The sequence below is a fragment of the Lysinibacillus sp. NPDC056220 genome (genome assembly GCF_049315265.1).
In the GTDB taxonomy this organism is placed as follows: Bacteria; Bacillota; Bacilli; order Bacillales_A; family Planococcaceae; genus Lysinibacillus; species Lysinibacillus pinottii.
In genome coordinates this window covers 690028-778522 of sequence record NZ_JBMOXD010000003.1, presented here as the reverse complement: position 1 = coordinate 778522, position 88495 = coordinate 690028, and the positions used below count along the sequence as shown (strand labels likewise).

Below are 88495 nucleotides of genomic sequence, written 5' to 3'. Positions count from 1 at the left end.
GTAAGGCAGGCACACTAACGAAAGAAGAAGGCATGAAGCAGCTTGATGCAGCGCTAGGTATAAAAGGAGATAAAAAAGCTGTAACTAAACCAGCGAATGCTGATGAAATCTCAAAAGAAAAGGTGCAGGCTATTTTTGACCAAGTAAAGGCAGGCACACTAACGAAAGAAGAAGGCATGAAGCAGCTTGATGCAGCGCTAGGTATAAAAGGAGATAAAAAAGCTGTAACTAAACCAGCGAATGCTGATGAAATCTCAAAAGAAAAGGTGCAGGCTATTTTTGACCAAGTAGAAGCAGGCACACTAACGAAAGAAGAAGGCATGAAGCAACTTGATGCAGCGCTAGGCATTAAGGAAGATAAAAATAAAGTGAGTGGTCCAGCGAGTAAACCTGTAAAGTAGCTTTCAATAAACCTTAAAAACAGAGAAACTATCCATTGTTAGCCAACAGGCAATCTGACATTTAGGGAATAAAAGTAAAAGTGACAGTATAGAAGCACCAATACATTTGTAGTTTTCACTTGTATTGGTGCTTTTTAAATTGAGAAAAATATGATTTCTCATCTTATAGATGATGATGAAAAGCACATTGCTTTAACGAAAGAAAACGAACTGTTTTCAGATTTCCTTCAACAGTTACGTATTTCTCGATTATCTAATTTTTGCTTTATTACCGTTTGTGATTTCTAGTCACCCTAAAAAAGCTTCATCCCCAAGCTAATCGACAAGAGGTCGTAGTTTTCAGTATAACCTGCTATTCTATCAATTGAAAGGTTCTTTGAACAGCTATCTATTTTTGTTAAAACTACTTATTACTTTAACCTAACTATTCACACACTTTATTTCATGGTGAAGCCTAATGATTCAATTATGATAGGTGTTCCTCTAAATAGAGTACCATTGTAAGGAGTAATGGTTAAGGCAGTATCTGATATTGTATAAATACCGCCCTCTTGCATGACAGCATTAATATACAGATTGACGTAGCCATTTGGTGAAAAAATCACAAATTCAGTAATGGGATCTGTATGATCATTCCAAAAGAGAGTTGCAGGCAAGGTTGTTCCGTTTGTTAAATCAAGATCGCTTGTTAAAATGTAAAAATATCTATTAATCGTTGGAATTATTATACCTTCTGGGACAATTTCGATGGGAGGAACGATTGGACCGTTAGTGGCTTTTATACGGGGCCAAATAAATTGCTCCTCATTGCTACAATCACAGCTTCCATTGTTTATTCGACCATGTTTAGGGTTGACCATGTGTTATCACACTCCATTCTTGTAAAATTAACCTTTGCCTCCAATTCGTTTACTATAAAATATGAAGAAAATAAAATTCAAGCTAGTTGAGCATCTATCATTCCATAAGGTTTCTTTCAGATAACCATGTTTTTTTAACAATACTAGTCAAATTGAAGCGTTGGCATACATGCCTTTTACCGTAAATTAGTGTTATACTTTGCTAGTTGAATAAGGTAGAATACTAATTATGAATAATTAACGAAAAAGGGGTTACTGGTTTCATGAAAGATTTTGATCAACAATTGGAGGGGCTACTAAAGCAAGCCGCTTTGCAATACATAATATATCAGCATAATGGTGATACGGAGCGCATGGATAAAACATCACTTTTTGCTCGAAAAATTCAGCAAAAAGAGTATGTGATTGGTTTTGCAGGCCATTTCTCAGCCGGTAAGTCGAGTATGATTAATGCGTTGTCTGGCGAGAATTTATTAGCATCAAGTCCGATTCCAACAAGTGCAAATATCGTTAAAGTGCATAAATCAGAGGAAGACTTTGCGATTGTTTATATGCACAAAGAAAAGCCTGTTAAATTTGAGGCAGGCTATGATTTTAAAACGGTAAAAGAGCTTAGTAAAAATGGGGATTTGGTATCTCAAATAGAAATTGGCCATAGCGCATCAACATTACCGTTTGGTGTTACAGTGATGGATACACCTGGAGTAGACTCAACAGATGATGCTCACCGCATGTCGACGGAATCTGCACTCCATATTGCCGATATCGTATTCTATACAATGGACTACAACCATGTGCAATCGGAGTTAAATTTCCAATTTACGAAGCAATTAATGAAATATAATCCAAATGTTTATTTGATTGTTAATATGATTGACAAGCATAAAGAAAATGAATTGAGCTTTGAAGAGTTTAAAGCAACGGTTCATAATTCCTTTGCGGCATGGGGCGTTGTGCCGAAAGGTGTATTTTTCACATCTTTGAGAGAGCCTGAGCACCCACATAACGATTTTGAAGCCGTAAAGAAAATTGTTATGGATAGTATGAACGATTGGCAGGACCAGCTTGTCCAAACAGCAACAAATACATTGCGTTTATTGCAAAGTGAGCATGATAACTATTTAATAGAAGAAAGACAGGATCGTTTAGCGATTGATGAAGAAATTTTAAGTGCGGATGACTGGGCACACCATCAAGATATTTTAGAGCAATACAATAAATTAAATCGTCAGGTTGAATTATTCTCTGTTGAGGTGTGGAACGAAACATTTGAGGAGCAACGTAAAGAATTGCTTGCCAATGCTGCGATTATGCCAGCCGACTTGCGTGATCGCTTACGTCTTTATTTAGAAAGTATGCAGGAGGGCTTTAAGGTAGGGGGGCTCTTTACTGCGAAGAAAAAAACAGAGGAAGAGCGGAACCGTCGTAAAGAAGATGCTTATAGTGCTTATCAAAATGTCGTCCATGCGCAAATTACAGGGCATTTAAAGGGCCTTATGAAAAAAGCATTAAAGGACGTGGGTGCTTTAAATGAGGAACGTGCCTCAGCTATTGATGCTTATCCGTTTGACTTACCATTTGCATTGATTGAGCAGCAAGTTCAAGCAGGTGCACTGTTAACAGGTGATGCGGTATTAAACTTCGCCAATCGTGTGGCAGAGGCAACAAAGCGTTATTTTATTCAGGAAACAGATAGCTGGAAAAAAGCACAAGCGACAACATTAGAAGCAGTGGCAACAGAAACAGCTGCTCCTTCGAAATTAAAAATGGCAGGCATGCAGGATAAAGTGGATGCTATTAAGGCTGTACTTGAAATCGAGGGTTACCAACAATATAGTGCGAGCATTATGCATCAAGCGAGCAATGAAATCCGGAACGTAGCGAATGAGCAGTTAACAAATTGGGAAAATTCCTTTAAACAGGATTTAGCAGAGATTCGTTTGTTTGATGAATCCATGCTACAACCAAAAGAACAAGTCATTCAGGAAGAAGCAGTGCAGCAAGCAGTTAGTGCGACGAGTTTGCCAATCGATGGCGTTATTAATCGTGCCCTGCATACCGCCAATGCTGTAAAAGAAGTACAAGGCTTTGCTGAAGTTGCTCAATATCTTGAAAATAAAGTGGAACGATTACAGAAAAAAGATTTTACCATCGCTTTGTTTGGGGCTTTTAGTGCTGGGAAGTCATCCTTTTCTAATGCATTAATGGGGGCGAAGGTATTACCTGTATCGCCAAACCCAACAACTGCAGCTATCAATAAAATTCGTCCTGTATCGCCTGAGCATCCACATGAAACAGCCGATGTACAGCTTAAAACAGCTGAGCAAATGTTAGAGGATATTCAAGGGTCCTATGCAGCGATTGGTTTATCTGTCCAGTCATTAGAGGAAGCGTATAATCGTGCTGACGAAGGGCTTGCAGTACAGTTGACAGATGAGCGTTTAAATGTGCACAAATCATTTATTCGTGCTTATAAGGAAGGGTATCCAACGTTTAAGTCTGAGCTTGGTACTATTATTCGTGTGGATCGTGTTGAATTTGAAAAATTTGTCGCGCAAGAAAATAAATCATGCTTTGTGGACAATATCGATTTCTATTATGATAGTCCATTAACGCGCATGGGCGTTACACTTGTGGATACTCCAGGAGCAGACTCTATAAATGCTCGTCATACAGGTGTAGCCTTTGAATATATTCGGAATGCCGATGCCATCCTATTTATTACGTATTATAATCATGCTTTTGCCAAAGCTGACCGTGAGTTTTTAATTCAGCTTGGTCGTGTAAAAGATGCCTTTGAGCTTGATAAAATGTTCTTTATTGTGAATGCTATTGATTTAGCAACAACGGATGAAGAGCAGGAAGATGTAAAAGGCTATGTACGTTCAGAATTACAGCGATTTGGTATTCGTTTCCCGAGACTGTATGGTGTATCGAGTCTTTTAGCGTTAAAGGAGAAGGTGGAAGGTTCAGATTTAACATCAGGCATGCCACCGTTTGAAAACGACTTCCATACATTTTTAAATGATGAATTGAGTGCATTAGCAGTGCAGGCTCTTGCGGAGGAAGTTGACAAAACAGAGCAACGCTTAGCGGATTTAATTGCACAAACGGAGGAAAACCTCAAACGTAAAGACGAGCGCTTAGAGGAATTAACCGTACTTGAAAAGCATGTGCAATCCAAGTTTAGTGTGCTGAATACAAGTATGCTGGAAAGTGAGACAAAGCAAGAGCTTGATGAGCTTCTCTATTATGTTCTACAACGTGTCTACTATCGTTACCCTGAATTCTTTAAGGAAGGATACAATCCTTCAACATTTGCGGCCATGCCAGCACAGCAGGCATTGGAGCATGCGTTGAAGGAAGTGATGCAAAGCTTACGTTTTGACTTTACACAGGAAATGCGTGTGACAAACTTCCGTTTATCACAGTTTATAAGCAAAAAAATGCAGCACCGATTTAAGGATGAAGTACGGGAGCTAAAAGAGCTTAACCGTAGCTTCTCGTTCTTAGCATTTGAATCTTCTGAGCCAAATTTACTTGATTTTGAAGGCCCATTTGGTGATATTTCGAAATATACTAGCGTAAAATCTCACTTCCGTAATCAAAAAGCTTTCTTTGAGAAGAATGAAAAAGTGAAGCTGAGCGATGCGTTAGAAGCATTAACAAAGCCGGATGCCCAGGATTATTTAGATGCACAGAAAGTTTCTCTCATGACTTGGGCCATTACGTTTATTGCAGAGGAAGCAGAAAAATTACGTTTATATATTTATCATCAAGCGCTTGAGCAAATTGAAACAGAGCGATTGGCGCTTCAAGAAGAAAGCCGTTTAGCTTCTTGGAAAGCGATTTACGCACAATTACAAAACGCATGAGGTGATTCCTATGGGAAAAGTATTCAAATCAGTAGATGAAATTCAGTTTGATGGTGTCCGTTTTATCGATGCTCGTTTTGATTTACAAGACAAAGAAGCTGGAAAAAAAGCATTTGAAGAAGGTCATGCAACAGGAGCAATCCATATGGATTTAGAGCAGCAGCTATCTGATATGGACAGTCAAGACGGTCGTCACCCAATGCCGAACAAAGAAAAATTGACATCTGTATTTCAAGAATTAGGCTTACGTTATGAAGATCAAATCGTTATCTATGATCAAGGAGCAGCACCTTTCGCTCCACGTGCTTGGTGGATGCTGACGTATGCTGGTTTCCCAAATGTTGTCATTGTTAACGGGGGAGCATCGGCATTGGAAACGAAAGTGCCATTTACAAAAGACGTCGTAAAATACCCACCAACAATCATTGATTTTGATTGGAAGGATGAGCTGTATGCACCACGCCAAGCAGTAAAGGCGATTGTGGACGGAGAAGTGAAAGCAACTTTACTCGATGCTCGTGCGGCTGAGCGTTATCGTGGGGAAGTCGAGCCATTAGATAAAGTAGCAGGTCATATACCAACAGCAAAAAACTTTGACTGGGAGCAATTAAAGAAAGATGGACAATTGCAGGCTAACGATGCATTGCGTCAAAAAGTTGCACCAGATGAACATGTGGTTGTCTACTGTGGCAGTGGTGTAACCGCATCCCCGCTTTATGCCGTATTAGCAGATGAAGGCTATGAAAACATTCAGTTATACGTAGGTAGCTTTAGTGATTGGATTACACAATATGAGATTGAAAAAGGTACAAATGAATAAGGGTTAAAGCAAAAACGCTCACTTTGGTGGGCGTTTTTTTGGTGGTGGATCGGGTGCGGGGGAAAGTGATGGATAGAAGTGGGGAAGTGGCGGATAGGAAGGAGAAAGTGACGGATAGAATAACAAAAGTGACGGATAGAGCGGAAAAAGAGCTGTCTAGCTTGCTTGATATACGTAGGTAGGGCTAACGGACGGATAGGAAGGAGAAAGTGACGGATAGGATAACAAAAGTGACGGATAGAATAACAAAAGTGACGGATAGAGCGGAAAAAGAGCTGTCTAGCTTGCTTGATATACGTAGGTAGGGCTGAATCCTGGAACGGACGGATAGAAAGGAGAAAGTGACGGATAGGATGCCAAAAGTGGCGGATAGGAAGCTGAAACTGGGGGATAGAAAGCCAAAACCGACGGATAGAGCCAAAAAAGCGTCTCCCGTCTAGCTCGCTCGAAACAAATAGATAGAGTTACTGAATCTATGGCTCAAATGCCAAAACAAACGGATAGCCAACCCTTAAAAAAGCCGATCGAATTCAAAATGACTCACCATTCATTTTATGCTACACTCTTTTAAAAGGGGGAAAGTGGATGTTTAAACGTGAGACGAGCATAGGAGTTCAACGCCATGGTGATGTACAATGTGCACTTGGAAAGGTAGCTGTTCAGGGGTTTGGTATGAGTGTGTATAGCTTTTTTGTTGATGGCTTATTAATCGATACAGGCTCAAATTCGCTGGCACAGGAGTTTCAATCATTTTTTAAGGAGCTACCAATGGAGCAAATTGCCCTTACTCATTCGCATGAGGATCATGCGGGCAATGCCGCCTGGCTTCAACAGCAAATGGATATTCCTATTTATCTTCACCGTGAATCTCTTCAGGCTTGTACGAAGAAGGGTGATTATCCTTTGTACCGTCAAGCATTATGGGGGGAGCGGCCAGCTTTTCTAGCGCAGCCAATAGGCACTACATTGCAAACAAAAACAGCTGTCTGGGACGTTATTGAAACACCTGGGCATACGACAGATCATCTGGCCTTCTATAATCGTCAATCAGGTGCTATGTTCACGGGAGATTTATACATTCAAACGAAAACGAAGGTAGTACTCGATGAAGAAAATATTGTACATACCTTAGCATCGTTAAAAAAATTATTAACCTATGATTTTAACGAAGTTTATTGTTGTCATGCAGGCTATTTAACAGATGGCAGAAATAGAATACTAGAAAAAATAGCGTATATTGAAGAAATGGAAGAGAAGGTTCGTCACTTGTTTGTACAAGGTTATTCAGTAGAGGAGATGACGTCCAATATTTTCCCTCGAGAGTATCCCATTATTAAAGTGTCTGGCGATCAATGGTCTTCTAAGCATATAATCAGAGCATTTATTCGTCATTTTACTGAAGAGTCCTTGCAATAGGGCTCTTTTTTTGTTGGGCTTAAATGCGGTAACAGCAATAGTAAAAAACTTTGTGAAAAAATGTGAATAAATTGTGACAAACTCACTTGGCTCAATGGATACGCTTACAAAAGTTTGTGAAAAAATTCTCTTTTACACAAGAAAAATACTATGTGAAATATTGAACAGCTTGAAAGGCGATAGTTGTACATTTCCCAATATTCATCCTTATGATATTAACTATTTTAAAATAATTGATTGTGAAAAGTTTAATTTGACAGAAAGGCGTGTATGAAGTCTTGTAATGCTGTGTTTTCGAAATGAAAAATAAATTGACAGAAAATTCGTTGACTATATTTTCACAAAGTAATATGATTCTAAAATATAATGAAAAACAAAGGGAAAAGGATGGGATGGAATGGACGTCATGAAGAAAGCTTTAGAAATGCATGCACATTATAGCGGTAAATTAGAGGTGATTTCAAAAGTTCCAGTACAGGATTCTTATGATTTAAGTCTTGCTTATTCACCTGGAGTGGCTGCACCATGTGTGGAAATTGAAAGAAACCCATCGCTGGTTTATGACTATACAATGAAGGGGAATATGGTGGCAGTTGTGTCAGATGGTACGGCAGTTTTAGGATTAGGGGATATTGGTCCTAAAGCTGCATTACCAGTTATGGAAGGGAAAGCGATTTTATTAAAGCGTTTTGCCAATGTTGATGCTTTTCCAATATGTTTAGATACAAAAAGTACGGATGAAATCGTCAGCATTGTGAAGGCGCTTGCTCCGACGTTTGGGGCGGTGAATTTAGAGGATATTTCAGCACCTAGATGTTTTGAAATTGAGGATCGACTGCGTCAGGAATGTGATATACCAGTATTCCATGATGATCAGCACGGTACAGCTATTGTAGTAGGTGCCGCTATGATTAATGCGAATCGTATTGTGCAAAAGGATATTGCGACAATGAAGGTCGTCATCAATGGCGCTGGGGCAGCAGGGATTGCTATTTTACGAATCCTTGTGCAAATGGGCTATAAAAATATTTTTATGTGTGATACAAAAGGTATTATTTATGAGGGACGTAAAGAGGGGATGAATCCGATTAAAGAGGCGATTGCTCATTTAACAAATCCAGAGAAAATACATGGTACGTTGAGTGAGGCGCTCGTTGGTGCGGATGTTTTTATTGGTGTTTCGGTTGCCAATCTATTAACAGAGGGGCATATTGCGTCTATGAATGAAAACCCGGTGGTCTTTGCATTAGCTAACCCAAATCCAGAAATTACGTATGAAAATGCCAAGGCGTGGGGAGTTCGTGTAATGGGTACGGGTCGTTCGGATTATCCAAATCAAATTAACAATGTCCTGGCGTTCCCTGGCATTTTCCGTGGCGCATTAGATGTACGTGCTACGGATATCAATGAAACCATGAAACTAGCTGCTGTGGAAGCAATAGCTTCACTTGTTAGTGATGAAGAGCTTACGGAGGAATATATTGTTCCTAAGTCATTAGATGAACGTGTTGTTGCCATTGTCTCTCGTGCAGTTAGCGGTGCAGCGGTCGAATCTGGAGTCTCGGAACTGTTCCAACAAACTACAGCGCTAACAGTTTAACAAATTACAGATATCGAAATACGGCAAATGTAGAAAAGCAAAGAAATGCTTTTCTACATTTTTTTATCGAATTTGCTCGAAAAATGTTGTTGTTTGGTTTTTTATGTAATAAAATTGGTGAGTATAAGGTAATGACTTGTGCAATGGATTGAAAAGTATAAATACATAATTTTGCGATGTTTTTGAAACGAAATAGGTCTTAAGTCTATTTAAAGAGGAGAAAAAATACATGAATACATTCGTTCCATTTAGATCTATTAAAGCCAAACTGATTGCTTTCTCTTTATTGCTTTTAATGATTCCCTTGATTATTTTAGGCTATCTAAGCTATCAACAAAGTAAATCAAATTTAGAGTCGGTGGGAAAAGAAAACTTAAGAAACAGTGTGGAAATGACCATTGCCATGATTGAACAATTTAATCAAGAGGTAGAGGCAGGTAATTTAACTTTAGAAGAAGCACAAGAGAAAGTGAAGGTCGCTATTTTAGGGAAAAAGGATAATGAAGGAAAGCGACCTATTAATAAAAATATTAAACTAGGTGAGAACGGTTATATCTTTGTTGTAGACCAAAAGGGGAACTCTATTGCACATCCGAACATCGAGGGAAATAATGTCTGGGATGAACAGGATGATAATGGAGTTAAGTATATGCAAGAAATCATTGCCAAGGGGAATGAAGGTGGTGGATTTGTCTTCTATTCGTGGCCATTACCAAATTCAGATCAACTAGAGAATAAAGGAGTCTATGCAGAAACGGATCCGTATTGGGGATGGGTTATTGGTGCCAGTACCTATTTAGCAGATTTTAATAAACCAGCGGAGAGTATTTTGAAATTAACGATGATTGTAATTGGTGTCGCTATTATTATTGGGGTATTAGTTATTTGGCAGTATGCAAGTAGTATGGCTAAACCTATCAACCGAGTGGTCCAAGCGATGGAGCGATTTGCAGAGGGCGATTTGACGCAAGAAAGTATGTCTATTCGCTCAAAAGACGAAATTGGCAAACTGGCAAACGCTATGAATCAAATGCAATCTAAATTGAAGGACATGATACACAATATTGCTCAAGCATCTGATTTAATTACTACTTCTAGTAAGGAGCTTTCACAATCGGCCAATGAAGTGAATATGGGTGCAGAGCAAGTGGCGATAACAATGAATGAATTAGCATCTGGGGCAGAAGGACAAGCACATCATTCGAACGAATTAACTTCCTTGATGGAACGTTTTACTGCGGATTTGCGTGAAACAAATCAGTATGGTGAGCATATTCATCAATCTTCTTTTGAAGTGTTAGGCTTAACCAATGAAGGAAGTCAGCTCATGACATCTTCTAATTCTCAAATGAAAAAGATTGATAGTATTGTACAAAATGCAGTAGAGAAAGTAAAAAATTTAGATGCCCAAGCACAGGAAATTTCTAAATTGGTGGTGGTCATTAAAGATATTGCCAATCAAACCAATTTATTAGCTTTAAATGCCGCGATTGAAGCTGCTAGGGCAGGTGAACATGGCAAGGGATTTGCGGTGGTTGCGGATGAAGTACGCAAGCTTGCTGAACAAGTTGGCTATTCAGTCAATGATATTACAACAATTGTAACAAATATACAGCAAGATTTTGATGTTGTTACGAGCTCATTAGAGGATGGCTATCAGGAGGTAAAAGATGGGACAACTCAAATTAAAGCTACGAGTGAAACGTTTACGACGATTAGTGATTCTATTAATGATGTTGTAGAAAGTGTTCAATTGATTTCCAAAAATTTATCAAAAGTAACGGATGATGGTCAAAAAATGAATAGTGCTATTCAAGAAATAGCTGCGGTCGCAGAAGAATCTGCAGCAGGTGTGGAGCAAACGACAGCGACAACAGAACAGACAAGTAGCTCAATGGAGGTTATGGCGGGGAAATCAGCCCAATTATCAACATTGGCTATAGAATTAAAGACATTGGTTGCCCAATTTAAACTGTAAAAAAATCTCCCACTCTCTTAAATGAGAGGGGAGATTTTTTACATCATGCCTACTCCGATAGCCCCAACTAGGATAATGAAGAATAGAACGAAGAACAAGATGAATAAAATAATTCCTGGAATAAAGATCGTGAAAAAGGCCATCCAATTAGTGATTTGGTGTGCTTCTGCTACCACACCGACAGAAATGACGAAAGACCAAATAGTGACAACAATAGAAGCTAAAATGGCTGGCCAAAAAATCCATGGCAGTGAGCCCATAAAGTTTGGATCTAATAAGGATTCCGGAGAAGTGATTAACCAGATTAAATAAAATGGAATAAGCACTATAAATGGTACAGCTGTAAGGCTCAGCCCTTTAAATAAGTCTGAATACGTACCAGTACCCTTAAATAGCTTACCAAATAGCCATGTGATGAGAGCGGATATAGCTGTCCCAATAATACCAGCGATTGGAGCAAAAATTACACACAGTAAAGCCAATAACCAAGGGGAAAGTTCAGTGAAAAACTCCGAATCCGTCAGCCCTGACATGATAGAGCCGATATAACCGATGGACATAATCAAAATAGCAAAGCCGATTGATTTTTCGTTAATCATATAGCGAGCGGTTTGCTTTGGATGTAACCAAACGGATATAAACGGATTCATCTTTGGCCTTTCTTCATTTTGTGTGTCATTAAAATTTTCCATTAAACTACCTCCAAAATAATAGAATAATTGCATGTTACGCATAGTTAGTATACGAGCGACCCAGTGAAAAGTTTCGTAGAAAGTAAAAATAAGTTATTTTCATGACAAAAGAGCCGCACAACGGCGACTCTTCTTAGTTACTTAGTATAATTTTTTCAAGCTCTAATGGTTCAATATATTGCTCACCTTTGTAAGCACGCATATTACCACCAGAAATTTCATCGATTAATAAAATTTCATTAGTTTGGGCATCACGGCCGAATTCCAATTTAATGTCATAAAGCGTTAAGCCCTTTTTAGCAAGCTCAGTTCCTACAAATTTAGAAATTTCAATTGTACGTTGTTTTAAAATGGCATATTCTTCGTGTGTTAACAGGTTTAACATAGCTAATGCATCTTCAGAGATTGGAGGATCTTGGCGATCATCATCTTTAATGGTAACTTCCACAAAGGCATCAAGATCTTGGCCTTCCTGCGCATAGGCGCCGTAGCGTCGTAGGAATGAGCCAACTGCCTTAAAGCGGCAAATTACTTCTAAACCGTTCCCGAACACTGTTGCAGGTTTTACAGTCATTGTTGCATCATCAAAGTTTGCATCTACATAGTGAGTAGGAACACCTTGTTCATTTAATTTAGAATAGAAATAAGAAGTTAAGCGTAAACCCGCTAAGCCAGCACCATCCATTGTTAAGCCAACCGTATTAGCGCCTGGGTCGAACACGCCGTTTTCACCTGTTACATCGTCCTTAAATTTTAATAAATAATGACCGTCTTCTAATCTGAACACATTCTTCGTTTTCCCTGTATACAATAATTCCACAAAAAACCCTCCAATATTCATAGTACTCTAAAATTATAACACGAATATTTTAAATATTTAATATGAAAAATGTTCGTTTTGTGTGTTTATTTATATCATTTATTGCTGATTTGCAATAAAAAACAAGGTGATAACGAATAATCGTCATCACCTTGTGTGTTTGAAATGCTTCGTAACTGGGTGGTGGATTTATGCTAGATTGCTAGGTCAGTAATTAATAAATGCCTTCAGTAAGCATTCCATCTGCCACCTTAATAAAGCCAGCGATGTTTGCACCCATAACTAAGTTGCCAGGGAAGCCGTATTTTTCAGCAGCAGCTTTACTATCTGAATAAATATCTTTCATAATTTGATGAAGTTTCGCATCTACTTCTTCAAATGACCAAAATACGCGGCTTGAATCTTGTGCCATTTCAAGAGCAGATACAGCAACTCCTCCAGCATTCGCTGCTTTTGCTGGTCCGAATAATACACCTGCATTTAAGAATTCATTAATTGCTTCAAGATCAGAAGGCATGTTGGCACCTTCACCAATCGCTTTGACCCCATTAGAAATTAATGTACGAGCTGATTCACCATTAATTTCGTTTTGAGTTGCACATGGTAGAGCAATGTCACAAGGAATTGTCCAAATGCCAGTGCAGCCATTAGTAAAAGTAGCATTTGGTCGGTAACTTACGTAAGTTGAAATACGATCACCTTTTACTTCTTTGATTTCTTTAATGACATCTAAATCTAAGCCTTCTGGGTCATAAATATAGCCTGAGGAATCAGAGCAAGCAACTACTTTTGCGCCGTATTGCTGTGCTTTCTCAATTGCATACGTCGAAACGTTTCCAGAACCAGAAACGACCACAGTTTTTCCTTCAAATGAATCATTCACATCTTTTAACATCTCATTAACGAAATAAACTGTACCGTAACCCGTTGCCTCTTTACGTGCTAAAGAGCCACCATACCCAGGAGTTTTCCCAGTTAATACACCTGATTCACTAGCTTTCGTTAAACGTTTATATTGCCCCCATAAATAACCTACTTCACGAGCGCCTACACCAATATCACCAGCAGGAACATCGACATCTGGACCAATATGACGGTATAATTCAGTCATGAACGCTTGGCAGAATCGCATGATTTCAGAATCTGATTTACCTTTCGGATCAAAGTTTGAGCCACCTTTACCACCACCGATTGGTTGGCCTGTTAAAGCATTTTTAAAGATTTGTTCAAAGCCAAGGAATTTAATGATGGATTCATTTACCGAAGGGTGGAAGCGTAGACCGCCTTTATAAGGCCCCATGACATTGCTATATTGTACACGATATCCACGATTTACTTGGACTTGATTATGATCATCTTGCCAAGCGACACGGAAGGAAATGATGCGATCAGGCTCAACAATACGTGATAAAATATTGGCCTTAATATATTCAGGATGTTGGACGAATACAGGTACTAATGAAATAAAAATTTCTTCAGCTGCTTGTAGAAACTCCGCTTGATGACAGTTCTGTTGTTTAAGTTGCTCGAATACGCCATCTACGTATTCTTTAGCTAATTGTTCATTGCTAACAGTTGTGATTGTCATAGTAAAACCCCCATTTAGTTGATAGGTGTATCGTATATTTATTTTTCAAACTATTCAATAAAATACTTTTTGAGTTTGTGAAAAATTGAGCAAGAGGGGTCATGTAAATATTATTTTAAAATAATTTATTGTATTAGTATTCATCTAATTATGAGAAAGGAATGATGCCTTATTGTGAAGGTTCTTATAGATGCTGATGCCTGTCCAGTAGTGGATTTGGCGCTATCTGTATCATCTGAGTTTGAGATTGAAACTATCTTATTTTGCGATACATCCCACCGTGTGGAACGTGATAATGTAATAACAATTATTGTACCGAAAGGTCCTGATTCGGTTGATTTTACGCTAGTGAACGCGCTTTCAAAACATGATATTGTCATTACACAGGATTACGGGCTTGCGGCAATGGTTTTAGCAAGAGGAGGGTATCCTATTGATCAAAATGGACGAGAAATGTCTAATGAAAATATCGAACGTTTGCTCGATATGCGTCATGTCGGTCAAAAAATTCGAAGGGCAGGTGGACGTACCAAGGGCCCTAAAAAAAGGACACAAGAAAACAATATTTCGTTTGAAATGAAATTTCGACAAATTTGTGAACGAGCGATTTCTGCACAAAAAATGGAGGATTCTACAGGTGAAAAATGAACTTAAACATGATTTTTTAGAGCAGTTTCCACAGTTGAAATTGATGGCGGCAAAAGATACTGTACTTTGGGAAAATACAAATAGAGTGAAGAATCCGGCAACATCGCTTTTTACTATGGAAGAAGTGGAGGAGGCAGAGGAAACGTTACAACGCTTTTCCGCATATTTAAAGCTGGCGTTCCCTGAGCTTGTGGCAAGTAATGGATTAATCGAATCAGGTATTCAAGAAATCCCTGCTATGAAAGGTGCGATTGAGAATAAATATGGTGTGCTTATAGAAGGTCAGTTACTTTTAAAATCCGATCATGCTTTACCTATCTCAGGTTCCATCAAGGCGCGTGGAGGCATTTATGAGGTCTTAAAGCATGCTGAAAGGCTGGCGCTGGCGAGTGGAAAGCTCCAAAAAATAGATGATTATGGGCGTTTAGCATCTGCGGAGTTTCAATCCTTCTTTCAGCAATACACCATCGCAGTTGGCTCAACAGGAAATTTAGGCTTAAGTATCGGCATTATGGGCAAGAAGCTCGGCTTTAATGTCGTTGTACATATGTCGAGTGATGCCAAGGAATGGAAAAAAGCTTTACTCAGAGAAAAAGGGGCCACGGTTGTTGAATATGAGGGTGATTACAGTGCTGCCGTTGAACAGGGACGCCAAGAAGCAGAATTAGATCCGATGTGTCATTTCATTGATGATGAAAACTCTAAGGATTTGTTTGCTGGCTATGCAGTCGCAGCAATGCGTTTAAAAGGGCAATTAGAACATATGAATGTGCCAGTCAGTGCTACAAACCCATTGTTTGTTTATTTACCATGTGGGGTAGGAGGAGGACCAGGTGGAGTTGCCTACGGATTACGAGAACTATTTGGTGAACATGTGCATATTTTCTTTGCGGAGCCCGTGGCATCTCCTTGCATGACGCTAGGCTTAATGACTGGACTTCATGATGCTATTAGCGTAGAGGATATTGAATTAGACAATAAAACCGAAGCAGATGGTCTGGCAGTGGGCCGCGCCTCCAAGTTTGTAGGAAAAGTAATGGAGACGTATATAAGCGGCTGCTATACAGTGACGGATGAAGAATTGTTTACCTCATTAGGTTTAGCAATGGATAGCGAAAAATTATTTTTAGAGCCATCCGCACATGCGGGAATGTTTGGACCGATTCGATTAATGAAAAACGGGCAAAGCTATTTGGAAAAGCATAACTTAGCGGACAAAATGGAACAGGCAACACATCTGATTTGGGCAACAGGAGGGAGTATGGTCCCTGATAGCATGCGTGCCACGTATTTAGCTAAGAGCAGAGATTTAGTTTAACAATGACCATACTTTTTGTTTAAAAAAGAGAAGGTATTACCCAAATCAAGCTATTCAAAGCACAAAAACAGGTGAAGAAAAATGCTTCACCTGTTTTCTTATTAACGTTGCAATGCTTTACGTTGAGCTGCTAAATATACCTCTTGAGCGGCAAGGACACCTGCGCCTGGCTGGAAGTCATAAGCGAAGTCTTGAAGCGCGGCCTCCAATAAGGATACAGCTTGTAGGATATCACTTGGGAAGCAGTAGCCCATATGGCCAAATCTGAAAATTTTATCTTGTAGGTGACCAAGGCCACCTGCAAAATCTAGGTGATATTGCTGCTTAAGGTGTGTTAAGAATTCACCAAGCTCAATTCCCTTTGGTGCCATAATAGCTGTAATGGTAGGGGAGGCATATTGATCTTCAGTTAAGAGCTCGATGTGTAATGCTTTCATAGCGCTACGTACCATGTTTTTCATGAGTTCATGACGGGCAATTGTTTGCTGGAAGCCACCTTCCTGTTCAATTAACTGACAAACCTCATGCAGGCCATCAATAAGCGTGATAGCAGGAGTATTTGGCGTCATCCCCTTTTCAGCCCAACTACGATAACTTAATAGATTTAAATAATAGGCTGGCGTTTGATTATCTTCAATGACTTGCCAAGCTCTTTCGCTCACACTGACAAGAGAGAGTCCAGGCGGTAGCATCATCGCTTTTTGAGAGCCTGTCACGAGAATATCAATACCCCAAGCATCCATTTCAGCCGGCGCGCCACCGATGCAGCTTACGCCATCCACGATAACGAGTGCATCTGTTTCGTCTTGAATCACTTGTGCTAATTCAGCAACAGGGTTTAAAATGCCTGTAGAAGTTTCGTTATATGTGATAAAAACCGCTTTGATATTTTGTAATGGCTGTAAAAATGCCTGTAGCTCCTCAGGTGTGCAAGCTTGTCCCCACTCTTTTTCAAGCTTATGTACATGGAAGCCGTATTGCTCGCAAATGGAAACGAAATAGTCACCGAATGCCCCGACCGTAATGACCACAACTTCCTCACCAGCGGCAACCGTATTGACTGCCGCAGCTTCTAGTGCAGCTGTCCCGCCCGATGGCAAGAGTAAAATGTCCTGTGTCGTGCCAAAGACAGGCTTTACCGCCTCAATCGTTTTTCGGTATAATTCTACAAATTCTTGACTCCGATGACTAAAAATATCCCGACTCATCGCTAGCTGAACTCTCTTTGGAATCGGTGTCGGCCCCGGATGTCTTAAAATATTTTCATACATATTATCAATCCCCTTTACTTGACAGAAATTCAAAATTTTCTAACTATAATAATAACATACTTTTTGTAGGGACTAGCTGCTTTTTGAATAAATAATGGAAGAGGTTAGTATAAAGCTATCATTTGAAAAGGAGACCAAGGATATGGAAACAGTGATGCACTACCCATTTATCTATTTTTTGTACGACCACAATCAGGTGCTTGTATATACAATTCAAACGCTCGATTCCATTACATTAGCAAATGTCGTGGAAAATGGAGAATGGGAGAGGTATGAGCTTCCGCCATCAGAGCCATTTACAACATTTCGGCATGAACAAAGTGATCCTAAAGAGGGATGGTCTTTTTGGGCTGCGGCGGAACACCTTAGCTATTTGGTAGACACCATTAATGATTACATTCAGCTTCAAAGAAACAGGATGACGACAACTGCCCGAGTTGCACATATTGTTTGCTCAGAATCTGCAGCTGGCTCCTTACGAGTGGAACTTGCTCCGCCTAAATATGTCATTGGCTTTCCTGAGGATTTGTCTATAGGACCGCTGTGGAAGCTTGATGAAGAAAGAGGACAAGCATTCCGCCAAAAGTGGTTAATGGAAAATATTAACGATGAGATGGATGACTTTGTTGGTCCTACTAAAATAAGAGATGCCATTCGAGAGATACGTGATATCCCTAGTCACCTACCTATCTATATTTGGTGTGGGGACCATATAGAAGAACAATGTGGGCTTCGGTTTTTCCTCTATGTATTGCGTGATCAGCACAATGAAATATTTCTTATACATTCAAATGGACAGCAAGTGATCGAACGTCAGTGGAATCCAAATCTGTATGATATAAAGAGATTATCAGTAAAGGGACGTCAAAAATTTCTACAGCAATGGGAAGGTTTGGCAGAATCAACAGCAGTACTTCGTCAATGGGAGCATCAGCATATTCAAGAGGTGCCTGAAAATTTTTATGACTCTTTCATCGTGAAGAAGCTAAAAGAAATGCATCATGAGCAGGGACATGTGGATTTTATTCAAACTGGAACATTTCTTTTAGAGCTACTTGCTAGCATGGAGAAACAGCCAAACATCTTTTATTTAGAATATAGAATCCGATATTTAGTTTATAATGGCACTCTAGTATTAAAAGGAATTCCTAAATCTATGCGGCATTATTATGTGAAACTACGCCAAAAAACCTCTTTAGTCTGAAGACTTAAAGAGGTTTTAAGATGGTGAACTAGGCTACGAATGGTTTGTTCATGCGCATTAAACCGTAAATAGCAAAGAACAGCCCGCCTGTAATAACCATTAGAATTGTGAAAAGTACAGCCTTACCAGTTTCACCACACCAGCGATAGAATAGGCGATATGTGAAATACAATGTAAAGCCCACCATACCTAGTGATGCGAGTATACCGATAACTGGTATAAACGAAACGATAAACAAGCCTGCATAAATAAGCGTATTTTTTAGAGCCGTTGCACGAATCGTTTCTCGATTATCTCCACCAGCAGTCAGTAGGAAAAGACTGTATACATTAATGATAGGAATCCAAGCAATATAGGCTACATCTCCAAAACCATTTGTTTTAGATGTCATAAAATAAATTAGTGCACTAATAATGTAGGCGATTAGCCCAAGAACTAGAGATGCTAAAATTAGGATAAGAAATAAGCCTCCCATGGCTGCATCTAAATCAGAGTTATAATAATTATAGTCCATCAGAAAAACCTCCCTTCTTAAGAAAATACCTCCTAATGATACCAATCCTATTATGTTTAATCTACAAGCATTTATATGTAATTTTTAGTAGCAATCACACAAATGTACTAGAAAGAAAATGTCCATTATTTCTTTTATGATGATTTTTTGAGTAATGAAGGAAAGAAATGCAAAAAATATCCCTGGGAAAATTATTGTGCTAGTGTTGGAGAATCATTTTTTTAATTTTTCACCGTTTACTATTCGCAAACATTACTATCCTATGTTTGTAGTGGTACCTGACATGCCAGCCTATTCACAAAAAAGTCACCTTCCTATATAGAAAGGTGACCATTTTACATGTATTACATGAATTTGGCGATATGCTCGAGCTCAATACGTGAAGAATTATAGGCAGGGGCTGCTGCTTTACCAATCGCAATTAAAATAACGGGTACGATATGGTCAGCTAATTCAAAATGTTTGGCGAAGGCTTCTTTGTTAAAACCACCCATTGGTACTGTATCATAGCCCATGTCTTTTGCTAAAAGCATGATTTGCATGGAAATTAGACCAGCATCAAATGTAACGATATTTTTTAAAATCTCCTGAGGAAGCTGAGAATACAAGTTCATAGAATTAGTTATCATTAAATCCTTAGTTGCTTCATTAATATAACCAAGATCGTAATTTTTTGTAAAGATTGACTCCGCATTTTCGTACATTTTTGTATCGCCTAGCACAGCAATAACAGCTGAGGAAGTTTCCACTTGTTCTTGATTGTTAGCAATGGCACGTAACTCTTTTTTTATTACTTCATCTTGAATGACGATAAAGCGCCATGGCTGTAAGTTACTTGAAGATGGCGCAGAAGTGGCTTCTGTTAGTAATTCTTCTAGTTGTTCTTGAGGGATTTTATAATTTTCGTCGTATTTACGAACAGATTTACGGTCATGCATAACTTTATTTATATTGCTTTTTGTCACTGTCATCATTTTGACTCCTTCATTATAAGTTGCGTGTTTACTATACGATAAATGAACTCAAATTCCAAGTAAATTGCTCGAATTAGAGAGTCTTGAATGAAGGATTTCTGATGAGAGGATGATTGCCTGAATGTCATGACGCACCAAACTCGAAATTTGCAAGGAGAAACAACTGAATTTTTTCATGCTTTAGATAGAATTTATCTTTTAGAAAAAATGTAGAGGAGTGCTTTATGGAGAAGTTGATTGAACGGAGTGGGTGTTTTCTGTGCGAAGCAAAGCAGCTCCTCAATCTCCTATAGTGGAAAACAGCGTCCTTTCTTCATTAAATGGTTAAAAGAAAAAAGACTATAGTTCCACTCAAATGTTTTTGAGGTTGTCTATAGTCCGAAGGGGAACACTTGCTATCTTAGTTTAAATGCTTCCCATTCTATATGGCTAGTAGGCGCGGACGATTTGAAGTGCTTTATCATTTTTTCGGGTCCACATAGATAAATACTTGTATGAGCTGGTATGGTCATCCGGTCAAAGGAAAGCCTGTCCTCCTCTGTTGTATCAATAAAGGTGACCGTAAATTTATCATTGGATTGCGCATAGTTCAGTAAAAAATCTTTATATACCATATTATCCACACCATGAAAGGAATAATATAAATCAATTTTCTTAGTAGGTTTTGTTTGTAAATAGGCTATGAACGGCGTAATGCCAATGCCACCAGCAACCCAAAGTTGTTGATTGGCTCCTTTGGCAAAGTCAAAATGGCCAAAAGGACCATCTATGGCAACAGGGGTGTTCAATTGTATTTGTTTGTAGACCTGCTTTGTAAAATCGCCGACTGCTTTGATCGTCACCCTAATTTTTTCTCCATCCCCACCAGAAATAGTGAAAGGGTGGGGTGCTTTTTCAATGCCTTCCTGAAAGATTTTTAGAAAGATAAATTGTCCAGGTCGGTAATGAAGCTTTTTCGTAAGGGTCAGTTCTAATTCGATGACATGGATATTTAGTTTTTGAATGTTGGAAATGGAACCGTTATACCGGAAAAACATATCTTGATACATTGTCATCATATACAGGGCAGACATAAAACCAATAGTTGTTGTAAGAGCAGTGAAAATACCCAATGCTGAGGGCTGTAATAAATCATATTCGCTCGAAAAATAAGTATGGTAAATACCCAATGTATAAGGAAGAAGCAAAAAGCGGTGTAACCAGCGCCAATGCTCATATTTTAAAAATTTTGCTAGGAATGCAAGGGCGATTAGGATGATAAATCCATATTGCCCGAGCTCTCCAAGCTCTTTCGCCCATTCACGAAAAGATGTTTGCGGGAGTTCTTGATCAGGAACCATCTTTTGCAATTGCCCATGGATCATGATAGAACCAAGTGAAAACATGGCCAATACTTTATGATAAAAATTTAAGCGCCCTAGCCCATTAAACCAACGCTCTAGTAGTTTCATTCTTGTTGAGAAAAGAAACACAAGGAAGAGTCCTGTAATCGCTAAGCCTCCAATAATATGAGCAAGCTTGTTCAGTGGATGAATGGGGGCCAGGGGGATAGCAAAATACCAAAGGCACGCACTACTGCCCATTACCAATATAATAAAAAGTAGTCCTCTATAAGCTTTCATAAATAACCTCCATCCCTATTTTTAACCATATACTTTATGGCTATACAATTATTGGATGAAAATATTTCAGATCGTACGTTCGGAATGTATGTTCCCTTTTGGGCGTATTTATGTTACATTAAGATGGTTCGCAAAATGCGTAAGAAGGGTGGAAGTACTTTATGCAAGGGAATACCCATATGGTTGGGGGCATTACAGCAAGTCTAGCCTTTGCACAAATTTCAAATGATAATCCGCTTGTTTTGGTAGGGGCAGGCGTTATCGGTGCATTACTTCCAGATATTTGCCATGGTGGTAGCAAAATCGGAAGGAAGCTTCCTATCATTTCAAAAATAGTTAATTCGCTGTTTGGGCATCGTTCCTTTACACATAGTTTGCTGTTTTTATTTTTGATTGGGATGCTACTACATACATTTATACCTTATAAGTCCGTTACAATAGGTATTTTATTAGGGATGGCAAGCCATGTTTTATTAGATATGGGGACCAAAAAGGGTGTAAAGCTATTTTTCCCAGTCTCCATTTCGGTGCGTCTACCGCTTACTACAAAAACAGGTAGTAAAGTGGAAAAAATAGTGTTTACATTGTTAACAATGCTGTCAGTCTTTTTTAGCTATGAAATCATTGTGCAGCTTCTTGCTACAAATTAAGGAAAGAAACCCACTAAAGTGTAAGACCCCCCGGTAGGTAGCAGTTTATTTAAGGGGAGTAATGTTTGTAAGCTTTGTTTGAGTTGAAGCTTTGTGCAAGCAGAAAGTATGCGTACCAATGGGAGATTGTCCGTAATTTTTATGGAGCTTTAAAAAATATCTGAAACTAGCGATTGACCTTTGCGTAACGCAAACCTTTATAAAGTGCTGCTCAAAAAGGAACCCCTGAACGAGAAAATTCTCATGCAGGGGTTTTATTGGTATTACATATTAATGGGTCATTCTAGAAATGAGAGCCGCCCATCAGTCTGCCTGTACCTCTTCAACGGTTTGCTCAACCTCTGTACGTGTTATTTTTTCACGACCGTCTTGCATGGCTTTTAATGTTTTATGCGCTAATGCAAGTGGTAATCGACAGAATAATAATACTGTGCGTTTATTAATATCTTTCATATAAAGATCAGCTTTCGCGAGATTTTCCTCTGCATAAGTAAATAAATCCTCGCGTGTCCAGCCGTCAGGAACGAAACTTACGCCACGCTCATCCATATCCTCATGCTGATTGCGTAAAATATTGACAGCCTGGAGACCTCGACCATAGCCAATTGCTAAATCGCGATCTGTTTGAATGTCTGCACCCCACGCCCAAAGCTCAGACAGCATTGTCCCAACAAGCCCTGCTACGTAGTATGTATAATCATCTAAATCCTCGCGTGTATGCACCTGCCAATTAGCTTTAGCCCACTTCGCCATACCAAAGGCCATTTCACTTGTAGAAGCTTGGACAATTTTTCGAGATTCCTCAGGGCAGAATGCTAGCCAATCTGCTAAGCGAAGGGTTACCTCAGGTAACTGTGCCGCATAAGGCGCTACCAATTCTTGATATGCCTCATTATTAAATGTGTCCTTTAAAAGGTCACTAGTTGCCGATAATAAATCAAACTTTACATCATTGGAAAGCTGTTCATGATCCTCTATTTCATCGATGGCACGCATCGCTAAATAGGCAGCTGCTACCGATACCTTTAAATCATTTTTTAAGAAAGTGATGGGTATATAAAAAGTGCGACTTGTATCTTTTAAAACCTGCATCGCTTCTTTATAAAGTCTTTTTTGATCTTTCACTTGTATTCCTCCGTTCAAATGGTTCCACATCTATAGTATATCGTATCGTAAAAATGGGGAAAGATAAAACAGATTGTTCATGAATATGGAGATATTCTTTGAAAACGGTTACTAAAAATGATATAGTTTAATAGTAAACTATTTAAACCTATACTTTTATTGTGGTCTAAAAGGGACGGTTTATACTAGTACGACAGACAAATTTCAAGTGAGAGGAAGTATAAAGTAATGGGACGTTTAAATAATAAAATTACAATGATTACAGGTGGAGCATCTGGAATGGGGGCAGCGATGGCAAAGTTGTTTGCACAAGAAGGTGCGACAGTCATTGCAGCAGATATTAACGAGGAGAACCTAGCGAAAATCTCAGAGCTCGAAAATGTAGAGGGCATGAAATTAGATGTTTCTTCTGACGAAAACTGGGCAGAAGTGACAAAAGCGATTGTCGAAAAATATGGTCGTATCGATATTTTAATTAACAATGCTGGTATTTCTTCAGAAAAAGGTCCAGATCAAATTACACAAGCGGACTGGTCCATCATGCACAATATCAATGCTTTTGGTCCATTCCTTGGCATTAAACATGCGTCTAAATATATGAAGGAAGCAGGGAAGGGCTCAATCGTTAATACATCATCTTACACAGCCATTATTGGTGCAGGATTCAATGCATATACAGCATCTAAAGGCTCTTTACGTGCGATCGCTCGTGCAGCGGCTTCCGAGCTTGGTGCTTTCAATGTTCGTGTCAATACCGTATTCCCAGGTGTTATTGAAACACCGATGACAGCAAAATTATCGGAAGCAAAAGAAGCTATGGATATGTTAGTAAAAACTACGCCAATGGGTCGTCTTGGTCAACCAGAAGAAGTAGCGAATGCAATCTTATTTTTAGCATCCGATGAAGCTTCTTATATTACAGGTGCTGAGTTAGTTATTGATGGTGGTTATTCAGCACGTTAATTAATTGCATCGTAAAAGAAAGTGGAAATGCCTGTTTGCAAGCAGTGCATTTTCACTTTTTTTGTTTTTTTAGTAGAATGATGTTAAAGTATTATAATTCGTCAAGATTCACTTGTAGATGAGAAATAAATTGATATTTTTCGTGATTTTTTTATGAATGTTTATGAAGTTATTGCACAATTATTTCAACAGCGTTAAAGTTTAGAAAGGGCGAAAATGTCATTACAAGATTTGGGGGACTGGACGAGGCGTTATCGTTTCGGACAATGACTAGTTAGTCAGGATTTTGGCACACCAAAACTCCTTGCAAAATCCTTGACACCAATGAAGGCATGGAACTTATTTAGTTGCCTGACTACTAGCGTAATGATCATTCGTAATAGATGAGGTTACGTAATAAACACAAAGGAGAATTGTATGCCAAAGGCTATAGGTATTGATGCAGGTGGCACATTGACAAAGGTTGCTTATTTAGATGAAGACAATGAACTTATTCTAACAACCTTCCCGTCAAATGATTTGCTATCTGTGAAAAATTGGATTATTGATCATCCAGATATTGAGGATATTGGTGTTACGGGGGGACGTACAGAACAATTACTTGATGTCATTAAAACAATGAAATCGATTCATTATATAGTAGAATTTGAAGCTACATTAAAAGGTGTTCGTTTTTTGTTAAATAAGGAAGGCTACTTGTTTGAACGTAGTATGATTACTAATATCGGAACGGGTACTTCTATACATTATATGGAAGATAATACACATATACGTGTTGGTGGGACAGGCGTTGGTGGCGGAACATTAATAGGATTGTCAGCGCTTACAACAGGCATTACAGATTATAATGAAATTCGTGAAATGGCTGCTAATGGTCATCGAGAAGGTATAGATTTATTAGTCAAAGACATTTATCAAGGAATGGATACACCCATTGATGGGCATTTAACTGCGAGTAATTTTGGTAAAGTGGGCATTACACAATCCATGAAGCATCCTGCTGAGGATATTATTGCAACTGTACAGGGACTTGTTGGTGAAGTGATTACAACATTAAGTATTCAATATGCTGAGGAAAAAAATACACAGCATATCGTTTATATTGGATCGACTCTCAGCAATAATGAACATCTTGCCCGCGTAATTGCCAATTATACACGCACGAAAAAGCATACACCTGTCTTTATTAATGATCATGGCTTTTCTGGAGCTGTGGGAGCATTGTTAAATATAACGGAATATACCATTGTCTAGAGACAGATTAGAATGAACATGACTAACTTGGGTTAGGGATGTTCATTTTTTTTTTACAAAAATGCCCGAAAAAAATACCTCATATAAACGCGAGTACCTGAGCAAATTATATGTAGGAGGTGATATCTGTGGGCAATCGAAATAATAAAAACAGCAAAAAAACCATGAATGCCAGAACGCATAATCCTTTTGGCACCTACAAAAGCAAAGACCTCGATAGAAGTAATAGTAATAATAACAACCCGAATGACAACTTGAATGAGGAGTTCGCGGCAGAGTTTGATGCGAAGGCCAAAAATAAAAACAATAAAACCAATCATGATAAAAATCAACAATCCAATAAAAAGAACTAATTATTTTTTGGAGGTGTAAGCAATGGCGAAGAAAAGGAAAACAAGCTTTAAAAAGAAAAAGAAAGAGGATACACATAAAAAGAATGATCGAGAAGAATACTCAGCTGAGTTTAACCAAGTCATTCATAATAATCCTCAACAGCCCAAACAATAAACAACGCTGCTCCATTAGTAATTACTTTTGGAGCTCTTATTTTTTACTTCGTTCATCATTTTATACCGTTAATTAGGAGGGTTTTCTGTGAAAAATGTGTATGTAATGCTTGGACTTCTGTTTGCCGTGCCATTACATATTCCAGAGATAGTTTTGGCACAGCAAGAAACACCTGCCTATGCGAAGTGGGGAAAGCTAGCGGTAGAAGAAGTGAAGGGGAAGTATCCCCATGCAAAGATTGTGGACTATTTACATGAGGGAAAGGAAGTACATGGAGCGTCAACCATTGAAAAATTTAAGCTTTGGCTGAAGCAACCTGACAAAGAATTTGGAGTTCATGTACGAATTAGCTACCTTACATCGACGCAAGAAGTAGAGAAAATTGAATTACAGGAAAGCCAGTCATAAAAAAGAGGATGCCTATGCTTAGGCATCCTTAATGCTCATCCCTCTAGTTTTTTAATAAATTCACGCATTAGCCCTGGTAAATCTGGCCAAGCATGACCGCTTACTAAGTTGCCATCTGTGTGAAGATTGGCATCTATATAGGTGGCCCCAGCTACTTGAACTTCTGGTTTGCAAGCAATGTAGGCTGTAAGTTCGCGTCCTTTTAGTACTTCGGGGATGGTTGCGAATATTTGTGCTGCATGACAAACAGCGGCAATCGGTTTATTGGTTTCAAAAAAATGACTCACAATGGTCGGTACATATTCATTTAAACGGATATATTCTGGCGCCCTTCCCCCTGGAATCATTAAACCATCAAATTGTGATGGATCAATATCTGCAAAAGAAGCATGTGCCTCTAAGCCATAGGCAGGACGCTCAATATATGTGTCGACGCCCTCTACAAAATCATGTAATACTGTCTGTAATTTCTTTGCGGATGGTGCTGCGATTGTGACATCAAAACCTGCCTCAAGACAACGATAATAAGGATAAAAAATTTCTAAAGCTTCTACTGCATCTCCTGCAAGTATTAAAACCCTTTTCCCCATGATTCCATCTCCTTTTCCTTGTGATCTCCTTGCTTAATTCGACATATGCAAAAAATTCCCTGCAAAGATAGAATGCCCTTTGCCAAATTAGTTGCTTTACAAAGGAAAAAATGAAGCGTATAGTTTATTTAGCTAGGTAAATAATTTTTAGGAGGAAGACCATATGAATCCGATATTCCATGCTTTATTTCAAAAAAGTCGGTACTTAACGAACTGCTTAAATGAAGTGTTGAAGCAGCATCAATTATATAGCTCCCAATGGACCATTTTATATTGCTTACATAAAAACGGGCCTATGACCTTAACGCAAATATGGAAATATTTAAATGTAGAGGCACCAAGCATTACAAGAGCTATCACACGATTAGAGACATTGGGCTGGGTCGAACGATTAGACGGGGAAGATAAGCGTGAAAAAATTGTAACCTTAACTGCACAAGCCAATGACCGCTTACCAGCCATTACAGAAACAATTTTAGCTTTTGAGGAAGAAATGGTAGGATCACTTACTGCTGAGGAGCAGCAGCAGTTTATGATATTACTGGAAAAAATGAAAGGTTGATTAACTTGCAGCAAGGGGAGAATACACAAATATGGACAAAGCGATTTATTAGTCTCTTTTTAACAAATATATCTGTCTTTTTTGTTTTTTATGGGCTAGTAACGACTTTGCCGCTTTATGCCATCGGTGAACTACACCAAACAGATAAGGAAGCCGGCTTGTTATTGTCAGGTTTTTTACTATCAGCGATAATTGTACGTCCGTTTTCAGGGAAATTATTAGATGTGTTTGGGAAGAAAAAATTGCTAGTGCTATCCATAGCCGGCTATTTTGCTTGTACTGTCTTATATTTATTTATTCATCCATTTGGACTTTTACTGGGTCTTCGTTTTATTCAGGGGATCTTCTTTAGTATCATTACAACAGCCGCAGGATCATTAGCTGCAGATATTGTACCAGCCAAGCGAAAAGGGGCAGGTTTAGGTTATTTCACGATGTCTACAAATCTAGCGGTTGTCATTGGGCCATTTATTGGTCTATTATTAATTCAATATAGCACTTTTAACGTGTTATTTATTGTCATGAGTTTTTGTATACTAGCTGGAGGCATTTTAGCATTAACGGTTCATACTGACGATTTACCGCAGCCAGCACATAAAGGGAAATTAACGTTCACCTTCCATGATTTATTTGAGCGAAAGGCATTGCCCGTTGCAGCAATTGCTAGTTTAGTAGCTTTTTCGTATGCTAGTGTTTTATCATTTTTATCGGTCTATGCACAGCAAAAAGGTTTAATGGCGGTTGCCAGTCTTTTTTATGCCGTGTTTGCAGCAGCTATGTTAATTACACGTCCATATACAGGAAAACTTTATGATACAAAGGGGCCTCAATTTGTTATTATTCCAGGTATTATCTCTTTTGCTATCGGACTTATCATGCTAGCCTTCGTTGAAGGACCCATGTTATTTTTAAGTGCAGCTATTTTTGTAGGCTTTGGCTACGGAGCAGTGACAACGAGCTTACAAGCATTAGCGGTTCAATCAACAGCCATCCAACGAAGCGGCTACGCAACAGCAACCTATTTCACGATGTTTGACCTTGGGATTGCTCTAGGCTCTTATATTTTAGGAATGGTGGCCGTACAGGCAGGATATGCTTCTGTCTACTTATCAGGGGCCGGTTTACTAGGAGTGGTCTTTATTATTTATCTCCTACGTCTTGCCAAGATGAAGCCGAAAAAAGTAGTGAATATATAGTAAAACAGTTGGGATGACCCCAACTGTTTTTTACTTTTATATGCGGCCATAGCCAACGAAATATTTTTACCAATAGGTGTTCTTAATATTAGCAATAGAAACGCCTTCATTACTAGCATTAATCAGTTCCTTAATCTGATAGTTATTTTTTACAATCCATTTTGCTAAATCTACACAGGCTGTACTAGCAAAATTAGCATCCGAGCGAAACGTCATGGTGGCCATCATTGGCTCAGGTGGAAGAGTTCGTAATTGAAATGTATCTGGAAACAATGGAAGCTCCTGGCTTAAAAAATAACCGACTTCAAATTCGAATTCATCTTCTTTATCCTCTATTTCTTTCCATAAAACGACCTGAGGACTTTGAGCCAATTGGCGAATTTCTTTTGATAATATTCGATTAAATGTACGAAATAGGTCTGGAATGTCTTCTTCTTTCCCATGCGCCTTCAAAGAAAGGAACTGCTGGGCATTTTCAGCTTTGAATCTGATTTCTTGTATGGTTTCCACTTGCCCCTCACTTTCTAAAAGCTGCATACGTTCCTCAATTCGAGCAAGCTTGGCTTGTTCCATATCGATAATGCCTTGAATTTCATTTTTTTTCAGCTTAAACATTCCTTGAATATCCTTTAATGTAATATCTTCATGGACCAAATGAATGATTTGTGGCAAAGTGAATCCTAATTCCTTATAAATAAAAATTCGGTTGATTTCAAGGAGCTGGTCTGCCGAATAGTAACGATAGCCAGTTTCGTGATCCACCTTTCTTGGCTTTAATAGGCCGATTTGATCATAGTAGCGCAATGTTTTTAAGGATACTTTGCTTAGCCTAGAAAACACACTAATTTTAAACAAAATATCACCTCCAATCTCTATCATAATGGAAGTATATAGTTTCCCGTGCAGGGGAAAGTCAAGAGTAAAGTGGTTTTTATTCAAGCAGGAGCATTTTCAGGTTTTTATCAATAAATTCAGAATCTGGCTCATGCTGTCCAATCCCTGCACAATGTCCCCACTTCGATTCAATAGGGAGGAAGCGCGCATTTGGCATATGTAGTGCATCATAATTATTGTCCTCTGGAGGAAAAAAAAGATCAGTACTTCCTGGCATGACCAATGCACGAGCTGTAATCTTGCTTAATGCAAGCTCGAAATCACCATCATACGTCGAATTGGCACTAATATTTCCAGTAATGCCGGTACGTAGCATGGAGATTAAATCATTGGCGTCAAAGCTTAAAAACACTTGATCCCAGTAATCCACGAGGTATTCCTCCAGCGTTTCATAGCCTTCTTGCTGATAGAGCTGTTCTAAATAATAAGCCTGTGAGAATCCCCAAGCTGCATAGACGCGTCCCATGGCAGCCAATCCCTCTTTAGGTTGCTCGGTGTAAAAACCATTTTTCCAGTTAGAATCAGCTTGAAGGGCAGCAATCATTCCTTCAAATACAACCTTGGCATGGGGTCTAGTCATGGCAGTCCCTCCGAATGGAGCGATTCGTTCGACCATCTCAGGGTAACTTGCTCCCCATTGAAAGGTTTGTACAGCCCCTAACGACCAGCCAACTACGAGTGCTATTTTACTAATACCAAACTTTTGAGTAACCAATTGATGCTGTAGTCGCACATTATCATAAATTGAAATGAGTGGGAAATTTGCTTGATGATAGGGCGCTGGTGTATTGCTTGGAGAAGAGGATAATCCATTGCCAAGCATATTCGGTATGATGATAAAATACTTTTCTGGGTCCAGTGCCTTACCAGTTCCGATTAACCATTCATTATCAGTATGCAAGCCTGCAAACCATGTAGGATAAACAATGGCATTATTCTTTTCCGCATTTAGTGTCCCGTATGTTTGATAGGCAAGAACAGCATTTGGCAGTATGTCACCTGATTGTAGCTGAATGTCTCCCAGTTCATAAAGTTTATAATCTTTCATGTGAAAAACTCCTTTTTGTCATTAAAGATGGTATAGATGGTCTTTCTTGTCATTACTCTACGAGAATGCTATTGTGAAGTCAAAGAAACGTTTTTGAATAAAACATTCATTTTTTTTGAATCATGGGGTGAACTATACAATGGAATTGCGTCAATTAAAGACCTTTTATACACTCGCTTCAACACTCAACTTTAGCCGCGCTGCAGAGGTGCAAAACTATGTTCCATCAACGGTTACGATGCAAATGAAGGCATTGGAAGAGGAACTAGGTGTAAAGCTGGTGGACAGATTAGGAAAAAAAGTAATCTTGACTGATGCGGGTAGACGTTTTCTAGATTATGTAGTCCGTATATTGAGTGAACTTGAAGAAGCGGAGCATGCGGTTAAGCAATCTGGCGAAATGACGGGGACGTTGGTCATTAGTGCAGATGAAACGTTGTGTACGTACCGCCTGCCTGCTATACTGCGTCTGTTTCGCTTACGATATCCAGGAATTCGGCTTATTTTTAAGCCGCTGTCACATGCGAACTTGAAACAAAGTTTGCGAGAAGGGGACGCGGACATTATTTTTATGCTAGATGAGGACAAGCACGAGATTGGGTTTTGCGGAGAAAAAATGCAGGATGAGTCCTTTTATATTTTGGTAGCGCCTGATCATCCATTAGCTTCACGTACTGAATTGGACATTGAAGATTTTAATGGGGAGACCTTTTTACTGACGGAGAAAGGGTGTTCCTATCGCACATTTTTTGAGCGAAGTCTTTCTCAAAAGGGCATGGGGGGAATTACGGAATTGGAATTTAACAGTGCGGAGGCGATTAAACAATGTGCGAAAATAGGGATGGGCATCGCCATCTTGCCTGAAATGGCTGTGACAGCAGAATTGAGTAGGGGGGAACTAGTCTCGTTACCGTGGGATATGTCGGCCACATCGTTTGCCACCCAAATGTTTTGGCATGAAGAAAAGTGGATTTCGCCTGCCATCCAAGCTTTTTTAAACTTGGCACGAGACTTTGCTTGAAATTTAATCACAATAAACAATTTAACAATGACTCTCTCAATTTTCACAATCAATATTTTCTTTATCAATACATTAGGTTATAAAGATAATCCGTTTACAATGATTGTAGGTGTTCAATCAAATAGTAAATATAGACCTGTATCAAGTGTAGAGTTTGGGTTTAAACCTGAAAACAGCATTTAGAGAAATAGCTAATCAAATAGTAACCACCGTGGAACGAGATGTAATGTGGCTAGAACCAAGATTATTCTGTAAGATAAACAAACACAAGGTCTTTAAGATTCGTTTCATTTAAAGGGTTTAATTTAGAAGTTAATGAGCTTTAAAATACGAAATTAAGTAAAGGGTGGTATTTATGTGTTAAGAAAAATAATTATTATTTCATTTGCATTGATTTTTCTATGTGTGGGATGTTCTAATGATACAAAGAAAATTATTTTAGAGATGGCTGATGAAAATGGAGATTTTAAAGAAAGTTTAGAAATCCTAGATAAAGATCAAGTCTCAATAATAAATAAAATTCTTACTAAAGTTAAATGGAAAGAAAAAAGTGAAGAGTCATTTGGACTATTAAAGTTTAGAATGTCTTTTGATTTTATAGACCCTGATAAGGAGTTGAAGTCTTCTTATTATTTAATCTATGTCAATTCAAAAGAACAAGTAACTCTGGTAGAAAATGATATGAAATATACTAAATTATCAAAAGAAGAATCAAAAGAATTACTTGAAATACTAGCAAATAAATAACTTAAAGGACAAAGATAGTGAAATTAAAAATCAATACATTTTTAATGAAGAACTTTATGAAGAACAAATGCTTTAATGAAAGAATATTGATTTTTCAAAACTAAATGTTCACAACTATTGAGAGAGTCTTAAATGACTCTCTTTTATGCAATAATATTTCCCATTAAATAAAACTAAAAGATAGATTATTTATTCAATAGCATGTTGTTCCTAAAGAGAGAAACTTTAGCTTGATAAAGAAATGAAAGGAGAGCAAATATGTCCGCCCTACTTTTTATTTTAGGTTCTTTTGTAAAAATGCCTTAGTTCGGTCGTTTTGTGGGTTTGTAAAGAAGTTATCGGGGTGGTCAGATTCGATAATTTGTCCATCATCCATAAAGACAACCTTATTGGCTACTTCACGCGCAAAGCCCATTTCATGTGTAACGACAATCATAGTCATTTGGTCTTCAGCTAAGCTTTTCATGACCTTTAATACTTCTCCTGTCAGCTCAGGATCTAAGGCAGATGTTGGCTCGTCAAATAATAAAATTTGAGGGTTCATCATTAAAGCACGGGCAATTGCCACTCGTTGCTTTTGACCACCGGATAAATTAGCTGGATAGGCATTTGCCTTCTCGGAAAGCCCAATTTTTTTCAATAAATCTAGACAACGGCTCGAAATGGCTTCAGCTGATTCTTGTTTTAATAAGCGAGGGGCCATTTCAAGGTTTTGCTGCACTGTTAAGTGGGGGAATAGGTTAAAATGTTGAAAGACCATCCCCATTTTAGCTGTCAGGTTTTTGATTTCCTGTGGCTTGGCATACACGCCGTCCTGCACAAGATAATCACCATCTACTAAAATGCTACCACCATCAATTTCCTCTAAATGAATTAAGCTTCGGAGCATGGTACTTTTACCAGACCCAGAGGGACCGATTACCGCAATGACATCGTTCTTCTCTACAGAAAATGAAATTTGTTTAAGAACCTCGACTTGATTAAAAGATTTTTTTAAGTTGGTTACTGCCATCAATGCCATATAGATCACCTCTATTCAAATTTAAAACGTTTTTCTAGCCATTTAAAGAATACGGTCAAGATCAGCGTCATGATTAAATAAATAGCACCAGCAATAAAGAAAGGTACAATCGTAAAGTCACGATTGACGGCTGTTTGCGCAAAATGTAGTAATTCTGGAACTGCTACAGCATAGAGTAGGGCTGTGTCCTTAATTAGCGTAACAGATTCATTCGATAAAGCTGGTAAGGCTACGCGGAACATTTGTGGCAAAATGACACGTGTTGTGGTTTGCCATTTTGATAAACCGAGTACTTGTGCTGCCTCATATTGTCCTTTATCGATGGCGAGTAGTCCACCACGAAAAATTTCAGCAAAGTAGGCAGCATAATTTAAAATAAAGCCAAGGCACGCGGCTACAAAACGATCCAATACTAAATATTCACCGATTACTGGCAGCATAGGTAGACCAAAGCAAATTAATAATAATTGTAGCAATAGTGGTGTACCACGCATGATATAAATATACGTATGTGCAAGCCAAGAAAGTGGTTTAATGCGACTTTTCACTGCAAGTGTCAATAAAAAGCCAAATGGAATCGATATAAGAATGGCGATGAAAAACAGGATAACGGTCATTTTCGCGCCCTCTAGCATCGGCCATATCATAGTTTGCCAGTAATCTGTCATAGTGATGTCCCTCCAAAGAGAGTAAGAGTTTCGCAGAGGAAACTCTTACAAAAAATATCCTGTCTTTATTTTAATACTTTATCCTCACCGAACCATTTTGTAGAAATATCAGCTGCTGTACCGTCTTCATTCATTTTGTCTAATGCAGCTTGCAATTTTTCCAATAATGCTTCATTCCCTGGTTTTACACCAATACCGTACTGTTCTGGAGCAAGTGTTTCCTCTAATAATTTAAATGTATCAGGCTCTTGTGTCATGTAATATTCTGCTACAACAGCATCAATTACTACGGCATCAACACGTCCTGTCTTTAAGTCTGATAAAGCTAAAACGTTATCCGAGAATTCTGTAATTGTTTTTATCTCTTTGTGGATTGGGTTACCATTTAATGCGTCTGCAGCAGAAGAAAGAGATTGAATGCCTACTTCTGTGCCTGCTAAATCAGTTAATTTTACAATCTTAGAATCTGCTTTAGTCATAACCACTTGAGAGTTTTCGAGATAAGGCTTTGTAAATAATACTTTTTCCTTGCGCTCATCTGTAATGGTATAACCGTTCCAAATTAAATCAATACGTCCACTGAGTAATTCAGCCTCTTTCGTTTTCCAGTCGATTGGTTGGAATTCAGCTTCTACGCCCATATGCTCAGCTGCCGCGCGTGCTAAATCAATATCAAATCCCACGATTTCATTTTTATCATCGCGAAAGCCCATCGGTGCAAATTTATCGTCAATGCCAATAATGATTTTTTCCTGATCAGCTGAAGATGGGTCTTTCTCTGTTGATTTTTCTTTTGATGTGCCACATGCTGCTAAAACAATGACAGCTGTTAGCATCATCACTAAAGTTATTATACGTTTCATCCTTATTTCCCCCTATATAAAACTATCACTTTCGTTTGCTAAACTACTAATGTGTTAAAGGATATCACCACGTCTAATGTATGTCAATATCGTTTTGGATTAATCAGAAAATTTTATGCGTATTAGAGCTAATTTTGTATGATCTTTGTAAGAAAATTGACTTCATAAAAAGAATGGATTGGGGGATATTAAGTATCTGAATAGAAGGGGAGAAAAGGGACTGTCCATAACAGTCCCTTGGCATGCATTGTTTAATGATTATTGTTTTGGATAGCTTTTCGTGCCAAGGCATCAGCAGCTTTGTTTTGAGAATCAGGCACCCATTTAATAAAAAATAAATCGAAGGTGTTGGAGAGCGATAATGCTTTTTCCAGAAAAGGTTTAAATTCCTCGTTTTTCACATATTCTTTTTCCATAGAGGCGACAACGATTTTAGAATCAGAGCGAACGGAAACAAGCGTAGAGCTAAGCTTTTGTGCTTCCTCAAGTCCACGGACTAAAGCAGTAAATTCAGCAATATGATTATTTGTTTCCCCGATATACTCACTAATTTGTATATGTTGGCCTTCACCTTTGATAAATATACCGATACCGCTTGGGCCAGGGTTACCTGCACTAGCAGCATCTATATAAACCTCTAACATAACATCCCTACTTTACTATTTGACTTCCATATAATTGTACAACAAGGATACGCTGTAAAACATCTATGTGCTAGTAGTGATGGACTTGAAAAAATTGCTGAAGTGGATAAACAAAATAGTTGCTTGTTCAAAATGAACGCTTCATAATAGTAGGAAGTGAATTTTGGACGTGAAAGGAGCGAGAGTTCACATGGATAAAGTGACGGTTATGAAGGATATAGACGAACTGCATGATACGTATTGCGCAGATTGCTTAGTCATTCAGCAATTACGTAAAGAACGTGGTAAACCAGGAGCTCATCGCTTCTGTATTGAAGCCTGTTCAATTGGAGAAAAGCTACAGTTTTTAGGCGAAGAGCTTTTAAAAGTTTACAGTAAATAAGGAATCGTTTGGAAAAAAGCTACATTTATTAGCAATTGCTGATAAATGTAGCTTCTTTTATAGGATTATTTTGTTTCGACATAGCTATTTAAATCTTGGTAATACTTTGTAAGTGAAGAAGCAGAAATATCAAAAGTTGCGGCAATTTCTTTTACCGTCATAGAAAGAGATTCAAAGAGCTCTTTTTCCTGCCCGTAACGGATTGCACCAGCAACAATGGCCGCTTCTTTGCGTGCAGTAGGTTGTCCTTCTATTAAATAGTCCTCTAATAGCTCAAGCATTGGAGCTGTTTCACGATCATTTTGCTCCAAGAATTCTTTTACTTGTGATAGGACTGTGCTTTCAAAATTAGTGAATTCTTCCCCTTTGTAGCCGTTGGAGACCAGTAGCTCCCAGAATGCAAGATGTTCTTCTTTTAAGAATGCTCCAACTTTTTTCTCAGATGCTTCAAAGTTTTTCTTAAACTCTTCAAATACTTTTAGATGATCCTCAGGGAAGAAAATCAATGTAGACACAGCTAAATAATGTGACAATTTCTTCGTTCCATCCGGTAAAATAAAGGCAAAGACATGCATACCTTCCGGAATTGGTTTATCATTTTCACGACGAATATAAAGCTCTTCATTTGTAAGTAAATGACTTGCTTTAAAATAATTTTCCTCAACAACAGATACCGTACCAATAAATAATGCAGGGTGAGACCAGTCTTCAAGTACTTTTACTGTAGAAGGTCTTACTGCTTTTTTCTTCGTTTTCTTTAAATAACTTTTCCAAATCGATGGCTCTTGATGGAAGAAAAAGTCGTCTAAAGCGATGGCTTCAATCAGCTCACGCTGTAGCACGCTCTCTAATTTAGGTTGCCATGTGCCCACATGCTCGATATAAGCACGAACATCTTTACGCTCAGGGTATTCTAAATAAAATGTTTGTAGCACACGCTCTAATTCTTCGATTTGTACTGTTTCCACTGTTACTTGCTGTTTACCTTCACAACATTTTTTATATTTTTTGCCGCTACCGCATGGGCATGGATCATTACGTTTTACCATAATTAGAACACTTCCTTTGACAATTGTTAATCGTATATTGCTAAATAATTTGCGTACTCTTAATAATAACGGTACTTTTGTATGAAGAAAAATGATTGTCTATTTTGAAATATCTAAAAAGTGTGGAGGGACGCCCTAATTCAAGTATATGTATGCACGTTTTCACTTAGAACTAAAAAAAGAAAACGATCTGTACGTTGCAAGCACAGATTCGTTTTCTAGAGCATTTATGATTGTTGGACAGCCTCAATCTCGAGTGTGAGACGTTCTAGTTCGTCTACTAAATGACCGATGTAGGCAATCGTATCTCGAAGTGGTTGATCCGTTGTAATATCGACACCTGCCATTTGTGCCAATTCCACTGGGGATTTTGTTCCGCCAGCCTGCAGGACTGCTAACCATTCTTCAACGGCTGCATCACCTTCTTTTAAAATGCGCTGAGATACTTGTGTTGAAATCGTTAAGCCCGCACTATAAGTGTATGGGTAAAGGCCCATATAGTAATGAGGCTGACGCATCCACGTCAGTTCAGCACCTTCCGTAATATCCACTGCATCGCCCCAAAAATCTTCTAGTACAGAACGTTTTAACTGGTTTAAAATATTCGCGTTGACAGATTCACCAGCGTCCACCAATTCATATACTTTACGTTGGTATGCGGCTTCAAGTAAGTGCGTGACGAAGTTATGATAATACGTTTTAGAGACAATATTTGAAATGACCCAACGTTTAAAGCGCACATCTTCATTATGCGTTAATAAATAATTTGCTAGCAGCATTTCATTCATCGTAGATGGTGCTTCAATAAAGTATAGGGAAGGACGACTATTAAAATAGGATTGATGAGCATGCGTATTCGCAAAATGACCTGCATGACCAAGCTCATGAATGAGGGTGAAGACTTCATTCATACGTTCATTCCATGACATTAAAATATAAGGGTGACTACCGTAAGGACTTGAACAGAATGCCCCTGTCGATTTACCTTTATTAGGTGCATAGTCAATCCAGCGTTCCTTGAAGGCTCTGTCCATTAGGTGATTGTAGTCTTCACCCATAATCGCCAATGCTTTATCGACATATTCCTTCGCCTCGTCCATCGATAATTTTGGATCATAGGCAGCATCTAAAGCAATTTTTAAATCTGCAAATGTCATGTACTCAATACCATTCGCTTTTTGAATTAATTTTGCATATCGACGCATATGGGGGGCAAGTTCTTTAGAAATCAAATCGATTTGGCGATTATAAAGGGAGCGATCGACATCTTGATCGAATAGTAAATAATCAAAGATGGAATCAAATCCTCGAAGATCAGCCATTGTTTTTTCTTGTTGAATATGAGTGTTGTAAACTTGTGCAGTTGTATGTTGATAATCGCTCAACTTGCTGGAAAAAGCTTTAAAGGCAGCACGGCGAACTTCTGTATTGGCTTCAAACTCCCAATCATTTTCATAAAGGACAAAGCTTAATGGATGCTTTTCACCATTTGCTTCAAATTCGCCAAAATTCATATCTACTAATTTTGTCGTATTATACGTTTCGTAAGGTGCATCAAAAGTAGAACTAAAGGCAGCAAGCGCTTTTTCGACTTCTGGATGTAACTGGTGAGGTTTTCGTTTTAATAATTCCTCTAAATAATGTTTGTAAAGAGGGCTTAATGTTGCCGCTTCTTGTAATACTGCTTCATCCAAAGCAAGTAATTCACTTCTTACGAATGATAGGGCGCTACTTATTTTACCGATAGCTGTACTAAATTTTGCAGCACGCATTTGGGCTACATCATCCGTGCGATCTGCTTGTAGGTTTAAGCTCGCATACGTACCAATTGGAACGATACTTTTTTGCAAGTTTTCGAAAGCTGTTAATACATCAATCACTTTTTGCGCATCTGTAATGGTACCTTTATACGTTTGTTCGAAGCTAATTGCTTCTTCAACAAGCTGTGCTAAAGTAGGTTCAAAATCTGCATCATTTTTTAATAAATCAGTTAAATCCCATGTTTCTTCTACTGCAACATCTTTTCTTAATGGTAAAACTTCCATTTATAAACACCCCTTTACATGTAAGTGATTTCATTATATCGAAACTATTTCGGAAAGTGAAATAATTTAATAGAATAGTAGAAATATTCTTAAAGAAAAGTGTTTGGTTTTTTCATTCAATTGTATGGGGTATGTTTGAAATACTGTTAGTCGGGAACAATGTGTGTATAGCCAACATTATTTGCAACACATATTAAAGGCTAGAACAATTGATACATTGGAGGAGAACTTATTATGACACAAAACTTAAACAAACAATTAAATAAGCTAGTAGCAACATGGTCTGTGCTTTATACAAAGCTGCACAATTATCATTGGTATGTCACAGGGCATGCATTCTTTACACTACATGCAAAATTTGAAGAATTGTATAATGAAACAACGTTAAATTTAGATGAAATTGCAGAACGTATTCTTTCAAAGGATGGCAAGCCTGTGGCGACATTAAAAGAGCATCTAGAGCTTTCCTATGTAGAGGAAGCAACAGGAAATGAGACGACGGAGGAAATGGTAGCAACGACAATTTCGGATTTCCAAAAGCTCATGAAAGCTCTAAATTCTACTATGGCACTGGCAGCAGAGGAAGGGGACGATCGTACAGAGGATTTACTGAATGCGATGTACCAATCTCTTGAAAAGCATACATGGATGTTAAAAGCCTTCTTAGACAAATAAACGGATTAATAGCATTCCCATACTATGTGGGGATGCTTTTTTTGTAGGGTTTCTTTCCCTATATGACAAAAAGAGAACTTGTATAAAAGCAGAGTAACAATTATTACAGTTTGGTAACGATGCGACAAAAGGAGTTTGTTTCCTAATCATCAGGGTAATTATTTAGTAAGCCATACAAATAGGAGGAATTGAACATGAACATGAATATGATGAATGAACAAAATCCAAAAATTGAGGTGGCCCATACAAGGGATGAAATGCTTCATATTTTAGAAACTATGAGAACGGAAGGTTTCCATAAAGAGGATATCCATATTATTGCGAAAGATTCCCAGCAGTTGGAGGATGTGAAATGGGATGATGATGTCCACACACATGAGGCTGGTAACTGGGTGGACCAATTTAAATCTTGGTTTACAGGTGATTCATCTGTAACAGAAGGCTTAAAACGCTTTAATCTTTCCGAAGGGCAAATAGCTTACTATGCTCATCTTGTAGAGCAGGGGAGTATCGTATTATTTGCAGAACGTGATGATGATTATGATACGCTACAATCACAACACCCGGAAACAGCTGCTGAGCAGGAAGAACGTTTAAGACAAGAGCGCATGAATGAGGCTGAGCAACTTAGAAGATTTTTATAAAGGGAAAACAGAGTGATCTACTCTGTAAGATTAAGTACATGTAATTGTACATTAATACTTATTTAATAGTATTTTATTTATAATGTTACACATTAAATAAAAAAGCACATTACTAAAAACAAATTTTAGTGATGTGCTTTTTATTTTTATTAACTCTTATTTACAATTACTAAGAAAAATATTAAAGAAGAAAAAGAACATACGTTCTCTATGGAGGAGAATAATTTTATTGGTTTGAGTATTGTCCAAGCATGTTAAAAGTAAATATCAGTTACAAAAATTTACTTTTCAACACCCTATGTAGATGGAGTACTTTATGTAGAAGTTGATGGGAACGAAGGGCGGCGACTCCTGCGGGAAAAGCGGGAAAGTCGAGAATCCTGGACTGAGCGAAGCGAGGGAAGCAGCTCGACCCCGCCCGCGGAAAGCGTCCGCCCGTAGTGAAAATCAACGGCTTTACTTTATTTCATTGTAAAAGAAAAAAGACTGTAGGCAAACTCTCAAATTTTTTGAGTTTGTCTACAGTCTGAACAGAGTGATCATTGTGGATCACTCTGCTTTTTAATGAATGACTTTTTCTGGAGCATCCTTTTTAATAAAGCGTAATACATGGAAATGCTCTAATTGGGCAAATAAATTACCAATTAAAATAAAGCTACCACCAATAACCAGTTTCATTGTCAATCCTTCACCGATGAACATCATCGCAAACATTGCTGCAAATATAGGTTCTAAGGAAAAAATAAGACCTGTATGTGTAGCAGAAGTATACTGTTGTGCAACAGTTTGGCCAACGAAACAAAACGCACTACAAATGATGCCAAGTCCTAAAATAGCCATCCAGGATGTCGTATTATTCGGTAAAGCTGGTGTTTCAAATAATAAGGTTAAGATCAGGGCATAAATACCCGCAAAGCCTAATTGGTAAATGCCGTACGAAATGGACTCCACATTCCGTGTAAATGAACTGTTTAAAAGTAAATAAATAGAATAACATAGCGCAGCGATTGCGACTAACAAATCTCCTTTATGGAAGGAGAAAGAGCCTTGCGCCGTTAACACTGTAATACCTATCATGGTACAAATAATCGCAAAGCTCACGGCTCTGGAAGGTAATTTTTTATCAATGAAGCTACTGAAAATCGGCACTAGTACAACAGTTAGGCTTAAAATAAAGCCTGCATTTGAAACGGAAGTGGATTGTAATCCAAATAAGCTTAATGCGAACACAATGAATAATAAAAATCCTTGGATAGCTGCATATTTTAAAGTCTTACCATCTACTTTTATCATCCGTTTATAAAAAATAAGCCCAGCTACTATAAATGCGATGATACAACGTAAAGCCACCACATTATAAACAGCCAATGTTTCAAGCCCCATGACCATAAAGGTATAAGATAGTCCCCAAAACATTGTGACAATAACCATCAATACATTTGCTTTTCCTTGGATACTCAATATGTTCACCTACCATCTGTGTACTAAAACAGTTTGTATACTAAAAATTACTATATATGTTGTATTGAGATTAGTAAAACGAATGTTTATAATGATTAGGATTAAAAAAATTCATGTATGTAGAGGGAATGCCGTTGAGCTTAGTAAAATATGAGATTTTAACAAAGGTAGCAGAAGTCGCAAGCTTTACAAAAGCAGCAGATGCACTAGGATTAACTCAGTCTGCTGTTAGTCATGCCGTATCAAGTTTAGAAAAAGAATTTGGGTTTGCCTTAATACATCGAAGTAGAGCCGGTGTCACCCTAACGAGTGAGGGGCAAACAATGCTAAGGGCAATGCGTCAGGTTTTAGACGCACAGGAATTATTGCAACAAGAGGCGGCTCATATTCATGGAGTGACAAGAGGAAACGTCCGTATTGGCGTTATTTCAAGTATATCTTCTAATTGGATGCCAGAAATTATTAGGATTATGGACAATCAGTTTCCTGGAATACAGGTGGAATTACGCGAGGGAGATTATTATGAAATTGAACAATGGTTACTTAGTGGGGAAATTGAGGCAGGATTTTTAAATGGTCAAAAATCTGAGCAATATCAATATACAGAATTACAGCAGGATCCCTTATTATGTATCGTTTCAGATAAAAGCCCACTATTTAATAAGTCAGAGATAGATATTGTTGATTTGGAAGATATGCCTTTTATTATGACTTCCTATAAAGGGACCAATGATGTCAAAGTGTTGTTGGAACAATATCATGTGAAGCCAAATATTCGCTTTGAACTTTCAGAGGAGGTAGGTATTGTTTCTATGATTTCTCATCAACTAGGAATCAGTATTTTACCACAATTGGTCATTCAAAATTTGCCGCCTACATTAAAAGCAATTCCACTAAAGCAAGGTGCCTACCGTACAATCGGAATTGCCATGAAGCATAATGCATCACCTGTAACGAAGAAATTTGCGGAGATTTTAAGTGCATGGCTGATGGAACAAAAAAGTGCAGTCTGATGGAATCTATTGAAGCCTATCCGTGCATTACGGTAAAATAGTAGGTGTATATATTTTAGAAAATAGGTGAGTGGATGGGGACATTACAAGGTAAAACCGTACTCATTACAAGTGGGGGAACACTTGAAAAATGGGATCGTGTACGAGGGCACACGAATTTATCAAAAGGGACAATGGGCTGTTATTTAGCGGAGGCGGCACTCGCTGCTGGTGCTAATGTAGTATATATGCATGGCTATTTTGCACAGCTTCCAGTGAATCACGATCAAATGAAATTGATTAAATTTGAGGGCATTGACGATTTAGGAGAAAAAGTTCGTCATGCTGTCCAACAAGAACATGTTGATATTGTGATTATGGCTGCTGCTGGCTCCGATTGGGTCATTGATAAAGTGTATGATCAATCGGGCAACTTGATGGAGGAAGCAGGGAAAATGCCTTCCGATGAGCCACCTATTATTCATTTTAAAAAGGCGCCGAAAGTCTTAGGACAAATCAAGGGCTGGCAACCAAATGTGACGTTAGTAGGGTTTAAGCTAGAAGCAACCAATGACGAGGAGTTTTTGTTAGCACGTGCACGACTGCGAATGGAAACAGCCCATGCTCAATTAATGGTAGCCAATAGCTCTCAATCTTTATATGGCGGGGACGAGCCCCATTGGATTGTACCTGCTGATGGACAGCCAACTAAAGTAATGGGCAAGCAAAAAACAGCCGAAGCTTTAATGCTGTATTTGCAAAATCAATAAATATGAACTGTGTAGAGAAATATTTCTACACAGTTTTTTCTTGTTTAAAAGCGGAGTATCATTTATTATTTACTTAACGGTCGGTAAAAAAGGAGGATTATGATGGGTAATAAAGAACAAACTTTTCAAAAAATCATAGATGTGGCTTATGTGATGTTTGCAACTAAAGGGTTTGAAAAAACAAGTTTAGCAATGATTGCTGCAGAGGTCGGTATATCAAAACCAGCCATCTACTATTATTTTCAATCAAAGGATCAATTAATTGCTTACTTATTTGATGCACTGTATAAAGAAATTCAACAGGATATCGCTGTGAATTATAAGGAGCTTTCTCATACGAATTTCAAGGAGAAATTACTCGAGCTAGGCTATAAGTCTATTGAAGCGCAGGGGAAGGATCCTTATTTTAATAAAATATTTAATCAATATGTACTATTAGCAGCTCGCGATGAAAACTATAAGAAACAATTAGTGGAGCTAGAAACTAGCTTTTTAACAAGCTTTGTTGAAGTCCTACGATATGGCGTGAAGCTAGGGGTGCTAGAGGATACTCCCCATATAGAAGCAAAGGCACAGATGCTAGCCCTGGTTTATGATAATATCGGTAATTTCATGTTAACAGGCAACCAATTGAACTATAGAGCTATTTGGAAGGAGGCAGTACATAGCGTTATCCAAGGGGACAAAAATGATCAATAACAATCGGCGCATTGAAGGTCTTGATTTTGCAAGAGCTCTCGCCATGCTAGGGATGTTCATTGTAAATTTTGGAGTCATAACAGGTTCTACAACGAATGGTTCAGCATGGATGATTACCTTACAAAATCTTTTCGAGGGGCGTGCTTCCGCCGTATTTGTCATGTTAGCAGGAATAGGGATAGCTTTAATGACTCGTCAGGCTAGAGAGACTAAGGACCCACTGCTTCTTCGTCAGAATCGACTTACTTTATGGAAAAGGTCGTTTTTGTTATTTACGATTGGGCTAATATTATATGTGATCGGCTGGACAGGAGATATATTACATTATTATGGCGTGTATATGTTTGTGGCCGCATGTCTGATTGCGCAATCCAAGAAAATGATGATCTTCATCATAGGTGCTATCCTCATCCTTTCACAATGGCTTCAAATTCAATTTAATTACCTTGCTGGTTGGCATCCAACATATGTCTTACTAGAGTATCTTGATTTTTGGACACCAGCAGGATTTATAAGAAATTTGATGTTTAATGGCTATCACCCACTATTCCCCTGGATTTGCTTCTTTCTGATGGGGATGTTAATCGGCACATTAGATTTAACAAATCGTACTATAAGAAAAATCTTACTAGTGACAGGTTTATTGCTAGTCATATTGACTGAGACTTTTTCAATATTATTTATTAAGATAACAACAACCATCCATTTATTAGATGTAGAGAGTGCATTGTATTTATTTGATACGGGACCGATTCCACCAAATATGATGTATGTCCTATCTAATTCGGCTTCGGCTATTGTCCTCATTGTAGGCTCCATCTATCTTGTAGAGACATGTAAAAATAAAGTCATTGAAGCTTTCATCTTAACCGGGCAAATGTCTTTAACCCATTATGTTGGCCATGTTTTTATAGGGATTGGGATACTAATTGTTTGCCAAAAGCTGGAGAATCAAACGCTTGCTTTTTCCATGCTGTATGCCTGCTGTTACTTTTTAGGATGTGTGTTTGCTTCTGTTTGGTGGAGAGCTAAACATCATCGCGGTCCACTTGAATCCTTGATGAGGAAATGGAGTTCGAAATAAATTAGTGGATAGCCATCTATTTCTTACTGATTAGGCATAAAATACTTTAGGTATAGGCAGTTTTCTAATCTAAAATACACATTACAAAGTATTCAGCTAGGTTTTCTAATATTTTATATTGACAATCGTATAACAGAATTATAGAATTATTTTCAAGAAACGCAGTACTCTTATCGAGAGAGGTGGAGGGACCTGGCCCAATGAAGCCTCGGCAACCGGAAAAATAGGTGCCAAATCCAACAGATGTATCTGAGAGATAGGAGGGGCTATCAATTAGCTTGATGCATTGGCCTCTTTTGTACAACAAGAATCAGAAAGAAGGGGTGTATCGTATGGCTCAGTCGACAAAGGTAGAAGATAAGAAATTAGAGGCTATTGCAAAGGCCATTCAAAATCTTGAATTTGGTGAAGTGCATATTACGATTCAGGATGGGGTAATTGTTCAAATTAATAGGCTTGAAAAGCAGAGATTTCCACAAAAGAAATAAAGATCATTTCAGATGAACGATGTGAAAAGGCCACCAATAAGCATGGTTTCCGTTGCTTACAAGTGGCCCTTTTTTTATGAGAATTAGCTATAAAAGCTTTTTGGAATCTGACCGATATGACGGCGATGGTAGAGAAGCGGTTCCTTTTGAGAATTTGTAATATCTAGTACTTGCCCAATAAAAATAGTATGATCGCCAGCATCTATCTGTTGAAATGATTTACATTGTAAAATAGCTGCTGTATCATGTAAAATCGGTAGCCCAAATGATGAAGTAGACCATTTTGCCTGAGCAAAGCGATCTGGGACTTTACTTGCAAATAATGTACATAAATGCTCTTGATCACTCGCTAAAATATTAACAGCGAATTTTCCAGCACCCATAAAATAAGGATGGAGCTGAGATTTTTTATCCAGTGACCATAAAATAAGTAGTGGGTCAATGGAAACAGATGCAAAAGAATTGACGGTTAAGCCAATTGGATTCGTTTCATGACATGCTGTAACAACCGTTACACCTGTAGGATAGTTACCTAATGCCAATTTAAAAGCAGCTACATGATCTGTCATTCAAATCACCTCTTTATAGTGAGTAATAAATTAGTTAACGGAGTTAGTAGGGAAATTGCACTTTTTTTCATACCAGCTAGTAACTCCTTTTCTTAAGTAAATATTAAATCAAATACACATCTAGGTAAAGCTAATGGGGGAAAGAAAGGGGAATTGCCATGACTTTATATTTTGATCATCTGGTACATCAAGTAGAATCTCCGGAAAATATAAAGGTTTTCTTCAATAAACGAAATGTCCATACAGTGAACGGTGGTCAACACACGATGTGGGGGACTTACAATACGCTAAGCTACTTTGGCTTAAGCTATATTGAACAAATCGCTATTTATGATCGTGATTTATTTGAGCAAGCGGCCCTGTACCCATATTCCCTACATTATACGTTTAAACGTAATCATGAGCGCCAAGGATTTTCACGAATTGCCTTGCGCACCCAAAATATTGAAGAAGAGGGTCAACGATTGCGTGCATTGGGCTTTGATGTATATGGTCCCGATGCTTGTAGTCGAACAAGACCAGATGGCACGATAATCGAATGGAAGCTATTGCATTTTGGCAGGGCTGACCTTGCATTGGATTTCCCATTCTTAATTGAATGGGCAGATGAAGATGAGAAACGTCTTGCTCAATTAAAAGCTAGTGGCGCGATTGATGAAACGCAAGCTATTACCATGGAATCGATTCAGTTTTATGTCAGGGATGTGGAGAAGACGGTGCAGCTTTGGCAGAAGGTATTACAGCTACCCAAGTTTGTGCAGCATGAGCAGTTTGTGTCTCTACAGCTACCGAATATGCGCTTGGATTTTTATGAGGAAGCGGCAGCATCTAGCATGACGCTCGGGCATTTAAAAGAAGGGCCTATCGGTGTAACATTGAACGATCCACACAGAACCAAGGAAACATTAGTTTGTCCAGGTGCTTTTTATTGGATTAATAGATAAATTAAAAATCCACTTCAATCGTTGAAGTGGATTTTTATGTGTAAACATGTCAAAAAGCGGATTGAACTATTTTTAAATATTTCATCCACCTTCAGTTTCCTAGCTTATAATTTTACAACATTTGAAGCTTGCGGGCCGCGATTGCCTTCCACAACATCAAATGAAACCTTTTGACCTTCTTCAAGTGTACGGAAGCCTTCCTCCTGGATGCCCGTAAAATGTACAAATACATCTTCTCCATCATCACATTCAATAAAGCCATAGCCCTTTTCATTATTGAACCACTTTACGATCCCCTGTTGCATAAGCATTCGCCTCCAATGCGCTTGAAAGTAAAATAAAGTTAAAGAAATCGTGCTATCAATGAGAAAATGTGAAAAAATAGCATTTTCTCTTAGAACATACATGAATTGAACAAAAATGTCAATTGATTGTCGGAATGCGAGCATATCTGGCTTTCTTTTTTTTCACAATTAAGACTATAATGGAAATGAACAACATAGAAAGTAGGATGCCAAATGACAACGAAAAATCAACCATTAACAGATTTAGAAATCGCGAGTCAAGCAGTAATCAAACCTATTACGGAAATTGCCCATGCTGCAGGTATTCCAGAGGATGCACTTGAGCAGTATGGCCGCTACAAAGCAAAGATTGACCCATTAAAAATTACAGCTCAAGGTGAGGACGCAAAGGTTGTGTTAGTGTCAGCTATTAGTCCAACCCCAGCAGGTGAAGGAAAGTCAACTGTGACTGTAGGACTAGCTGATGCCCTTCATCAATTAAATAAGAAAGTGATGGTAGCGTTACGTGAACCTTCGCTTGGTCCAGTAATGGGCGTAAAAGGTGGCGCAACTGGTGGGGGCTACGCACAGGTTGTACCAATGGAGGATATTAACTTACACTTCACTGGTGACCTTCATGCGATAACAACAGCCAACAATGCTTTATCTGCATTTATTGATAATCATATCCACCAAGGGAATGTCTTAAACATTGATCCACGACGTATTATTTGGAAACGTGTGATGGATTTGAATGATCGCTCATTACGTAAAGTGATTGTGGGATTAGGTGGACCTGTTCAGGGCATGCCGCGTGAAGATGGCTTTGATATTACGGTTGCCTCGGAAATTATGGCAGTGTTTTGTTTAGCAACAAGTATTGAAGATTTGCGCGAACGCATCGCTAGCATCGTGATTGGCTATACCTTTGAGCGTGAGCCTGTCTTTGTGCGTGATTTACAGGTAGAGGGTGCCTTAACATTATTATTGAAGGATGCCTTTAAGCCAAACTTAGTACAAACATTGGAAGGGACACCAGCAATTATACACGGTGGTCCATTTGCAAATATTGCCCACGGCTGTAACTCCATTATGGCGACACAAACTGCTCGTAAACTAGCGGATATTGTGGTGACGGAAGCGGGCTTCGGCTCTGATTTAGGTGCTGAAAAGTTCATGAACATTAAAGCACGTAAAGCAGGCTTTAAGCCAAGTGCCGTTGTGATTGTAGCAACGATTCGTGCATTAAAAATGCACGGTGGTGTTCCAAAAACATCACTTGTCGGTGAAAATGTGGAAGCACTGCTCCAAGGGATTGAAAATTTAGCTAAACACGTCGACACGGTACGTACATTTGGTGTTGAACCGATTATTGCATTAAATCGTTTCATTACAGACACAGAGGCAGAGCTGGAAGCAGTTCTAAACTGGTGTCAAGAAAACCATGTGCGTATTGCCCGAACAAATGTCTGGGAAGAGGGCGGTAAAGGTGGAGTAGCCTTAGCTGAACAAGTACTAGCTGTGTTGGAAGAAGAAAACAACTTCTCACCATTATATGATGTAACAGAATCCATTGAAGAAAAAGTACGCACTATTGTACAAAAGGTATATGGTGGGAAAGATGTCCAATTCACTGACCAAGCTAAAAAACAAATGGCTCAAATCGAAAAATTTGGCTGGGATTCTTTGCCGATTTGCATGGCGAAAACGCAATACTCTTTATCCGATCAACCAAGTTTACTTGGACGTCCTGAAGGCTTTACAGTGACAATTCGTGAGGTGATACCGAAGCTAGGTGCAGGTTTCCTAGTTTGCCTGACAGGCGATATTATGACAATGCCGGGCTTACCAAAAGCTCCTGCTGCGTTACGCATGAATGTCGACAATGACGGACATGCGGTAGGATTGTTCTAATAAAATGTTGAAAGGCTGCCCTTTAAAATAGGGGCAGCTTTTTTTATTGGTTGGCTGATAGGAGCCTAAACATTTTTTATTTCACTACTATTTCTCCCACCAGTGCCACTAAAATAGGCCTCTCCCCTTATAGTTGAAAATTGTCTAAACATTCATCATCACTTTTTTAGAAAATTTAAGTTTCTAGTTTAAAAACTAGGATTTCTTTTCATGCCATTACAAACTCGAGAAGCTTTCTTATATAAATGTGTTTGGTAATTTTTATTTATAATTATCTAATATTGGAAAGGAAAAGCGGAATTTTACAACGCTGTGCAATTGTCAAATGAATTTTTATTTAAAAAATACATTGAATTTTCTTTTTATTTTAAATATAATTTACTTAATTCTAATTCGGAACACTGTACCGATTATAGGAACACGGAGGGATGGAGTCTTGAAAATCGCAACAGATATTGGCGGTACTTTTACCGACCTAGTTTATACAGATGAGAAAGGAAATCTTCATTTTGACAAGGGGCATACGACGCCAGGGCATTTTGAGGATGGTATATTAAACGTATTAGGACGACATGTAACAGAGGATTCTCTCATTGAATCATTTATTCATGGTTCTACTGTTATTATCAATACATTAACAGAGAGAAAAGGGGGCGTAGTTGGATTAATTACAACAAAAGGCTTCCGTGATGTATTAGAAATTGCACGTGGTAACCGACCAGACTTATATAATTTTAAATATACAAAGCCAGCACCTTTTGTAGAGCGTTATTTACGACAAGAAATTGATGAACGCATTGATTTTAAAGGAAATATTATGAAAGCGCTTAATAGGGATGAAGTTGGTAAGATTGTCCGTCAATTTAAGGAGTTAGGTGTAGAGGCAATTGCCATTTCCTTAATTCATGGCTATAAAAATCCCATTCACGAGCAGCAATTAAAAGAAGAAATATTGAACATTTGGCCTGAGGTGTATATTACGCTTTCAAGCGAAACCATTAAAGAATATCGTGAATATGAAAGAACCAATACAACTGTTTTAAATTCATATGTAAAGCCAATTGCTCATGCTTATTTAAAAAGCTTAAAAGAAAAATTAAGTACAATTGGTATTACCGACCATTTGAAAATTATGCAATCAAATGGTGGTACAACAAGCTTTGATAAAGCGATGGAGCTGCCAATCAATCTAGTAGAATCTGGCCCTGTAGCCGGAATGTTTGGAGCTGCAAAATTAGGTGAGCTTCTAAATGAATCCAATATTATCGCCTTTGATGTGGGGGGGACGACAGCGAAATGCTCACTTATTACAGATGGCAAAGTAAATGTTACGACAGATTACTATATTGAAAGAAATGAAAAATTTGCTGGCTATCCCATTAAAACACCAGTTGTAGATATAGTGGAAATCGGCAATGGTGGGGGCTCTATCGCTCGTGTGGACCAGTTCGGTTCCTTAAAGGTTGGTCCAGATTCTGCTGGGGCAAACCCAGGCCCAGTAGCCTATGGGTTAGGTAATACACAGCCAACAATTACAGATGCTAATGTTTATTTGGGAAGATTATCATTAGCAAACTTCGATAATCCAGTTTCTATTGACAAAGTGGAGGAGGCACTTATTGAAGCGATTGCGAAACCGTTTCATGTCTCAGCCGAGGAAGCAGCGCAAGGTATTTTAGATATTGCGAATTCTAATATGTTAAATGCATTGAAGCTCATTTCCATTCGTAAAGGCTATGACCCAGAAGATTTTACAATGGTTGCCTTTGGTGGTGGTGGTCCACTACATGCTATTAATTTAGCAGAGGAATTAGGCATGAAAAAGGTCATTATCCCTTATGGCTCTTCTGTCTTTTCTGCATTAGGAATGATGATGACAGAATATCGCCAAGACTATATTCAAACAAGTTTAATGGACTTTGATCACGTGCATCTTGCTGACATTCAAGCGAATATTAATCAAGCTATTGAAAGTGCCTATGCAGACGCACCTTTATCGAAAGAGCATTATTATTTCGAAATTAATTATGACTTACGTTATAAAGGCCAAGAGCATGCAGTTAAATTGAACGCATCGAATATCACAATTGATGATAAAGGGCTTCTCCAATTGGCTGAAGCGTTCCATGTAAAACATAAACAAGAATTTTCATTCGATTTACCAACTACTCCAATAGAATTAGTGAATCTACATCTTACCATCTATGGAAAAGATGAGGCTGTTCAATTTAAAGAATTAGATTTCTCTCATATTGATGTGTCAACTTGTATTAAAACAAAACGCAACTTATATGTAAAAGAAAAGGGGTGGGTTGAGGTCAATGTTTATGATCAACAAAAGCTTGCTCCGGGTTATGTCATTACAGGCCCTGCTATCGTTGAAAATCCAACATCTACAGTCGTGATCAATGAAAAGCAATCCATAGAAATTGATAAATATGGAAATTTGATTGTAGAGATGGAGGGAAAATAAATCATGAAAAAAGACGTTTTTGCTGTAGAGATTATTCAGGATTCATTGCTAGCCATAGGGGATGAAATGTTTGTCGCTCTAGCGCGCTCTTCTATGAGTCCCGTAATCTATGAAGTATTAGACTATGCTTGTGGTTTAACAGATGCACAGGGGAACTTAATTAGCCAAGGAAATGGTGTTACAAGCTTTATTGGTATGCTAAGTCCAATGGTGCAGAGAGTAATTGAAAAATTCGATAATGGTCAAAGGTTGCATGAGGGCGATGTCATTATTATTAATGACCCGTATGTAGGGGGAGGCTCGCATTTATCAGATGTTGGCTTAGTGCTTCCCATCTTTTATCAAGGTGAAATTATTGCTTACTCTGCCAATAAAGCACACTGGACAGAGGTAGGGGGCATGGACCCTGGTTCATTTACAAGTAATTCTAATGAAATTTATCAGGAAGGTCTACAACTGCCTGGTGTCAAACTTTATCATAAAGGCGAATTGAACGAAGCCATTTATGAGATTATTTCTACAAATGTTCGTTTACCAGAGCTATCTATCGGCGATATGTTTGCACAAGTGGCCGCCTTAAAAACAGGCGAAAAGCGAATCACAGAGCTTTGTCAAAAGTTTGGTGCTGAATCGGTGAAATTGTCGATTCAAAAATTATTGGACAAAGGTGAAAAAATTGTAGAGCTAGAGCTGCAGCATTTGCCTAAAGGTAAGTTTTATGCAGAGGACTTTATTGAGGGAGATCCATTAAAGGGTGGACCATACCCGATTAAAGTGAAAGTAACGATTAGCGATGAAGAATTTATTTGTGATTTTAGAGGCTCCCACCCAGCGGTAAATGTGCCAGTAAACTGCTCCAAATTTGGTTTAATGGCAAGTGTGCGTGTGATGTTCCTAGCATTACTAGGTGATATAGATGTCATTAATGAGGGAGTCTTTAAACGCTTAACTATTTTAACGGATGAAAATTCCATTGTCTCGGCTAAGCGCCCACATCCTGTATCGATGAACTTTGAGGCACGTATTGGGGCAGCTGATTTAATTTGGAAAGCACTTGCGCCACATTTACCAGAAAGATTATCTGCTGGACATTTACAATCCGTTTGTACATTTATTCTAACAGGTAAAAATCCTGAAAATGATGAGTCCTTCCTTATCGTTGAACCATCTGTTGGTGGTTGGGGAGCATCAAATGATGAAGATGGTCAAAGCGGGCAATATTGTATGGGAGATGGTGAAACCTATAATTTACCTGTGGAAATTGCAGAAACGAAATATGGCATTCAAATTGATGAATATAGCTTAAACTGTGACGGTGCAGGTACAGGCCAATTTAGAGGTGGCTTAGGTGTACGCCGTGTCTATACAATTAATAATGATGGTCAAAAGGTTTCAGTCAACTTAGGGAGACACCAATTCTCTCCATTCGGTTTAAGTGGAGGAGGCGAAGGCTCTCATAACTATTTAATCGTTCATAAAAAGGATGGCTCTACGATTGGACCAGTTGGCGTACTAGCCAATTATGAATTGCAAAAAGGCGATCGTATTGAGCTTGTTACAGCAACAGGTGGTGGCTATGGAAATCCACTTGAAAGAAGTAAAGAGGCTATTGAGCGTGATGTGTTAAATGAATATATTTCGGTAGAAGTAGCGAAAAAGCATTACGGTTATCAAAACGCTTAAAGGGAGAAATATATGACTGTCAAGACATTAAAAAACTCATTAGATATACTAGAGTGTTTTGCGACGACAGAAAAAGCATTAGGTGTTCGTGAAATTTCGCGCATGATGAAAATGCCGACAAGTGTCGTACAAAGAGCCATTAATACATTTACAGAAACGGGTTATTTATTACAGGATGAAGGTACAAAAAAGTATAAATTAGGCTACAAAATGTTCCTTTTTTATGATGTGCTCTCACATACAATGGACCCACACTCGACTATTTATGAATTAATGCAAAATCTTGCAAGTGAAATAAACGAATCGGTATTTCTCACTTACATGGACAATGAATATGGTGTCACAACAAAAATTGCCGAAAGTAATAAAAATGTAAAGTATGCGGTGTCTTTAGGAACTAAGACACCCCTTTACATCGGTGCTTCCTGTAAAGTCATGTTCGCCTTTTTAGAAGAGGATAGACAGCTTGAATTAATAGCTTTTTTTCAAAACAAGCAATCGAAAGAGGAGCATATGGAATTTTTTGAGACATTAAGGGAAGAGCTACAAAGTATACGCCAACAAAAATGGTGTATAACCGTTGGTGAATACAATGAACACGCTTTTGGCATCAGTGTACCGTTATTCAACTATAAAAAAGAAATTATCGCATCTCTTACAATTTCTGGATTAGTATATGATATAGATGATCAAAGGGAGAAATATATGCTTGACCAGTTAGTAAAAGTAGTTCAACAGATACAATCGCATATTTCAAAACTATAACAGCAATAGGGGAGCTGACAGTATGAATAATAAAGTATTACACCCACGGGCTTTGGAGCCTATGACTCTACTCATGATTGTCTTTACATCTGTAGTTGGGGCTATTATCGGGATACAGCTGATTACAACTTTAGGGATTTCTGCTAATACGTCTATCGTAGGGGCAATATTTGCGATGATTCTAGGAAGAATCCCAATTGGCAAGCTCATTGCATTTAAATCTGTGCATAGACAAAATATAATCCAAACGGCCATTTCAGCCGCAACATTTAGTGCAGCGAGTAGCTTAATGCTGCCAATTGGTATTCCCTATGTTTTGGGCTATGAAAATTTAGTATTACCTTTGTTTATCGGTGTTATTTTAGCGATGTTTGTGGATGCTTTATTATTATATAAATTTTTTGATACAAAGATTTTCCCAGCAACAGGTACTTGGCCACCAGGGATTGCAACTGCTGAAGCTATTAAAGCGGGCGATAAAGGTGGTAAAAATGCCAAAGTATTAATCGGTGGTGTGTTAATTGGTATTGTGGGGTCTGTTCTTAAAATTCCAATGTCAGCTTTTGGGGTAGCGTTTATTGGCAATATTTGGGCACTAACGATGTTTGGGGTTGGGCTTCTACTAAGAGGCTATTCTGTTCAATTATTTAATGTCGACTTAAATGCTTATTATATTCCGCATGGGGTTATGATTGGTGCTGGGATTGTGGCACTTTTCCAAGTAGCCTTTGCTTTACTAAATAAAAAATCGATTAAAAAGTCAGAAGAGTTAATCTATTCAAAGGATGCAAAAGAAATTCGCCAAGCCTTTGGTATTGGGTTTATTGCTTATTTAGCCATTGCCTTATTAATCGCTGTTTTAGGCGGTATTATCACACATATGTCATTTGGGATGCTAATAGGATTCATCCTCTTTGCCACAATCGCAGCATTTGTCCATGAGCTTATCGTTGGTATTGCGGCCATGCATGCGGGTTGGTTCCCAGCGTTTGCAGTGGCATTTATTACATTGATTGTTGGTATTTTAATAGGCTTCCCTGCACCAGCTCTTGCTTTGTTAGCAGGTTATAGTGCAGCTACAGGGGTTGCATTTGCGGATATGGGCTATGATTTAAAAACTGGTTTTATTCTGCGTGGAAATGGTAGTGATCCGGCACTAGAAAAAGAAGGGCGCAAACAGCAAATGATCGCTGGTATGTTGGCGTTCTCCATTTCTGCTATTGTTGTTTTACTATCCTACAAATCATATTTTGCACAAGATTTAGTAGCTCCTGTTAACCATGTTTATGCGGCAACTATTCAATCTGGGGTTACAGGGGATGTGGCGAAACAACTAATGATTTGGGCAATTCCAGGGGCATTGATCCAATTGATTGGTGGCTCGAAACGACAAATGGGTATTCTTTTTGCTACAGGTTTATTACTGATCAATCCGATTGCTGGATGGGCAGTATTAGCAGGTATCTTACTTCGTGTAATTTTCACGTATGTAACGAAAGGTAAGAGAGAATCTGAAATGACTGTCTTTGCAGCAGGTGTTATTGCTGGGGATGCTTTATATAGCTTCTTCTCTTCTATTCTAAAAATAGGGAAATAGAAAGGGTCATGCTCGATGACAAAAGTATTAACGTATGAGGATGGGATTGCTGCTGTGTATGGAGGAGCAATCCTTGGCGGAGGCGGAGGTGGCCTCTTAGAGGAAGGACTTAAACTGGTGAAGGAAATCTTTGCAGCCGGAGAACCTCAAATAATCGATATAACAGAATTAGATGATGGGGATTTAGTAGCGTGTGTGGCAATGGTAGGCGCACCTTCAGCAGCCGAACAATATATTTCGAACGAACAGCTTTGCTGGAGTTATCGCCAGATGAATGCACATACCAATCACCGTCTAAAAGGCATCATCACAAATGAAAATGGTGCCATCACAACGATTAATGGTTGGTTGCAGTCTGTGTTATTACATGTGCCCGTCGTGGATGCTCCATGTAATGGGCGGGCACATCCAACAGGTATTATGGGATCTCTAAATCTCCATGAACAACAAGACTATCAATCTGTACAATTTTACGCAGGTGGCAAAGATGATTTTGCGGTTCAAGGGTTTGTGGAGGGGCATCTACAAAATACGGCTAAAACAGCCCGACAAGCGTCTATTTTAGCTGGAGGATTAGTAGGCGTAACGAGGAATCCCGTGACCATAGAGTATTTACAGAAACATGGTGCACCGAATGCTATTACAATGGCTATTGAGCTTGGCTATCATTTCCTCAAGGGACAAACCTTTGATGAAAAAATGTCCAATATTTTACAACTATTGAATGGGGAGCATATTGTTTCGGGCGAGGTAAAAAATTATGTATTAACGAAGGAAAATGGCTTTGATATAGGGAAATTATCCGTTGGGGATTACCATTTGACTTTCTGGAATGAATATATGACGTTATCGAAAGAAGGGCAGTTACAATCAAAATTTCCAGATCTTATGATGACATTCGATACGGAAAAGATGTTGCCAGTTCCAAGTGCGAGTATAAAAGAAGGAATGCAAGTAGCGGTCATCCATGTGGATCAATCTCATTTAAAATTAAGTTCAACGATGGAAAATCAAGAGCTGTTAAAAGAAATTGATGAGGTCATCAAGGGTGTGATGTAAGAGTTACTTTTAAATAGTAAAATAAATAATAAAAGCTGCCATCATCTACATGACTGTAAGATGGGCAGCTTTTATTTGTCCTTCAGCGGGAAGGTATTACATGTTATCACAATCGTTCCTACTTCCTTTATAGCTTCTTACAATTTTGGTTTACAGAATCTTCATTGTGTTTGTACGACTCATGTATGTGGTTTCATAAACTGGCAGTCATCATCGTGTACGATTTTCATTAAAGGGAGGAGCTACGTTCATACAACTTGAAGAAGGTAACAACCAATAACGAAAAACAATTACACATGGCGTCCATTTAATGATAACCTTTTGGTCGTAAAAACAACTAACTTGTTGTTCACAATTTTCGGCTGTACATAGTGCTATGCGGGTTAAACAAAGAATTTCTAAGGGAAAGTGTTCACTTTTATTTGTTTGATGATTGGTTTTCTTTACTTATGTCATCTTGCAAACATACTATTCAATTGTAAGCCCGCTGAAGTTGATATTCATACTGTCAAACACATAGCTGTTTGTACAAAGCTGAAAAATATGAGGTACAGAACAAATTGTTTGTTCTGCACGTTTATCTTATAATATTCTGAAAAATTAGTCAATTAAAAAGCTATTGATTTTTTATTTTTCGTGAGTGCTATAAATACAGTATAATCGTGTAGGAAGGGAATGAGTTTGAACTATGGATCATTTAATGAGTAAAGTACGAGAAATTTATGAACAGTTTGACGCCAGCCATGATTTTCAGCATATTGAGCGTGTCTATCAAAATGCGCTAGCGATCTTACATACAGAACCAGCAGCCGATGCCGAGGTTGTTAAAATTGCGGTGCTGTTACATGATGTGAGCGACAAAAAGTATACCGATAGTAAGGAACAGGAGGAACAGCTCATTGCAGAGCTCCCTGTTAGCGAAGAAAAAAAGCAACATATTCGAGATTGTATTGCACAAGTATCGTTTAATGGTGGAAATGAGCTAGTGGCTACATCTTTGGAAGCAAAAATCGTTCGCGATGCAGACCGTTTAGATGCGATTGGGGCAATTGGCATCGCACGAACATTTGCCTATGGTGGTGCGAAAGACCGCAAGCTTTATGATAAGGATGAAGAAGCACGCACACATATGTCAGAATCCGAATATCGTCAAAAAAATACGTCATCTGTCACTCACTTTTACGAAAAGCTATTGCTGCTAAAGGATTTAATGGTAACGGAAAAGGGCAAGCAAATGGCACTTGAACGTCATCAATTTATGGAAAGCTTTTTACAGCAATTGCAACATGAAATAGGTCAATAGCATAAAGCACCGCCCTCAATGGAAGGGAGGTGCTTTTATGTGATGTTCCGGTATTTCTTTCGTAGTATTAAAAATAGGAAGAGAATGTTCAGCCCTATAAAAATTAAAAAATAGTTTCCCCTTCAATCCACTGCGTTTGTTCATATTTTTTTCTTTAATGAATACAAAGTTTCGATATATAGAAATAAATTAATTACGACAGCAAATTCCATTTAGTTGCTGATAGTGGGGTGGTTGACATAACCATTTTATTGTGATGGAAAGTTTTTTCGATGAAATCTGCAATACTTGCATATTGGGCGATTTCATAGTCAGTAAATCGTAATGAATCGTCCGAACTCTCTTCTATAATTAGGAATCATAACAATAAACTTGGAAATTTTCATCATGTTACTCCTTTATATTAACTTGGAATAGTATGTTACACTACTGTTTTAGACTTCTCAAATGGTAATTTATACTAATATACTACCGCTTTTGTACAACAAATTCATCAAAAGGGGAAAGCTGCTGAACGAGCAGGTCTAGAACAAAAGATCATCAAATTTCCGTGTGTTTACAGGAGAATGGGAACATCATTAGGACAAATTGTTGATAGTTTGTTGTTCTTTGTTTACCTGTCAATTGATGTTATGATGAATATTGGATATCAATAATCGTCTACATAAAAGTAGTGTGGGCATGAACAATACCTAACATGAAAGAGATGGAATAGTGGAATGAGTCATTTAATCGTACAAAATTTAACAAAAACTGTGGGCGATAAAACGCTTTTTGAAAATATTGAATTTACCATTTATGAGGGTGAGCGAGCTGGCTTAATCGGTATTAATGGTACAGGTAAATCGACCCTGCTGTCGATTTTAGCAGAGGATATCGAAGCGGATACTCTCACTATGGATCGCCCCAACAAATACCGTATCGCCTATTTACCACAGGAACCGTCATTTCAATCAGGAGAAACAGTTTTGCAAGCAGTCTTTGCTGGCGATTCACCGGTTTTACAACTGAATCGTCAGTATGAGGAAACGGTGGCTGCACTGGCAGTAAATCCAACATCTGAAAGTTTACAAAAGACTTTATTTGGTTTGCAACAGCGTATGGATGAAGAGCAGGCATGGGATGTCAATGCGCTTGCGAAAACAGCCTTAACAAAGCTAGGCATTGAAACATTTGATAAAGAAGTACTAACGCTTTCTGGCGGACAGCAAAAACGAGTGGCATTGGCTAAAGTATTAATTGAACCAGCAGATCTCTACTTATTAGATGAGCCGACCAACCATTTAGATGTGGAGGCAACGGAGTGGCTTCAAGAGATGGTGCTACGCTTAAAGGGTGCAGTTATTTTTATTACCCATGATCGTTATTTCTTAGATGAATTATCAACACATATTTACGAGCTAGCCGATCAAACTCTGTATAGACACACCGGAAATTATGGTGATTTTTTAGAGGCCCGTGCCATCCGTGAGGAAATGAAGGCGGCATCTGCTCAGAAGGATCGCAACCGTTATCGTTCAGAGTTGAAATGGATTCGTCGCGGTGCAAAGGCGCGCTCTACTAAACAAAAAGCGCGTATCCAACGCTTTGAAAAGTTGGAGGAGAATTTAGAGCGTAAATCAGAGGATGTTTCATTGGAAATGGGACTCGCTACAACCCGTCTTGGGCGCAAAGTACTCGAGGCTGAAAATATTTCGAAAGCATTTGGACAGCAAAAGATTCTGGATAACTTTTCATTTTTACTCCAGCAAGGTGACCGTATTGGCATAATTGGTGCGAATGGCGTAGGGAAATCTACCTTATTAAAGATGCTAGCAGGAGAGCTTACACCAGACCAAGGTGAAATTCTTGTTGGATCAACAGTGAAGCTCGCCCATTTCAAGCAAACTTTACCGAAAATGAATGAAAATGAGCGTATGATTGAATATATACGTGAGGCTTCGAATGATATTACAGATGCAGAGGGTGTACGCTATTCCGCGGCTCAAATGCTAGAGCGATTTTTATTCCCACTACATGCACACGGTACACCAATTGGTAAATTATCAGGTGGTGAGCGCAAGCGCCTTCATTTATTACGTTTATTAATGGAGCAGCCTAATGTTTTATTATTGGACGAGCCAACCAATGATTTAGATATTGAAACATTAGGTGTGCTTGAGGATTTCATTGAGCATTTCCCTGGCGTAGTCATCACGATTTCCCATGACCGTTTTTTCCTAGACCGTATTGCGAAAAAGCTATGGATCTTAGATGGAAAAGGGCAGGTTGAGGAAACACTGGATCTTTATAGTGAGTATTTGGAGAAGCGTGAGCATACTGCAACTGCTAAAGTTGATGCTCCGAAAGCTGAAAAGCCGAAGTCTGAAAAACCAAAATCAGACAAGAAAAAGCTATCATTTAAAGAGCAAAAAGAATGGGAAACGATTGCAGATGATATTGAGAAAGCAGAAGCAGCTATTATGGAGACCGAAGAGGGAATCGCTAATGCTGGTTCAGATTTTACAAAACTACAGGAATTAACAGCTAAGCTTGATGAGCTAAATGCACAGTATGAGCATCTGATTGAAAGATGGTCATATTTAGATGAAATTGCTAACGGATAAGGAGCGATAGACATGAAGATTATTACAATTGAACCGACACCAAGTCCAAATTCTATGAAGATTGTTGTTGATACAGAGCTACCGTTCGGGAAAAGCTATAATTTTACAAAGGATAATAAAGATGAAGCGACTGGCGAAGCAGCAGCTATTTTAGCTATTGAGGGGATAAAGGGCGTTTATCATGTAGCTGATTTCTTTGCGGTGGAGCGTAATGCAAAATATGCTTGGGAGGGTATTTTAGCAAGTATCCGTCAAGTATTAGGTGAAGACGTTGAAACGCAAGATGAACCAATGGTAGCTAACGAGTTTTACGGGGAAGTTTATGTCCATGTACAGTTCTATAAGCAAGTACCCCTACAAGTAAAAGTGTTTGATAACCAACGTGAACATCGTATGAGCTGTGGTGATCGTTTTGTCGAGGCTTTTAACCAAATTATTGAATCAGCAGTAGATGAAAACTATATTTTCCAGCGTAAATGGATTGATTATGGTGTGCGGTATGGTGAACTAGAAGAAATCGCAGAAGCGGTCAAAAGGGAAATTGATGTCACATATTCTGCAGAACGATTAGCAGAAATTGTAGCTGCGATTAATAATGATGATGAAAAAGCAATCGTTCCATCCAATAAGCTGAAAATAACAGTGGAACAGTTCCAACAACCAGAATGGGAGAAACGCTTCCAGTTGTTAGACCAAATGGCTGATCCGGAGCTGGATGATTTACCATTGTTAGATTTAGCTTTACAGGATGAGCAAATGTCTATTCGTCGTCTAGCAACTGTATATTTAGGGATGGTCGAAGATGTTACGGTAGTTCCATATTTAGAGAGAGCCCTTCAAGATAAAAGTGCCGCCGTGCGACGTACAGCAGGTGACTGTATGAGCGACCTTGGCTTTGTAGAATTTGAAGGAGCTATGCAGCAAGCCCTACAAGATAAGAACAAATTGGTACGTTGGCGTGCAGCGATGTATTTATATGAGGTGGGTACAGAACAATCATTACCCGTATTAAAAGCGGCTGAAGATGATAAAGAATTCGAAGTAAAGCTACAAGTGAAAATGGCCATTGCCCGTATCGAGCAAGGTGAAGAAGCAAAAGGCTCGGTTTGGAAGCAAATGACCGAATCCCGCCAACAATAATTATGGAAGAAAAAAACCAGCAATTGCTGGTTTTTTTATTTTGGTGTGAGAGCTTTATGCCAAAGAAATGAAGTTGCTCAATATCCTTGATTTTCAAAGGTGTTTACTTTTTAAATTATAAAAAATAACATTAAGTAGAAAAAAATGTTGTTTTTTAGCGATTTATTGCTAAACAAAAAGTTAAGGTCATGCTATGAATTATTAACATATTGTCTAGTTTCATAGAGAAGGGTCAATGTTAAAATAATATAAATTCAGAATATTCTATAAAATAGGAGGTCCTTTGCATGACAGTAACTAGTTTAAAAACAACCAAATCGTATGTGCGAGATCGGCAGGCGGTCATCGCGTTAACACAAAAGCTAGTACGAATTGAAAGCGTTTACCGCGAGAATGATCCAAAGGGTAATGAAGAGGAGGTGGCACACGTAGTTGCGGCATATTTAAGGGATATTGGCATTGAGACGCATGTAGAGGAGGTTGTGCCTGGCCGGCCGAATGTTATTGGTATTATTGATTCGGGCAAGCCTGGGAAAACATTACTTTTCGAGGGTCATACAGATGTTGTAACGGAAGGAAATCGAGATGCATGGGCATATGATCCGTTTGGAGCAGAGATTGTTGAGGGGCGTATGTACGGCAGAGGAACAAATGATACGAAGGGGAATCTCGCATGTATGATTACTGCCTGTCAATCACTACTACTAGATCAGGAAGAGTTTACAGGCAAGATTATTTTATGTATTCCTTGTGATGAAGAGGGGCTCATGCTGGGCATTAAACATTTTATTGAAAACGGCTGGGCAGACGGAGTAGATGGGGCTATTATTTGTGAGCCACAGGAAAACAATGTATGCATTGCACAGCGTGGGGCGATTCGTTTACAGGTTGATATTTTCGGTAAGATGGCACATGGAGCAATCTCGTGGAGTGGCATTAATCCGAACTGGCGTATGGCACGATTGATTGTAGAGCTGGAGAAACTAGAAAAAGAGGAGCAGGCTCGGTTAGGACGTGACCCAATGCTGAATTGGCCATCTATAACACCAACGATTTTACGTGCGCCTGTTAAAGGAGATGCACAAATCAATGTCATTCCTGATCACTGCATGACGACACTTGATATTCGTACGGTTCCTGCCCAAGACCATGATGAACTACTAGGAAGAATCGAATCCATTATTAAACGATTACAGGCAGATGATCCGGATTTTAACGTGGAACTAACGATTCTTGATAATCGACCTGCTACAGCAACTGCTAAGGAAGATGCTGTTGTACAGGCCATTTACGAGGCAGTAGCAGAGGTGACAGAGAAGGAGCCAAAATATAATGGTGTTCCTGGTGCTACAGATGGTACGTTTCTTCATGTCCATGGGATTCCAATAGTGACGGTTGGTGCAGGAGATCGTGAAATTCCTCATCAAATCAATGAATATGTAGATATTGAAGAATTGGCAGAAACAACTGCCATTTATCGTTTAGCGGCATTAAAATTTTTGGCTGGTGATGTCCAATGACAACGATAAAAATTGCAGTTATACCAGGCGATGGCATTGGAAAGGAAGTCATGCAGGAAGCATTAAAGGTTATAAAATGTGTGCAAGAACGGGATTCATCCTTACAAATGACAACGACGGTTTTTCCGTGGAGCTCTGAATACTATTTAGCGCACGGCTGTATGATGCCAGAGGATGCACTTGATACACTACAAAAATATGATGCGATATTATTTGGAGCAATTGGTGATGCTCGCGTACCAGATTATGTCACGGTATGGGAGCTCATTATGCCGATTCGTAAAAATTTCCAACAGTATGTGAATTTCCGTCCCATTAAATCTTTGCCTGGGATATCCTCACCTCTAGCTGGCGAGAACGAGATTGACTTTGTCATTTTCCGCGAAAATGCTGAGGGCGAATATTCGGATAGTGGTGGTCGACTGTATCTACAGCAGCCACAAGAAATGACGATTCAAAATACAATTATGACGCGTATTGGAATTGAAAAAATTGTTCGTGCAGCCTGTGAATATGCTCAGCAGCAAGGGAAAACCAAGCTGACAAGTGCGACAAAATCTAATGCAATCATACATTCCATGAAATTTTGGGATGAGCATACAAGAAAAACAGTGACACAAATTGCACCAGAATTACAGCTTGAATCCATTTATATCGATGCATTAGTCGCTTATTTTGTCGAACGACCACAGGAATTTGAAGTTGTTGTGGCTTCCAATTTATTTGGCGATATTTTATCTGATTTAGGCTCTGCCATTGTTGGGGGGCTTGGGCTGTCGCCGTCTGCAAACTTAAATCCAGAGAAGAAATTTCCGTCTATGTTTGAGCCTGTGCATGGTTCCGCGCCAGATATAGCCGGCAAGGGTATTGCCAATCCAATAGCTCAAATATGGTCGCTTGCCTTACTTCTTGGACATCAGGGAAGAAAGGATTTAGAACATTTGATTGTCCAAGCTATTAGTAAAGTACTGGAAGAAGGCGTCGTAAAAACGGCTGATATTGGTGGACAAGCAACGACGGCACAAATGGGCGATGCGATTTGTCAGGAAATCAGTCATATGTCTGTAACAGCGGGAGGTGTATAGTATGGCAACTGAGCCAAAGGTGATTGTTGTGACAGGAGCAGGTGGCGGAATGGGACAAGCCATTATTGAAGAGCAGCTTAAGCAGGGTAATCTGGTCATAGGACTTGATTTATCCATAACGGCGCTGTCAAATTTAACCCATGACTCCCTGCAATGCTTTGAAGTTAATGTATTGCAGGAGGAGCGAGTGAATGCCATCTTCCAGGAAATTTTTAATAAGTATGGGAGAATGGATGGACTTGTCAATGCACTAGGGATTGCACAAGCTGCTACGCCCATTGAGCAAGTAACAATGGATGATTGGAATCGCTTAATGGATGTCAATGTAAAAAGCTTATTTATAACAGCAAAAGCAGTTGTCCCCTTTATGAAAAAACAGCAAAAGGGTTCTATTGTGACGATTGCTTCAATTTCAGCAGTACGTCCAAGACCTGGCTTACAGGCCTATATTGCGTCAAAAGGTGCAGCGGAAAGCTTTACGAGAGGGCTAGCGATTGAGCTAGCACCAGACCAAATTCGTGTTAATACGATTCATCCTGGACCTGCTGATACACAAATGCTTGGGCAATTTGCTGCACAAGGGGCAGATGTCGAGCAAACCAAGCAAAGTGTGTTTGTGCAATCTGTCCCACTAGGGCGATTGGTGAAGCCTTCTGATATAGCAGGAGCTGTCAGTTATTTATTGTCTGATGCAGCTAGCATGGTCACTGGGACGACCTTACATGTAGATGGTGGTCGTGGATTATAGGAGGGGTACGATGAAAAATATTCCTATGTTGATTAATGGGGAATGGATTTATGGGGATGCAGAAGTATTGCTAGATGTTGAGAATCCTTCAACCGGAGAAATCATTGCGCAAATTAGTAATGCAAGTCAAGCGCATGTAGAAGAAGCGGTGCGATCAGCACGTAGAGCCTTTGAAAGTGATGAATGGCGACAATGGAAGGCTTTTGAACGAGGTCAGTTATTAATTGACTTCGCTCATTATATTCGTCAGCATGCCGAAGAATGGAGTTTACTAGAATGCCGGGACGTAGGAAAACCTTTAACACAAGCAAGGGCAGATATTGAAGCGGCGGCTCGTTATTTTGAATTTTACGGTGGAGCGGCTGATAAAGTGATGGGGGATACGATTCCAATTGAGGATGGACTATTGAATGCAGTAGTACTGGAACCCGTTGGTATTACGGTACATATCGTGCCATGGAACTATCCGGTTCAAATTACAGCACGAAGTGTCGCTGCGGCGATTGCTACAGGCAATGCAGTTATCGTGAAAAGTGCAGAAGATACACCACTTACTACACATGCCATTACGGAATGGCTTGCAGAGAAACTGCCTACAGGAATCTTTCAACATATTACGGGCCTGGGACGTGATGTGGGTCCATATTTAACCTCACATCCTGATATTAATCATATAACCTTTACGGGCTCTGTTCCTACTGGAATTGCAGTGATGAGAGCGGCAGCAGAAAATGTGGTCCCTGTAACATTAGAGCTTGGCGGAAAATCACCCAATATTGTGTTTGCGGATGCCAATATGGAGCAAGCATTAGAGGGCGTTGTAAGGGCTATTATTCAAAATGCAGGGCAAACATGCTCTGCTGGGGCTCGACTACTCATTGAAGAAAGTATAAAAGATACATTTCTCCCACAATTAGTGCAAAAATTTCAAGCGATACAGGTGGGGCCTGGTGAGGCGGACATGGATATGGGGCCATTATTAAATGAACGTCAGTATACAAAAATCACTACATTATTACAGCAAGCTAAAAAAGACGGCTATGTCATCACTGGCGGGGAGCCATTGACGATTAAAGGGTATGAAAATGGCTTCTATGTGCAGCCAACTATACTAGATGGAGTACAGCCGAATGATCCTTTAGCACAGGAAGAAATTTTTGGGCCTGTGTTGACGGTTTTAACATTTGCTAGCGTGGAGGAAGCCATTACTCTAGCCAATAGCACAGAATATGGCTTAGTTGCGGGTGTGTGGTCACAGAATATTGATACAGCTCATTATGTGGCAAGTCGTGTGCAGGCAGGACAAGTATTTATCAATAATTATGGGGCAGCTGGTGGTATACAAATGCCGTTCGGAGGCTATAAAAAAAGTGGCATTGGTCGAGAGAAGGGCTTTGTTGCTCTGCGGAACTATACGCAAATGAAAAATATTGCCATACGCTATGCACCACCTATTCAACGCTAACAGGGAGGGACGCCTATGGAACATGCAAAAGTTAAAGAAGTGCTCTTAGAGGTCAATCAATTATCCATTCGATTCCATTTGAAGAATGGCAAAGAGGCCAAGGTGGTAGATGATGTGAACTTTACCATTCATAAAGGAGAAACGGTTGCATTGGTGGGAGAATCAGGCAGTGGCAAAAGTATTACATCGTTAGCTATTATGCGTTTACTGCCAATCCCTCCTGGGGAAATTACAGCAGGAAGCATCCACTTAAACAGCAAAAATTTATTAGCCTATAAAAATAAAGAGATGAGCCATATTCGTGGCAATGAAATTAGTATGATTTTTCAAGAGCCCATGACCTCCCTAGACCCAGTATTTACTATCGGTAATCAAATGGTAGAGGGCATTCGAAGACATCAAAAGGTTTCAAAAAAAGATGCTTGGCAAAAAGCACTACAATTATTACAGGAAGTGGGGATTGCTAATGCGGAGAAGGTAATCGCTGAATATCCACACCAATTATCGGGGGGGATGCGGCAACGCGTCATGATCGCCATTGCCATGTCTAATAATCCTCAGCTATTAATTGCGGATGAACCGACTACAGCATTGGATGTAACCGTACAGGCACAAATTTTAAAGCTGATGATGAAAATGAAGGAGGAGCATCAATCAGCCATTTTATTTATTACTCATGATATGAGTGTTGTTGCAGAAACAGCGGACCGTGTCATGGTCATGTATGCAGGGCAAATAGTGGAGGAAGCTCCCGTAAGAGAGCTTTTTTTAAATCCCCAGCACCCTTATACGATAGCACTGTTAAAAACAATGCCGAGTCTTGAAACGGAGGTCACAAGGCTGCCATCGATCCCGGGCACTGTGCCCCCAGCATATGCCTTACCAGAAGGTTGTCGGTTTGCACCGCGCTGCTCGCATGCCATGGCGCAATGCCATCAGGATAGTCCGACCATACACCATATTCAAGAGACACATAAAGTGCGCTGTCATTTATTCACAGAGAAGGAGGAGCTGGCACATGACGGAGAAAGAAGTTTTACTGGAAATTAATCATTTAAAAGCTTACTTTCCTGTGAAGCGCAAGTCTATGAAAGAAGAGAAAAAAATGGTCAAAGCGGTCGATGATATTTCCATTGAAATCTACCGAGGAGAGACGCTAGGTATTGTAGGCGAATCTGGATCAGGAAAATCTACATTTGGACGAACGATTTTAAAGCTCGTTGAACCAACAGCTGGGGAAGTATTGTATAAGGGACAACCAATCCAGCATTTAAAAGGGAATAAGCTTCAATCTTATCGCAATCAAATGCAAATGATTTTTCAAGATCCCTTTGCCTCTCTAAATCCTAGAATGCGCATTGGAGCAATTATTGAGGAACCAATGAAATTACAATTAACGTTGACGAAGGAACAGCGCAAAGAGCGCGTGAAAGAATTGTTACAAAAGGTTGGACTTCCTGAAGATGCGATGCATAAATTTCCACATGAATTTTCAGGAGGTCAGCGGCAGAGGATTGGGATTGCAAGGGCTCTTGCGATTCGCCCTGAATTCATTATTGCGGATGAGCCAGTATCGGCATTAGATGTGTCTGTGCAATCACAAGTCCTAAACTTAATGATGGATTTACAGGATGAATTTCAGTTAACTTATTTATTTATTTCCCACGATTTAAGTGTTGTGAAGCATATAAGTGACCGTGTGGCGGTGTTGTACTTAGGGCGGGTTGTGGAAATTGGGACGAAGAAGGAGCTATACGCTCATCCATTGCATCCTTATACACAAGCATTGCTATCTGCCATTCCAGTCGTCCATTTTGATGAGCCAAAACAAGAAATACTTTTACAAGGTGAACTACCTAGTCCAATCAATCCACCTGTTGGCTGTGTGTTTCATACACGTTGTCCATATGTTATGGAAAGATGCCAGCACGAGAGGCCTAAGCTTCAGGAGAACAATGCAAATCAGCGCGTCGCTTGCTTTTTATATGATGAATAATCTGAATATTTAAATTATTTAGAATTGAGGTGTTGGTATGTTTGGTAATATTACCGATGTTCCAGGGATCAAGGTAGGGCATCGTGAAAACGAAGAGGGGATTACAGGCTGTACGGCACTATTAATGGAAGGCGGGGCAGTGTGTGGGGTAGATGTTAGAGGGTCTGCACCAGGTACTCGTGAAACGGATGCTTTAGATCCTATTAATGAAATTGATCGTGTGCATGGTATTTGTCTGTCAGGGGGCAGTGCCTTTGGGTTAGATGCTGCCACAGGAGTCATGCGATTTTTAGAGGAGCAAGGAATTGGGGTTGATGCAGGTGTTGCCAAAATTCCAATTGTACCAAGTGCCGTCCTCTTTGATTTATTTATCGGTGATCCTCAAGCTCGACCTACAGCACAAATGGGCTATGAAGCGGCTCAAGCTGCGCAAGTAGGTTCATTTCAAAATGGCAATATTGGCGCGGGCTATGGGGCAACGGTAGGTAAATTAGCAGGACCAGACTTTGCCATGAAGGGTGGACTTGGCAGTGCATCATTTGCGGGTAAGGATGGGCTTATTGCTGGGGCTATTGTGGCTGTTAATGCAGTGGGAGATGTCAAACATCCTCATACACGGCAAATTTTGGCGGGAGCGAGAAATCCTCAAACAGGACAGTGGCTGGATTGCTGTGCCTATCTCGAACAGCATGCACAATCAGAGGCACTTGCTGGCACAAATACAACCATTGGCGTAATAGCGTTGAATGCAAAATTAACAAAGGCAGAAGCAAAAAAGATTGCCCAGCTTACACAAAATGCACTCGCCCGAACGATTTATCCTGTCCATACGATGCTTGATGGCGACACTATTTTTGTGCTAGGTACAGGAGAGCAGACATTTGCGCTAGATTATTTGGGACATTTAGCGACTAAGGTGATGGAGGAAGCTATTCTTGCTGGTATTCAAGCGGCAGATAAATTGGCAGGGGTGGAAAGCTATACAAGCATTCAAAAGATAAGCACTTAGGAGAAGGGGGAACGGCAATGAATTTGAAAAATAGTGGGGTAATACTCTTCATGTTCGTGATGGCATTCATTATAAGTGCATGTTCAAGTGATGGAGTGAAAGTATCGACGAGCTCTAATAGTTCTGATGGCCAAACTACAGCAGATGTACCGCAGGAAATTGTAGTACGTGTAAATGATGATCCGGATTTTTTAGATCCACATAAGGCAACCGCATCCATTTCATATCAAATGATTATGAATTTATTTGAAGGATTAATGGCACCAGAAACAAATGGTTCTTTAAAAGAAGGACTTGCAGAGAGCTATGAGGTTTCAGAGGACGGTTTAACATATACATTTAAGATTCGCCAAGGAGTGAAATTCCATAATGGTGATGATTTAACGATAGAAGATATTCAATATTCATTTGACCGTTTAATGGGGAAAAACGGTGGTGAAAAAATGTCCAATAACTTTGATAACGTGGCATCAACTGAGGCACCAGATGCCAGCACATTTGTGATTAAGTTAAAGAATCCTAATTCTAACTTCCTGTATTCATTAACGGCAAGACAATCAGCAATTATTCCTAAAAGTAATGATGGGAAGCATAATGAGAATCCAATCGGAACAGGTCCTTTTGCCTTTGTGAAATACGCGCCAGGGACAAATTTAGAACTTAAGAAAAATGAGAACTACTGGCAGGAAGGCTTACCTTATTTGAATAAAGTTACGTTTACCTTCCAATCGGATGATCAAGCAGCGATTATGAGCTTGATGGCAAATGAGGTTGATTTAACAAGTGTGCCATGGCATCGTGTGAGTGAGGTTGAAGGGAGCTACCATTTAACGCATCAAAATAATAACTCATCCTTAATCATTACATTTAATGAAACAAAGGCTCCATTCGATAACGTAAAAGTGAGACAGGCTATGAACTACGCGATTAGTAAATCCGATATTATTGATTCGGTATTTGCGGGCTATGCTGTCCCACTTGGTTCAAATATGAGTCCAGCGATGGGCGATTTCCAAAAAAAGGGCTTAGAAAGCATGTATGAACGCGATATAGAAAAAGCAAAGGCGTTATTGGCAGAGGCTGGTTATCCGGATGGCTTCAAAACAAAAATTACGGTATCTTCACACAATGATATGTATTCGAATATAGCTCAAATTGCAGTTGCGAATTTACAAGAAATTGGTGTTGATGTGGAAATTGAGGTGGTGGAGTGGGGAATTTGGCTAGACCGTGTTTATTTTGGTCGTGACTATCAAATGACAACGATTGATTTAACAGGTCGTGCATCAGCCTACGAGGTTTTAAATGATTATATTTCTACAAATGATAGTGAAAACTTCTTCCTATTTAAAAATGACGAGTATGACAAAATTATGACTGATGTGCTAAAGGAAACAGATCAAACCAAACAAATTGAGTACTACCATCGAGCACAGGAAATTTTAGCTGAGCAGGCTACTGCGGTTTATATTGCTGATTACCAAATTGTTTGGGGTTCTGACAAACAAGTGACGGGGCTGAAGAGCTATCCATTCTGGTTCCATGATATGTCAGAGGTTCAATTTTCAAACTAGGAGAGGATGAGTGCCCATGATGTATATTATACGTCGAATCATCCTGTTAATAACAACCATCCTGCTTGTATCCATTATTACATTTGGTGTTTTTCAAATATTACCTGGAGATCCGGTTCGAACAATGCTGGGGACAGAAGCGGATCCCACACAAATTGAAAATTTACGATCTGAACTCGGCTTAGATCGTCCTCTTTATGAACAATATGTGGATTGGATGAAGGGCTTATTGACAGGTCAGCTAGGTGATTCCATTCGTTTTTCAATGCCTGTAAAAGATTTATTATTTGATCGACTTCCTGTCACTATGTCGTTGGCAGGGATTACCCTACTCATTGTTTTAGTCATTTCCTTACCTTTAGGGATGTTTGCGGCAAGAAGACAAAATAAAATAAGTGATGTGTCGTTATCTACTGTGACACAAATTGGGATGGCTGTACCATCCTTTTGGCTAGGAATGATGCTTATTCTTTACGTTGGCTTACAGTTTAGCTTCTTTAAAATTAGTGGTTATATACCATGGACACAAAGTGTTGCTGGGGCGCTTAGTACGCTCCTTCTCCCAGCCTTAACCATTGCGATACCACAAATTGCTGTGAACTTCCGCTATGTGCGTACCGCTATTTTAGAGCAGGTTCAGCTCGACTATGTACGGACAATTCGTAGTAAGGGAATGTCTGAACAAAATGTCATGTATAAGCATGTATTGAAAAATTCAATGATTCCGATTTTAACCGTATTTGGCCTAATTATGGCGGAAGTTGTAGCGGGGACGATTATTGTGGAGCAAGTATTTTCTTTGCCTGGTATTGGACAGCTTCTCATAACGGCTATTAGTAACCGTGATTTTCCACTTGTACAGGGGATCGTTATGTATATTACGGTCGCTGTGGTCATGATAAATTTTATTGTCGATATTTTATATTCTGTATTAGATCCTAGAATCCGATTACATTAAGAGGTGGATACAATGAAACAGCTACAACGTTATACTAAAAAACTGAATTTATCCATTGGTCTCCTCGTCATTGTCGGCTTTTTGCTCGTCATGCTGGTCAGCTTTTTTTATACACCACATGATGTCAACGCCATGAACATACCTGAGAAATTGCGTGGACCAGATGGTGCTTATCTTTTTGGGACAGATGAATTCGGGCGTGATATTTTTAGCCGGATTATGAAGGGGACACAAACAGCTTTCGCCGTTGGGCTACTAACTGTAGGAATTGGGACATTGTTTGGTATTACCATAGGAGGAATTGCAGGCTATGTTGGTGGCTGGGTTGATGAACTATTTATGCGAACAATGGACGCTTTAATGGCGTTTCCTGGCATTATATTAGCATTGATGCTAGTAGCGGTATTTGGCCCTGGGATTGTCAATACGGCCGTAGCCTTAGGCATTATCGCCATCCCTGCTATTGCTAGAATTGCACGGAGCGGATTTGTCCAACAACGTGATTCAGAGTATGTATTGGCAGCCAAATTAATTGGTGTCAAGCCTCATAGCATTATGTTTCGTCATATTTTACCTAATATATCGTCGCAAATTATTGTCGCTGCGACTGTCACATTTGCTACTGCAATGTTAGCAGAGGCAGCACTAAGCTATTTAGGGCTTGGTGTTCAGCCACCAAACCCTAGCTGGGGCAGAATGTTAAAAGATTCACAGGCTTATTTAATCGGTGCCCCTTGGTATACGTATGCGCCTGGAGGAGCCATCACGATTCTTGTTCTTGGCTTATATATGCTTAGTAACGCTTTACGTGATTTTATGGACCCACGTTCAAAATCGTAATAAATCAGGTGCTGTTTTCTGCAAAAGTTCATAGGTCTTGACGGCAATTTCAATGTTTAGTCGATGTGGCGCTTGTAAAAAATCAGCACCGAATATACTTTCTAGTCGTTCAATGCGTTTATAGAGCGTTTGACGGACGATAAATAATTGCTCTGCCGTATCATTTTTAGCTCCATTGCAAGCTAAATAAACAGCTAATGTTTGGAACAAATCATGGCCGTTTTTTTGATCCAGTAATAATAATTCTAGCAAGTAATCTTTCACAAATTGTAATAGGGTGGTTTGCTCTTGCTGTAATAATAACCGGAAAACGCCTAAATCCTTATAATAAATGGAGCTAGTCAATTGATGATGCTGCATTTGGATAGACGATTTAGCCTCCTTATAGCCAAGATGGACACTTTCTATTGTTTGATAAACATTGCTTATCCCACAGGTAAGGGTAAGCTGTTCAAAAAATTGAGATGCCTTTCTAGCAACAATTTGTGATATGGCTTGATTGAAGGAATCTCGATTATCCTTCATATAATCTGCAGCTATATAGAAGGCTAAAATAATAATCTCATGCTGTCGTACTGAAACGGTAGGGAAGAATCCTAGCTTCTTTAAGATGGAGCGAACATACATGGCATTTTGTAATTGTATTTCCTGCCACTCTTCCTCTGGCACTGCTTTGGTTTCGTCATGTAGATTGAACACGACGACACGGTAAAATAAATTCCGACTTTCAATCGGTAAATAGCTTTGGTAGTATGGGACATCCACAGGCTGGCCTTGAATTAATGCAAGAATGAACTCATCCTCACGGCTTTGCTGACGTTCCTGAAGCATGCGATTTCTCATTAAAATTTGGGCAATGGACATCGTAGCACGTTCTAAGTTTAATAAGGTGTAATCACTCGGTTTCGGCAGTTCAGAATGCATACATAGATAGCCCCAAACTTGTCCAAGACCATTTACTGGGATAATGACAAAATGGTCCTTGTCAATTGATAAAAGATGTAAGGGCTCTTGTAGTTCTAACTGCTGACAATGTTCTTCCATCATACGTAAGTGTTTTTTAGCTTCGACTGGATAATAAAAGCTTTTTGTATCTTCGGAGACAAATAAAAATAATGCCTCGGTATCTTGATGAAGGACTTGTAAGATTTTTAAAATCCCATTGGGCATTAACGATAATTCCATAAATGTTTTAGAAATGGTATCGAGCTGTGTAAGTGCCTGTTGGTGTTGGTTAATTATGTACGTATGTAAATCTTGTGTAATATCGATAAAGCGAACTATTTCTTCAAAGACAATGATTGGAAAATGATGCGCATTCGCCATGGCAATCAGCTCCACAGGGACATGATCAAAATAGTCTCCAATTTCAATACAAAGCCCTGCAGCTTCGTTTCGAATAAGGTTTTGTAAGTAAGCAATTTGCGTTTCACGCTCTAACTGTAAACCGACCCCAGTAGTTAAAATGAGTTCACCACCATTAATTAACGTATCAAAATCTTTAATTTCTAAAATATGTGTCCACAGAACTTGTCGTTCAAGGCCATGGTGTCCTGCTATAAGCTTCGCTGATTCAAAATGTTTGCGCTTAAGGACATCACGTACGAGTAGAGGATGTTTGGACATAATTTAGCACCTGCCCTTCGAATGTACAATGTCTAATTTTTATTATGTTTGAGAAGTCAGAAAATTTCAACACGAATGAGTGTATATAGTAAAAATTGACGAAAGGCAAAAAATACATCTAGGATACACGATTGGAGGTCATGAGATGGAAAAGGAACGAAGTGATCAGTTCACCCATACCTTACAGCACAAAGATCGTGAAAACATTTGGCACCATATGTCCATTTATAACGAGCATACTCCAGTCATTATTGAACAAGGGGAAGGAGCATGGATAAAAGACAGTTTAGGCAATCGATTTTTAGATGGCATGTCAGGCTTATGGGCAGTCAATGTGGGTTATGGACGTGAGCGACTTGCTAAGGTCGCTTACGAGCAATTAAAAAAACTATGCTATGCCCCTTTAACACAGAGCCATGAGCCTGCTATTAGATTAGCTGAAAAAATCAACAGCTTACTAGAGGACGACTATATGATGTTTTATTCGAATAGTGGTTGTGATGCAAATGAAATAGCGTTCAAGTTAATACGACAATTCCATCAACAAAACGGGGAAGGGACACGCTATAAAATGATTGCTAGTTATCGAGCCTATCATGCTAGCTCGCTTGGAGCATTAGCCGCTACAGGCCAGGCATTACGTAAATATAAATATGAACCATTAACACCAGGCTTCCTGCACGTTGCCCCACCCGATCCTTATCGTCGTCCTAAAGGTCAATCAATGGAAGTATATAATTTAGCAAGAGCGCGTGACATCGAAGAAAAAATTATTGGGGAGCAAAATGAAACGATTGCCGCTGTTATTATGGAGCCATTCATAACAGGTGGGGGTGTCTTCATTCCACAACAAACATATGTTCAAGAAGTAGAGCGCATTTGTAGAAAGTACGGGGTGTTACTTATTATCGATGAAGTTATTTGTGGTTTCGGGCGAACGGGTAAGCTGTTTGGCCATCAACATTTCGGTATTCGTCCAGATGTTATTACAATGGCTAAAGGACTTACTAGCGCCTATTTACCACTATCAATTACAGCAGTAAGAAAAGATATTTATGATAAATTTAAAGAGATCGACGGCTATAGTCATTGTCGACATATGAATATGTTCGGTGGTAACCCGGCAGCCTGTGCTGTGGCATTAGAAAATATTAAGATCATTGAAGAAGAGGGACTTGTACAGCGTGCAAAAGATTTAGGAATTCAACTACTCCATGACCTACAAGACTTATTAGAGTTACCCTTTGTTGGAGATATTCAAGGGCTAGGGTTGCTCGTTGGTATAGAGCTTGTTGAAGATAAAGCCTCACAAAGACCTGCAAAGGAAGAAAGGGTGGCAAGCATCATTGCTGAGTGTAAAGCGAATGGCTTAATTGTTGGGAAAAATGGCGGTACAGTGGAGGGCTCCAATACTATCATTACGTTAAGTCCACCGCTTTGCTGTACCGATGAAGATCTTGAATTTATGGTAGCTGTTTTAAAAAGAGTATTTGCCGCCCATGTCTAATACGAGGCGATTCCAGAGCAGGGGAATTCAGGAATCGCCTTTAATAGTGTCGCTTCTGCCCTTTTTTTACAGATTCCCAATCAATTTCAATGTTTTGTAGAACTCGCTTGAGTAAATGGTGGATGCTGTCGACTTCATCGCTAGAAAAACCATCAAGTGCTCGTTTATTAGAATACTCGCCTTCCCGCTTTAAAAATGGATAGATGTCTAAGCTTCTATTGGTTGGAAAAAGTAATTTGTTTTTTTTATTTCCTTGATCACTACGTTTTTCAATAAAGCCTTTTGTTTCTAATTTTTGGATGGCCCTAGAAGCAGTTGTGCGATCCACCTTCAATAGCTCTGCCACCTTTTCTTGAATAATGCCAGGATTTTCGCAAATTCGGATAACATATAAATATTGCCCCTTCGTTAAATCCAATTCCTTAAATTCTATATTACTAATCGAGTCTAAAGCCCGTGCGATAGCACCTATTTCACGTAAGATTTCTTTCATTTTCGATCCTCCTGAGATTTTTATTGTATTTGCAATAAAAATCGTTCTATACTAATAGTATCATCTTTGGGTGAAAATTGCACCTGGAGAAGAGGATGATGGTAGTGAAACGAGGAGGAGTATTCATGAGCATAAAAAAAGTAACAACTGATGCAGACTTACAATTAGCATTTGATTTTAGACGAAAAGTTTTTATTGAAGAGCAACAAGTACCAGAGGTAGAAGAGTTTGATGAATTTGATTCACTGCAAGCACCATGTGATCATATTCTTGTGTACTATAAGGAGCAGCCAGTGGGAACGGGTAGACTGCGTGTAGTCGAGGGCTATGGTAAACTGGAGCGCATTTGTATAGTAGAAGAGTTCCGTAAATTTGGACTTGGCAAAGAAATTATTATTGGCTTAGAGCAAATTGCCCGAGACAATGGCCTCACAAAAGCTAAATTAAATGCACAATCATATGCAGAGGGTTTTTATGAAAAATTAGGCTATAAGCGTGAAGGGGAAGAGTTTATGGATTGTGGCATTCCCCATATTTTAATGAAGAAATACTGGTAGATGTGCTAGGGATTGAAAAACAGATAGAATTTCCACCTACACTTTATTGAAGTGAGTATGATGTTCAATCAAATAACGATAACGGATTCAGATACATCAATACTTTGTCATACAATAATACCTCCTCCTGTTGACCTTGGGAGGAGGTATATTAGTGTTATGAATTTTGGATATGTGTTTCAATGATCCATAAAGCTCCGTACGTCATGGGGTTGCAAATCTACAACTAATTTTAGCAATTCGTTTATTTCTCTTTCACAACCGTACCGGCAAAGCTATCATGAGGAAGGCATTGTCCATGCTGTTGCTCAAATGCCTGGCGATTTTTTAAATAGTCAAATGAACTGATTGTATCCCGATAAGCCATACGTTTTAAAATTTGACAGTCTGATAATTCATGACCATCTGCATTTTCCAGTACTAGTCCCGTAGCTTTATAGCCAATGGTTTGTCCACCTTTACGAAGCTGTGCGTACTCTAATGCCCATAACATGACTGTCGGTGTAACGAGTGCATGAACCACCTCATTTTTCACTTTCTTCCGTAGAAAATACTCCACGCCTAATGTGACAGCCGTTGAAATAGCAGTATCCATTAAAAAAGCAGCAGCTCGTTTTTTTGTAATCGATTCCATGCAGGTCCTCCTCCCATTGATTTCTCACCAGTACATACGGAAAATAAGAATAAAAGGTTTCAAATTATTTTAGATTCATTCTAACGGTAGTTCAGGATAGGAGGGAATCGCCCCGTGCTTCATTGTCGTGATTCCTGCATAGCGATTGGCAAAAGAAAGCAGGGATATCGCATACTGTTCACAATAGGCTACCAAATGATCGGCAGATAATTGATGTTGAAGGAATTGACTTAATATCGCCCCAATAAAAGCGTCCCCAGCACCAGTCGTATCAACTGCTTGTACATTCTCAGCATGGACCTTACGTTGACATTTCTTTGTATATAATGTTGCGCCTTCTGCTCCATGAGTAATGATAATGGTCTCCAGATGCCCCTGAAATAATGTGTGCACAGCCGAAAATTCTTCCTCGATGGCTGTTAAAAATAACAGTTCTTCATTCGAAAGCTTTACAATATGGGCTTTTGGTAAAAAAGCTAGAATCGTTTCTCGACAAGCCGTCTCATCCTGCCATAAAGGCAATCGAACATTCGGATCAAAGGAAACGATGCTGCCTGCTTGATGTGCCTGCTCGATAAAAGCTAAATGGGCTGATTTCATTGGACTGTCAACAAGATTAACTGAACAAAAATGAATGATATCTTTGTTAGTTAATAGTTGTGATGGGAGATACTCTTGTTTGTACAATAAATCTGCAGCATGGCGTCGATAAAATTGAAAATCTCGCTCGCCCGTTTCAGAGAGTGCTACAAAAGCAAGGCTAGTTTCTCCCTCAGTAGTTTGTCGAATATATTGTGTGTCCACACCTGCCTGCTGCAAAGTCTTCTTCAGAAAATCACCAAACGCATCCTGACCTATTTGTGTTAGGAGGGCTGCCTGTTGACCAAGCTTGGCACATACTGCTGCGACATTTGCAGGGGCTCCACCAGCATGTTTCGTGAAATGCTCGACTTGTACTAGGTCACCATGCTGCTGTGTTGGTGTAAAATCTATTAGCAATTCACCAATTGTAAAGAGTTTGCCCATTAGGATACCTCCTGTGGTAGCCGTTTTTTCTTCGGGGTATAGATCGTGTAGAAAATCCCGCCGAAGATGAATAAAATGCCCAATGTTTGCATAAAGTTCGGCATAAAATCAAGCAGCAGCATATCGAGTAAAATGGCCACTACAGGGTCGACGAATACTAAAACGGAAACTAGAATAGTAGTAAGACTGCGAATACTATCGAAAAATAAATAATATACAAATCCAGTATGAATAAATCCTGTGCCTAGTATATAGAACCAATTGGTTGTAGTTAAACCTTCAAAGAGTGAGAAATCGATGAAGGGCAGTAGAATCAAAATGCCAACTGTTGTTTGAATATACGTTAAGGCATAGGAGCTAAGCTTTGTAATGGTCTTGCTTGTCAGCATGGTAAGAGCATAAAACACCGCTGACAATAAAGCCCAAACAAATCCTGATTGCATAAATTCAGAGAAAGATACAAAGTTTTGAAGACCCATGATAAAAATACTACCGATAAAACAAGTAATAGTTGCCACAAGTGCTTGGATGGTCATTTTTTCTTTTAAAAAGATAGCGCCTAAAATTAAGACAAAGATAGGGGCTAAATTATAAATAGAAATGGCAATCGAAATAGACATTTCCTCAAAGGCTTTAAATAAAAATACCCAATTTAGTACTAAGAAAACGCCACAAATAATAGTTTGAATTACTTCTTTCTTCTCCCATTTTTCTGTTTTATGTCCACCAGTGATGAGCCACAATCCTCCTAGAAAGAGGGTTGCACAAATACATCTAACAAAGACAAGCTCTGTTGCAGGAACTCCAGTATGAACAGTAAAAAAGCCGATGGAGCCAAAAAGTGCCATTGATACGGTTAGTTTAATGATGGCTGAAATGTTCATACAAAACCTTCTTTCTGTTTTTTAGTAAATGCGAAAAGGAAAGGGGATAATCCCTATCAGCATACTTTTTGCTATAGCATGACATTATTCGCGAATTTGCCCATTGCCATATATAAAATATTTTGTAGAGGTGAGAGCAGGTAATCCCATGGGGCCCCGCGCATGTAGCTTTTGTGTACTAATACCAATTTCTGCGCCATAGCCAAATTCAAAACCATCCGTGAAGCGGGTCGAGGCGTTATGATAAACTGCAGCCGCATCAACATTAGTTAAAAACGTTTCCGCCACCAATAGATCTTCCGTTATAATAGCTTCAGAATGATTTGTCCCATAATGATGAATATGCTCAATGGCCTCGTAAACATTTTCAACTAATTTAACGCTTATTTTTAAATCAAGGAACTCAGTCGCATAGTCTTCCTCAGTAGCTGGGAGCGCTCCAGAAAATGCCTCGCATACTCGCTCATCACCAATAATAGTAACACCTGCTTTATGGAGCGATGATAAAAGTTCCGTGCCATATGTTTTAAACCATACAGGGTGAATTAGTAAGCTTTCCGCAGCATTACAAACAGAAGGACGCTGTGTTTTGGCATTTAAACAAATTTTTTCTGCTTTTATGTAATCCGCCATTTGGTCCACATATATATGACAATTGCCTGCACCTGTTTCTAATACAGGGACAGAAGCCTCTCGGACGACCAAGTCAATAAGAGCCTTGCCGCCTCGAGGTATTAATACATCCAAGTACTCGTTTAAATGAAATAATTCTTTAGCGGTCTCACGGCTCGTATCCTCGATTAATTGGACAGCTTCTGTTGGTAGAGACGTCTTCGCCAATGCACGATGAATACTTGCTACGAGAGCATTATTTGAAAACTTAGCAGATGAGCTCCCTCGTAAAATGACGGCATTTCCTGTTTTTAGGGCAAGTGTCGCGGCATCAACCGTAACATTTGGTCTTGCCTCATAGATCATTCCAATGACACCAAGTGGGACCATGCGCTTTTCGATGTGTAGGCCATTACCTTTATCTATACGTTCGATAACTGTGCCAACTGGGTCCTTGAGAGAGACAAGTAAATGAATGGCATCAGCCATCGCTACTATGCGTTCTTCATTGAGCATGATGCGATCTAATGTAGAAGAGGGCATCCCCTGTTGCTCTCCATTGATAAGGTCTTTTGCATTTTCTTCTAAGATGTCTTGTTGGTCCATCAATAGCTGTTCAGCAATTTTAGTCAGCGCTTCATTTTTCTCACATGTAGTTTTAATATTTAACATATAGCTAGCGGCTTTGGCACATTTTCCCTTTTCTTGAATTTCACTTACCATGTTCAGACCTCCTTATTTAGTTTGAATTTTCAGCCATTTATCCCTGTGAATGACCTCAATCGGGCATTTCGATAATGTATTTGTCCGTTTGCCCATAGCGGACAAAAGTTCTTGTGATGAATACAGCACCTCACCACGTCCTAGTAAACCTTGTTCACAATACACTTCAACTACATCACCATTGTTAAAATCACCTTCAACCTGAAAAACACCAGCAGGTAACAAGCTTTTGCCATTGACCATTAGTGCTTGTTCAGCACCTCTATCTATAAAAATTTTACCAGATATTTCCGCGAGTGCAATCCACTGTTTATGATTCTTTAACACGGCTAGGTCATCATGTCCGACATAAGTTCCATCACCACGCCCTGCTAAAATATCAACAAGCTTTTGAGCGCCATAACCTGTTCCGATAAAAACTTTAACTCCAGCCTGTAAAGCTGTACGGGCAGCCAGTAGCTTCGATGCCATGCCGCCTGTTCCAACCTTTGACCCTGTGCTGTCTGCAAAGTCTAACAAGTCGTCCGTGATGGACGTTAAATAATCAATTCGCTCTGCCTGAGGGTTTTTGCTAGGGTTGGCGTTATATAAGCCATTAATATCTGTTAATATGATGAGTTGATCTGCATGAACAAGTCCACTAACAAGGGCAGACAGCATATCATTGTCGCCAAAGGTTAGCTCACTTATAGAAACGGTATCATTTTCATTAATGATAGGTAGCATCGAGCGCTCAAGCAATTCCTCGAAAGTAGCATAGGCATTTTTATAGCATTCTTTTTTAGAAAAATCAGTGCGCGTCAGTAAAATCTGAGCAGGCAATATATCATAAATACTAAATAATGCACTATACGATTGAATAAGTAAGCTTTGCCCTACAGCTGCTGCTGCCTGTTTGCCCTTTACCGTAACAGGACGAGCCGGGTAGCCAAGCTGTTTAAAACCTGCTGCTACTGCACCTGATGACACAAGTAATACATCATGTCCTTGTTTTTTCAACTCCGCGATTGCCTGAACATGATCCATTAAACGAACTTTATCGATTTCGCCTTTTGCATTTGTTAAAGAGCTACTCCCAATCTTGACGACAATTCTCTTTTTTTCCACCACACTACCTCCAATTGTCAAAAATAAAAAACCCTTTTCATCCTAAAAAATTAGGACGAAAAGAGTTGCTTTCCGCGGTACCACCTACATTGAATATCGTGCGACATTCCACTTTCCTCATAACGCTAGAGACTGCGCCTAGTTTAGCTAGGACGATAGACGAAGTAGGTTCATTAGTCTTTTCTTGCACAATGTCTTGCAGCCGATGGACATCGTTCTCTGTTCAAGCAGATACTAATTACTGATCTTCGTTCGTTTTCTCATCATAAAGTTTTTCAACTATTGAGTAAAGAATGCACTACTTCCAAAAGCCTGTCAAGATGATGAGGGAAATTACTTGAAAGTTTTGATAAATTGAGAAAAAAAGATAGAAAGGGCATGAATTTTTTATTTAAACCACCAAATGGCGATGAAAAGAGGGAGCATTGCTAGCAACATTACAAAGAAACTCCATAGTACTTGTTTTCCCGAGGACATGTTTTTTGGCTTTATGCTCATTTGTTCATAAAGCTTGTTAATGGCACGTTGTTCTTTCGCATAAAGCATTGCTTGAAATTCCTCGTAATCTTGAATATAGCTAGATGGTGGACGTGGACTAAAGCGTAAATCTCTAATAGAGTCCGTAATATCTATGTCATTCATCCAATAAGTGATTACAGGAGCTAAGCCTGTATTCTGTGTAGCTTTCACCTCAATGTCATGGGACTTCATTTTATAGTACACCTCACCGTGCTCATCTTCATACAGTGAAACAATATCACTAACTGCCACTAATAATCACCTCTTATTGAATTCATCTATTGTATCATGAGTTTCTTCTATTATAATGGAATAAAGAAGAAAAGTGTTGTTTAAGCGAGCATTAATGGTGAAACGTATGTTCACGAAAAAAATTTAATAAAGTCATAAACTTACAGCTAAAGGCAAGTACGGCATGTAGTATAATGAAAATAGTTTGCTGAAAGCAGTGAAGGAAGGGCATTATTGGAGATTTCCATGATGCAATGAGTCATTTCGATAAAGGAGACCCATTTACCTCGTAATCTTATTTTATATGATATAGAAAAGGGATAGTTTTTTCTTTGCATTGTTACCACAGTCTTCAATTCATCATTTGAACATATTGGGTTTTAAACGCTGATTTTGGGTATAGTATTTTTAGGTACAAGCATTATTAATATTTTTATTGTTTAGTATGATTGCAGGGAAAGTTAGATCCGTCATGATTGGAACGCCTGTGATGGCTAAGCAATTAATATGGTTCAAGGTATCCTCTTTACATTTATCGGGATACAGATTGCCATTAGCATAACAGTAGGAGGAATTCACATGGCTATTTTACATATAACTTTTAGCTTAGCAACCCAGGGTTCCATGAAGCTTGCTATACGCCAACATCTTTTGCAACGTAATGAATCAGTTTTAAGTGTTCATGATGATTTCTCTTTTGGACCTCTTCACAGCTTAGAAGAGCGCATAGTATGGTTAAACACTCATATTTTGAAGGATAATGAAGAACAGCAATTATACGTAGATATGTATGAAAGCTGGAAGAAAAAAATGGCCGAACTGCCATGTGATGTGGATGTTTGGGTTTGGTATAGTCAAAATACACATGAACAGATTGGTCTACGCTATGTTATGAGTGAGTTTATTCATAAATGTAGCATGGTTTATGGGATTGACGTAACAGATGGACTGAAGCAAATTCAACCTCATCTCGATATTCGTCATACAGGAGAGCTTTCCTCAGAAATGCTGATGAAGCTTCGTCCTTACGCAAAACGATTTTCAGTTCAGGAATGTCAACAGCTTGCCAAGGAATGGGAAGACCTTAAAGAGCATTCAAGTCCACTCCGATTGTGGAAAGAGGGTATTGTACATGTCGAGGAAGATGCACTGGATACGCTCATCATTGCCAGTGTGAAGGATTTGCATGTACAATATAATGAAGAATGGCTTTTACTTATGCCTATAATCAGTACTATTAGTGTTGCCTTGGATGATTATATTAGTGATGAATTCATGATGAAACGAATAATGACTATGATTGAGCAAGGCTTCTTGCAGATAGAAGGAGATTTAACGGATTTTCATTCCTGTAGGGTGAAGTATATAGACGTATAATAAAAAGCGGTAGGCTGCATTGGGCAACCTACCGCTTTAGCTTTCCTGAGAGGGAGGAGACATTTTCTTTTCATAAAAATCAAAGACAAATTGTTGGAATTGGCGTGCAGATGGGGACAAATAACGATTGTCAATCCAGGCCATGCCAATAATACGTTCACAAACCATATCCTCTACATGGATTTTGACGATTTTTTTCGGATTCAAATCCTCATCATCAGGAAGCAATGATACCCCGAGTCCTGCACCCACAAAACCTGCAATGGTAGAAACCTCATCACCTTCATAAGAGATTTTTGGCTTAATGCCCGCAGCATGTAACAAGCGATCAGCTGAGCGGCGGAGGGCATACCCTTTTTTCATAAGCACAAAGTTCTCATGTTCCAATTCTTTCATTTTTATGCTTTTGCGATGGGCAAGAGGATGGTCAATCGGAACCATAATAAATAACTCATCTCGCCATAGCTCCTTCCAGCTAACGGGAGGCTCTGTATCAATCGCTGCTAGTAAGCATAGGTCTAATTCGCCAGCAAGCAATTGCTTTAACTGAGAATGTGAGTAATTTTGTGTGAAATGAAAACGGATATGGGGGTGCTTCTGACGAAAAGCACGAATTAAGTCTGGTACAATACTAGTCCCAAGAGTGTGTAAAAAACCGAGTGACACATCCCCAAGCTCCGGATTATTAAGCTCTTGTAATTCTAATACTGCTTTCTCGTATTCTTTACGCATTCGTTGTACACGATATAAGAAAAGTTCACCATAGCGATTGAGCATTATGGAACGCCCCTGCCTATCAAAAAGCGGGACACCTAGTTCTTCCTCCAGCTTTGAAATTGAACGGCTTAACGCTGGCTGTGAAATTGCCAATGCCTCGGCAGCACGTGTCATATGTTCTAACTTTGCAACGGTTACAAAATATTCTAATTGTTGCCACTCCATTTTTTCACCTCTATTCTCGTAATTTTTAAGTTAACTGCATTATAACGGGAAACAAAGAGGAAGTATAGGTGGCAAAAACTTTTTAAACAGACGTCGCTTTTAATTAGAAGAATGGAAAAGTTAAGTAGCAGAAAGTGTGATAGTACAGGTGTTAAGTTGACATCATTCATGCATGGTAGACATTGATTTGATAAAAACTATAAATTGTACATTATGAATAAAGGGTGTTAAGATAGACACATAAAATACACAATTAATAATTTCCGTGAAGGGGATATCCTAAAATGAAGTTAACAAAGCCACAACCTCTAACAATTGAGGGAGGCAAAAAAGCCGTACTATTATTGCATGGATTCACAGGTAGCACAAAAGATGTGAAAAAGCTAGGAGAATTTTTATCTCAACGAGGTTATACCGTTCATGCACCGATTTATAGTGGGCACGGAGTAGAACCAGAAGCACTATTAGAAACGAAACCAGAAGACTGGTGGAACGATGTTGTAGAAGGATATAACTTCCTTCAAAGTAAAGGCTATGAAGAGATCGCAGTTGTTGGCATTTCACTTGGTGGTGTTTTCTCACTGAAGGTTGCAGAGACATTTCCAGTAAAAGCATGTGTAGCGATGTGTGCACCGATTACACGAGATAACTCAAAAGGCTTATTTACACGTTTGTACCACTATGCTCGTTTATATAAACATTTCGAAAATAAATCAAAAGATCAAATTATTTCAGAATTACATGAATTACGTATTTCTCCAAAAGATTCATTAGATGGTGTAACACGTTTAACGACTGAAACACGAGATGATTTATCAACGATTAAAGCTCCAACATTAGTACTACAAGGGTCATTGGATGATGAGCTTTATCAGGAAAGTGCACCTTTCATTTTAAATACTGTAGAAACTGATGACAAAGAAATCATTTGGTATGAAAATTCAGGTCATATAATTACGTTGGATAAAGAACGTGATAAAGTATATGAAGATGTTTATAAATTTTTAGATCATATTGAGTGGTCAGTTGCAAATTAAGGAGGGGCTGTCAGAGGACAGCTCTTTTTTTTGTACTAAGTTTACTATATTCAAAAAAACTATTGTAATTATAATAAATGCTTGATAACATAATTGAATTGTAATGAAAAATCATTCGATTAAAATAATTTGCTATAGTTAAAAACTTCTAAGGAGCACATCAATTATGCAACAAAAAATACCTTTCTCAACCTATGCAGTCATCGGCACTATGTTATTCGGTCTGTATTTTGGAGCAGGGAACCTTATCTTTCCAATCCAATTAGGTCAACTAGCAGGGACCAATTTTTGGCTTGGGTTAATCGGATTTTTAGTCACGGCTATCGGCCTACCATTTTTAGGAATTTTAGCGATTGGCTTATCAGGTAGTAACGGTTTGCGCGATCTAGCGAGCCGTGTTCACCCCATCTTCGGTATTGTCTTTTCACTAGCCCTTTACTTAACAATTGGCCCGTTTTTTGCCATTCCACGTACTGCGACCGTACCATTTGTAGTGGGCTTTGAGCCTTATATTCAAGCACAGCATGTTACATTATTGCTGGCCGTGTTTAGCTTCATTTTTTTCGCCATCGTTTATTATTTTTCGTTAAATCCAGCGAAAATTATGGATTACATTGGTAAATATTTAACACCAGCCTTTTTAATTGTATTATTCATTTTAATTATTACGAGTATCGTAAAGCCAATGGGGGATTTCCAACAACCAATGGGCGATTATATAGATGCTGCCTTTATGACAGGCTTTAAAGAGGGCTATAATACGATGGATGCTTTAGCTTCCCTTGCTTTCGGGATTGTGGTCATTAATGCAATTAAAAGTGCAGGCATTTCCGATCGAAAGGAAATAGCAAAGGCGACATGGACGTCAGGTATATTTGCAATGGCCCTAATGATGCTTATTTATGGCCTGATTACGTATATGGGCGCTTCCAGTATTTCTGCGGTAGGTACCTTTGAGAATGGGGGATTAATTTTTTCCGCAGTGGCAGATCATTATTTCGGTTCGTTCGGTGCTATTTTATTAGCCGTTATCATTGTGCTCGCTTGTTTAAAGACAAGTATCGGCTTAATCACTTCATGTAGTGAATTCTTCCATGAAGTGTTTCCGAAAGTAAGCTATAAATGGTTTGTCTTTTTATTGTGTCTCGTATCCTTTGTCATTGCCAACTTCGGATTAAACAATATTATACAATTCGCCATCCCAGTGCTGATGTTCCTATATCCACTTGCGATTGTTTTAATTTTACTGGCTCTTAGCTCATCGTACTTTCACAATAAGCAAGCGGTGTATGCCATCGCCATGATTTTCACATTTTTCATTAGCGTAATTGACGGCTATAAAGCTTTAGTGGCAAGTATACCTGAAGCACAATTACGTGTATTGGATGCTGTAGAGAAGGCTTATTCATCAATCTTACCATTTTATGATATTGGATTAGGGTGGATATTGCCAGCAATCATTGGAGCATTACTTGGAGCTCTAATTCCTTCTAAAAAAGTACTATAATAATAAAGAAGCACGCACAGAAAATGATAGCTGTGCGTGCTGTTTTACTATATTAGTAAGCTGTCCAGCCACCATCTACCGCAATAACTTGCCCGTTCACAAAGCTTGCTTCATCAGAGCCAAGGAAAAT

General features: G+C 39.0%; 82 protein-coding genes, 1 pseudogene and 1 riboswitch (1 of these 84 cut by a window edge). Of the genes and pseudogenes, 52 read left to right on the top strand and 31 right to left on the bottom strand.

What is annotated here, in order from left to right:
- Positions 1-401: pseudogene (locus tag ACOZBY_RS14090) on the top strand (hypothetical protein); the annotation flags it as partial.
- Positions 402-838: 437 nt separating this feature from the next.
- On the opposite strand, the gene ACOZBY_RS14085 reads toward ACOZBY_RS14090, so the two are convergent.
- Positions 839-1261, bottom strand: a complete 423-nt coding sequence (locus ACOZBY_RS14085; RefSeq protein WP_012293804.1) for a DUF4183 domain-containing protein — start codon at positions 1259-1261, stop codon at positions 839-841.
- Positions 1262-1524: 263 nt separating this feature from the next.
- Between ACOZBY_RS14085 and ACOZBY_RS14080 the strand changes: the two genes are divergently transcribed.
- The 5 genes from ACOZBY_RS14080 to ACOZBY_RS14060 all read left to right on the top strand — a co-directional run bounded on the left by ACOZBY_RS14080 (position 1525) and on the right by ACOZBY_RS14060 (position 10950).
- Positions 1525-5136 (top strand): dynamin family protein, encoded by a 3612-nt coding sequence (locus ACOZBY_RS14080; protein WP_422762491.1) that lies wholly within the window; start codon positions 1525-1527, stop codon positions 5134-5136.
- Between the two features lie 10 nt (positions 5137-5146).
- Positions 5147-5956: a sulfurtransferase gene (locus ACOZBY_RS14075; RefSeq protein WP_422762490.1), complete on the top strand. Its 810-nt coding sequence runs from the start codon at positions 5147-5149 to the stop codon at positions 5954-5956.
- 585 nt (positions 5957-6541) lie between these two features.
- Positions 6542-7372, top strand: a complete 831-nt coding sequence (locus ACOZBY_RS14070) for an MBL fold metallo-hydrolase (protein WP_031419480.1) — start codon at positions 6542-6544, stop codon at positions 7370-7372.
- Positions 7373-7769: 397 nt separating this feature from the next.
- On the top strand, positions 7770-8972 hold the full coding sequence (locus ACOZBY_RS14065; protein WP_099805992.1) for an NAD(P)-dependent malic enzyme: 1203 nt from the start codon (positions 7770-7772) through the stop codon (positions 8970-8972).
- A 229-nt stretch (positions 8973-9201) separates the two neighbouring features.
- A complete protein-coding gene (locus ACOZBY_RS14060) occupies positions 9202-10950 on the top strand; it encodes a methyl-accepting chemotaxis protein (RefSeq protein WP_197224926.1) in 1749 nt (582 codons plus the stop codon).
- 38 nt (positions 10951-10988) lie between these two features.
- Here the strand turns inward: ACOZBY_RS14060 and ACOZBY_RS14055 are convergent, their stop codons facing one another.
- From ACOZBY_RS14055 to gdhA, 3 genes are all read right to left on the bottom strand, one after another.
- Positions 10989-11642: a Yip1 family protein gene (locus ACOZBY_RS14055; protein ID WP_031419485.1), complete on the bottom strand. Its 654-nt coding sequence runs from the start codon at positions 11640-11642 to the stop codon at positions 10989-10991.
- A gap of 133 nt (positions 11643-11775) precedes the next feature.
- Positions 11776-12462: a phosphoribosylaminoimidazolesuccinocarboxamide synthase gene (locus tag ACOZBY_RS14050; protein WP_099805989.1), complete on the bottom strand. Its 687-nt coding sequence runs from the start codon at positions 12460-12462 to the stop codon at positions 11776-11778.
- A 214-nt stretch (positions 12463-12676) separates the two neighbouring features.
- Positions 12677-14050 carry an NADP-specific glutamate dehydrogenase gene (gene gdhA, locus ACOZBY_RS14045; RefSeq protein ID WP_012293812.1) on the bottom strand — a complete coding sequence of 458 codons (1374 nt, stop codon included), beginning with the start codon at positions 14048-14050 and terminating at the stop codon, positions 12677-12679.
- A 174-nt stretch (positions 14051-14224) separates the two neighbouring features.
- Between gdhA and ACOZBY_RS14040 the strand changes: the two genes are divergently transcribed.
- Together ACOZBY_RS14040 and ACOZBY_RS14035 are read left to right on the top strand one after the other, a co-directional pair.
- Entirely contained in the window at positions 14225-14698 is a 474-nt protein-coding gene (locus ACOZBY_RS14040; protein WP_031419490.1) for a YaiI/YqxD family protein, read from the top strand.
- On the top strand, positions 14688-16016 hold the full coding sequence (locus ACOZBY_RS14035; RefSeq protein ID WP_012293814.1) for a D-serine ammonia-lyase: 1329 nt from the start codon (positions 14688-14690) through the stop codon (positions 16014-16016). Before ACOZBY_RS14040 ends, ACOZBY_RS14035 begins: the two co-directional genes overlap by 11 nt.
- A 101-nt stretch (positions 16017-16117) precedes the next feature.
- On the opposite strand, the gene ACOZBY_RS14030 is transcribed toward ACOZBY_RS14035, so the two are convergent.
- Positions 16118-17287 carry a pyridoxal-phosphate-dependent aminotransferase family protein gene (locus tag ACOZBY_RS14030; protein WP_012293815.1) on the bottom strand — a complete coding sequence of 390 codons (1170 nt, stop codon included), beginning with the start codon at positions 17285-17287 and terminating at the stop codon, positions 16118-16120.
- A gap of 142 nt (positions 17288-17429) precedes the next feature.
- On the opposite strand from ACOZBY_RS14030, the gene ACOZBY_RS14025 reads away from it, so the two are divergent.
- The gene (locus ACOZBY_RS14025) at positions 17430-18491 is read left to right on the top strand and encodes a DUF1835 domain-containing protein (protein WP_422762489.1); all 1062 of its coding nucleotides are present in this window, start codon (positions 17430-17432) and stop codon (positions 18489-18491) included.
- Positions 18492-18519: 28 nt separating this feature from the next.
- Here ACOZBY_RS14025 and ACOZBY_RS14020 read toward each other — a convergent pair whose 3' ends face one another.
- The 3 genes from ACOZBY_RS14020 to ACOZBY_RS14010 all read right to left on the bottom strand — a co-directional run bounded on the left by ACOZBY_RS14020 (position 18520) and on the right by ACOZBY_RS14010 (position 21601).
- Complete coding sequence (locus ACOZBY_RS14020; protein ID WP_012293817.1) at positions 18520-19005, bottom strand: hypothetical protein; 486 nt, start codon at positions 19003-19005, stop codon at positions 18520-18522.
- Between the two features lie 344 nt (positions 19006-19349).
- Positions 19350-19976 carry a nitroreductase family protein gene (locus ACOZBY_RS14015; protein ID WP_031419498.1) on the bottom strand — a complete coding sequence of 209 codons (627 nt, stop codon included), beginning with the start codon at positions 19974-19976 and terminating at the stop codon, positions 19350-19352.
- Between the two features lie 398 nt (positions 19977-20374).
- Complete coding sequence (locus ACOZBY_RS14010; RefSeq protein ID WP_036215484.1) at positions 20375-21601, bottom strand: ferredoxin reductase family protein; 1227 nt, start codon at positions 21599-21601, stop codon at positions 20375-20377.
- A 161-nt stretch (positions 21602-21762) separates the two neighbouring features.
- On the opposite strand from ACOZBY_RS14010, the gene ACOZBY_RS14005 reads away from it, so the two are divergent.
- Entirely contained in the window at positions 21763-22251 is a 489-nt protein-coding gene (locus ACOZBY_RS14005; protein WP_012293821.1) for a metal-dependent hydrolase, read from the top strand.
- Between the two features lie 303 nt (positions 22252-22554).
- Here ACOZBY_RS14005 and ACOZBY_RS14000 read toward each other — a convergent pair whose 3' ends face one another.
- Complete coding sequence (locus tag ACOZBY_RS14000) at positions 22555-23376, bottom strand: squalene/phytoene synthase family protein (protein WP_080695181.1); 822 nt, start codon at positions 23374-23376, stop codon at positions 22555-22557.
- A 228-nt stretch (positions 23377-23604) separates the two neighbouring features.
- Here ACOZBY_RS14000 and ACOZBY_RS13995 point away from each other — a divergent pair, with 228 nt between their 5' ends.
- From ACOZBY_RS13995 to ACOZBY_RS13975, 5 genes are all read left to right on the top strand, one after another.
- Positions 23605-24339 carry an SDR family NAD(P)-dependent oxidoreductase gene (locus ACOZBY_RS13995; protein WP_012293824.1) on the top strand — a complete coding sequence of 245 codons (735 nt, stop codon included), beginning with the start codon at positions 23605-23607 and terminating at the stop codon, positions 24337-24339.
- A gap of 417 nt (positions 24340-24756) precedes the next feature.
- Complete coding sequence (gene coaW, locus ACOZBY_RS13990; RefSeq protein WP_012293825.1) at positions 24757-25593, top strand: type II pantothenate kinase; 837 nt, start codon at positions 24757-24759, stop codon at positions 25591-25593.
- Positions 25594-25721: 128 nt separating this feature from the next.
- On the top strand, positions 25722-25946 hold the full coding sequence (locus ACOZBY_RS13985; RefSeq protein ID WP_031419509.1) for a hypothetical protein: 225 nt from the start codon (positions 25722-25724) through the stop codon (positions 25944-25946).
- Between the two features lie 22 nt (positions 25947-25968).
- Complete coding sequence (locus tag ACOZBY_RS13980; RefSeq protein WP_004269370.1) at positions 25969-26100, top strand: hypothetical protein; 132 nt, start codon at positions 25969-25971, stop codon at positions 26098-26100.
- Positions 26101-26187: 87 nt separating this feature from the next.
- A complete protein-coding gene (locus ACOZBY_RS13975) occupies positions 26188-26508 on the top strand; it encodes a DUF3889 domain-containing protein (RefSeq protein ID WP_031419511.1) in 321 nt (106 codons plus the stop codon).
- Positions 26509-26543: 35 nt separating this feature from the next.
- Here the strand turns inward: ACOZBY_RS13975 and ACOZBY_RS13970 are convergent, their stop codons facing one another.
- A complete protein-coding gene (locus ACOZBY_RS13970) occupies positions 26544-27098 on the bottom strand; it encodes a DJ-1/PfpI family protein (RefSeq protein ID WP_031419513.1) in 555 nt (184 codons plus the stop codon).
- Positions 27099-27261: 163 nt separating this feature from the next.
- Here ACOZBY_RS13970 and ACOZBY_RS13965 point away from each other — a divergent pair, with 163 nt between their 5' ends.
- Positions 27262-27660 carry a MarR family winged helix-turn-helix transcriptional regulator gene (locus tag ACOZBY_RS13965; protein WP_012293828.1) on the top strand — a complete coding sequence of 133 codons (399 nt, stop codon included), beginning with the start codon at positions 27262-27264 and terminating at the stop codon, positions 27658-27660.
- A 5-nt stretch (positions 27661-27665) separates the two neighbouring features.
- Positions 27666-28856, top strand: coding sequence for an MFS transporter (locus tag ACOZBY_RS13960; RefSeq protein WP_373561634.1), 1191 nt, complete (start codon positions 27666-27668; stop codon positions 28854-28856).
- 66 nt (positions 28857-28922) lie between these two features.
- Here the strand turns inward: ACOZBY_RS13960 and ACOZBY_RS13955 are convergent, their stop codons facing one another.
- Both ACOZBY_RS13955 and ACOZBY_RS13950 read right to left on the bottom strand, forming a co-directional pair.
- The gene (locus ACOZBY_RS13955; RefSeq protein ID WP_422762488.1) at positions 28923-29711 is read right to left on the bottom strand and encodes a MerR family transcriptional regulator; all 789 of its coding nucleotides are present in this window, start codon (positions 29709-29711) and stop codon (positions 28923-28925) included.
- A 76-nt stretch (positions 29712-29787) separates the two neighbouring features.
- Positions 29788-30798 carry an alpha/beta fold hydrolase gene (locus tag ACOZBY_RS13950; RefSeq protein WP_012293832.1) on the bottom strand — a complete coding sequence of 337 codons (1011 nt, stop codon included), beginning with the start codon at positions 30796-30798 and terminating at the stop codon, positions 29788-29790.
- A gap of 139 nt (positions 30799-30937) precedes the next feature.
- Between ACOZBY_RS13950 and ACOZBY_RS13945 the strand changes: the two genes are divergently transcribed.
- Positions 30938-31819, top strand: a complete 882-nt coding sequence (locus ACOZBY_RS13945; RefSeq protein WP_031419520.1) for a LysR family transcriptional regulator — start codon at positions 30938-30940, stop codon at positions 31817-31819.
- A 357-nt stretch (positions 31820-32176) separates the two neighbouring features.
- Positions 32177-32566, top strand: coding sequence for a hypothetical protein (locus ACOZBY_RS13940; protein ID WP_036167837.1), 390 nt, complete (start codon positions 32177-32179; stop codon positions 32564-32566).
- A 274-nt stretch (positions 32567-32840) separates the two neighbouring features.
- Here the strand turns inward: ACOZBY_RS13940 and ACOZBY_RS13935 are convergent, their stop codons facing one another.
- The 4 genes from ACOZBY_RS13935 to ACOZBY_RS13920 all read right to left on the bottom strand — a co-directional run bounded on the left by ACOZBY_RS13935 (position 32841) and on the right by ACOZBY_RS13920 (position 35762).
- On the bottom strand, positions 32841-33587 hold the full coding sequence (locus ACOZBY_RS13935) for an amino acid ABC transporter ATP-binding protein (RefSeq protein ID WP_012293839.1): 747 nt from the start codon (positions 33585-33587) through the stop codon (positions 32841-32843).
- Between the two features lie 11 nt (positions 33588-33598).
- On the bottom strand, positions 33599-34255 hold the full coding sequence (locus ACOZBY_RS13930) for an amino acid ABC transporter permease (protein ID WP_031419525.1): 657 nt from the start codon (positions 34253-34255) through the stop codon (positions 33599-33601).
- A gap of 65 nt (positions 34256-34320) precedes the next feature.
- A complete protein-coding gene (locus ACOZBY_RS13925) occupies positions 34321-35118 on the bottom strand; it encodes an amino acid ABC transporter substrate-binding protein (RefSeq protein WP_036167840.1) in 798 nt (265 codons plus the stop codon).
- Between the two features lie 251 nt (positions 35119-35369).
- Positions 35370-35762 carry a ribonuclease HI family protein gene (locus ACOZBY_RS13920; protein WP_031419527.1) on the bottom strand — a complete coding sequence of 131 codons (393 nt, stop codon included), beginning with the start codon at positions 35760-35762 and terminating at the stop codon, positions 35370-35372.
- A 190-nt stretch (positions 35763-35952) separates the two neighbouring features.
- Here ACOZBY_RS13920 and ACOZBY_RS13915 point away from each other — a divergent pair, with 190 nt between their 5' ends.
- A complete protein-coding gene (locus ACOZBY_RS13915; protein ID WP_012293843.1) occupies positions 35953-36144 on the top strand; it encodes a zinc-finger domain-containing protein in 192 nt (63 codons plus the stop codon).
- 65 nt (positions 36145-36209) lie between these two features.
- Here ACOZBY_RS13915 and ACOZBY_RS13910 read toward each other — a convergent pair whose 3' ends face one another.
- Together ACOZBY_RS13910 and pepF are read right to left on the bottom strand one after the other, a co-directional pair.
- Positions 36210-37193 (bottom strand): SEC-C domain-containing protein, encoded by a 984-nt coding sequence (locus ACOZBY_RS13910; RefSeq protein WP_012293844.1) that lies wholly within the window; start codon positions 37191-37193, stop codon positions 36210-36212.
- A 227-nt stretch (positions 37194-37420) separates the two neighbouring features.
- The gene (gene pepF, locus ACOZBY_RS13905; protein WP_416277882.1) at positions 37421-39238 is read right to left on the bottom strand and encodes an oligoendopeptidase F; all 1818 of its coding nucleotides are present in this window, start codon (positions 39236-39238) and stop codon (positions 37421-37423) included.
- Positions 39239-39472: 234 nt separating this feature from the next.
- Between pepF and ACOZBY_RS13900 the strand changes: the two genes are divergently transcribed.
- Both ACOZBY_RS13900 and ACOZBY_RS13895 read left to right on the top strand, forming a co-directional pair.
- Complete coding sequence (locus ACOZBY_RS13900) at positions 39473-39913, top strand: Dps family protein (RefSeq protein ID WP_012293846.1); 441 nt, start codon at positions 39473-39475, stop codon at positions 39911-39913.
- A 194-nt stretch (positions 39914-40107) separates the two neighbouring features.
- Positions 40108-40557, top strand: a complete 450-nt coding sequence (locus ACOZBY_RS13895) for a general stress protein (RefSeq protein WP_422762487.1) — start codon at positions 40108-40110, stop codon at positions 40555-40557.
- A gap of 561 nt (positions 40558-41118) precedes the next feature.
- On the opposite strand, the gene ACOZBY_RS13890 is transcribed toward ACOZBY_RS13895, so the two are convergent.
- Entirely contained in the window at positions 41119-42027 is a 909-nt protein-coding gene (locus tag ACOZBY_RS13890) for a DMT family transporter (protein WP_373561633.1), read from the bottom strand.
- Between the two features lie 125 nt (positions 42028-42152).
- Here ACOZBY_RS13890 and ACOZBY_RS13885 point away from each other — a divergent pair, with 125 nt between their 5' ends.
- From ACOZBY_RS13885 to ACOZBY_RS13865, 5 genes are all read left to right on the top strand, one after another.
- Positions 42153-43031 (top strand): LysR family transcriptional regulator, encoded by an 879-nt coding sequence (locus tag ACOZBY_RS13885; protein WP_031419531.1) that lies wholly within the window; start codon positions 42153-42155, stop codon positions 43029-43031.
- 74 nt (positions 43032-43105) lie between these two features.
- Positions 43106-43780: a phosphopantothenoylcysteine decarboxylase gene (locus tag ACOZBY_RS13880; protein ID WP_031419532.1), complete on the top strand. Its 675-nt coding sequence runs from the start codon at positions 43106-43108 to the stop codon at positions 43778-43780.
- 99 nt (positions 43781-43879) lie between these two features.
- A complete protein-coding gene (locus tag ACOZBY_RS13875) occupies positions 43880-44479 on the top strand; it encodes a TetR/AcrR family transcriptional regulator (protein ID WP_012293851.1) in 600 nt (199 codons plus the stop codon).
- Entirely contained in the window at positions 44469-45563 is a 1095-nt protein-coding gene (locus ACOZBY_RS13870; RefSeq protein WP_036215504.1) for a DUF418 domain-containing protein, read from the top strand. Before ACOZBY_RS13875 ends, ACOZBY_RS13870 begins: the two co-directional genes overlap by 11 nt.
- Before the next feature lie 167 nt (positions 45564-45730).
- Positions 45731-45826: riboswitch (SAM riboswitch) on the top strand.
- A gap of 69 nt (positions 45827-45895) precedes the next feature.
- Positions 45896-46051: a YezD family protein gene (locus ACOZBY_RS13865; protein WP_012293853.1), complete on the top strand. Its 156-nt coding sequence runs from the start codon at positions 45896-45898 to the stop codon at positions 46049-46051.
- Between the two features lie 83 nt (positions 46052-46134).
- Here the strand turns inward: ACOZBY_RS13865 and ACOZBY_RS13860 are convergent, their stop codons facing one another.
- Entirely contained in the window at positions 46135-46620 is a 486-nt protein-coding gene (locus tag ACOZBY_RS13860; protein WP_012293854.1) for a flavin reductase family protein, read from the bottom strand.
- A gap of 158 nt (positions 46621-46778) precedes the next feature.
- On the opposite strand from ACOZBY_RS13860, the gene ACOZBY_RS13855 reads away from it, so the two are divergent.
- Positions 46779-47564, top strand: coding sequence for a VOC family protein (locus tag ACOZBY_RS13855; protein ID WP_036167858.1), 786 nt, complete (start codon positions 46779-46781; stop codon positions 47562-47564).
- 104 nt (positions 47565-47668) lie between these two features.
- Here ACOZBY_RS13855 and ACOZBY_RS13850 read toward each other — a convergent pair whose 3' ends face one another.
- The gene (locus ACOZBY_RS13850) at positions 47669-47869 is read right to left on the bottom strand and encodes a cold-shock protein (RefSeq protein WP_004269397.1); all 201 of its coding nucleotides are present in this window, start codon (positions 47867-47869) and stop codon (positions 47669-47671) included.
- Positions 47870-48082: 213 nt separating this feature from the next.
- Here ACOZBY_RS13850 and ACOZBY_RS13845 point away from each other — a divergent pair, with 213 nt between their 5' ends.
- From ACOZBY_RS13845 to ACOZBY_RS13755, 19 genes are all read left to right on the top strand, one after another.
- On the top strand, positions 48083-49762 hold the full coding sequence (locus tag ACOZBY_RS13845) for a formate--tetrahydrofolate ligase (protein ID WP_031419539.1): 1680 nt from the start codon (positions 48083-48085) through the stop codon (positions 49760-49762).
- Between the two features lie 436 nt (positions 49763-50198).
- Positions 50199-52235: a hydantoinase/oxoprolinase family protein gene (locus ACOZBY_RS13840; protein ID WP_036167864.1), complete on the top strand. Its 2037-nt coding sequence runs from the start codon at positions 50199-50201 to the stop codon at positions 52233-52235.
- Between the two features lie 3 nt (positions 52236-52238).
- Positions 52239-53918 (top strand): hydantoinase B/oxoprolinase family protein, encoded by a 1680-nt coding sequence (locus tag ACOZBY_RS13835; protein WP_422762486.1) that lies wholly within the window; start codon positions 52239-52241, stop codon positions 53916-53918.
- A 12-nt stretch (positions 53919-53930) separates the two neighbouring features.
- The gene (locus ACOZBY_RS13830) at positions 53931-54683 is read left to right on the top strand and encodes an IclR family transcriptional regulator (protein WP_422762485.1); all 753 of its coding nucleotides are present in this window, start codon (positions 53931-53933) and stop codon (positions 54681-54683) included.
- Positions 54684-54705: 22 nt separating this feature from the next.
- Entirely contained in the window at positions 54706-56280 is a 1575-nt protein-coding gene (locus ACOZBY_RS13825) for an OPT/YSL family transporter (protein WP_036167873.1), read from the top strand.
- Positions 56281-56295: 15 nt separating this feature from the next.
- A complete protein-coding gene (locus ACOZBY_RS13820; protein ID WP_422762484.1) occupies positions 56296-57339 on the top strand; it encodes a DUF917 family protein in 1044 nt (347 codons plus the stop codon).
- A gap of 688 nt (positions 57340-58027) precedes the next feature.
- Positions 58028-58642, top strand: coding sequence for an HD domain-containing protein (locus ACOZBY_RS13815; protein WP_031419547.1), 615 nt, complete (start codon positions 58028-58030; stop codon positions 58640-58642).
- Between the two features lie 719 nt (positions 58643-59361).
- On the top strand, positions 59362-61248 hold the full coding sequence (locus ACOZBY_RS13810; RefSeq protein ID WP_012293865.1) for an ABC-F family ATP-binding cassette domain-containing protein: 1887 nt from the start codon (positions 59362-59364) through the stop codon (positions 61246-61248).
- A 12-nt stretch (positions 61249-61260) separates the two neighbouring features.
- Entirely contained in the window at positions 61261-62388 is a 1128-nt protein-coding gene (locus ACOZBY_RS13805; RefSeq protein WP_012293866.1) for a conserved virulence factor C family protein, read from the top strand.
- A 287-nt stretch (positions 62389-62675) separates the two neighbouring features.
- Positions 62676-63908, top strand: a complete 1233-nt coding sequence (locus tag ACOZBY_RS13800) for a M20 family metallopeptidase (RefSeq protein ID WP_197224943.1) — start codon at positions 62676-62678, stop codon at positions 63906-63908.
- Positions 63905-64993 carry a tartrate dehydrogenase gene (locus tag ACOZBY_RS13795; RefSeq protein WP_422762483.1) on the top strand — a complete coding sequence of 363 codons (1089 nt, stop codon included), beginning with the start codon at positions 63905-63907 and terminating at the stop codon, positions 64991-64993. The genes ACOZBY_RS13800 and ACOZBY_RS13795 overlap by 4 nt, the downstream gene beginning before the upstream one ends.
- A 1-nt stretch (position 64994) precedes the next feature.
- On the top strand, positions 64995-65741 hold the full coding sequence (locus ACOZBY_RS13790) for an SDR family NAD(P)-dependent oxidoreductase (protein WP_197224944.1): 747 nt from the start codon (positions 64995-64997) through the stop codon (positions 65739-65741).
- Positions 65742-65751: 10 nt separating this feature from the next.
- Positions 65752-67206, top strand: a complete 1455-nt coding sequence (locus ACOZBY_RS13785) for an aldehyde dehydrogenase family protein (RefSeq protein ID WP_012293870.1) — start codon at positions 65752-65754, stop codon at positions 67204-67206.
- Positions 67207-67221: 15 nt separating this feature from the next.
- Positions 67222-68256 (top strand): ABC transporter ATP-binding protein, encoded by a 1035-nt coding sequence (locus tag ACOZBY_RS13780; RefSeq protein ID WP_012293871.1) that lies wholly within the window; start codon positions 67222-67224, stop codon positions 68254-68256.
- Positions 68225-69202: an ABC transporter ATP-binding protein gene (locus ACOZBY_RS13775; RefSeq protein WP_099805978.1), complete on the top strand. Its 978-nt coding sequence runs from the start codon at positions 68225-68227 to the stop codon at positions 69200-69202. The genes ACOZBY_RS13780 and ACOZBY_RS13775 overlap by 32 nt, the downstream gene beginning before the upstream one ends.
- 37 nt (positions 69203-69239) lie before the next feature.
- On the top strand, positions 69240-70211 hold the full coding sequence (locus ACOZBY_RS13770; protein ID WP_012293873.1) for a P1 family peptidase: 972 nt from the start codon (positions 69240-69242) through the stop codon (positions 70209-70211).
- Positions 70212-70228: 17 nt separating this feature from the next.
- A complete protein-coding gene (locus tag ACOZBY_RS13765) occupies positions 70229-71785 on the top strand; it encodes an ABC transporter substrate-binding protein (protein WP_198694828.1) in 1557 nt (518 codons plus the stop codon).
- A 16-nt stretch (positions 71786-71801) separates the two neighbouring features.
- The gene (locus ACOZBY_RS13760) at positions 71802-72743 is read left to right on the top strand and encodes an ABC transporter permease (RefSeq protein WP_422762482.1); all 942 of its coding nucleotides are present in this window, start codon (positions 71802-71804) and stop codon (positions 72741-72743) included.
- Between the two features lie 12 nt (positions 72744-72755).
- Positions 72756-73583, top strand: a complete 828-nt coding sequence (locus ACOZBY_RS13755) for an ABC transporter permease (RefSeq protein WP_036167890.1) — start codon at positions 72756-72758, stop codon at positions 73581-73583.
- On the opposite strand, the gene ACOZBY_RS13750 is transcribed toward ACOZBY_RS13755, so the two are convergent.
- Positions 73572-75209: a PucR family transcriptional regulator gene (locus ACOZBY_RS13750; RefSeq protein WP_422762481.1), complete on the bottom strand. Its 1638-nt coding sequence runs from the start codon at positions 75207-75209 to the stop codon at positions 73572-73574. The two genes, ACOZBY_RS13755 and ACOZBY_RS13750, sit on opposite strands and share 12 nt — an antisense overlap.
- Before the next feature lie 145 nt (positions 75210-75354).
- Between ACOZBY_RS13750 and ACOZBY_RS13745 the strand changes: the two genes are divergently transcribed.
- Positions 75355-76716 (top strand): aspartate aminotransferase family protein, encoded by a 1362-nt coding sequence (locus ACOZBY_RS13745; RefSeq protein ID WP_099805975.1) that lies wholly within the window; start codon positions 75355-75357, stop codon positions 76714-76716.
- A gap of 40 nt (positions 76717-76756) precedes the next feature.
- On the opposite strand, the gene ACOZBY_RS13740 is transcribed toward ACOZBY_RS13745, so the two are convergent.
- Positions 76757-77209, bottom strand: coding sequence for a MarR family winged helix-turn-helix transcriptional regulator (locus ACOZBY_RS13740; protein WP_012293879.1), 453 nt, complete (start codon positions 77207-77209; stop codon positions 76757-76759).
- Between the two features lie 125 nt (positions 77210-77334).
- Here ACOZBY_RS13740 and ACOZBY_RS13735 point away from each other — a divergent pair, with 125 nt between their 5' ends.
- The gene (locus tag ACOZBY_RS13735) at positions 77335-77766 is read left to right on the top strand and encodes a GNAT family N-acetyltransferase (RefSeq protein WP_031419559.1); all 432 of its coding nucleotides are present in this window, start codon (positions 77335-77337) and stop codon (positions 77764-77766) included.
- 244 nt (positions 77767-78010) lie between these two features.
- Here ACOZBY_RS13735 and ACOZBY_RS13730 read toward each other — a convergent pair whose 3' ends face one another.
- From ACOZBY_RS13730 to ACOZBY_RS13705, 6 genes are all read right to left on the bottom strand, one after another.
- Positions 78011-78400 (bottom strand): RDD family protein, encoded by a 390-nt coding sequence (locus ACOZBY_RS13730; RefSeq protein ID WP_012293881.1) that lies wholly within the window; start codon positions 78398-78400, stop codon positions 78011-78013.
- Positions 78401-78475: 75 nt separating this feature from the next.
- Positions 78476-79426, bottom strand: coding sequence for a carbohydrate kinase family protein (locus tag ACOZBY_RS13725; RefSeq protein ID WP_031419560.1), 951 nt, complete (start codon positions 79424-79426; stop codon positions 78476-78478).
- On the bottom strand, positions 79426-80310 hold the full coding sequence (locus ACOZBY_RS13720) for a DMT family transporter (RefSeq protein WP_036215533.1): 885 nt from the start codon (positions 80308-80310) through the stop codon (positions 79426-79428). Before ACOZBY_RS13720 ends, ACOZBY_RS13725 begins: the two co-directional genes overlap by 1 nt.
- Positions 80311-80394: 84 nt before the next feature.
- Positions 80395-81645: a glutamate-5-semialdehyde dehydrogenase gene (locus ACOZBY_RS13715; RefSeq protein WP_012293884.1), complete on the bottom strand. Its 1251-nt coding sequence runs from the start codon at positions 81643-81645 to the stop codon at positions 80395-80397.
- A 12-nt stretch (positions 81646-81657) separates the two neighbouring features.
- Positions 81658-82752, bottom strand: coding sequence for a glutamate 5-kinase (gene proB / locus ACOZBY_RS13710; RefSeq protein ID WP_031419564.1), 1095 nt, complete (start codon positions 82750-82752; stop codon positions 81658-81660).
- Between the two features lie 387 nt (positions 82753-83139).
- Positions 83140-83523, bottom strand: a complete 384-nt coding sequence (locus ACOZBY_RS13705) for a hypothetical protein (RefSeq protein ID WP_012293886.1) — start codon at positions 83521-83523, stop codon at positions 83140-83142.
- Positions 83524-84081: 558 nt separating this feature from the next.
- On the opposite strand from ACOZBY_RS13705, the gene ACOZBY_RS13700 reads away from it, so the two are divergent.
- Positions 84082-84879: a DUF1835 domain-containing protein gene (locus ACOZBY_RS13700; RefSeq protein ID WP_197224951.1), complete on the top strand. Its 798-nt coding sequence runs from the start codon at positions 84082-84084 to the stop codon at positions 84877-84879.
- Between the two features lie 36 nt (positions 84880-84915).
- On the opposite strand, the gene ACOZBY_RS13695 is transcribed toward ACOZBY_RS13700, so the two are convergent.
- Entirely contained in the window at positions 84916-85821 is a 906-nt protein-coding gene (locus ACOZBY_RS13695) for a LysR family transcriptional regulator (protein ID WP_099805972.1), read from the bottom strand.
- 284 nt (positions 85822-86105) lie between these two features.
- On the opposite strand from ACOZBY_RS13695, the gene ACOZBY_RS13690 reads away from it, so the two are divergent.
- Together ACOZBY_RS13690 and brnQ are read left to right on the top strand one after the other, a co-directional pair.
- Positions 86106-86858 (top strand): alpha/beta hydrolase, encoded by a 753-nt coding sequence (locus tag ACOZBY_RS13690; RefSeq protein WP_031419567.1) that lies wholly within the window; start codon positions 86106-86108, stop codon positions 86856-86858.
- A 166-nt stretch (positions 86859-87024) separates the two neighbouring features.
- Positions 87025-88365 carry a branched-chain amino acid transport system II carrier protein gene (brnQ, locus tag ACOZBY_RS13685; protein WP_289449205.1) on the top strand — a complete coding sequence of 447 codons (1341 nt, stop codon included), beginning with the start codon at positions 87025-87027 and terminating at the stop codon, positions 88363-88365.
- A 52-nt stretch (positions 88366-88417) separates the two neighbouring features.
- Here brnQ and ACOZBY_RS13680 read toward each other — a convergent pair whose 3' ends face one another.
- Positions 88418-88495 carry the 3' end of an SDR family oxidoreductase gene (locus tag ACOZBY_RS13680; protein WP_031419571.1) on the bottom strand. Its footprint extends 681 nt past the window's final position, so only the last 78 of its 759 coding nucleotides appear in the window; its start codon lies off the right edge, out of view; the stop codon is at positions 88418-88420.

Coding starts and splice junctions, on each gene's coding strand:
- ACOZBY_RS14085 (WP_012293804.1), bottom strand. CDS start 1,261: ATGGTCAACCCTAAACATGGTCGAATAAACAATGGAAGCTGTGATTGT.
- ACOZBY_RS14080 (WP_422762491.1), top strand. CDS start 1,525: ATGAAAGATTTTGATCAACAATTGGAGGGGCTACTAAAGCAAGCCGCT.
- ACOZBY_RS14075 (WP_422762490.1), top strand. CDS start 5,147: ATGGGAAAAGTATTCAAATCAGTAGATGAAATTCAGTTTGATGGTGTC.
- ACOZBY_RS14070 (WP_031419480.1), top strand. CDS start 6,542: ATGTTTAAACGTGAGACGAGCATAGGAGTTCAACGCCATGGTGATGTA.
- ACOZBY_RS14065 (WP_099805992.1), top strand. CDS start 7,770: ATGGACGTCATGAAGAAAGCTTTAGAAATGCATGCACATTATAGCGGT.
- ACOZBY_RS14060 (WP_197224926.1), top strand. CDS start 9,202: ATGAATACATTCGTTCCATTTAGATCTATTAAAGCCAAACTGATTGCT.
- ACOZBY_RS14055 (WP_031419485.1), bottom strand. CDS start 11,642: ATGGAAAATTTTAATGACACACAAAATGAAGAAAGGCCAAAGATGAAT.
- gdhA (WP_012293812.1), bottom strand. CDS start 14,050: ATGACAATCACAACTGTTAGCAATGAACAATTAGCTAAAGAATACGTA.
- ACOZBY_RS14030 (WP_012293815.1), bottom strand. CDS start 17,287: ATGTATGAAAATATTTTAAGACATCCGGGGCCGACACCGATTCCAAAG.
- ACOZBY_RS14025 (WP_422762489.1), top strand. CDS start 17,430: ATGGAAACAGTGATGCACTACCCATTTATCTATTTTTTGTACGACCAC.
- ACOZBY_RS14020 (WP_012293817.1), bottom strand. CDS start 19,005: ATGGACTATAATTATTATAACTCTGATTTAGATGCAGCCATGGGAGGC.
- ACOZBY_RS14015 (WP_031419498.1), bottom strand. CDS start 19,976: ATGACAGTGACAAAAAGCAATATAAATAAAGTTATGCATGACCGTAAA.
- ACOZBY_RS14010 (WP_036215484.1), bottom strand. CDS start 21,601: ATGAAAGCTTATAGAGGACTACTTTTTATTATATTGGTAATGGGCAGT.
- ACOZBY_RS14005 (WP_012293821.1), top strand. CDS start 21,763: ATGCAAGGGAATACCCATATGGTTGGGGGCATTACAGCAAGTCTAGCC.
- ACOZBY_RS13995 (WP_012293824.1), top strand. CDS start 23,605: ATGGGACGTTTAAATAATAAAATTACAATGATTACAGGTGGAGCATCT.
- coaW (WP_012293825.1), top strand. CDS start 24,757: ATGCCAAAGGCTATAGGTATTGATGCAGGTGGCACATTGACAAAGGTT.
- ACOZBY_RS13980 (WP_004269370.1), top strand. CDS start 25,969: ATGGCGAAGAAAAGGAAAACAAGCTTTAAAAAGAAAAAGAAAGAGGAT.
- ACOZBY_RS13970 (WP_031419513.1), bottom strand. CDS start 27,098: ATGGGGAAAAGGGTTTTAATACTTGCAGGAGATGCAGTAGAAGCTTTA.
- ACOZBY_RS13965 (WP_012293828.1), top strand. CDS start 27,262: ATGAATCCGATATTCCATGCTTTATTTCAAAAAAGTCGGTACTTAACG.
- ACOZBY_RS13950 (WP_012293832.1), bottom strand. CDS start 30,798: ATGAAAGATTATAAACTTTATGAACTGGGAGACATTCAGCTACAATCA.
- ACOZBY_RS13945 (WP_031419520.1), top strand. CDS start 30,938: ATGGAATTGCGTCAATTAAAGACCTTTTATACACTCGCTTCAACACTC.
- ACOZBY_RS13935 (WP_012293839.1), bottom strand. CDS start 33,587: ATGGCATTGATGGCAGTAACCAACTTAAAAAAATCTTTTAATCAAGTC.
- ACOZBY_RS13930 (WP_031419525.1), bottom strand. CDS start 34,255: ATGACAGATTACTGGCAAACTATGATATGGCCGATGCTAGAGGGCGCG.
- ACOZBY_RS13925 (WP_036167840.1), bottom strand. CDS start 35,118: ATGAAACGTATAATAACTTTAGTGATGATGCTAACAGCTGTCATTGTT.
- ACOZBY_RS13920 (WP_031419527.1), bottom strand. CDS start 35,762: ATGTTAGAGGTTTATATAGATGCTGCTAGTGCAGGTAACCCTGGCCCA.
- ACOZBY_RS13915 (WP_012293843.1), top strand. CDS start 35,953: ATGGATAAAGTGACGGTTATGAAGGATATAGACGAACTGCATGATACG.
- ACOZBY_RS13910 (WP_012293844.1), bottom strand. CDS start 37,193: ATGGTAAAACGTAATGATCCATGCCCATGCGGTAGCGGCAAAAAATAT.
- pepF (WP_416277882.1), bottom strand. CDS start 39,238: ATGGAAGTTTTACCATTAAGAAAAGATGTTGCAGTAGAAGAAACATGG.
- ACOZBY_RS13900 (WP_012293846.1), top strand. CDS start 39,473: ATGACACAAAACTTAAACAAACAATTAAATAAGCTAGTAGCAACATGG.
- ACOZBY_RS13895 (WP_422762487.1), top strand. CDS start 40,108: ATGAACATGAATATGATGAATGAACAAAATCCAAAAATTGAGGTGGCC.
- ACOZBY_RS13880 (WP_031419532.1), top strand. CDS start 43,106: ATGGGGACATTACAAGGTAAAACCGTACTCATTACAAGTGGGGGAACA.
- ACOZBY_RS13875 (WP_012293851.1), top strand. CDS start 43,880: ATGATGGGTAATAAAGAACAAACTTTTCAAAAAATCATAGATGTGGCT.
- ACOZBY_RS13870 (WP_036215504.1), top strand. CDS start 44,469: ATGATCAATAACAATCGGCGCATTGAAGGTCTTGATTTTGCAAGAGCT.
- ACOZBY_RS13865 (WP_012293853.1), top strand. CDS start 45,896: ATGGCTCAGTCGACAAAGGTAGAAGATAAGAAATTAGAGGCTATTGCA.
- ACOZBY_RS13860 (WP_012293854.1), bottom strand. CDS start 46,620: ATGACAGATCATGTAGCTGCTTTTAAATTGGCATTAGGTAACTATCCT.
- ACOZBY_RS13855 (WP_036167858.1), top strand. CDS start 46,779: ATGACTTTATATTTTGATCATCTGGTACATCAAGTAGAATCTCCGGAA.
- ACOZBY_RS13850 (WP_004269397.1), bottom strand. CDS start 47,869: ATGCAACAGGGGATCGTAAAGTGGTTCAATAATGAAAAGGGCTATGGC.
- ACOZBY_RS13845 (WP_031419539.1), top strand. CDS start 48,083: ATGACAACGAAAAATCAACCATTAACAGATTTAGAAATCGCGAGTCAA.
- ACOZBY_RS13835 (WP_422762486.1), top strand. CDS start 52,239: ATGAAAAAAGACGTTTTTGCTGTAGAGATTATTCAGGATTCATTGCTA.
- ACOZBY_RS13830 (WP_422762485.1), top strand. CDS start 53,931: ATGACTGTCAAGACATTAAAAAACTCATTAGATATACTAGAGTGTTTT.
- ACOZBY_RS13825 (WP_036167873.1), top strand. CDS start 54,706: ATGAATAATAAAGTATTACACCCACGGGCTTTGGAGCCTATGACTCTA.
- ACOZBY_RS13820 (WP_422762484.1), top strand. CDS start 56,296: ATGACAAAAGTATTAACGTATGAGGATGGGATTGCTGCTGTGTATGGA.
- ACOZBY_RS13815 (WP_031419547.1), top strand. CDS start 58,028: ATGGATCATTTAATGAGTAAAGTACGAGAAATTTATGAACAGTTTGAC.
- ACOZBY_RS13810 (WP_012293865.1), top strand. CDS start 59,362: ATGAGTCATTTAATCGTACAAAATTTAACAAAAACTGTGGGCGATAAA.
- ACOZBY_RS13805 (WP_012293866.1), top strand. CDS start 61,261: ATGAAGATTATTACAATTGAACCGACACCAAGTCCAAATTCTATGAAG.
- ACOZBY_RS13800 (WP_197224943.1), top strand. CDS start 62,676: ATGACAGTAACTAGTTTAAAAACAACCAAATCGTATGTGCGAGATCGG.
- ACOZBY_RS13795 (WP_422762483.1), top strand. CDS start 63,905: ATGACAACGATAAAAATTGCAGTTATACCAGGCGATGGCATTGGAAAG.
- ACOZBY_RS13790 (WP_197224944.1), top strand. CDS start 64,995: ATGGCAACTGAGCCAAAGGTGATTGTTGTGACAGGAGCAGGTGGCGGA.
- ACOZBY_RS13785 (WP_012293870.1), top strand. CDS start 65,752: ATGAAAAATATTCCTATGTTGATTAATGGGGAATGGATTTATGGGGAT.
- ACOZBY_RS13780 (WP_012293871.1), top strand. CDS start 67,222: ATGGAACATGCAAAAGTTAAAGAAGTGCTCTTAGAGGTCAATCAATTA.
- ACOZBY_RS13775 (WP_099805978.1), top strand. CDS start 68,225: ATGACGGAGAAAGAAGTTTTACTGGAAATTAATCATTTAAAAGCTTAC.
- ACOZBY_RS13770 (WP_012293873.1), top strand. CDS start 69,240: ATGTTTGGTAATATTACCGATGTTCCAGGGATCAAGGTAGGGCATCGT.
- ACOZBY_RS13765 (WP_198694828.1), top strand. CDS start 70,229: ATGAATTTGAAAAATAGTGGGGTAATACTCTTCATGTTCGTGATGGCA.
- ACOZBY_RS13760 (WP_422762482.1), top strand. CDS start 71,802: ATGATGTATATTATACGTCGAATCATCCTGTTAATAACAACCATCCTG.
- ACOZBY_RS13755 (WP_036167890.1), top strand. CDS start 72,756: ATGAAACAGCTACAACGTTATACTAAAAAACTGAATTTATCCATTGGT.
- ACOZBY_RS13750 (WP_422762481.1), bottom strand. CDS start 75,209: ATGTCCAAACATCCTCTACTCGTACGTGATGTCCTTAAGCGCAAACAT.
- ACOZBY_RS13745 (WP_099805975.1), top strand. CDS start 75,355: ATGGAAAAGGAACGAAGTGATCAGTTCACCCATACCTTACAGCACAAA.
- ACOZBY_RS13740 (WP_012293879.1), bottom strand. CDS start 77,209: ATGAAAGAAATCTTACGTGAAATAGGTGCTATCGCACGGGCTTTAGAC.
- ACOZBY_RS13735 (WP_031419559.1), top strand. CDS start 77,335: ATGAGCATAAAAAAAGTAACAACTGATGCAGACTTACAATTAGCATTT.
- ACOZBY_RS13730 (WP_012293881.1), bottom strand. CDS start 78,400: ATGGAATCGATTACAAAAAAACGAGCTGCTGCTTTTTTAATGGATACT.
- ACOZBY_RS13725 (WP_031419560.1), bottom strand. CDS start 79,426: ATGGGCAAACTCTTTACAATTGGTGAATTGCTAATAGATTTTACACCA.
- ACOZBY_RS13720 (WP_036215533.1), bottom strand. CDS start 80,310: ATGAACATTTCAGCCATCATTAAACTAACCGTATCAATGGCACTTTTT.
- ACOZBY_RS13715 (WP_012293884.1), bottom strand. CDS start 81,645: ATGGTAAGTGAAATTCAAGAAAAGGGAAAATGTGCCAAAGCCGCTAGC.
- ACOZBY_RS13700 (WP_197224951.1), top strand. CDS start 84,082: ATGGCTATTTTACATATAACTTTTAGCTTAGCAACCCAGGGTTCCATG.
- ACOZBY_RS13695 (WP_099805972.1), bottom strand. CDS start 85,821: ATGGAGTGGCAACAATTAGAATATTTTGTAACCGTTGCAAAGTTAGAA.
- ACOZBY_RS13690 (WP_031419567.1), top strand. CDS start 86,106: ATGAAGTTAACAAAGCCACAACCTCTAACAATTGAGGGAGGCAAAAAA.
- brnQ (WP_289449205.1), top strand. CDS start 87,025: ATGCAACAAAAAATACCTTTCTCAACCTATGCAGTCATCGGCACTATG.